Below are 115,343 nucleotides of genomic sequence, written 5' to 3'. Positions count from 1 at the left end.
CCGTGGAACGCGCGCCGCCGCCCGAGGGGAGCAGGCCGCAGCCGGCCGCCAGCAGTGCGCAGCACAGCCCGGCTCCCGCCGCGCGTGCCGCTCGTGATCCCCGGTACCGCACTTCGCCCCCCAGCGCCCCATCCGTATCCGGCGCCTCATCGTCGCACGGACATACGTCGTGCGTCCGTACGTTCATCCGGTTCCGGACACGGTGTGCAGCAGGCGCGGGACCCGGGTGCGCAGACGACGACGGCCGGCCCCGCGCGCTGCGGGACCGGCCGTCGAAGGGCGTACGAAGAGACGTACAGCGGGTTACTTCACCGGCTCGGGCTCCGGCTCGTCGGCGGGCTCGGCCTCGCCGGCCGGGTCGGCCGGGGTCTTCACGGAGTCCAGCAGGAGCTGGGCCACGTCGACGACCTGGACGTTCTCGCTGACCTTGCCGTCGTTCTTCTTGCCGTTGACCGAGTCGGTCAGCATGACGAGGCAGAACGGGCAGGCGGTGGAGACGATGTCCGGGTTGAGGGACAGGGCCTCGTCCACGCGCTCGTTGTTGATGCGCTTGCCGATGCGCTCTTCCATCCACATGCGGGCGCCGCCGGCGCCGCAGCAGAAGCCGCGCTCCTTGTGGCGGTGCATCTCCTCGTTGCGCAGGCCCGGCACCTTGGCGATGATCTCGCGCGGCGGCGTGTAGACCTTGTTGTGGCGGCCCAGGTAGCAGGGGTCGTGGTAGGTGATCAGACCCTCGACCGGGGTGACGGGGGTGAGCTTGCCCTCGTCGATGAGGTGCTGCAGCAGCTGGGTGTGGTGGATGACCTCGTACTCGCCGCCCAGCTGCGGGTACTCGTTCGCGATCGTGTTGAAGCAGTGCGGGCAGGTCGCGACGATCTTCTTCTTGGACTTCGGCTTCTTGGTCGACTCGTCCTCGTCGTCCTCGCCGAAGGCCGCGTTCAGCGTGGCGACGTTCTCCGCGCCCAGCTGCTGGAAGAGGAACTCGTTGCCCAGGCGGCGGGGGGAATCACCGGTGCACTTCTCGTCGCCGCCCATGATGGCGAAGTTGACGCCCGCGATGTGCAGCAGCTCGGCGAACGCCTTGGTGGTCTTCTTGGCGCGGTCCTCCAGGGCGCCCGCGCAGCCGACCCAGTACAGGTAGTCGACCTCGGTGAGGTCCTCGACGTCCTTGCCGACGACGGGAACCTCGAAGTCGACCTCCTTGGTCCAGGCGAGGCGCTGCTTCTTGGCCAGGCCCCAGGGGTTGCCCTTCTTCTCCAGGTTCTTGAGCATCGTGCCCGCCTCCGAGGGGAAGCTGGACTCGATCATGACCTGGTAGCGGCGCATGTCGACGATGTGGTCGATGTGCTCGATGTCGACCGGGCACTGCTCGACGCAGGCGCCGCAGGTGGTGCAGGACCACAGGACGTCCGGGTCGATGACGCCGTTCTCCTCGAGGGTGCCGACCAGCGGGCGCTCGGCCTCTTCGAGAGCGGCCTTGGGGACGTCCTTCAGCTGCTCTTCGGTGGCCTTCTCATTGCCCTCCATGTCCTTGCCGCCGCCGGCGAGGAGGTAGGGGGCCTTGGCGTGCGCGTGGTCGCGCAGCGCCATGATCATGAGCTTGGGGGAGAGCGGCTTACCGGTGTTCCACGCGGGGCACTGCGACTGGCAGCGGCCGCACTCGGTGCAGGTGGAGAAGTCCAGCAGGCCCTTCCAGGAGAAGTGCTCGACCTGGGAGACGCCGAACTGGTCGTCCTCGCCCGGGTCCTCGAAGTCGATCTCCTTGCCCTCGCTGGTCATCGGCAGCAGGGCGCCCAGCGCGACGTCGCCGTCGGACTCGCGCTTGAACCAGATGTTGGGGAAGGCCAGGAAGCGGTGCCAGGCGACGCCCATGTCGGTCTTGAGCGCGACGGTGATCATCCAGATGAAGGACGTCGCGATCTTCAGCCCTGCGAAGAAGTAGGTGAGGTTCTGGAGCGTCGAGACGTCCAGGCCCTCCAGCCACGAGACCACCGGGTACGAGATGAAGAACGACGCCTCGTAGCTGTCGACGTGGTGCTGGGCGCCCTCCAGCGCGTGCAGCATGAAGATGCAGACGCCGACGATGAGGATGACGGCCTCGACGAAGTACGCCTGGCCGAAGTTGGAGCCCGCGAAGCGGGACTTGCGGCCCGGCTTGCCCGGCTTGCTCAGCTGCCGGATGGCGATCAGGACCAGGATGCCGAGGACCGTCATCGTGCCGATGAACTCGACGAAGATGTTGTACGGCGCCCACTCGCCGATGACCGGCAGCAGCCAGTCGGCCTTGAACAGCTGGCCGATGGCGTTGACGATCGTCAGCAGCAGCGAGAAGAAGCCCACCGCGACGAACCAGTGCGCGACGCCGACGACGCCCCAGCGGTTCATCCGGGTGTGGCCGAGGAACTCCTTGACCACCGTGACGGTGCGCTGCGTGGGGTCATTGGTCCGTGAACCGGCGGGTACGGACTGTCCGAGCCGCATGTAGCGGTAGATCTGCACAATGGCGCGGCCGAACAGTGCGACGCCGACCGCGATTAGGACCAGCGACACGATGATCGCGGCGAGTTGCATGGGTGGCTCCTCGGGCCTGCGTGAGCGGGTTCTTTCGGTGCTCTCTCGTTAACCAGCAAGCTGACTACTAAGCAGTAACTTAGTTAATCCCTCCGAGATTACCCACTATTCACGCCCCGCTGTACCGGGCGCAGCGGTGATCTGCGTCGCTGAGGGTGACCTAAGGGTCCCGCACCGCGCTCCGTACTCGCGTGTGCGCGACACGCCGGAGATGCGGCGGTCGCCCGGGAGAGGGAGGGTGGGGGTGTCGTTGACGCGTCCGCGCATGCCGGGCGCTGCTTCTTCCGGTTCTCCGTACCGCTGTGACCTGCGGAAATGTCGCGCTGCGCAGATCTTCGGCAGGAGAGTTGAGCGTCCGTGGCTCAGGTCCTTTGACAGGGCAGGATCTCTGGTGCACCCTTGAGCCAGTTCCACTCAATGTCAGCTGGAGGAATCGAAATGGCACGTGCGGTCGGCATCGACCTGGGCACGACGAACTCCGTCGTCAGTGTTCTCGAAGGCGGTGAGCCCACCGTCATCACCAACGCCGAGGGCGCCAGGACCACGCCGTCCGTCGTCGCTTTCGCCAAGAACGGTGAAGTGCTCGTCGGCGAGGTCGCGAAGCGCCAGGCGGTCACGAACGTCGACAGGACCATCCGGTCGGTCAAGCGCCACATGGGCACCGACTGGAAGGTGGACATCGACGACAAGAGCTTCAACCCGCAGCAGATCTCCGCGTTCATCCTGCAGAAGCTGAAGCGGGACGCGGAGTCCTACCTCGGCGAGAAGGTCGCGGACGCGGTCATCACCGTCCCGGCGTACTTCAACGACTCCGAGCGGCAGGCCACCAAGGAGGCCGGCGAGATCGCGGGCCTGAACGTCCTGCGCATCGTCAACGAGCCCACCTCCGCGGCGCTGGCGTACGGCCTGGAGAAGGACGACCAGACCATCCTGGTCTTCGACCTCGGTGGCGGTACCTTCGACGTCTCGCTGCTGGAGATCGGCGACGGCGTCGTCGAGGTGAAGGCGACCAACGGCGACAACCAGCTCGGTGGTGACGACTGGGACCAGCGCATCGTCGACCACCTGGTCAAGCAGTTCCAGAACGGCCACGGCGTCGACCTGTCCAAGGACAAGATGGCGCTCCAGCGCCTGCGCGAGGCCGCTGAGAAGGCGAAGATCGAGCTGTCGTCCTCCACCGAGACGACGATCAACCTTCCCTACATCACCGCCTCCGCCGAGGGCCCGCTGCACCTGGACGAGAAGCTCACGCGCTCGCAGTTCCAGCAGCTCACCAGCGACCTGCTCGACCGCTGCAAGACCCCGTTCCACAACGTCATCAAGGACGCCGGCATCCAGCTGTCCGAGATCGACCACGTGGTCCTGGTCGGCGGTTCGACCCGTATGCCGGCCGTCGCCGAGCTCGTCAAGGAGCTGACCGGCGGCAAGGACGCCAACAAGGGCGTCAACCCGGACGAGGTCGTCGCCATCGGTGCGTCGCTGCAGGCCGGTGTCCTCAAGGGTGAGGTCAAGGACGTCCTCCTGCTGGACGTCACCCCGCTGTCCCTCGGTATCGAGACCAAGGGCGGCATCATGACCAAGCTCATCGAGCGCAACACCACGATCCCGACCAAGCGGTCCGAGATCTTCACGACGGCCGAGGACAACCAGCCGTCCGTGCAGATCCAGGTCTACCAGGGCGAGCGCGAGATCGCGGCGTACAACAAGAAGCTCGGGATGTTCGAGCTGACCGGTCTGCCGCCGGCCCCGCGCGGCGTCCCGCAGATCGAGGTCTCCTTCGACATCGACGCCAACGGCATCATGCACGTGACCGCGAAGGACCTGGGCACGGGCAAGGAGCAGAAGATGACCGTCACCGGCGGCTCTTCGCTGCCGAAGGACGAGGTCGACCGCATGCGCGAGGAGGCCGAGCGCTACGCGGACGAGGACCACAAGCGCCGCGAGGCCGCCGAGACGCGCAACCAGGGCGAGCAGCTCGTCTACCAGACGGAGAAGTTCCTCAAGGACAACGAGGAGAAGGTCCCCGCCGAGGTGAAGACCGAGGTCGAGACCGCCGTCGGCGAGCTGAAGGAGAAGCTCAAGGGCGAGGACACGGCCGAGATCCGTACCGCCACGGAGAAGGTCGCGGCCGTCTCGCAGAAGCTGGGCCAGGCCATGTACGCCGACGCCCAGGGCGCGCAGGCCGCGGGCGGTGCCGAGGGTGCCGCCGGTGGCGAACAGGCCAAGGCCGAGGACGATGTCGTCGACGCCGAGATCGTCGACGACGAGAAGGACAAGAAGGATGGTGCCGCGTGACGGAGGAGACCCCGGGCTTCGAGGAGAAGCCTGACGTCCCCTCTGACGCCGCAGCCACTGACGATGCGGCGCAGGGCGCCGGGTCCGCCGACAAGGCGGGCCCGGCCCCGGCCGGGGACGCGAACCAGGACGCCGGTCTGGTGGCCCAGCTGGACCAGGTGCGCACCGCGCTCAACGAGCGCACCGCGGACCTCCAGCGCCTCCAGGCCGAGTACCAGAACTACCGCCGGCGGGTGGAGCGGGACCGGGTGACGGTCAAGGAGATCGCCGCGGCGAACCTCCTGTCCGAGCTCCTGCCGGTCCTCGACGACATCGGCCGGGCCCGCGAGCACGGCGAGCTGGTCGGCGGCTTCAAGTCGGTCGGCGAGTCGGTCGAGACGGTCGTGGCCAAGCTCGGCCTGCAGCAGTTCGGCAAGGAGGGCGAGCCCTTCGACCCGACGATCCACGAGGCGCTCATGCACTCGTACGCACCGGACGTCACGGAGACGACGTGCGTTGCGATCCTGCAGCCGGGGTATCGGATCGGCGAGCGAACGATTCGCCCCGCGCGGGTCGCCGTCGCCGAGCCTCAGCCGGGGGCCCAGGGCGCCAAGTCCGAGGAGAAATCCGACGAGGAGAGCGGTGGCCCGGACGAGGGCTGACGTGAGAAGCAGGACAGTACGGGAGGAGGGACGTCGGGGATGAGCACCAAGGACTTCGTCGAGAAGGACTACTACAAGGTCCTCGGCGTCCCGAAGGACGCCACCGACGCCGAGATCAAGAAGGCGTACCGCAAGCTGGCCCGGGAGAACCACCCGGACGCCAACAAGGGCGACCCCAAGGCCGAGGAGCGCTTCAAGGAGGTCTCCGAGGCGAACGACGTCCTGGGCGACCCCAAGCGCCGCAAGGAGTACGACGAGGCGCGGGCGCTGTTCGGCAACGGCGGCTTCCGGCCGGGTCCCGGCGGCGCCGGCGGCGGCAGCTTCAACTTCGACCTGGGTGACCTCTTCGGGGGCGCGCAGGGCGGAGCGGGCGCCGGCGGCTTCGGCGGTGGTCTCGGGGACGTCTTCGGCGGCCTGTTCAACAGGGGCGGCGCCGCGGGTACGCGTACGCAGCCCCGCCGCGGCCAGGACATCGAGTCCGAGGTGACGCTCAGCTTCACCGAGGCGGTGGACGGGGCCACGGTCCCGCTGCGGATGTCCAGCCCGGCGCCCTGCAAGGCGTGTTCGGGCACCGGCGACAAGAACGGCACCCCGCGGGTCTGCCCGACCTGCGTGGGCACCGGCCAGGTCAGCCGGGGCGCGGGCGGCGGCTTCTCGCTCACCGACCCGTGCGCCGACTGCAAGGGCCGCGGCCTGATCGCCGAGGACCCGTGCGAGGTGTGCAAGGGCAGCGGGCGCGCGAGGAGTTCGCGCACGATGCAGGTGCGCATTCCCGCGGGTGTCTCGGACGGGCAGCGGATCCGGCTGCGCGGCAAGGGCGCCCCGGGCGAGCGCGGCGGGCCCAACGGCGACCTGTACGTCGTCGTGCACGTCGACGCGCACCCGGTGTTCGGCCGCAAGGGCGACAACCTCACCGTCACCGTGCCGGTCACCTTCCCGGAGGCCGCGCTCGGCGGCGAGGTGAAGGTGCCGACCCTGGGCGGTCCGCCGGTCACCCTCAAGATCCCGGCCGGCACGCCGAACGGCCGGACGATGCGGGCCCGCGGAAAGGGCGCGGCGCGCAAGGACGGCACCCGGGGCGACCTCCTGGTCACCATCGAGGTGGTCGTGCCCAAGGACCTCGGCGACAAGGCGCGTGAGTCGCTCGAGGCGTATCGCGAGGCGACCGCGGGTGAGGACCCGCGAGAGAAGCTCTATCAGGCCGCGAAGGGAGCTTGATGATGGACAGCCGGGGCGGGCGGCGCAGTCGTAACCCCTATGAACTGACCGACGAGTCGCCGGTGTACGTCATCTCTGTCGCGGCTCAGCTCTCCGGCCTGCATCCGCAGACGCTGCGCCAGTACGACCGGCTCGGCCTGGTCTCACCGGACCGTACGCCCGGGCGCGGTCGGCGTTACTCGGCCCGCGACATCGAGCTGCTCCGCCAGGTGCAGCAGCTGTCGCAGAACGAGGGCATCAACCTCGCGGGCATCAAGCGCATCATCGAACTGGAGAACCAGGTCGCGGCGCTCCAGCAGCGGGTCGCCGAGCTGCAGAGCGCGGTGGAGGGCGCCGCCGCCGCGATCCAGCAGCGGGAGGCGGCGGTGCACGCCAGCTACCGCCGGGACCTGGTCCCGTATCAGGACGTGCAGCAGACCAGCGCGCTGGTCGTGTGGCGCCCGAAGCGGACGTCCGAGTAACGGCCCGCGCTCTCCGCAGCCCGCGTTCTCAGCAGCCGTTGTAGCCGGCCGTCGGCATCGACAGCCGGCGGTGCACATGGGACTTCATCGCCGCGGTGTAGACCGGCTCGGCGAGGTCGGCGGTCTCCAGCCGGACCCCGGCCGCGGCGCACCGGGCGGTGAAATCCTCGGCGGAGTCGACGGCGTTCTCCAGGGCACGGCGGTTCGGTACGACGAAGACGTCGACCAGGCCCGCCTCCACGTCCTGCCACAGGGCGCAGTGGTCGGCACGCAGATGGTGCAGGCTCAGCCGCCAGGTGAGGCGGTAGTCGCGGTCCGCGGCCCACTGCGAGCACATCTCGTGCTGGCGGCGGTCGTCGACCAGGAAGGGATCGTCGTCCAGCTCGGACAGCGGCATCAAGCACGCGATCGCCGTCACTCGCACCGCATTCATCGTGCCCCCCGGCACCTCGAGGTCTGGACACAGGCCCTGACGACTGTGGGGGTGACGATACCGCTGGGGGCGGAGCGGGGTGGTGACGCGGTGCCGGGCGGCGAGGCATAGCCGCAGGCGTGGCAGATCTTCCATCCGTCCTGGTTGACGGCGAGCAGGCCGCCGCAGCGCGGGCAGGACTCGGCGCGTGGGTGCGGATCGGGAGCCGTGGACGCGATTCCGTACGCCCTGCTGGTGCGCGTTACCGACCTCATTCGGCCTCCAGCTGACGTCTTTGGTCCGGAATGGACCACATCCTGGGCGGACCCGGTCACCCATCGGCCCGGTCACCCACGGACGGTCATGCCCGCCCGAGCATCTTCGTCACCCGGATCTCGATGACCACGCGCTCGGGGTTGGGCCGCGGGGTCCGCTCGTACCGCACCGCGTACCGCTCCACCGCGTCCCGCACGCTCTCCTCGTCCGTACGGACCGTTGCCAGCCCCTCCAGGGTCGCCCACCGCTTTCCCTGCATCTGGCAGACCGCGGCGCGCGCGCCGCCGTCGCCCCTCGCCAGGACGTTGCGGACCTTGGTGCTGCCCCGGCTCGTGATGACGCGGGCCAGCCCCTGCTCGTGGTCGTACGTCACCCCGACCGGCACCACGTGCGGCGTCCCGTCCGGGCGCAGCGTGGTCAGCGTGCACACATGCCGCTCCCGCCAGAAGCCGAGGTACTCGGGGTCGGGATTCCGCAGATCTTGAGCCATACCCCGCACCCTACGGCGGGCCCGGTCCGGCCCCGCACAGGAGTGGGCGGGAGGCCAGCGGGCACCCCAAGGGCGGTGGACGGGTTTTTGAGTCGGCGTTTTGGCCTTGAGTGGAATAGACTCAACTTATCGCATGTTGAGCTAGGCAGGATGGGTCCGCGAGGGCCGTGGACATGCAGGCCAGAGGTATGAGGAGGAGCGCGAGCACGTGGACGCCGAGCTGACCAACAAGAGCCGGGAGGCGCTGAGCGCCGCCAACGAGCGGGCCGTGACCGCGGGCAACGCGGACATGACGGCGGCCCATCTGCTGCTCGCGCTGCTCGCCGGGCAGGACAACGAGAACATCACCGACCTGCTGGCCGCCGTCGGCGCGGACGCCGCGGCGCTGCGCTCCGGGGCCGAGCGACGGGTCGCCGCGCTGCCCAGCATCCAGGGCTCGACCGTGGCCCCGCCGCAGCCCGACCGCGAGCTGCTCGCCGTGATAGCGGACGCCTCGCAGCGCGCCAAGGAGCTGGGCGACGACTACATCTCCACCGAGCACCTGCTCATCGGCATCGCCGCCAAGGGCGGGGCCACCGGCGAGCTGCTGGACCAGCAGGGCGCCTCCGCCAAGAGGCTGCTGGACGCCTTCGAGAAGGCGCGCGGCGGCCAGCGGGTGACCAACCCCGACCCCGAGGGCACGTACAAGGCGCTGGAGAAGTTCGGTACGGACTTCACCGCGGCCGCGCGCGAGGGCAAGCTCGACCCGGTCATCGGCCGGGACCAGGAGATCCGCCGCGTCGTGCAGGTGCTCTCGCGGCGTACGAAGAACAACCCGGTGCTGATCGGCGAGCCCGGCGTCGGCAAGACCGCCGTCGTGGAGGGGCTGGCCCAGCGCATCGTGAAGGGCGACGTGCCCGAGTCGCTGCGCGACAAGCGGCTGGTCGCGCTGGACCTCGGCGCGATGGTCGCGGGCGCGAAGTACCGCGGTGAGTTCGAGGAGCGGCTGAAGACCGTTCTGGCGGAGATCAAGTCCAGCGACGGCCAGATCATCACCTTCATCGACGAGCTGCACACGGTCGTCGGCGCGGGCGCCGGCGGCGACTCCGCCATGGACGCGGGCAACATGCTCAAGCCGATGCTCGCCCGCGGTGAGCTGCGGATGGTCGGCGCGACCACGCTCGACGAGTACCGCGAGCGGATCGAGAAGGACCCGGCGCTGGAGCGGCGCTTCCAGCAGGTGCTGGTCGCCGAGCCGACCGTCGAGGACACCGTCGCGATCCTGCGCGGCCTCAAGGGCCGGTACGAGGCGCACCACAAGGTCCAGATCGCGGACTCCGCGCTGGTCGCCGCCGCCACCCTCTCCGACCGGTACATCACCTCCCGCTTCCTGCCCGACAAGGCCATCGACCTGGTCGACGAGTCGGCCTCCCGGCTGCGCATGGAGATCGACTCCTCGCCCGTGGAGATCGACGAGCTGCAGCGGTCCGTGGACCGGCTGCGCATGGAGGAGCTGGCGCTCAAGAACGAGACCGATGCCGGTTCCGTCCAGCGGCTGGAGAAGCTGCGCAAGGACCTCGCGGACAAGGAAGAAGAGCTGCGCGGGCTGACCGCACGCTGGGAGAAGGAGAAGCAGGGCCTGAACCGCCTCGGTGAGCTGAAGGAGAAGCTCGACGAGCTGCGCGGCCAGGCCGAGCGCGCCCAGCGCGACGGTGACTTCGACACCGCCTCCAAGCTGCTGTACGGGGAGATCCCCGGCCTGGAGCGGGAGCTGGACGAGGCCGCCGCGGCCGAGGCCGAGCAGGAGGCCAGCAAGGAGTCCATGGTCAAGGAGGAGGTCGGCCCGGACGACATCGCCGACGTCGTCGCCTCCTGGACCGGCATTCCGGCGGGCCGCCTGCTGGAGGGCGAGACCCAGAAGCTGCTGCGCATGGAGGAGGAGCTGGGCAAGCGGCTGATCGGGCAGACCGAGGCCGTGCGCGCGGTGTCGGACGCGGTGCGCCGTACGCGTGCCGGGATCGCCGACCCCGACCGCCCGACCGGCTCGTTCCTCTTCCTCGGCCCGACCGGCGTCGGCAAGACCGAGCTGGCCAAGGCGCTCGCCGACTTCCTCTTCGACGACGAGCGGGCGATGGTCCGCATCGACATGAGCGAGTACGGCGAGAAGCACTCCGTGGCCCGCCTGGTCGGTGCGCCGCCCGGCTACGTCGGGTACGAGGAGGGCGGCCAGCTCACCGAGGCCGTGCGCCGGCGCCCGTACAGCGTCGTGCTGCTGGACGAGGTGGAGAAGGCCCACCACGAGGTCTTCGACATCCTGCTCCAGGTGCTGGACGACGGACGGCTCACGGACGGCCAGGGCCGCACGGTCGACTTCCGGAACACCATCCTCATCCTGACCTCCAACCTCGGGTCGAACTTCCTGATGGACCCGCTGCTGAAGGAGGAGCAGAAGAAGGAGAAGGTGCTGGAGACGGTCCGCTCCGTCTTCCGCCCGGAGTTCCTGAACCGGCTGGACGACACGGTGGTCTTCCACCCGCTCGGCACGGACCAGCTGCAGCGGATCGCGCAGATCCAGATCGCGCACCTGCAGAAGCGGCTCGCCGAGCGGCGGCTGACCCTGGACGTCTCGGACGCGGCGCTGACCTGGCTGGCGTGGCTGGGCCAGGAGCCGGTGATCGACAAGCCGGAGCAGTCGCAGCCGGACCTGTCCTACGGCGCCCGGCCGCTGCGCCGCCTCGTCCAGACCGCCATCGGCGATCAGCTCGCCCGGGCGATCCTGGCGGGCGACATCCGCGACGGCGACACCGTACGGGTGGACGTGGACGGCGATCACCTGTCGGTGGCGGCCGAGCGGGAGCCGCTGGCCGCGGTCTGACCGGTCCGGCCCCGCCCTTCGCCGTAGGCGCCGGCCCCCGACCCGCCCCGTCCGCTTGCCAGGACGGGGCGGGTGTAAGGGAGGATGGCGAGGACCATACGAAGGGACTTCCACGGTGACTATCGACCCGTCCTCGATTCCGAATTTCGGGGGCCAGCCCGAACAGCAGCCGACCGGGCCTGAAGGGCCGATCGTGCCCGATCAGGACCTGGTCAAGCAGCTCCTTGACCAGATGGAGCTGAAGTACGTCGTCGACGACGAGGGCGACCTCGCCGCCCCGTGGGAGCAGTTCCGCACGTACTTCATGTTCCGCGGCGAGGAGGAGCAGCAGATCTTCTCCGTCCGCACGTTCTACGACCGCCCGCACGGCATCGAGCTCAAGGCGAAGCTGCTGGAGGCGATCGACGACTGGAACCGCCGCACCCTGTGGCCCAAGGCGTACACCCACACCCACGACGACGGCACGGTCCGTCTGATCGGTGAGGCGTCGATGCTGGTCGGCACCGGTGTCTCGCTGGAGCACTTCGTCTCCAGCACGGTCAGCTGGATCCGCGCGTCCATCGAGTTCGACAAGTGGCTCGTCGAGCAGCTCGGCCTGGAGGCCGACATCGACGGTGACACGAAGAAGCCCGACGACGAGGCGTAAGCCTGTTACGACGGTTCTGCGGAAGGGCCCCGGAGCACAGTGCTCCGGGGCCCTTCCGTATGCCGACCGCGGCAGGACGCATCACGATCCGTGATCGGTGCCAGGTCGGATTGCGTCTTGGTCGGCCCGGGGCCGGGTGCTGGACTTGATCCATCACATCCGCCCCGACTTCTGGGAGTACCGCCATGCCTCTCATCCACGTGCAGCAGACCCCCGGCAAGACCGCCGAGCAGAAGGCCGAGCTGGTCCGCGAGCTGACCGACGCCTACGTGAAGGCCACCGGCAGCAAGCCGGAGAGCGTGTGGGTCACCGTGCAGGAGATCGGCACCGACAGCTGGTCGATCGCCGGCGAGACGCTCGCCGCGCGCGCCGCCAAGCGCTGACCCGCGCCGGTTCCAGGCCCCGGGGCCCCGCACAGAACAGGAGAGGCAGAGCCGCCGTGAGCGATGTGCCCGACACCGCCGTCCGCTCGTCCGAGCCCGCAGCCGGCGCCGCCGGTCCGCTGGACCTGGTGGTGGTGGGGTGCGGGGCGGGCGGCCTGGCGACCGCGGTGAGCTTCGCCGAGAACGCCCCGGGCGGGCGGGTCCTGGTCCTGGAGCGCTCCAGCCGGTACAACCGCGGCGGGAACACCGCCTGGAGCGGTTCCTTCCTCCGGCTCACGGCGGACGGCAGGCCGGCCGAGAACGCCGAGCCCACCGTGCGCTGGCTCGCCGACCGGCACGGGGTCGAGTGCGAGACCCGCCCGACCTGCTTCGTCACCGCGCGCGGGCCCCGGCTGACGCCGGCCGGCGGCGGCGCCGCGCTGGTGGACGGGCTCGCCAAGTCGCTGGAGCGGCTGGGCGGTTCGATCGCCTACGGGACGCGCGCCATCTCGCTGAGCACCGACGCCTTCGGTGCGGTGCGCGGGGTGCACGTCGAGGAGGGCGGCCGGCCGCGGCACATCGCCGCGCGGCGGGTCGTCCTGGCGTCCGGCGGCTTCCAGGGGAACCGGGAGCTGCTGGAACGCCACCTGGGGCCCACCGGCGGCACACTGCGGACCGTCGCGCCCGGCGGCAGGAACAACCGGGGCGAGGGCATCGAGATGGCCGTCGCGGTGGGCGCCGCACGCAGCGGGCAGTACGACCGTTTCCACGGCGAGCCCGTGGACCCGCGCAGCCACCAGGCCGAGGCGCTGGTCATGGCGTATCCGTACGGCATCCTCGTCAACGCGGACGGACGGCGCTTCCTGGACGAGGGCGCTGACACCCCGGACAAGACCTTCGAGGACGTCGCGTACCGGATCTGGCGGGAGGCCCGGCAGTCCGCGTACCTGATCTGCGACGCCAAGCTGCTGCGGATCGAGGGCCACGAGCGGTCGCTGCTGACGGACAAGGACCCGATCACCGCGCCGACCGTCGACGCGCTGGCCCGCAAGCTGGACCTTTCCCCGGACGAGCTGAGCTGGACGGTCGCCCGGTACAACGACGCCTGCCGGCCCAGCGCGCCGTTCGACCCGGCCCGGCCGGACGGCAGGCACACCGTCGGCCTCGTGCCGCCGAAGTCCAACTGGGCCGTCGCGCTGGACACCGCGCCGTACCTGGCCTGGCCGGTGCACTGCGCCCTCACCTTCACCTTCGGCGGGGTGCGTACCGACGCCCGCTCGCGGGTGCTGACCGAGCGGGACGAACCGATCGAGGGACTGTACGCCGTCGGGGAGACCGCCGGCCTCTCCTACGGCCGTTCCCCGGAGGCCACTTCGGTGCTGCGCGCGCTCACGTTCGGACGGCTGGCCGGGGCCGAGATCGCCCAGGCGACTGTCGCCGCCGAGTAACCCTTGAGACAAGGAAGTTGTCAGTTGTCATGAAGACCGCCCCGGCACGCACGCCCTACGCGCTGTTGCTCGCCGTCCTGTGCTCGCTGAACGCCGGCGGCCTGTTCGCCTCCGACATCAACCTGCCGGGCGTGCCCGCCACCGCGCACGCCTTCGGCACCCCGGTCGCGTCCGTGCAGTGGACGTTCAGCGCGTTCATGATCGGCATCGCGGTCTCGCAGGCGGTCTACGGGCCGATCTCGGACGCGTGGGGACGCAAGCGCGTCATCGTCTCCGGGCTCGGCCTGTTCGTGCTGGCCTCCTTGGTGTGCGCGGTGGCGCCCACGGTCGAGGTGTTCGGCGCGGGCCGGCTGCTGCAGGCGCTCGGCGCCGGCTCCGGCATGGTGCTCGGCCGCGCCGTGATCAGCGACCTGTACGAGGAGAAGGACGCGGCCCGGATGTTCGCCACGGTCATGCCGATCGTGGGCGTCTCGCCGTCCGTCGCGCCGCTGGTCGGCGGGTACCTGACCACGTACGTCTCCTGGCGCGCGCCGTTCGTCGTCACCGCGCTGATCGGTCTCGCCACGCTGGTCGTGATGGTCACCGCGATTCCCGAGAGCCTGCCGCCGGAGCGGCGCAGCAAGCACCTGGCCGCCACGCTCAAGAGTTACCCCAAGCTGCTCACCCGCCCGCTGTTCTGGGCGTACACCATCAACCTGGCGGTGGCGTACGGCGGTTACTTCGGTTACCTGGCCGCGTCCCCGCTGGTCTTCGAGAAGATGGGGCTGGCCACCGAGACGACCAGCTACTGCTACATCACCGTCTCCGTCGCGTACGTCGCGGGCAACCTCACCTCCCGCACGCTGCTCCGCAAGCGGGCCGTCAACCGGCTGCTGTGGGTGGGGCACGGCTTCTTCCTCGCCGGCGCGCTGATGATGCTGGGCCTGGGGCTGAGCGGGGCCGGCGCGCCCTGGGGCCTGCTGGTACTGGTCTTCATGCCGGTGATGACCTTCGGCAACGGCTTCCTGCTGCCGCTGTCGATGAGCGCGGGCGTGACGAGCTTCCGCTCGACGGCGGGCTCGGCCTCCGGGCTGATGGGCGCGCTCCAGCTGCTGGGCGCCTCGCTGGGAATTTTCCTTTCCAGCCGGCTGCCGGCCGGTGATCTCTTCGCGCTGGGCTGGTTCGTCATCGGCGCGTCGGCGGTGGGCATCGCGGCCTTCGCTTTCTTCCTGTCGAGGGCGGCGCGGCAGGCGGCGAAGGAATCCACGGCTGTTCCGGTACCGGTTGCGGAGAACCGGAGCGGAGATTTGCAGAAGGCTACCGCCGAGTAAATAAAGAGGTGCCCGGCCCGGCCGGACTCGGCCCGGTGGCGGGGGTCGCCGCGAGGTGTGCAAGGATTGCCCCGCGGCGATCCCGCGACCTGAATTCCGCATCGTTCACACAAAGGGATCGCCCGCAGGAAAAGGGGGATCCTGTGGAGCTGCGTCAGATTCAATACTTTGTTGCGGTGGCCGAGGAGCTGCATTTCGGCAGGGCGGCCGAGCGGCTGCACATAGGCCAGCCCGCGGTGAGCCAGCAGGTGCGCCGGCTGGAGCGCGAACTGCGCACCGAACTCTTCGACCGCTCCCGCCGCACCGTCACGCTCACCCCGGCCGGCCGGGCCCTGCTGCCCGAGGGGCGCGAGCTGCTCAAGGCGCTGGACACCTTCGCCGCCAAGGCCCGAAGGCTGGCCGCGCAGAGCGAGGCCACGCTCCGCGTCGGCATCAGCTCCGCGCTGGGGGAGCGGCTGGACGACTTCCTGGACGCGCTGCCCGCGGACGGCGCCGGCACCCGCTTCGAATTCCAGACCCTGGACGCGCACACCCGGCTGGACGAGGTGCGCGCCGGGCGCCTGGACGCCGCCTTCGTACGCGGCCTCGACAGCGCCCCTGGCCTGCGGCTTCTCACGCTGTGGTACGACCCGCTGGTGGTCGCGCTGCCCGCCGCGCACCCGCTGGCCGGGCGCGGCCGGCTGGACCTCGCCGACCTGGCCGGGCTGCCGCTGCGCATCGCGCCGCGCGAAAAGAATCCCGTCCTGTACGACACGGTGGTCGCCGCCTGCCGCACGGCGGGCTTCGAGGTGACCCTCGGGCCGCCCTCCACGGGGCTCCAGGACACCCTCGCCGACATCGGCGCCGGCACGCCGGGCTGGACCCTGATGTACCCGACGGCGGCGGGCACCGTCTCCTCCCGCCGCATCGCGCTGCTCCCGCTCGACGGCGCGCCCGTCACCATCCGGATGTCCCTGGCGCTGCGCGAGAACGCGGATCCGGCGCGGCAGGAATTGCTGGTGTCGGCCAGCGCACAGGTCCGCCGGCGGATTGCGAGGGAGGGCCGGACCGACGCCGAGGAATGAAAGGGCGAGTCCGGACTCCGCTTGGGAAAGTCTTTGCCCAGGCATGGAGGTTGCGCCGCGAACATGCGATAGATTCTGCGGTGTCGAACTTCTTGTTCCGTCGCGCCGAAGCATTATCCGGCCGTAGCGGCGTTGAACCCAGAAGTTCATCAACGGGGTGATGCGGGATTTGTTACAGGGGGATCCCGCGGAATAAAAACGTGTCAATCGCAATTCGATCCGGCCGCGTCTTCTTCGCGGCCGGATGCACACGGCATGCGCACCCCACAATTGTATGCGCCATACATGGAGGGGTAATGGTCATCAATCTTGATGTGACGCTGCGCGACGGGGGATACCGCAACAACTTCGACTTCCCGCTCGAGTACGTGCTGCACCACGCCCGCGAGAGCGTCGCGGCCGGCATGGAGTGGGTCGAGATCGGCTACCGCAACGGCTCGTTCAAGCCGCAGCCCGGCATCGGCCGGACCGGCGTGGGCGCGGACGACTACATCCGCGCGGTGGCCGAGGTGGTGCCCCCCGAGCGCCTCTGCATGATCCTGCACCCGAAGAACATCACCGGCGACGACCTGCCGCGCATGTACGAAGCGGGCATCCGCCTCGTACGGTTCTGCCTGCCCGCCGGCGCGCCCGAGTCCGGCCTCGCCCTGCTCAGCAAGGCGGCGGACCTCGGCTTCACCACCACCGTCAACATCACCCGCGTCAGCCAGCTCGACCGGCGCCGGCTGGTCGAACTCGCCGCGATGTCCGGCGACGCCGGCGCCGACGTGGTCTACCTGGCCGACTCCAACGGCTCCATGCTGCCGCACGAGGTGGGCCAACTGGTCACCCTGGTCGGCTCGGTGACCGACGCGGCCATCGGCCTGCACGCCCACAACAACCTCGGGCTGGCGCTGGCCAACGCGATCGCCGCCGTGGACGCGGGCGCCACCTGGATCGACTCGTCCGTCCTGGGCATGGGCAAGGGGCCGGGCAACCTCGTCACCGAGCAGTGGCTGGCCTACCTCGGCCGGCACGGCCGGTCCGAGGGGTACGACCTCGGCCGCGTCCTGAGCCTCGCCCACCGCATGGAGGCCGAGTTCGAGGAGGCGCGGCCGTCCCTGCCGCTGCCCGACCTGGTCCTGGGCCACTTCGACCTGTCCGTCGAGGAGCGCGCCAAGCTCCCCGTGGACCGGATCGGCGACGCCTTCTCGGCGGCCCGCGAGCTGACCGCGGCGGGCGCCCGGTGACCTCGCGGCCCCCGCACCCGGAGCCGGCGCGCACCGCCGCGCCGGCTCCGGCCACCGCCGTCCTCGGCGACCCCCGCGCGCCGCGCCACGCGGTCGTCCTCGGACCCGTCATGGCCCGCTGGGACAACGGCGCGTTCTTCCGGCAGGCCGCCGAGCCGCTGCTCGCCTCGGGACACCGGGTGACGGTCCACGACACCCTCTCCCTCCTGCGCGACGGCGACGACCTCAAGGCGCTCGCCAACCGCTGGGCCCGCCGCCTCCAAGACGACGGGGCCGCGCCGGACGTGCTGGCCGGCAACGCCCTGGGCGGCGCGATCGTCCAGACCCTGCTCGACCGGGAGTGGACGCACCGCGCCAAGGTCCTGCTGCTCTCCGGCCCCACGGTGGCCGACGACGAGCTGAACACCAAGCTGGAGCGGATCGCGGCCGCCGTCGGTGCCGAGGGCCTGGCCGCGGCGCTGCGCCTCCTGGAGGAGGTCGTCCGCGGGCCCGGCGCCGCGCCTTCGCAGCCCGTAGCCCCGCAACACCCCGCGCCTGACGAGGAGTTGGCAGGCCGGCGGCTCGCCACCGGGCTGCGGCTGCTGCACGACGCCGACGCCCGGGAGCCCGTGCGGAACTTCCCCGGACCGCTGCTGCACGTGTACGGCGAGCAGTCCCTGCTCGTACAGCGCGGGCACCTGACCACCGGGCCGCTGCCCGCGCACCGCCTCGCGGGCATCCCGGGAGCCGGGATGCGCCCGCACGCCGACCAGCCCGGTCTCACCAACGAGGCCGTCGCCCGCTTCCTGGGAGCTGAAGAGTCATGAACCGCAAGACCGTCGCAGTACTGCCCGGCGACGGAATCGGGCCGGAGGTCCTGGACGCCGCGCTGCCGGTGATCGAGGCCCTCGGCCTGCCCATCGACCTGGAATTCGGCGACATCGGCTGGGAGTGCTGGCGCGCCGAGGGCACTCCCGTACCCGACCGCACCTGGGACCTCATCGGCCGCAGCGACGCCGTGCTGCTCGGCGCCACCACCAGCAAGCCGCGCCGTGAAGCGCTCGCCGAACTCGCTCCCGAACTGCGCGCGGGCGACCCGCGGTACATCTCCCCGATCATCCAGCTCCGCCAGCGGCTGGACCTGTTCGCCAACCTGCGCCCGGTCGAGAACTACCTCGGCGGCGGCACCCCGTACCGCTTCTGCGTCGTACGGGAGAACACCGAGGGGCTGTACGCGGGCCTGGACTGGAACCACGTACCGGACGCGATGTGGCCGCTGGTCGCCGAGCACCCCAACGCCCGCCGCAGCGGCCGGGACGGCGCCACCGCCAGCATCCGGCTGCAGACCGCGCACGGCCTGGACCGCATCCTGCGGTTCGCCTTCGAGACCGCGCGCGGCCACGGCTACGAGCGGGTCACCCTCGCCGACAAGCCCAACGTCCTGCGGGCCTCCAGCGCGTACGTCCTGGAGCGGCTGGAGGCGATCGGCGCCGACTATCCGGAGATCCCGTACGAGGTCCTGAACGTGGACGCGGTCGCGCTGTGGATGGCGCGCCGCCCGGAGCGCTTCGGCGTGCTCGTCGCCGAGAACATGTTCGGCGACATCCTCTCCGACCTCGGCGGCGGCGTGATGGGCGGTCTGGGCCTGGCGCCCAGCGCCAACATCGGCGAGCACGGGAACTACTTCGAGCCGGTGCACGGCAGCGCTCCGGCGATGGCAGGGCGGCAGCGCGCCAACCCGGCCGCGGCCTTCCTCACCATCGGCCTCATGCTGGACCACCTCGGCTTCCAGGACGCCGCGGGCAGCATCCAGGACGCCGTACGCCACGTCACTCGCCGCCGCGACCGGGTCACCTACGACCTGGGCGGCTCGGCCACCACCACCGAAGCGGCCGCCGCGGTCCTCGACGCCTGCCGCGAGGTGCCGCACGCCCCCACCGCCGCCGTCGTCACCATCGGCGACGAACTGCTCCGCGGCGACCTGGAGGACTCCAACGCGGGCAACGCCTCCCGGATGCTGGCCGAGCGCGGCATCCCGGTCCGCGTCCGGCACACCATCGGCGACGACGAGGCGACGATCGCCGACGCCGTCCGGCCCTCGCTCGGCCGGGACGACGTCATCGTGGTCATGGGCGGGCTCGGCCCGACCTCCGACGACGTGACCCGCGGCGCCGTCGCCCGCGCGCTCGGCCGCCCGCTGGTCCACCGCGAGGAGGCATGGCAGGGCGTGGTGGAGCGGCTCACCCGCTTCGGCGTCGCCGTCCACGAGGACAACCGCCGCCAGGCGCTGTTCGCCGAGGGCGCCGAGCTGCTGCCGAACGCCAACGGGACCGCGTGGGGCTGCAAGGCCGAGGCCCAGGGCAGCACCGTGATCATGCTGCCGGGGCCGCCGCGCGAGTGCCTGCCCATGCTGGCGGACGTGCTGCGCGACGGGCTGCGGCACCTCCCCGAGCCGCCCGCGACGACCACCGTCTTCCGGCGCACCCTCGGCATCATCGAGGCGGACGCCGCGGCCCTGGTCGACGCGCTGGTGCGGGAGTACGGGGTGCCGGTCAAGCCCGCGTACCGCTGGCACTACCCGTACGTCGACATCCGGCTCGGCTGCCCGCCCGAGGCCGCCGACGAGCTGGCCAAGCGCCTGGACGCGGCGCTCGCCGAGTACCTCGTCACCGACCGGGACCGCACCGCCGTCCAGGAGCTGGCCCTGCTGCTGGACGCGCGCGGCCTTGCCCTGGACCTCGACGACCGGCTGACCGAAGGGGCCTTCGCCGCCGAGCTGGCCCGCGAACGGGACACCACCGGCGGCGGGGACTCGCTGCGCGTCGCCCTGTCGGGCACCTGGGCGGGCGGCGACCGGACGACCTACACCGGCACCCTCACCCTGACCTGCACAGTTCGCGACGCGGCGGGCGAGACCACGCGGGAGCTGACGGTGCCCAACCGGGGCGCCGAAGTGACCACGTACATCAGCCAGTTCGCCGCCTGGGCGACCGCCCGCCACCTCACGGAGGGAACCGCATGACCACCGCCACCGTCACCCCCGCGGACACCGAGGCGCTGCGCGCGCGGCTGTCCCGGCTGGACACCGCCGCGCTCTCCGACGCCATGGACAGCCTGCGCACCCCGCCGTGCGTGCTGCCCGGCATCCGGCCGCGCACCCCCGGCACCGTCGCCTGCGGCCCCGCCTTCACCGTGCGCTACCGCCCCGTCGACGACACCACCACCTTCCACAACGCCGCCAACTACCTGGACGACGTACCGGCAGGGTCGGTCGTGGTCGTGGACAACGGCGGCACCCTGGAGTGCACCAACTGGGGCTCCCTGCTCACCGCCGTCGCCCAGCACCGCGGCATCTCCGGCACGGTCGTGCACGGTTCCGTACGCGATGTGAAGGAGAGCAGCGCCGCCGGATACCCGCTGTTCAGCACGGGTGTGACGATGGTCAGCGCCAAGAACCGGGCGGTCCTGGACCGCACCGGCGCCGAGGTCGACGTGGCCGGTACGACGGTCGCCCCCGGCGACTGGATCGTCGCCGACGACAACGGGGCGCTGCGCATCCCGGCCGCGCTCGTCGAGGAGGTCGTCCGGCGCGCCGAGGCCGTGGAGCGTACCGAGTCCCGCATCCGGGAGGCCGCGCTCGGCGGCAGCCGGCTGGACGAGGCGCGCGCCCGCTTCGGCTACGCGCGGCCGTGGGAGGACGGGGGCGCGCGTGACTGACGCGAGCACGGCCCGCTTCGTCGACGTCCACTACCACGTAGGACCGGACGCCTACCTGCGCCGCCACACCGCCGCGAGCGCCGGCGCGGTCTACGCCGAGCACGGCGGCTGGGTGGTCCTGAAGAACCACCTCGGCTCGACCGCCGCCCAGGCGTGGGAGGCCCGGCAGCAGGGCCTGCCGGTCTCCGGCTCGCTCGTCCTCAACGACCTGGCCGGCGGCTTCGACCCGCGCGCCGTGGAGCAGGCCGTCATCCAGCACGGCGAGGACAGTGGCCTGCGGCTGCTCGTCCACCTGCCGACCGTCACCGGCCGCAGCCACCGCAGCCGGCTGGCCCGTACGCCCGCGCACCCGCTGCTCAAGGACGGCCAGCGCCCGCTGACCGTCGGCGACGGGCGCGGGGAGCTGCGCCCCGAGGTCCGCGAACTGCTGCGCGCCGCCCGCGATCTGCCGGTGGTGATCTCCACCGGCCACGCGGACGGCCACGAGGTACGGCTGCTGGTGGAGGAGGCCGTACGGCTGGACCTGCGGCTGATGCTCAACCAGCCCGCCAACCCGATGACCGGGCTGACCTGCAAGGACCTGGTGGAGGTCGCCGCCGCCGAACAGGTGTGGACCGAGCAGACCGCGCTCACGTACCTCCTGGAGTACCAGGGCTGGGAGGACTTCGCCGAGGTGCTGTCCGCCCTTCCGAGGACGGTCTACAGCTCCGACCTCGGGCAGCCCTCCCAGCCGGACATCGCGCCCTGGCTGACGGCCAGCGCGGAATGGTTCGGCCGGGCCGGGCTCACGCCCGGCCGGATCGACGAGATCACCCGCGCCGCACCCCTGGAGATGCTGAGCCTGTGACCGCGCCGCGGCTACAGCCGCTGAAGGCGTGAGACGGCGTCCCGCAGTACCTCGTCCTGCTTGCAGAACGCGAAACGGACGAGGCTGCGGCCCGCCTCCTTGTCGTCGTAGAAGACGGAGTTCGGCACGGCGACCACGCCGCAGCGCTCGGGCAGGCCGAGGCAGAAGGCCAGCCCGTCCTTCTCGCCCAGGGCGGTGATGTCGGTGGTGACGAAGTACGTCCCGCTCGGCCGGAAGACCCGGAAGCCGGCCTCCGCCAGCCCGTCGGACAGGATGTCCCGCTTGCGGCGCAGGTCCTCCCGCAGCCCGTGGAAGTAGCCGTCCGGCAGCGCGAGCGCCTCGGCGACCGCGTACTGGAAGGGGCCCGCCGAGACATAGGTGAGGAACTGCTTGGCGGAGCGGACCGCGCCGACCAGCTCGGGCGTGCCGGTCACCCAGCCGACCTTCCAGCCGGTGAACGAGAACGTCTTGCCGGCGCTGCTGATGGTCACCGTGCGCTCGCGCATCCCCGGGAAGGACGCCATCGGCACGTGCTCGCCCTCGAACACCAGGTGTTCGTAGACCTCATCCGTGACGACGAGGAGGTCGCGCTCACAGGCCAGCTCGGCGATGGCCGCCAGCTCGGCGCGGCTGAGCACGGTGCCGGTGGGGTTGTGCGGGGTGTTGAGGAGGATCAGCCGGGTGCGGTCGGTGACGGCGTCCCGCAGCTCGTCCAGATCGAGAGCATAGGAAGCATCCTCGGGGGAGGGGCGCAGGGTGACCGGGACGCGGGTGGCGCCGGCCAGCGCGATGCAGGCGGCGTAGGAGTCGTAGTACGGCTCCAGCGCGATCACCTCGTCACCGGGCTCCAGCAGCGCCAGCAGCGACGCCGCGATGGCCTCGGTGGCGCCCGCCGTGACCAGCACTTCGGTGTCGGGGTCGTACGTCAGTCCGTACCAGCGCTGCTGGTGCGCGGCGACGGCGGTGCGCAGCTCGGGGATGCCGGGGCCCGGCGGGTACTGGTTGCCGCGGCCGTCGCGCAGGGCGCGCACCGCCGCTTCGCGTACCTCTTCGGGGCCGTCGGTGTCGGGGAATCCCTGGCCGAGGTTGATCGCGCCGGTCCGCACGGCGAGCGCGGACATCTCGGCGAAGATCGTCGTGCCGAATTCGGCCAGGCGGCGGTTGAGCAGCGGTCGTCCCATGGCCGCCATCCTCCGCCGAACCTCTGGAGTTCCTCAACTCCGCTTTCGAATCGGCGGGGCCGGGCATGTGACCCGCACGCAAGAACCGAAAGACGGGGGTGAAGCGCATGACCGGCGTAGTGATCTTCCTGGTGATCTGTGCCTTTGTCGCGGCCGCGGTGTGGATGGCACGGACGGCCGCGGCCAATGAGTCGCCGAAGGGCCGCAGGAGGAGCAGGTGGTCCCCGGACGGCAGCGGGGCCTCCTCCTCCGGGGCCAGCTGGTGGGCCGGTGACGGCGGGTCGGGCGGCGGCCATCACGGCCACCACCACGGCGGCTCGTCCTGCGGCGGGGGGTCGTCCTGCGGGGGCGGCTCGTCCTGCGGAGGCGGCGGCGGTGGCGGCGGCTGCGGTGGTGGCGGAGGCGGTGGTTCCTGAGCCGGTCCCCCGCGCGCCCCGAGCCGGACGCGCGCCGGGACGGTGCGGAACATGCAACCGGCCCATGACTTGACGCATATGCGCCTGGCGGTTCTCAACAGCCGCCAGGCGCAAGCTTGTTGAACAACTGAACTGGGAGGCCCTCTGAGGGATGGAAACCCGGCGAAGATGGGTAAAAAGGCTGTGGGCGCCCGGAGTTTCATGATTCCCTCTTCTGTGAGAATCCACCAGTTCTCGGACCCCACGTGGTCACGAGCCGGCAGCCGGTAAGTCGTATCCCTGGTCCTCCTCCGGGGCGGGCCGGCCCACCATCCACTGCGTGCTTGCGGAGCCGACCCATGCTCACCACCATCAAGACCGCTTACACCGACACCCGAGCCGCCGACCTCGCCTGGGCACTCGGCCGCGAGCCGCTGCCGGCCCTCGCCGTCCTCGACCTGCAACTGGATGACGTAAAGGTCCAGTTGAGGCTGCTCGGCGCCTCGCACCAAGTGCTCCTGGAGGAGGAGCACGGCAGCTGCTCGGAGACCGTGGCGTGCATGCCCGGCAGCAGCACCCCGCTCCCGCTCGGCGTGGCGAAGCGCATCGGCGACTGGGAGTACGAGTTCGCCGCGCACGTGGAGACGCTGTCCCACGGCTCGTTCGCGGGCCGGGCACAGGAATTGCTCGCACTGGTGGCCGAGCATCCGTACGGACTCGCCGGCACCTTCCCCGGCGCGCCGCACGCGTTCACCGCGATGCTTGCGCAACGGGAGAGCGGCCAGGTGCGCTGGCGCACGTGGCACGCCTACCCCCAGGAGGGCCGGCTGGTGGCGACCCGTACGAGAGTCGGAGTGCGGGCGGTGGCGGCGCTGTGAGCGGGCGCGCGGAAGCGGTCCCGCGTCGTCCCCGCGTGCGGCCAATGCGCTCTTGTGGGTGACGAGCCGCGACGGGGCCGTCACGTAGCGTTCGCAACATGATCGATCCGCCAGCGGCCCTCACCTCCGGCCCCCGCAAGCCGCCGGAGATCGTCAGGCCACCACGGCTGCCGGTGCCGGCCGGACTCGGCCGGCTGCTCGTCCTCGCCGTCGTCTTCCTCTGCGCCGCCTGCGGACTGGTGTACGAACTGGAGCTGGTCGCCCTCTCCTCCTACCTGGTCGGCGACTCCGTGACCCAGGCGTCCGTGGTGCTCTCCGTGATGGTCTTCGCGATGGGCGTCGGCTCGCTGCTGGCCAAGCGGCTGCGCTGCCGGGCCGCGGTCGGCTTCGGCGCGGTCGAGGCGGCGCTGGCCCTGACCGGCGGGGTCTCGGCGATGGCGCTGTACGCGTGCTTCGCGTGGTTCGGCCAGTCCCGGCCCGCGCTCGTCGGCTTCTCGCTGGTGATCGGCGTGCTCATCGGCGCCGAGGTACCGCTGCTGATGACGCTCATCCAGCGCATCCGCAACCAGGACGCGGGCGGCGCCGTCGCCGACCTCTTCGCCGCGGACTACGTCGGCGCCCTGGTCGGCGGCCTCGCCTTCCCCTTCCTGCTGCTGCCGCTGCTCGGACAGCTGACGGGCGCGCTGGTCACGGGCGGGGTGAACGCGGTCGCGGGCGCGGCGCTCGTCCTCGGGCTGTTCCGCCGCGACCTCTCCATACGGGCGCGCCGGTCACTGCTGGCGGCCAACGCGCTCGTCCTCGTGCTCCTCGCGGCGTGCACGGTGCTGGCAGGACCCTTCGAGGGGGCCGCGCGCAAGGCGGTGTACGGCACGGGGCCGCGGGTCGCCGTCCGGACGGACGTCCAGGAAGTCGTGCTGACCGGCGGCACGGGCGGCGCCGGGCACGCGGGCCGGGGCGCCGGGCGCTCCGGCGCGCCGCTCGCGCTCTATCTGGACGGCCGGCTGCGGGTCAGCGAGCGGGACGAGTTCCGCTACCACGAAGCGCTGGTCCACCCGGCGATGGCGGGCGGCCCGCACGGCCGGGTGCTGGTGCTCGGCGGCGGCGACGGCCTCGCCGCGCGCGAGCTGCTGCGCTATCGGGACGTCGACTCGGTCACCGTCGTCGAACGCGACAGCGGCCTGGTCCACCTGGCCCGCACCGACCCCGGCCTCGCCCGGCTGAACCGCGGGTCACTGGACGATCCGCGGGTCCGCGTGGCGGTCGCCGACGCCTTCGACTGGCTGCGCGGGGAGGCCCGGCGCGAGGTGCGCAGGGACGGCCCGTACGACGTGGTCCTCGCCGACCTGCCCGACCCCCGCCTCACCGCCGGCACCAAGCTGTACTCCCAGGAGTTCTACGGTCTCGCGGCCCGGGTGCTGGCCCGGGACGGGCGGCTCGCGGTGCACGCGGGCCCGCCGCGCGCCAGGCCGCGCGGCTTCTGGACGGTCGGGGCGACGCTGCGCGCCGCGGGCCTGCGCAGCGTCCCGTACGGGATGCCGGGCCGGCCGCACTGGGGCTTCTTCCTGGCCGGCCGCGCCACGCCGCATCTGGGCCTCTCGCCCGCCGCGCCGCCGCTGCGCGCCCTGACCCCGGCGCTGCTCCGTTCCGGCCACTTGGCCCTGGCCCGTACGCGTCTGTCCGGGCTCCCGCCCTCGACGCTCGTGCACCCGCGGTACGGCGGGTGAGGCGGCGGGCCGCGGCGGGTGAGGCGACCGGCCGCGGCGGCCGGATGGCGTGGCCCGGACGGTGACGGTATGCGGAGAAAGTTGTGCGGGAGCGGGCACGGGGAGGGGCCCGCTGGGTAGACACTTCACGTCGCTAGGCCGTCAAGCCCTCTGCGCTTCCTCGCGGGCCCAGTGTCGCCGCGGCTCCCCGCTGGTCAAGGTCGTTCGACCCGCGCTGCGCGCGGGGCGCTCCACCTTGACCAGCGGCTGCGCCGACGACGGCGGAGGGCAGCTGCCGAGGAAGCAGCTGCACTGCTCCGCCCATGGGAGCTACTGGGGTCCGAGGATGGCCAGGACCTTGTCGCGCAGCTGATCAATAAGCTCTATCAGCTCTCCGTGGCTGGTCAGGGCGTGATCCACAAGACTCGGCTGCGATCAAGACAAGTCTGATGGTCAGCACGGTGGTCCAGTGAAGAAGAAGGCGCTGTCCTAGGCCGCAGCGGCGAGCGGGACGGGGAAGGCGATCCGTTCGTCGAAGGGCTCCCGCTCGGCCAGGCAGTGGAACAGCTGTCCGAGCAGGCGGTTGAAGAGGTTGCGGCGGGCGGCGGCGTGCCAGTCGCCGTGCTCGTCCCGGCGTCGGCGGTAGTGGGCCTTCGCCCCCGGCGAGCCGTTCGGGGCGGCGAAGGCCCACAGGTAGCCGGCGTGGTTGAGCCGGTCGTTCTTCACCCGTCGGCGGGTGACGCTGTGCTTCTTGCCGGAGGCGCGGGTGACGGGGGACGCCCCGGCGTAAGCCTTCAAGCCCCGGGCGTTGGCGAACCGGTCCCGGTCGTCCCCGATCTCGGCCAGCAGCCGGGCGCCGAGCTGGACGCCGATCCCGGGAAAGCTGAGGTAGATGCCGGCGTCGGGGTGTCGGGGGAAGGCTTCCTCCACCGCCTGGGCGAGGTCATCGGCGGCGGTGCAGGCCGCGGTGAGCTGGCCGAGCAGGGCGAGCATCTGCCGGCCCAGGGCCTCCTCGACCACGGCGGGCTGGTGGGCCCGGTCGCGGCGGAAGACCTCCCGCAGCCGCTCGGTCTCCGCCTCGATGCCCCGCGCGCGGCCGGCCCGCCGCAGCGCGGCCCGGATCTGGCTGCGGGTGAGGGCGGCGGCCCGAGCCGGGGTGGGCGCGAGCTGCAGGAGTTCGCCGGCCTCCGGCCGGCACAGCCCGTTCCTCCAGACGGCGACGGCGTCCAGGGCGGCGGGGTAGTACTCCCGCAGCAGGGAGCGGAGCTGGTTGGCCAGCTGCTGCCGGTTCCAGGTCGCATCCTGCTGAGCGCGGGCGAGCACCGCGATGGCCCGGGCCAGCTCGCTGTCCTGTGGCAGCGGCCGGTGGACGTGCATGTCGGTGCGAAGGATGTTCGCCAGCACCAGGGCGTCCCCGGCGTCGGACTTCTTGCGGGACACGTGCCGGTCGCGGTAGCGGGCGACAGCCATCGGGTTGATGGCGAAGACCAGACGCTTGCCGGTCCGCAGGACCGCGACCAACAGGCCGCGGGCGGTCTCGATGGCCACCGGGATCGGGTTCTCCTCGCTGTCGCCGTGCTCGGCGAGCAGGTCCAGCAGCAGCCGGTAGCCGGCCGCGTCGTCGGGGATGTGAAGCCGGGCCAGCTGCTGGCCGTCCTCGTCGACCAGGGAGGCATCATGGTGGGTTTCGGCCCAGTCGATTCCGCAGAAGAGCATGGTGTGCCGCCCCCTGTTCCGTTCCGGTATGCGTGTTGGTCGTGCGCCGTGTGGGGCCACGCGTCGCCCTAATTCAAGGACTCCATCCACTGCGGGAGGGTCCGACACTTCACCAGCCGTTCGCGGCACCAGCTCACCGCACGGGCCTCGATCTTGCTCAGAGCTCTCACGGCTCGCGTATACCGGGAGGTCACCGTGCGGCAGGCTCACGCCACCACGTCACCAGGGCAGGCAGAACCCCTGCCAGCGATGGCCTGGACAGGCACCGAACGTCACCGCTCTTTGGCAAGGCATTGATCGCCTAGGGGTGTGAAGGTGTCCGTCCGGTGCCTGCGCAGGTCATCACTGCGAGTACGTGGCCCGTCCGCACGATCTACCCAGGGGCTTCGTCGCAGCCAAGCTCCGATGAGGCGTAACGGACCCCGACTCGCAGCTACGGAATTACCCCGGGGGGCTCCGCAGCGCTTAGAAACGAATTAGGCTCCGATTCATGGAGCACGAGGTGTACGTTCCGTTTCCCGTCGGTACGGTGCGGCAGGCGCTCGCCGAGCCGGAGCGTCTGGCCCGCTGCGTCCCGGGCGCCCAGCTCGACGCGGACGCCGCCCCCGGGGTTCCGGAGGGCCGGCTGCGGCTGCGGGTCGGCGGCTCCACCATCACTTACCGCGGGTCACTGCGGGTCACCCCGCGCGAGGACGAGCCCGACGCCTTTGACGCCGTGGCGCACGGCACGGAGGTGCGCGGCGACGGCCTCGCCGAGCTGGAGCTGACCGTGCGGGTGGCGCCCGACGAGGGCGGCAAGGGCACGACGCTGTCCTGTACCGCGGCCGTGCGCGCCGAGGGCCGGCTCGCGGACGCGTCGGAGGACGCCGCCCGCACGGCAGGCCGCCGCCTCCTGGAGCGCTTCGCCACGACCCTCACCGACGACCTGACGACGAGCCCGGTCGCGGGGCAGCAGGCCGGGCCGGACGCGGCGGCGGGGCCGACCACGGCGGTGGAGGGCCTTTCGGTGCTCGCGGCGGAGCCGGCCGGCGCCGGGACCGCCGGGGAAGAGGACGAGGCGGGGCTGGAAGACGCTCTGGACGAGGAGAGCCTGGAGGACGAGGGCCTGGAAGGGGACCTGGAGGGCGCGGGCCTGAGGGAGGCGGGCGCCGAGGACGATCCGGCCGACGTCATCGGCACGGACGACGCGGACGAGGACGACACCGACGAGGTGGACGGCGCCGGGGGCCTCGCGGAGGTGTCGCCGCGGGCCGGTGTCTTCGAGAGCGAGATCCCGCCGTCCTCGCTGGACCCGCTCGCCGAGGACGAGCTCGGCATCCCGGCCGAGCCGCCCGCCGAGGCCGCGCACGCGCGCCGCACGATGATCGGCCGCAGCGCGGAGGAGGTGGACCACGCCCCGCCGCGCGGCCGCTACGCCCCCGTGCCCGCGCCCGAGACCTCCTCCGCCTCGGCCACGCTGCGCTGGGCGGCGCCCGCGGCCGCCGTGGTGCTGGCCTCCGCCGTGGTGGTCGGCCGGGCACTGCGCCGCCGCCGCTGACGCCGGGCCCGCGCTGCCGCCGGGGCCGGTTCCGCTCCGCCGCCTCCGTGGCGCCCGGACGCGCGTGCCCGGGCCGCCGTGCCCGTGACGCACCGCTAAGGTCGATCCGTGAGCACTGAGAACCCCGCAGAGCCCGCCCGCAAGCCGCGCGTGGCGCGTACCGTACGGCTGGCCGCCGGTGACACCGAAGTGGCCGTCCGCCCGGACAACGGCTGCCGCATCGAGAGCCTCCGGATCGGCGGCACGGAACTGCTCCGGCAGGGCGCCAAGTACGGCTGCTTCCCGATGGTGCCGTGGTGCGGCCGGATCGATCACGGCCGGTTCCGCAACGGCGGCGAGACGCACCAGATGCCGCTGAACTCCCCGCCGCACGCCATCCACGGCAACGGCCGCAACCTCTCCTGGCGCACCGCCCGCACGACCGGGACCACCGCGGCCTTCACCTACGACCTGGACGACCCGGCCGACCCCTGGCCGTACCCGGGCAAGGTCACCCAGCTGGTCGAGCTGGCCGAGGACGGCGGTTCGCTGACGCTCACCATGGGCGTCGAGACGTACGGCGACTCCTTCCCGGCGCAGGCCGGCTGGCACCCCTGGTTCCTCCGCGACCTCGGTGACGGCGGCGAGGGCGTACGCATCGACTTCGACCCCGAGTGGCAGGAGGAGCGCGGCGAGGACCACCTCCCCACCGGCCGCCGCATCGACCCCCGCCCCGGCCCCTGGGACGACTGCTTCGGCATGCCGATGGGCGTCGATGTCACCCTGACCTGGCCGGGCCGCCTGGAGCTGAAGGTCGCCAGCCGCGCGGAGTGGGTGGTCGTGTACGACGAGCAGGAGGCGGCCGTGTGCGTGGAGCCGCAGTCCGGCCCGCCCAACGGCCTCAACACCCACCCGCGCCTGGTCACCCCCATCGACCCGCTGGAGATCTCCACGACCTGGACGTGGCGCACCCTGTCCTGAGGTCCTATTAGGCTCGTGCGCATGAGTGACGACGTGCGCGGCGAGCTGCTGCAGCAGATCAAGGACAAGGCCGTGGTGCACGGCAAGGTGACGCTTTCCTCCGGCAAGGAAGCCGATTACTACATCGACCTGCGCCGGATCACCCTGGACGCCGAGGCCGCGCCGCTGGTCGGCCAGGTGATGCTGGACGCCACCGCCGACCTCGACTACGACGCGGTCGGCGGGCTCACGCTCGGCGCCGACCCGGTCGCCACGTCGATGCTGCACGCCGCCGCCGCGCGCGGCCGGAAGCTGGACGCCTTCGTGGTCCGCAAGGCCCAGAAGACGCACGGCATGCAGCGCCGCATCGAGGGCCCGGACATCAAGGGCCGCCGTGTCCTGGTCGTCGAGGACACCTCCACCACCGGCGGCTCGCCGCTGACCGCCGTCGAGGCGGCCCGCGAGGCGGGCGCCGAGGTCGTCGCGGTCGCCACGATCGTCGACCGCGGTGCCGAGTCGGCCATCGCCGAGGCGGGCCTGAAGTACATCACCGGGTACCGGCTCACCGACCTGGATCTCGCCTGAGAGATCGGGCGCGTCGGGCGGGGCTCTGGCCCACACCGCTCTGACCTGCTCTTTCGCCGAGGGGCGGGCTGTTTCACGTGAAACAGCCCGCCCCTTGCGCCGTCCGGGTGGAAGCGCGATGTGGAGGTATCCGGCAAGTCTGGGAAGATGGGCCGCGACGATGACGTCGCCCCCTGGTCAGGGCCCAGAACGTACCCGGTACCCGCACACACAAGGAGCGGACAGATGCCCATCGCAACCCCCGAGATCTACAACGAGATGCTCGACCGGGCGAAGGCAGGCAAGTTCGCCTACCCGGCCATCAACGTGACCTCGACGCAGACGCTGCACGCGGCGCTGCGCGGTTTCGCCGAGGCCGAGAGTGACGGCATCATCCAGATCTCCACGGGCGGTGCGGAGTTCCTGGGCGGTCAGTACAACAAGGACATGGTGACCGGTGCCGTCGCCCTGGCCGAGTTCGCGCACGTCGTGGCCGCGAAGTACGACATCACCGTCGCGCTGCACACCGACCACTGCCCCAAGGACAAGCTGGACGGCTATGTCCGCCCGCTGCTCGACATCTCCGCCGAGCGCGTGGCCAAGGGCCAGAACCCGCTCTTCCAGTCGCACATGTGGGACGGCTCGGCCGAGACCCTGGCCGACAACCTGGCCATCGGCCAGGAGCTGCTCGCCAAGGCCGCCGCCGCCAAGATCATCCTCGAGGTCGAGATCACCCCGACCGGCGGCGAGGAGGACGGCGTCACCCACGAGATCAACGACGAGCTGTACACCACCGTCGACGACGCGCTGCGCACCGCCGAGGCGCTGGGCCTGGGTGAGAAGGGCCGCTACCTGCTCGCCGCCTCCTTCGGCAACGTGCACGGCGTCTACAAGCCGGGCAACGTCGTCCTCCGCCCCGAGCTCCTCAAGGACCTCCAGGAGGGCGTCGGCGCCAAGTACGGCAAGACCGCCCCGTTCGACTTCGTCTTCCACGGCGGCTCCGGCTCCACCGAGCAGGAGATCGCCACCGCGCTGGAGAACGGCGTCGTGAAGATGAACCTGGACACCGACACCCAGTACGCCTTCACCCGCCCGGTCGCGGACCACATGTTCCGCAACTACGACGGCGTCCTGAAGGTCGACGGCGAGGTCGGCAACAAGAAGACCTACGACCCGCGCAGCTGGGGCAAGCTGGCCGAGGCCGGCATGGCCAAGCGCGTCACCGAGGCGTGCGCCAACCTGCGCTCCACGGGCACCAAGATCAAGTAACGCCGCCGCGCGCCGCACCGTCGCGCGCAGCGGAGCACGCCGGAGGGCCCCGTACGCATCAGATCACGCGTACGGGGCCCTCCGCGCGCGTACCCGGTCCTCCGTGCGCCCGGCCGAAGGGCCACCGCCGGGGCGTCGCCGACCGCGAGTACCAGGCAGACTTGGAACCATGGCCATTCACGAGAACCTGCTCGGGGGACCGCCCCCGACCCATCTGCCCGACGACCCGGAGCCCCGCGAGCTGCTCGCGGCGGGCACCGCACCGGCCGACGTCGCCGCGAAGTACCCGGCGTCCTCGCTGGTCTGGGCGCAGCTGGCGGACGACGCCTTCCAGGCCGGCCGCACCGTCGAGTCGTACGCGTACGCCCGTACCGGTTACCACCGCGGCCTGGACGCGCTGCGCCGGGCCGGCTGGAAGGGCCATGGCCCGGTCCCGTTCGAGCACGAGCCGAACCGCGGCTTCCTGCGGGCCCTGCATGCGCTCGCCCGCGCCGCCCAGGCGATCGGCGAGCAGGAGGAGTACGAGCGCTGCACGGCGTTCCTGCGCGAGTCCTCGCCGACGGCGGCCGACACGCTCTCCTGAGAGGGAAGCCCCACCGACATGACCGCTCAGGGCTGGCCGGCCGATGTGTTCCGGCCGGTCCTGAGCCGTTGGAGGGCCTCCGGGTCGGCCGGGTCGGCCCTTGCCAAACCCCGGCGAGTTGCGGAAGATGCGCAACAGGTCCGGTGAGCCGGGCCTGACGAGGGGACCGGGGCTCCGATGCCGACAGGAAGGGGCGGACCGCTACCCGGAGGCATGCATCACGAGGAGTTCTGATGTCGCACTCGTCATCAGCGTCCCAGGCGTCCCCGTCCCCGGAGCCGGCCCCGCAGCCGGCCGCGGGCTGCCCGTTCGGGCAGGCGGAGGCGGACCCGAACCTGGACTTCAAGGGCACCACGCCGTACGAGGACTACGTACAGGCCGAGATGCTCACCCACGCCCAGCACCTGCTCTCCGACGATCCCGGAGAGATGGCCTTCCTGGTGACCACGCAGGTCATGGAGCTGTGGTTCACCGTCATCGTCCATGAGTGGCACACCGCAGCGCAGGCCCTGCGCAGCGAGGACGTGCCCACCGCGCTGGAAGCGCTGCGCCGCTCCACGTACGAGCTGGAGGCCCTGAACGCCGCGTGGAAGCCGCTGGCCCGGCTGACCCCGGCGCAGTTCAACGCCTACCGCGGGGCGCTCGGCGAGGGCTCCGGCTTCCAGTCCGCGATGTACCGGCGGCTGGAGTTCCTGCTCGGTGAGAAGTCCGCGTCGATGCTCGTCCCGCACCGCGGCGCGCCCCGCGAGTACGCCGAGCTGGAGAAGGCGCTGCACGAGCCGAGCCTGTGGGACGAGGTGCTGCGGCTGCTGGACCGCCGGGGGTACGCCATCCCGGTGTCCGTGCTGCACCGCGATCCCACGCTCAAGTACGAGCCGCACCCGGCCGTCGAGGCGGCCTGGACGGAGATCTACGCCGGCGACCCGGCGAGCGAGCTGGTCCAGCTGGGCGAGGCCCTCACGGACGTCGCCGAACTGGTCTGGCGATGGCGCAACGATCACTTGGTCGCGACCCGCCGCGCGATGGGCGCCAAGATGGGGACGGGCGGTTCCTCCGGGGTGGCCTGGCTGGAGAAGCGGGCCCGCAAAAACGTCTTTCCGGAGCTGTGGACGGCACGCAGCCATGTCTGAGCTGCCGGGCAGGGGCACTCGGCCCCGCCTGAGAGGGCACTCGTGACGGAGCGGCCACTCACGACCGACGAGGAAGCCCGGTCCGAGTGGCTCCTCACCGACGAGGAAGCCGGGTCCGAGTGGCTCCTCACGACCGAGCGATGCGGCGCTGTCCGCGCGGAGGGTGACAACGAGGTGCAGCAGAACGAGAGCGCCGATGCCGGCGTGTCCACCGAGAGAATCGATACTCCTGCCGAGGGCGGCGCGCTGGCCGCCCGCACCGTCGCCGCGGCCGTCGTCCGCGACGACCTCGCCGCCCGGGCCGCTCAGCTGGACGCCGAGGACCCGCTGCGCGGCAAGCGCGCGGAATTCGTCCTCGACGAGGCGGTCTACCTCGACGGCAACTCCCTCGGCGCGCTGCCGCAGGCGGTCCCCGAGCGGGTCCGCGAGGTGGTCGCCCGGGAGTGGGGCGGGCTGCGCATCCGCTCCTGGTCGGAGTCCGGCTGGTGGACCGCGCCCGAGCGGATCGGCGACCGCATCGCCCCGCTCCTCGGCGCGGCCCCCGGCCAGGTCGTGGTCGGCGATTCCACCAGCGTGAACGTCTTCAAGGCGCTGGTCGCGGCCGTACGCATGGCCGACGAGACCGGCCCGGCGGTGGACGGCGTCCCCCGGGACGAGATCCTGGTCGACGCGGCGACCTTCCCGACCGACGGCTACATCGCGCAATCCGTGGCGCGGCTCACCGGCCGCACCCTGCGCCCCGTGGAGGCGGGCAAGATCCCCACCGAGGTGTCGGACCGTACCGCCGCCGCCCTGGTCAACCACGTCGACTACCGCTCCGGCCGGCTCAACGACCTGCCCGGCATCACCGCCGCGCTGCACGAGGCGGGCGCCCTCGCCGTCTGGGACCTGTGCCACAGCGCGGGCGCCCTGCCGGTCGGCCTGGACGCGCACGGCGTCGACCTCGCGGTGGGCTGCACGTACAAGTACCTCAACGGCGGCCCCGGCGCGCCCGCATACCTGTACGTACGCGCCGAGCACCAGCCGCGCTTCGACTCCCCGCTCCCGGGCTGGAACTCGCATGCCGATCCCTTCGGCATGGACCCCGAGTACGTACCGGCGGCGGGCATCGAGCGCGCCCGGGTCGGCACCCCGGACATCCTGTCGCTGCTCGCCCTGGAGGCCGCGCTGGAGGTCTGGGAGGGCGTGGCCATCGAGGACGTACGGGCCAAGAGCCTCGCGCTGAGTGACTTCTTCCTGGAGTGCGTGCGGGCGTACGTGCCGCGCGACCGGGTGCGGTCGGTGACGCCGGAGCCGCACGACGAGCGCGGCAGCCAGGTCGCGCTGGAGTGCGCGGGCGCCGGAGAGGTGATGGGCGAGCTGATCCGGCACGGCGTGATCGGCGACTTCCGCCACCCCGACGTGCTGCGCTTTGGCTTCACCCCGCTCTACACGTCCTTCGCGGACGCGGAACGCGCGGCCCGCGTCCTCGCGGAGGTGGTGGCGTACGTACCGGGCGACGGCAGCGCCTCCGCGGTCGCCGCGGGCGTCATGGAGCAGGGGCCGACCACGGTATGAGCGGCACGGGGGCGGCTGGCGGGACGGCGGCGGGCGGCGGCGCGGCGGCGGACGAGGAGGCCGCGCTGCTGGCCTGCGCGCCCGTACCGCCGGACGGCCGCATCGCGTACGGCGACCATCCCGACCAGGTGATCGACCTGTACCTGTCACCGGAGGCGCCGTCCGCCCCGCTGGTAGTGCTGCTGCACGGCGGCTTCTGGCGGGTGGCCTACGACCGGACGCACCTCTCACCGCTGGCCGCCGCGCTGGCCCGGGAGGGGCTGCCGGTCGCCCTCGCGGAGTACCGGAGAGCCGGCGGAGGCGGCGGTTTTCCGGAAACGTTCAACGATGTGACGAACGCGGTCCGGGTGGCGGCTGCCGATGCGGCCGAGGGCGCCCCCGTGGTCGTCGCCGGGCACTCCGCCGGCGGCCACCTGGCGCTCTGGGCGGCCGCCCGGCCGGGCCCGGTCACCGCGGCCGTCGCCCTCGCCCCGGTCGCCGACCTCGCCCGTGCCCACGAACTCCGGCTCAGCGAGGGCGCGGTGGCGGAGTTCCTGACCGGGGCCCCGTTGCCGGCGGCGGAACGTACCGCCAACGGCATCGCGGAACGCATCGCCGAGGTCGACCCCGTACGGCTGCCGCCCCGCGTACCGGTGACGGTGCTGCACGGTACGGACGACCCCGATGTACCGGTCGAACTGTCGCGGCGGTACGTCGCGGCGCACGGCGGCACCGGCACCGCCGCGCCCGCCTTGCGCGAGCTGCCCGGTGTCGGGCACTACGCGGCCGTCACCCCGGGGACGGCGGCGTTCGCCGCGCTGGTGGCAGCGCTGCGGCACCCTGCCGCATGACGGGTGACCGGCGGTACCGTCCCTCCATGCCCGCCGCAGCCGCCTTCCGCCCCTGGTCGCCCGAGTTCGTCGCCGACCCCTACCCCGGCTTCGCCGAGCTGCGCGACGCGGGCCGCGTGCACTACTTCCCGCCCAGCAACCAGTGGCTGGTACCGCGGCACGCGGACGTCAGCGCGCTGCTGCGGGACCGCCGCCTCGGCCGTACGTATCTGCACCGCTTCTCCCACGAGGAGTTCGGCCGCACGCCGCCCCCGGCCGCGCACGAGCCCTTCCACGTCCTCAACGACAACGGCCTGCTCGACCTCGAACCGCCGGACCACACCCGTCTGCGCCGCCTGGTGTCGAAGGCGTTCACGCCCCGCACGGTGGAGCAACTGACGCCTGTCATCGGTGACTTGGTGGACTCCATGGTCGGCGACTTCGTCGCCGCGGGCGGCGGCGACCTGCTGACCGCGATCGCCGAACCGCTGCCCGTCGCGGTCATCGCCGAGATGCTCGGCATCCCCGCGGCCGACCGGCCGCTGCTGCGCCCCTGGTCGGCCGCCATCTGCGGAATGTACGAGCTGAAGCCGGACGAGGAGACGGCCCGGTGCGCGGTACAGGCGTCCCTCGAATTCTCCGCGTACCTGCGCGAACTGATCGCCGCCCGGCGGAAGTCGCCGGGCGAGGACCTGATCAGCGCCCTGATCGCGGCACACGACGAGGGCGACCGGCTGAACGAACAGGAGATGATCTCCACCTGCGTCCTGCTGCTCAACGCGGGCCACGAGGCGACGGTCAACACCACGGCCAACGGCTGGCTGGCCCTCTTCCGCCACCCCGAGCAGCTGGCCGCGCTGCGCGCCGCACCGGACGCGCTGCTGCCGACCGCCGTCGAGGAACTGCTCCGGTACGCCACGCCGCTCCAGCTCTTCGAACGCTGGGTGCTGGACGACATCGAGATCGACGGCACGGTGATCCCGCGCGGCGCGGAGGTCGCCCTCCTCTTCGGCTCGGCCAACCGCGACCCGGCGGTCTTCGACCGGCCGGAGGAGCTGGACCTGACCCGCGCGGACAACCCGCACGTCTCCCTCGGCGCCGGCATCCACTACTGCCTGGGCGCCCCGCTCGCCCGCCTCGAACTGGCCGCCTCCTTCGGATCCCTGCTCCGCGCCGCCCCCTCCCTCCGCCTCGCCGGCGACCCGTCGTGGAAGCCGAACTTCGTGATCCGGGGGCTGGAGGAACTCCTGGTGGAGCTCTGAGGAGAGGCGCCGTTTCACGTGAAACGGCGCTTTGCGCCGGCGGGCGCGTGCGACATGTAGTACTTGAGACGGATCCGCACAGATCCCCACTGGGCCGGACGCCACCGCCCGTCCCCGTACCTACCGTGGTAGTCGTGAACGAGACACCGCAGTACGTCAACGGCGCCCGCCGCATGCAGGGCGCCGCCGGGCGCGCCGAAGCGCCGCTCCCTCAGGCGCCGCCTCCCGAAGCCCGGATGGCGAGCGGCGCGCTCCGCGGCCTGCGCCAGGATCTGTTCACCCATGCCTTCGCCTTCCGTCCGATGCTCCCGCTGGACGAGGCGAAGGCGGCCGGCTGGGTGCCCTGGCTGCCGCCCCGGATCGGCCGGTGCCTGCGCTGGCTCCCGCACGCGCTCGTCATCGGCTTCGCCGCCTGCGTACTGCTGGCCGTCTCCGCCACGGCGGGCGGCTTCGCCCCGTCGTTGCTGCTGCTGGTGTTCGGCGTACTCGTCGCGGGGCCGCCGGTGATGACGCTCGTCCGCCCGGTCGGGGCGTTCTGGGTGTCGCTGCTGGCCGTCTGCCTCGGGCTGCTGGCGGGCGACTTCTCCTGGGAGGTCGCGTTCGTCGCCCATATCGGCACGATGGTGCTGGTCGTCCTGCGCACCCGGCCGCGCCTGGCACCGGGCATGTGGGCGGTGACGTTCGCCGTCCTCGCGCCCGGGATCGCACTGGTCGGCGAAGGGGGCGCGTCGGTGCTGGCGCCGCTGGCGGTCATGAGCGGGGTCGTCCTGCTGGCGGCCGCTGCGGTACGTGCCTGGCGCGAGGAGCGGCAGCAGGTCGTGGAGACCCGTACGGTCACCGCCGAGGAGCGGTCGCGGCGCACCCTCCTGGAGGAGCGCGCGACCATCGCCCGCGAGCTGCACGATGTCGTCGCGCACCACATGTCGGTGATCGCCATTCAGGCGGAGGCCGCGCCGTACCGGATGCGGGACACCCCGCCCGAACTGGCCACCGCCTTCTCGACGATCCGCGAGAACGCCGTGGCGGCACTCACCGAACTGCGGCGCATCCTGGGCGTCGTACGCTCCGAGGACCCGGACGCCTTCGCCGGTCCGGAGGCGCCGCAGCCGACCCTCGCCGATCTGGACGCGCTGCTGGAGAGCGTGCGCGGCGCGGGGCTCACCGTCGCGGCGGTGGTGACGGGGGCGGTACGGCCGCTGCCGCAGGGCGTCGAACTGTCGGCGTACCGCATCCTCCAGGAGGCGCTGAGCAACACGCTCCGGCACGCGCCGGGCGCGGAGGCGCGGGTCGAAGTCGCCTACGTCCTGGGCGGTCTGGGCCTGCGCATCGTCAACGGCCCCCCGAACCGCCTGGCCAAGCCGTCCCCCGGCGCGGGCCACGGCATCCTCGGCATGCACGAACGTGTCGGCATGCTCAACGGCGACATGACCAACGGCCCGACGTCCGACGGCGGATACGAGGTCACGGTCTTCCTCCCGGCGGCATCCGCACGGACGGACGCGACACCGGCCACGGCATCCCCCACTCCCGCCACCTCCCCCGTCTCCCCGGAGAGGCCGCAAGCATGATCAAGGTCCTGATCGTCGACGACCAGGTCATGGTCCGTGAGGGCTTCTCCGTCCTCCTCAACGCGATGCCGGACATCGAAGTCGTGGGCGAGGCGGTGAACGGCCGCGACGCGGTCCACAAGGTCGCCGCCCTGCACCCGGACGTCGTCCTGATGGACATCCGCATGCCGGAGGTCAACGGCCTCGAAGCGACCCGCGAGATCGTCGCCGCCGACGCGGACGCCAAGGTGCTCGTGCTGACCACCTTCGACCTGGACGAGTACGTGTACCAAGCGCTCCGCGCCGGAGCCAGCGGCTTCCTCCTCAAGGACGCGTCCGCCGGGCAGCTGGCGGACGGCGTACGGATCGTGGCAGCCGGCGAAGCGCTGCTCGCACCGGCCATCACCAAGCGGCTGATCTCGGAGTTCTCCCGCCTGGGCGCGCCCCGGCCACCCGCTCAGGAACGCATCGGGGAGCTCACCGAACGGGAGACCGAGGTCCTGGTGCTGGTCGCCCAGGGCCTCTCCAACGGCGAGATCGCCACCCATCTCGTCGTGGCCGAATCCACGATCAAGACGCACGTGAGCCGCATCCTGGTGAAGCTCGGCCTCCGCGACCGCACCCAGGCCGCCGTCTTCGCCTACGAAACCCGGCTGGTCACCCCGGGCCTCTGAGAGCGTGTGCGGACACAGGGCGAAGCCGCGGCCATCATCCACAGCTTGTGGATAACTGGCGCGACCGGAGAGGGTGGCGCCTCACGGAGGGTGATAAGCATCACGTCCGGGGCAGCGTCAGCCGCCACGCGGCCGGCTGGACCGTCCACGTCCGCGTCCTGACCGGCCCGCCGATCACCGCGTCCGCCCGGTAGCGGAAGTCCGGCCCGGACACCGTCACGGCCCGCGCCCGTACCCGTACCGGCGCCTCCGTGGCCTGCCATTGCACGATCACCTCGGCCAGTCCTTCGTGCTCCTGGGCCGGATACGCCGCCCCGTCCCCCGGCGCCGCGCCCTCCGGGGCCGTGCACCCCACAGGCACGACCGACACCCGGTGCACCGGCCGGTCCAGGTCCGCCAGTACGACGCCGTCCGCCTCCACGCGCAGCCGCGGCGGCACCCGGGCATCGCGCCGCCCGCCGCCCGGAACAGGCGCCGTGAGCAGCGAGAGAGCCGCTCTGGCGGTCCGCGCCGCCGGAGCCCACCATGGGCGCTGCGCGGGCACCGTCGGCTCCTCAGCGGCCGTACGGGCGGGCTGCGCGGGCTGCTCGGCCGGATCGCCGCCGGGGATGCGCAGGCCGCCCAGCACGATGCCGTCGCTGTCGTCGGCGAGCAGGTCGAGGACGCGCTCCTGGCCGTCCAGGACGGCGCGCGCGGCGGTCACCGTGTCCGCGGGGACGCCCAGCGCACGGCTCAGCGCGGTGGCGGACGGCATCCCGACGGGCACCAGCGAGAGAGGCACGCGAGGGAGCTCGCGCTCCTTGTGGAGCAGCTCCACGGCGCGCAGGAGGGCGCGGTCGTCGCCGATCACCACGGGGCGGCGTTGCCCCCTTCGGGCGAGCACCCGGGCGAATTCCCCGGGGTCGTCCGGAAAGCAGATCTTCGTGGTCGCGGCCGCGCACAGGACGTCTTTGGCGATACGCACGGACTCGCCGTCCACACGGCGGGCGACCGGGTCGATGACCACGAGCAGGGAGCGCCCGGCAAGGTCTGGAGCCGACACCTCGGTCCTTCCTAGGGCTTGCGTTCTCTCGGGGAACGGACTCGGACGGGACGGGGGACAAAACAGTCGTAGCGGCCACCGCGGGCCCCCGTACCCCGGCGGTGGCCGGGCGCCCGGGACTGTCCTGTTCGTCGCCCGAGAGAAATATTCGGTAATCTCTCGGTGCAAGAGCCCCTGTCGTTGTTGCGCCAGGGGCTTCGTCTATCCGGGGCACCGGTCGACGGCTCGCGCGGCGGCTGCACCAGGCAGTGAGCCGCTCGCACGTTGGACATGCCCCGCCCGGAAGGGGTGTACGCCTGTGCCCGCACTTGTGCTGCTCGGTGCTCAGTGGGGTGACGAGGGCAAGGGAAAGGCCACCGACCTGCTCGGTGGTTCCGTTGACTATGTAGTGCGCTACCAGGGCGGCAACAATGCCGGCCACACGGTCGTCGTGGGCGACCAGAAGTACGCGCTGCACCTGCTCCCTTCCGGGATCCTCTCGCCGGGGTGCACCCCGGTGATCGGTAACGGTGTCGTCGTCGACCCGGCGGTCCTGCTCTCCGAGCTGAGCGGACTGAACGAGCGCGGCGTCGACACGTCCAAGCTGCTGGTCAGCGGTAATGCCCACCTGATCACGCCGTACAACATCACCGTCGACAAGGTGACCGAGCGCTTCCTCGGCAAGCGGAAGATCGGCACCACGGGGCGCGGCATCGGCCCGACCTACGCCGACAAGATCAACCGCACCGGCATCCGCGTGCAGGACCTGTTCGACGAGTCGATCCTGCTCCAGAAGGTCGAGGCGGCCCTCGACTTCAAGAACCAGGTGCTGGCCAAGCTCTACAACCACCGCGCGGTGGTCGCCGAGCAGGTCGTCGAGGAGATGCTCGGCTACGCGGACCAGATCAAGGGCTACGTGGCGGACACCACGCTGATCCTCAACGACGCCATCGACGAGGGCAAGGTCGTCCTCTTCGAGGGCGGCCAGGGCACCCTCCTGGACGTCGACCACGGCACGTACCCCTTCGTGACCTCGTCGAACCCGACCGCCGGCGGTGCCTGCACCGGCGCGGGCGTCGGCCCGACGAAGATCAACCGGGTCATCGGCATCCTGAAGGCGTACACCACGCGTGTCGGCGCCGGCCCGTTCCCGACCGAGCTGTTCGACCAGGACGGCGAGGACCTGCGCCGTATTGGCGGCGAGCGCGGTGTGACCACCGGCCGTGACCGCCGCTGCGGCTGGTTCGACGCGGTCATCGCGCGCTACGCGACCCGCGTCAACGGCCTCACCGACTTCTTCCTGACCAAGCTCGACGTGCTCACCGGCTGGGAGCAGATCCCGGTCTGCGTCGCCTACGAGGTCGACGGCAAGCGGGTCGAGGAGCTGCCGCACAACCAGAGCGACTTCCACCACGCGAAGCCCGTCTACGAGATGCTGCCGGGCTGGTCCGAGGACATCACCAAGGCCAAGACCTTCGCCGAGCTCCCGAAGAACGCGCAGGCGTACGTGAAGGCGCTGGAGGACATGTCGGGCGCCCCGATCTCCGCCATCGGCGTCGGCCCGGGCCGCGACGAGACGATCCAGATCAACTCGTTCCTGGACTGACGGGACCGAGGCGTGCGTCGGGCTCCGTAGGGGCCGTGAGGCGCGCGTCAGGCTCCGTAGGGGCCGACCGTGACGGTCAGCAGCCGCGTTCACCGCACCTTCGTGTAGGTACGCGGCTGCTTGTCGTTTCCGCGGAACTCGCGCACCAGGGAGCCGTCGCCCGCGATCCTGAAGACGGACGAGCTGCTGGCCGCGCACCCCGGAGCGCGGCGCTGCACTACAGAGGGGCCGACGGAGAGCTTCCCGTCGGCCGAGTAGAAGTCCGCGCGCGCCGTGCAGTGCCCGCCGCTGCCCCGTACGTCGATCGTCACGGCGGGGCTGCCCACCGGAGTGCGCTCGATCGTCACCCGTTGAGTGCCCACGCCGTCCGCGTTCGGGCGCTCCCAGGTGCCCAGGTACGCACTCGGGACCACCTCGTGGCCCGCGGGGCGCAGCGTCGCCGTGCGCCCCGCCGCGCTCCATACGAGGGTGTTCCGCTGCGGCCCCCGCTTGAGGCTGTGCTCTCCCAGTGCCGAGCACCGTCCTTCGGGTGCGGACCTCACCACGGTGGTGTCCAGCCGCAGCCCTTCGGTGTCCGACGCCGAGACCAGCTTCCCGTCGCTCTTGCACTCGTACGTGGCGCCGAGGCTGATGCTGTTGGCGACCACTTCGCCGACGCTCCCGTGCGAGATCACGAACCGCCGCTGCTGCCCCGTGGGCACCCCGTCCCGCTCCACCTCGCCGGTCCAGGTGCCCACGTACCCGGCGGGGACGTCCGAGCCGCCCTCGTGCCCCGTGCCGCCGCCCAGCGCCGGCACGGTGACCGCCGCGACACCGGCCATGGCGAGCACCGCGGCGACGCCCCCGAGGGCGAGGGGCCAGCGGCGCCGCCGCACGGGTGCGGGTGCGCTGCCTGATCCCGTACTCGATGCCGGTCCGGGCCCGGGTCCCGCCGGGAGGACCGTGGTGGGCGCTTCCGCGCGCCCCGGACGCGCCGGCTGCCCCGAGGGCGGCGTGTCCGTGTCCAGCAGCTGTACGGCGTGCTGCCCCAGCCGGGCGATGAGCTCGGCCGGCAGCCAGGGCGCGGCCGCCCCGCCGCTGCTCACCGGCCCGATCACGGAGATGAGCTCCTCCGGGGCCGGCCGCTTGGCCGCGCTCTTCGAGAGGCAGCTGCCGATCAGCTCCCGCAAGGACTCCGGTACGGCGTCGAGGTCGGGATCGGACTCGGCGACGCGGAACATCACGGAGTGCACACCCGAGACCAGCGACCCGAAGGGCATCCGCCCGGAGGCCGCGTACGCGAGCACCGAGCCCAGGCAGAAGACGTCACTGGCCGGCGTGATCCGCTCGCCGCGTACCTGCTCGGGCGACATGAAGCTCGGCGAGCCGACGACCATGCCCGCCTGCGTCTGGGTGTGCTCGCTCACCGCGTCCAGCGCCCGCGCGATGCCGAAGTCGATCACGCGCGGGCCGTCGATCGTCAGCAGCACGTTGGACGGCTTGAGGTCGCGGTGCACCAGGCCGACACCGTGGATGTCGAGCAGCGCGCTGGACAGCCCGTAGGCGAGCCGCCTGACCGAGTACTCCGGAAGCGGCCCGTACGTGCCCTCGACGACCTCGCTCAGCGACGGGCCCGCGATGTACCCGGTCGCCACCCACGGCACCTGCGCTTCGGTGTCGGCGTCCAGTACGGGCGCGGTCCACCGGCCGCCCACCCGGCGCGCCGCCGCGACCTCGGCCCGGAACCGGTCCCGGAACTCCTGTTCGACCGCCAGTTCGGCCTTGACCAGCTTCACGGCCACAGTCCGGCCGCCTTCGGAACGCGCGAGGTAGACCCGCCCCATGCCGCCGGTGCCCAGCCGGCCGAGCAGGCGGTAGTCGCCGATGGTCCTCGGGTCCTCGGTGGTCAGTCCCTTGAGGCCGTCCATGCGCGGCACCCTCCCCGTTCCCTCTGCCGTTGCCGTCGCGTCCCGTGCCGTTCCGGCATCGTCAGCCGAGCGTAGGCCGCGGGGGATCGCCGGGTGGCAGCCGGGGCGTCACGAGGCGGGAACGATCGGGCCGGCGGGTGCGTTGGTCAGGCTGCCGTACTCGAGGGGAAGTTGCGGGCGATGAGCGATTCGAGAGCAGGGGGGTGGAATTCGGGGAAGTCCATGACCACGACTCCGAGGTGGACACCGGGCCGCGGGTGGCCGTCGAGGTAGTCCAGGACGGCCGGCATGACCGCGTCCGCGAGGTGCTTGGGCCAGCGGAAGCCGTTGGCGGCGTCCGGCGCGAGGCTGGCGAAGTTGAGGTAGAGCCGGCCGGAGTCCTGGTGGGCCGCGGCGGCGTCGAAGTGCCGCAGGATGTCCTGCCGTTTGGTGTCGACCGACGTCGCGTAGTGGTCCTGCAGCTCGAACCACTCGTTGGAGAAGGTGCCGTTGTCGCCCGCGGGCCAGAGCGGCGCGCGCAGCCCGGAGGCGAACTGCGTGATGAGGACGACCTTGCCGCGCGCCGCGCCGAGCGCCGGAAGTGCGGGCTCGATGAGGAAGAGATCCCCGTATCCCTTGGCTCCCAGATACTCACCGAACTTGGCACTGAGCTGCGCATCGGTCAGCCCGTGCTCGTTCTTGACGCGCATCAGCACGGTTTCGCCCGGCGAAGCCCGCAGGAAGTCGCGGCACTGATCGAGGACGGTGTTGAAGGTGATGTCCTGGTAGTACGACGCGTGGTAGATCCCGAGTTCGCCGGGCACGTCCGGGGGCGGCGCGCCGCAGCGGATGTCGAAGAAGCGGATGCCGCGCCGCAGTTGCTCCGGGATGCCCATGTTCTGGGTGTGCGACCACTCCGTGCCGTTCATCGGGTCGGTGGCGCAGGTGTCGTGCGTGCCGGGGAGGGTCAGCCGGGTCAGCGGGGTGCCGTCGGGCAGCGCGGCCATCCACCGGGCGGGGTCGGCCGCCGCGGAAGGGCGGCCGGCGGCGGGAGCGGTGGGGGACGTCAGCGCGCGGGCGGCCGCTCCGGGGGCGAGCAGGGCGGTGGCGGACCCGGCCACGGCCGCGGCGACGAAGCCTCGGCGACTCATGGACATGCGGCGTCCCCCTCCGACTGCGTACGGCTGCGCACGGCTCGGCTCCATGCGGCGGGAGCAGTCCCGGCACGGCTGAGTTGTGTGTGGCGAGAGTAGCCGTATGGGGAAGGTGAGTTAATGGCTTTCCCCAGGCTTTCCTTAACGCTCGACAGGGGCGCGCTTAACCCGCCGGTTCCTACGTTCTTCCTGTGCCTCCCGCCGTCGCCGTGCCGCGCCGCGCTGCGCCGCGCCACGCGAGGGGAGCGAATCGCAGGAAACGTGGCCACCGGGCAGGTCGGTCACTCGTGACCGGACAGGGAAAGCAATGATCACTTTCGGACAGCTGGCCGCCCATCTCGGTCTCGACCTGGCCGCGGTGTGCGCGCTGACATTCGCCATCTACTACCCGCGGCACCGGCGCCGGGACCTCGTGCCCGCCTATCTCGCGCTCAACGTCGCCCTGTTCTCGGTCGTCGCGGCGCTCGCGAGAGTCAACGGGAGCGGCGGTACGGCGCTGGCCTTCGGCCTGTTCGGGGTGCTCTCGATCATCCGGCTGCGGTCGGATTCCATCCAGCACGAGGAGGTGGCGTACTACTTCACCACCCTGGTCCTGGGCCTGCTGTGCGGGCTGCCGCAGCTGGAGCTGGGGCTCGCCGCGCTCTTCACCGTGCTGCTGCTCTTCGTCATCTGGTGCGCCGACCACCCCAGGCTGCTGACCCGGAGCCGGCGCACGGTCGTCACGCTCGACACCGTGCACCCGGATCCGGCCGCGCTCCGCGCCGATCTGGCCCGCCGGGTGGGCGAGCCGCTCGACTGGACCGTCAAGCAGGTGGACTTTGTCCGGGACGTGATGGTCGTGGACGTCCGCTACCGCGAGAGGGAACGTTCCGTCGTTGCCGCTCGTACGCCTCACGAGACGTCCCCCGACCAGCTGCCTCACGAGACGCCTCACGGGACCTCCCCTAAGACGTTCGCGGACACGACCGACCCGCGCCGCGCCGACCGCACCACCGACCTCCCCTCCGGACGTACCGCCAACGCCTCGAAGGAGACCGTGTGAACCCCGCCGTACGTGCCATCGGGCGCGCCGCACTGGCCGCGCATCCCATCACCCTCGCCGAGGTGCAGGCCCGCGCCGAGCTGCTGGCCCGCCACGACAACAGCTACCTCGTGCCGATCGAGATCTTCGCCGACTTCGCGGCCCGGCTGACCGACCCGAAGCGGCCCGGCGGACCGTTCAAGTCGCTGTGCATCAACGGCCGCCGCTGGTTCCGGTACAACTCCCTGTACTACGACACGCCCGACCTGCGGGCCTTCCACGACCACCGGCAGGGGCGGCGGCTCCGCTTCAAGATCCGGGAGCGGCTGTACGAGGACACCGGCGAGCGCCAGTTCGAGATCAAGCTCAAGAGCGGGCGCGGGGAGACGGTGAAGTTCCGGCAGCCGATGCTGCCCGGCGACACCGCGCTGGACCGGGCCCCGCGCGAGTTCCTCGCCTCGGTCCTGCGTCGTACGTACGACATGACGGCCCCCACGGACCTCGCCACCTCGCTCGTCACCGACTACCAGCGCGCGACCTTCGTGGCGGACGGCCAGCGCATCACCTGTGACGCGGGCATGGTGTGCCGCGATCCGCGTACCGGGCGCTCGGTACGTGCCGATGGGGGGCTGGTGCTCGTCGAGTCCAAGACGGACGGCCATCTGACCGAGGCCGACCGTCTGCTGCACGGTTATGGCGTCCGCCCGGCCGAATTCACCAAGTACTGCGGCGCGCTCTCGGCCCTCCGCCCCGACCTCACCGCGAACGCCTGGCGCCGCGCCACCCGGCGGGTGTTCACCCCGACGGAGCCGTACGCGGCCTGAGGGCGCGGGGGCGCGGGGCGCCGGTGGCGGGGTGCGCGTCGGGTGCGGGGCGGCGCGGGCGGGCGCTACGTCGATGGCCCCCCGAGGTGGGCCTCCACGCGGGCGCCCCGGCCGTTCTCCGGGGTGTCTTCCCCGCCGCTCGCCCGCCGCGCGGAGGTCAGCTCCGTGCGGCCGCCGGACTCCTCCGCGACGCGGCGGACGATGTCCAGGCCGAGACCGGTGGAGCCGCCGCCGCTCTTGCCCCGCTGCGGGACGTGCCCTTCGGGGAAGCCGGGCCCGTCGTCCTCGATGACCAGCAGGCCGCCGGGGCGGCCGGCCGCGGCCGACACGGACAGGCGCATGCCCACGCCCTCCGGGGTGTGGTCGAAGACGTTGCCGATGAGGGCGTCGACCGCCGCTGCCAGCTCCGCTTCGTCCGCCCGTACGTACACCGGCGCATCAGGGGCGTGAAAGTCCAGCGTGCGCCCCTGGTCCTCGGCCAACGGGCGCCAGAAGTCCGCCCGTTCGCGGGCCACCGCGGCCAGGTCGGCGGAGGGCTCGCCGGCCCCGCCACGGGACGGACCGCCCGCGCCGGTGAGCCCCGTGGCGTCCCGCAGCGGCTTGCGCGCCGTACGGATGACCTCGTCCACGCTGCGCTCCAGCGCCGCCACGTCCGCCGCGATCCGCTCCGCCTCGGCCGGGTCGCGCAGCCCCTCCGCATCCAGGCGGAGCGCGGCGACCGGGGTGCGGAGGCGGTGCGCGAGGTCCGCCGCGTTCTCCCGTTCGGCGGTGAGGAACCCCTCGATGCGGCCGGCGAGGTGGTTGAGCTGGCCTGCCACCAGGCGCAGTTCCGGTGGTCCGTCCGGCTCGGCGCGTGCGGTCAGATCGCCGGCCGCCAGCCGGTCGGCGACCTTGGCGAGCCGCTGTGTCGAGCCGACCAGGCGCGCGCCCAGCCGGTCGGCGACCAGCAGGCCGAGGAGTACGAGCCCGGCGCCGAGCCCGGCGAACGCCAGCCACGAGGGAAGGGTCCCCGCGTACAACTGCTCGTCCGTCAGCGCGACATGGACGACGGCGGTGCCGCCCGGCGTGCCCTGCACCGGGACCAGTACGGTCTGGCCGCCCTCGGGGGGCGCGTACGCGAACGCACGCCCGTAACGCGCCAGGCGCACGGCATCTGTGACGCGCGCCGGTGGCCCCAGCACGGTCCCGTCGGCGAGGATCACCGAAGTACGCGGGAGATCCGCGCCGTTGGCGGCCGTCACGAGGGACGCGGCGGTGGCCCGGCTGCCCTCGGGGCCGGGGTGTGCCAGCGCGGTACCGATGCCCGCGGCCAGCGACTGCGCGCGGGCGGTGGCGTCCGCGGTGGCCCGGTCCGCGGCGTGGCTACGGGTGAGCAGGGCGAGCGGTACCAGGAGCGTGGCGAGCACGAGCGCGGTGGTCACGGCCGTGACCAGGAGAATCCGGAGACGCATCGGGATTACTCCGGAATCCGCGGGCCACTGGCCCCGCTGCCCCGGCCGTCCTCGGCGACGGCCTCCTCCGGGGCGGCGAGCTTGACGCCCACGGTGCGGACCGTGTGGAGATAGCGGGGCTTCTGCGCTGTTTCGCCGAGCTTGCGGCGCAGCCAGGAGAGATGGACGTCCACCGTCTTGTCCGCGCCGCCGAGCGGCTGCTGCCACACCTCGGCGAGCAGTTCCCGGCGCGAGACGACTTGGCCGGCGCGCCGGGCGAGGTACAGCAGCAGGTCGAACTCGCGGGGCGTGAGATCCAGCGGCGCGCCGTCCAGCACGACCTCGCGCGCCGCCGAGTCCAGGACCAGCCCGCCCACCCGGAGCGGCGCCTCCGGCTCCGCGGTGCCCAGCCGGCGCAGTACCGCCTTGATCCGCGCGTCCAGCTGCGCGGCGCCGAACGGCTTGACGATGTAGTCGTCCGCGCCGTCGTCCAGCACCGCCACCATGTCGCCCTCCTCGTCGCGCGCGGTGGCGACGATGATCGGTACGTCGCTGACCGCCCGCAGCATCCGCAGGACCTGCGCGCCGTCCACGTCGGGCAGTCCGAGGTCCAGGACGACGAGGTCGGGGCGGTCGGTCACGGCAGCGTCGAGGCCGGACATCCCGGTCGCGGCGGTGGCCACGGCATGGCCGCGGTCACGCAGCGCCCGCACGAGCGCACTGCGCAGCTGGGGGTCGTCCTCGACGACGAGCAGGTGGGACATGCCGCCACGGTAACCAGCGATGATCCCTGTCCGGGCGGTCGGCCGGAGGCTTTGGGACCGCTTTAACCGGGCGTTAGGGAACGGTGCGGGAGTCTGGATCGTGGCTGGTCGGCGCCGCCTCGCCGCGCCGCCTCGCCGCGCTGTCTCGCTGCGGCGCCTCCTCGCGCCGTCTCGCTGCGGCGCCTCGCGCGCCGCTTCGCCGTGGCGAGGAAGCCGTGGGGCGGTGCGCTCTGGGGCGGTGCGCTGTGGACAACCGGCTCACCCGATCGAGCCGGTGATCACGGCGGGACGCGAAATCCGTCCTGTGGAAAACCGAAGCGGGCGGGGTCGAGCAGGCAGAGTGAGAAAAGACCGAGGCCGGGACGAGGCATCGACGAGGAAGGGAAAGGGGGGACGCGCGATGAAGTGGCGAAGCGCGGTGGTGACCGCCGTATGGGTCTGCGCGTTCGCGGGAGCGGGCGGGCTGGGTGCGTGGTCGCTGGCCAACGCCGACATGGGGGCGCGGAACAGCCGGGCCGAGCCGCTCGATGACGACGGGGTGCGCCAGAAGCTCGCGGCCGCGCGTACGTCCGCGCAGCCTCCTGGCTCCGACTCCTCGGCACAGCCTCCCGGCTCTGGTTCCGGCTCCGCGGAGCCGGGCAGCGGTGCCTCCGCGTCCGCTACCGCCGGCGAGGCCGCGCGGGTGGGGACGGTGAAGGTCACCGGGGGCAGCGCCACCGCCGAGTGCCGCCCCGACGGCACGGTGTACCTCACGGTGTGGAGCCCGGCGTCGGGCTATCACATGGACTCCGTGAAGCGGGGCCCTTCCGCCGTCGCGACGATCGAGTTCGAGCCGCTGGACGACGGTGACGACCTCACGTACGCGGTGCGGTGCGACGACGGCCGCCCCAAGGCCGTACCCATAGCGGACCACGACATCGACCACGACGATGACGACGACGATGACGACTGAGGTCGCCTGAGCCGGCGGTGGCCGATCGCGGTCCGTAGTTCTCGATCGCCCCGAGTGACGATCGACAACCTGTCAGAGCGCGTGGTGAGTGCCATACACACTGTCGGTACCGGCGCGGTCGTGGTGATCCTTAGGCTGAGAGCGACCGCCGCCCGCGTTCCCGCGTTCTCGCAGCCCAGCGTTCTCGCGTTCCTGATTTCCTGGCGGCCCTGAGCGATCCGAGGTAGTGACCGTGACCACGACGCAAGCAGACCCCGCCGTCGGCGCGGCCGTGAAGGCCGCCGACCGTGCCCACGTCTTCCACTCCTGGTCGGCGCAGGGCCTGATAGACCCGCTGCCGATCGCGGGCGCCGAGGGCTCGTACATGTGGGACTACGACGGCAACCGCTACCTCGACTTCACCTCGCAGCTGGTCAATACCAACATCGGTCACCAGCACCCGAAGGTCGTCGCCGCCATCCAGGAGCAGGCCGGCAAGCTCTGCACCCTGGCGCCGGGCTTCGCCGTGGACGTGCGGTCCGAGGCCGCGCGGCTGATCGCCGAGCGCACGCCCGGCGACCTGGACAAGATCTTCTTCACCAACGGCGGCGCCGAGGCGGTCGAGAACGCCGTGCGCATGGCCCGGCTGCACACCGGCCGGTCCAAGGTGCTCTCCACGTACCGCTCGTACCACGGTGCCACCGCGGCCGCGATCAACCTCACGGGCGACCCGCGCCGCTGGCCCTCGGACACCGCGTCGGCCGGCGTGGTGCACTTCTGGGGCCCGTACCTGTACCGCTCGCCGTTCCACGCGGAGAGCGAGCAGCAGGAGTGCGAGCGCGCACTACGCCACCTCGAGGACACCATCGCCTACGAGGGCCCGCAGTCGATCGCCGCGATCATCCTGGAGACCATTCCGGGCACCGCCGGCATCATGGTCCCGCCGCCCGGATACCTCGCCGGGGTCCGCGAGATCTGTGACCGGTACGGCATCGTCTTCATCCTGGACGAGGTCATGGCGGGCTTCGGGCGGACGGGCCGCTGGTTCGCGCTCGACCACTTCGACGTCGTGCCCGACCTGATGACCTTCGCCAAGGGCGTGAACAGCGGTTATGTGCCGCTGGGCGGCGTCGCGATCTCGGCGGAGATCGCCGCGACCTTCGACCAGCGCCCGTACCCGGGCGGCCTGACGTACTCCGGCCACCCGCTGGCCTGCGCCTCCGCGGTCGCGACCATCAACGCGATGGCGGAGGAGCGGATCGTGGAGAACGCGGCCGAGATCGGCGAGAAGGTCATCGGGCCGGCGCTGCGGGAGATCGCCGAGCGCCACCCGTCGGTGGGCGAGGTGCGCGGCATGGGCGTCTTCTGGGCGCTGGAGCTGGTCAAGGACCGTGCGACGCATGAGCCGCTGGTGCCGTACAACGCGTCGGGCGCGGACAACGCCCCGATGGCGAAGTTCGCGGCGGCGTGCAAGGAGCGGGGCCTGTGGCCGTTCCTGAACATGAACCGTACGCACGTCGTGCCGCCGTGCACGGTCACCGAGACGGAGGCGAAGGAGGGCCTGGCAGCCCTCGACGAGGCCCTGACCACGGCAGACGCGTACACCGTCTGACCGAGCCGGCCGGCCGGCCCGGCACCACGGCCGCGGCCGGACGACCGGTTGCGCGAGGGGGCGTGCAGGCGCTCGCTCCCTCGCGTTCACCAGGGCAAACCACCGCCACTCGCCCTTTCGTACCCACTGCCTCATCCGTCTCGTGCGGCCCTCGCCTATCGTGAGGGCGAAGGCCGCATTCCGCGTGCGGTCGCGGAAGGAGACGGACACGATGCCCGCCGGGCCCGTCAGCGGAGTCATCCAGCGCAGCACCCTGCGTCAGCAGATCGCGGACGCGCTGCGCGACGAGGTGCTGGCCGGACGGCTGCCCGCGGGGCGCCAGTTCACCGTCAAGGAGATCGCCGAGCAGTACGGGGTCTCCGCGACCCCCGTGCGCGAGGCGCTGCTCGACCTCGCGGCGCAGGGCCTCCTGGACGTGGAGCAGCACCGCGGTTTCCGCGTCCACACGTTCACGGCCGCCGATTACCGCGCCATGGTCGAGGCGCGCACGCTCGTCGTGGAGGGCGTGTTCCGGACGAGCGCGGAGGAGCTGGCCCGCAGCGTCACCAAGGACACGCTCGTCTCCCTCCGGCGCCGCGCCGAGGAGGCGGAGCGGTACGCGCGCTGCGGCGACCTGGACGTACTGATCGGCTACGACCTGCGGTTCTGGCGCGAGTTCGGGAACCTGGTGGGCAACTCGTACATCGCGGATTTCCTGGACCGGATGCGGATCCAGGGCTGGGTGTTCGCCGTGCCGATGCTGCGTGACAAGGCCGACCTGCGCGAGCATCTGTGGCAGGGGCACCAGGAGTTGGCGGCGGCGGTCGTCCACCGCGACCTGGTCACCGCGCAGCGCCTGGTGCGCGAGTACAACGCCCACTCCCTCGCCCTCGTCGAGAACCTCGCCTAGCACTACGCTGTCCCGACCATCGGCTTTGTCGATACCGGTCGATCGCTCGGTCTTCGATCGCCTGGTCTGCCGGCACCGAACCGAACGGAACCGAACGGAAGCGAGAACTTGTGGCGTGTGACCTCTGGCTGGTCCCCCTGGTCGACGTGCTGTGCCACAGCCCCGACAACCCCTTCTCCGAAGAGCTCGCCGCCTACGACAAAGCGCTGACCGACGCGGGACTGCCGCCCGTGCCGATCTTCAACTACATGCCGGGCCTGTCGGGGGACGTCGCGCCGGTCGCCGGTTTCGACTACGACGCGCTGCACTTCCTGCGCCGCGCGTACCTCCTCCAGGTCTGCGGGCTCGCCGTGTCACCGGTGGACGAACTGGGCAGCGACTACGAGCAGTTGCTGGAGATGTTCGAGAGTACGGCCCAGGAATCGCATCTGGTGTGGCACTACGACCACGCGGGCGCCTACGTGCCCGTGGACTTCCCGCACCCGCTCGCCAACGAGGAACTGCTCGAAGGCGGCGGGCCCTTGGGGTCCTCGCACGGACTGCTGCGAGAGCTCGAAGTGGTCGCACCGGCCATCGGCATCGATCCGGCCAACCCGCCCGCCACGCCGGCTCCGCCGGGCGGGCCCACGACGCTGGAGGAGCGGGCGGAGACGACGGGGGCCGACGACAGCCCGTTCGCACGGGAGCGTCATGTCTGGCTCGGGCTGCACGCGGCGGCCACCCGCAGCCTCGGCCAGGGGTCGATGATCGTCTTCAGCTGACCGGGCCCGCACCGCGGAAGCTCCCTCACCCGGAAGCTCCCGTACCCGGAAGCTCCCTCCTTCGGAAGCTCCCTCGCCGCGGCGGCTCCCTCACCGCGGCGGCTCCGGCGGTCGCTGCCGGGGCATGTTCGGGCGGGTGCCCGGGGGGAGCACGATCCGGCCCGCGCGGTCCGGCGCGGCCGCCTGGCGCGGCGGGCCCCAGGGGGCCGGTGCCGCCTGGCTGGCCGTCGGCACCGGGCCCGTACGGAACTGCATCATCCAGTCGGCGGTCTCGGAGCGCACGAGCTCCGCGAGGTCCTCGTGGAAGCGGCGCAGCACGGTCAGGCAGCGCTCGGCCGCTTCCGAGGCGGTGCCCTCCGTCGGGCCGAGCACCTCCCGGACGCTCTCCGACGCCCAGTCGAACTGCAGCGCCTCCAGTCGCCGCTGTACCGCCTGCGCGGCGGCCACGTCCCGCATCCAGCCCGCCGTCACGCCGAAGAACCGGTCACAGCCCACGCAGACGGCGGCGAGCAGCAGCGCCAGATAGCCGTACTCCGCGCCGCGGTCCAGGGCGCCGCTCACGCCGAGCAGGGGCAGCAGGGCCCCCGCCGAGACGCCGGCGGCGGCGCCGGCGCGCAGTATCCGGGCGGCGCGCCGCTTGGCGACGCGGTCGGCGAGGTACCAGTCGATGACGTGCAGCGCGCCGGTCTCGGCCCATTGGTACAGCTCGTCCAGGCGCTCGGCCGGCTCTCCCCAGTCACCGAGCGGAAAGGCACGGCCGGCTAGATCACCGCGATCCCGCCCTTGTGCGTCCTCGCCATCCGCCCGAGGAGGCCCCTGGGGCGGCCTCTCGGGCTGCATCTCCGGCTGGCTCACCCGTGCACTCCCTGTTGAAGATACGTGCGGTGCGCGCGATGCGAATGAGTCGGCCGTGGCGCGCAGACACCCTTCCTACCGCCGAACGGCTGGCGTTGCCGCCAGAATCCAGCTATTTCCGCCCGGAAGTGGCGCGGGATCAGGTATAGGCCAGTTCCCGCCCTCACTCGAAAGAGTTGCTACACCCCATGGGCCCCGCCTAGGTACACAGGTTGGGGCCGGTTTCGCGGTGGTACTCGGTCACCTGTGCCCACCGCGCCGGGGTGCGGCCCACCGCCCCCGGGCGCTCCCCGCCGACCAGCCGCTTCGTGCCTCCGTCCAAAGGACGGCCACGGCCCGTTTCGTGTCTCTGCCCAAGGGGCGACTACCCTGCTCCTGTGAAGGTCCTCGTCATCGGCGGCGGCGCCCGCGAACATGCCCTGTGCCGCTCTCTGTCCCTCGATCCCGACGTCAGCGCGCTGCACTGCGCTCCCGGCAACGCCGGCATCGCCGAGGTGGCCGAGCTCCACCCGGTGGACGCCCTCGACGGCGCGGCCGTGGCCGAGCTGGCCGTGAGCCTGCGGGCGGAGCTGGTCGTCGTCGGCCCGGAGGCGCCGCTCGTGGCCGGTGTCGCCGACGCCGTGCGCGCCCGCGGCATCCCGGTCTTCGGCCCCTCGGCGGAGGCCGCGCAGCTGGAGGGCTCCAAGGCGTTCGCCAAGGACGTCATGGCGGCCGCCGGCGTCCCGACGGCGCGCAGCTACGTGTGCGCCACCCCCGCCGAGATCGACGAGGCCCTGGACGCGTTCGGTGCCCCGTACGTCGTCAAGGACGACGGCCTCGCCGCCGGCAAGGGCGTCGTCGTGACGGACGACGTCGAGACGGCCCGGGCGCACGCGCTGGCCTGCGACCGCGTGGTGATCGAGGAGTTCCTCGACGGCCCCGAGGTCTCGCTCTTCGCGATCACCGACGGCGAGACCGTCGTGCCGCTCCAGCCCGCCCAGGACTTCAAGCGCGCCCTCGACGGCGACGCGGGCCCGAACACCGGCGGCATGGGTGCGTACAGCCCGCTGCCGTGGGCTGACCCGAAGCTGGTCGACGAGGTCGTGCAGTCCGTGCTGCAGCCGACCGTGGACGAGCTGCGGCGCCGCGGGACGCCGTTCTCCGGGCTGCTGTACGCGGGCCTGGCGATCACCTCGCGCGGCGTGCGCGTGATCGAGTTCAACGCGCGCTTCGGCGACCCGGAGACCCAGGTCGTGCTCGCCCGCCTGAAGACCCCGCTCGCGGGCCTGCTGATGGCCTCGGCGACCGGCAACCTCGCCGCCCTCCCGCCGCTGCGCTGGAGCGACGGCGCGGCCGTCACGGTCGTCATCGCCTCGCACAACTATCCGGACGCGCCGCGCACGGGCGACCCGATCACGGGCCTGGACGCCGTGGCCGAGCAGGATGCCCCGGAGTCGTACGTCCTGCACGCCGGTACCCGGTACGACGCCGACGGCCGGGTGCTCAGCGCCGGCGGCCGCGTGCTGTCCGTCACCGCCACCGGGTCCGACCTGGCCACCGCCAGGGACCGGGCGTACACCGCCGTCGGCCGGATCTCCCTGGAGGGGTCCCACCACCGGACGGACATCGCCGCCAAGGCCGCAGCGGACGCCAGGGCCGCTGAGCAGGCCGGCTGAGCGCCGCACCGCCCCAGGCCCGCCTCCGTCAGGAGGCCGGCCCCGCTCTCCGAGGAACCGGCCGCTCGCGTGGCCGGTTCCTTGCTTTACCCAAAGCCATTCCATCGAGTGACCAAACCGGTTAACGGCTGACGTGCGACGGTGCCCCAACTAGGGTTCCGCGCAAGCGTCCTGTGGTGCCCGCTCCGGTGGCCTTTCCGGTTCCGGGCCGGCTGCCCCGAGACGTCCGGCAAGTGGCTCACCGGCATTGCGATGTCAGTGGCCGGTGCCAGAGTGGTGGAGAGTGAGCAGCGCGCCGACGGTCGCCAGTGTCCGCGGGCACGTTGCCCGGTCTCTTCCGTCCCGTGTTCTCTCCGTCCCGTTCAAGCAGGACAGCAGGGGGTGTACAGGCTCGTGGCAGGTCCGGAGGCAGGCGAACAGGCAGCGCGCGCCCGGGCGCTCGCGGTGCTGCGGATCCGCGGCGCGGCGCTGGGCGCGGCCGTGCTGCCGGCCGCGCTGGCCGTGGTGCTCTTCGCCGGGGCAGCGACCGGTGGGCTCGGCTCCGATTCCGGGGGCTGGGTCCTCGCCCGCTGGATCGTGGCGGGGTTCGCGGTGGCGGTGCTGCTGCTGGCGGCGCTGGTCGCCGCGGTGGTCGCCCGGGCCAGGCCCGCGCTCAGCCCCACCGTCCCGGTCGCGGAGGAGTCCGCGCCCGATCTGTACCGGCTGGTGCGCGATCTCGCCGACCGGCTGGAGGTCCCCGCGCCCTCCGCGATAGCGCTCACCCCGGACTGCGACAGCTGGCTGGAGGACCGTACGCACCGCGCGCAGACGCCGCTCGGCGGCGGCCCGGCGTCCGGCCGCGCCGCGACCCGTGACGCCCCGGCCGGGGCGGGCCGGCAGGTGCCGGCGCCCGTCCTGGTCATCGGCTCCCCGTTCCTGTGGTGGATGCGGGTCGCCGAGCTGCGCGCCCTGCTGGCGCCGGTCGTCGCCGGTACGGGCCCCTCGGCGCACCCCGACATAGCGGCAGCGCGCCGCTTCGTCCGCGGACTGGACGCCGCCGTGGCGGTCGCAGCCCGCGCCCGGGGCACGCTGCGTGGCATACCGTTGCGCTTCGTGGGCCGGGTGGCGCGGCTGCTGCTGCGCGGCTGCGGCGAGCACGCCGCGCAGATGGAGCGGGGCGTCGCGGCCGCGGCCTCCGAGCGCGCCCAGGGCGTGGACTACGGCCTGCGGATCGTCGCGCAGGAGCAGGTGGGCCTGGCGTATGCGGGCTGGGACCGGCTGCTCACCCGGGTCGCGCTGCCCGCCTGGCGGATGGGCCGCTGGCCCTCCCGGCTGGACGCCGGCGTGGTCTCCGCGCTCACCGAGCTCTCCCGCCGCGACCGCCTCGCCGAGGGCTTCGCCTCCCGGCTGGGCGAGCGCCCGGCCTGTGACCTGCTGGAGGAGCCCGGCGCCATCGACCGCGCCGCCTCCCTGCTGGCCGCGCGGCTCTTCCACGGCGGCCCCGCCGAGAGCGGCCCCGACTGGTCGCCGGTGGCCTGGGACCGCTATCCGGAGGAGGTCGTCGACCGCAAGTGGCGACTGGAGGCCGCCCGCCTGCACCGCGTCCTGGACGACCTCCCCGCGCTCACGCCCCCGGACGGTACGCACGAGGACGACGGAGCGGCACAGCCGGCCCAGCCGGTACGCCCGACGGAACCGCTGAGCACGACGGACCCGGAGGACCGGCCGGAGCCGGTGGCCGTGCAGGAGTCCGCGGGCACCGCGGACGCCATGGGCGAGCGCCTCGCCGGCCGGGTGCGGCTGGCCGGCACGGTCCCCCCGCGGGCCGGTGCCGAGTCCACCGTGGCCGGGCCCACGCTGTCGCGGATCATCGAGCGGCTGGCGCGGGACTCCGGGGCGAGCGACCTGATCGCCGCGCGCCTGGTGACCGAGCTGGAGCGGGAGGAGCGGGCCACCGCCGACCGCCAGGCCGCGGCCCGCACGGCCGGCTCCGAGGCCGCCGGGGCGGCGGGCCCCGGCGTGCCGTGGGGCGACGGGCTGGTCGACGGCGGCGTCCCGCTGTTCCCGCTGCAGGCGCCCCGCACGGGCCGCGAGCTGCTCGCCGACCACGTCACGGCGATGGTCTGCTGCGCCGCCGTGGACACCGCGGGCGCCGCTCCGGGACTGGACTGGCTGGACGGACCCGCGCTGCTGGTCGGCGGGGCCCGCCGGAACGATGTCGGCCACTCGGTCCGCAGCCTGGTGGACGACGGCGACGCCGAGCCGCTCCGCGACTGGCTCGGCGAGCTGGGCGTACGCCCCGACAAGCCGGTACGTCTCGTCTGATCACGGCCCCCGCCGCCTCCGCCGCCCGCCGGCGAAGCGTCCCCGCAAGGCCCCGCCCGGCCCCGCCCGGCGCTGCATGTCCTCGCACGGCGCTGCTCGGCCCCGCACCCGGACCCACACGTCCGCGCACATCCCCACGCGTCCCCACGCGTCCCCACGCCGCCACGATGTGCGCAGCTCACACCCCGTATCCGCCGCATCGGACGCCCAATCTGTCCGATAACTCCGGCTGGATGTTCTGCCCCAGTTCACCTTTCGGCCGTTTCCGCTCGTAAATTCACGACGAAGGGTGACGGTCCAAGTGCGTAATGTGATGTGCTGGGGGTACTCGCCGCTTCTCGTACGAACGAACTCGCGGACCAACAGGACGACTCAGCAGGACGACCCAACAGCACAACGACCAACAAGTCGGCAGCACGCCAGGGACCCGACGGCGTACCGACCGGTGGGGCGAGGGAGGGGAGTGGGAGCGTGGGCACACAGCAGATCCGGCGCTGGGAGTCCGGGGCCCTCGCGCATGCCGTGACGGACCCGTTCGGCCAGGGCCCGCTTCCTTGGCTGCGCGGCAGCGAGAACTACTTCGACTCCGGCAGGGTCGTTCCCTGGTACGTCGATCCGGTCCTCGCCCACGGAGAGGCGACCGTCCCGCTGCCCCGCTCCTGTGCGGGCCCCCGTACCGCCGATGACGTGCACCGCCAGATCAAGGGCTTCGCCGCGACCGGCGCGGTGGCCCCCGGCGAGGCCATCGACTTCCGGATCACCGTCGACCCGCCGCAGCCGTTCAGCATCGACGTCTACCGCATCGGCCACTACGCGGCGGCCGGCGCCTCGAAGATCACCACCAGCCCCCGGCTCTCCGGCATCGTCCAGCCGCCCCCGCTCACCGCCGACCGCACGGTCTCCTGCCACCACTGGTGGCTCTCCTGGCGGCTGCAGATCCCCGAGTACTGGAACGTCGGCGCGTACGTCGCCGTGCTGACCACCCAGGACGGCTACCGCAGCCACGTCCCCTTCACCGTCCGCGACGACCGCCCCGCCGATCTGCTCCTGCTCCTCCCGGACGTCACGTGGCAGGCGTACAACCTCTACCCGGAGGACGGCCGGACGGGCGCCAGCCTGTACCACGCATGGGACGAGGACGGCGTGCTGCTGGGCGAGAGCGACGCGGCCGTCACGCTCTCCTTCGACCGCCCGTTCGCGGGCGCGGGCCTCCCGCTGCACGTCGGCCACGCCTACGACTTCATCCGCTGGGCGGAACGGTACGGCTATGACCTCGCGTACGCCGACGCGCGTGACCTGCACGCGGGGCGGGTCGACCCGACGCGCTACCGCGGCCTGGTCTTCCCCGGGCACGACGAGTACTGGTCGGTGCCCATGCGGAAGACCGTCGAGCGCGCCCGCGACACCGGCACGTCCCTGGTCTTCCTCTCCGCCAACACCATGTACTGGCAGGTCGAGCTGTCCCCGTCGCCTTCGGGCCCGGACTCCCTGCTGACCTGCCGCAAGCGCCAGGGGCCCGGGCGCCCGGCGCTCTGGCGCGAGCTGGGCCGCCCCGAGCAGCAGCTGATGGGCATCCAGTACGCGGGCCGGGTGCCCGAGCCCGCGCCGCTGGTCGTCCGCAACGGCGAGCACTGGCTGTGGGAGGCCACCGGCGCGCACGAAGGGGACGAGCTGGCCGGGCTGGTCGCCGGGGAGGCCGACCGGTACTTCCCGCGCACGAGCCTGCCCGAGCACGTCAGCCGGGTGCTGCTGGCGCACTCCCCGTACCGCGACGGGGACGGCGTCCGGCGGCACCAGGAGACGTCCCTGTACCGGGCTCCCAGCGGCGCCCTGGTCTTCGCCTCCGGCACCTTCGCGTGGTCGCCCGCGCTGGACCGGCCGGGCCACATCGACGAGAGAATCCAGCGCGCCACCGCCAATCTTCTCGACCGCATCTGCAAACGCGACTGAGGTCCCGGGGCGCGGCGCGCACCGAGCACCCGAGGGGGCGGAGGGCGTGCGGCGCCTGCCGTGCGCCGCATCGGCCCACCCTGAAGCGCTGCCGGGCGCCCGCATGCGCGAGAATCGGAACGACTCCTGGATCAACCTACGCGGAGGCAGCGTGTCCGGATTCGTTGAAAAGCCCGAACCCGTGGAGGTGCCGGGCCTGGTCCATCTCCACACCGGCAAGGTGCGCGACCTCTACGAGAACACCGACGGCGACCTGATCATGGTCGCCAGCGACCGCACTTCCGCGTACGACTGGGTGCTGCCCACCGAGATCCCCGACAAGGGCCGGGTCCTCACCCAGCTCTCGCTGTGGTGGTTCGACCAGCTCGCCGACCTGGCGCCCAATCACGTCATCTCCACCGAGGTCCCGGCCGGCGCCCCCGACGACTGGGCGGGCCGCACCCTGGTCTGCAAGTCCCTCCGGATGGTGCCGGTCGAGTGCGTGGCCCGCGGCTACCTCACCGGCTCGGGCCTGAAGGAGTACGAGCAGACCCGCACGGTCTGCGGCCTCGCGCTCCCCGAGGGCCTGGAGGACGGCTCCGAGCTGCCCGCGCCGATCTTCACCCCGGCCACCAAGGCCGAGGTCGGCGAGCACGACGAGAACGTCTCCTACGAGGAGGTCGCCCGGCAGGTCGGCGCGGAGACCGCGACGCAGCTGCGACAGGCGACCCTCGCGGTGTACGGCCGGGCCCGGGACATCGCCCGTGAGCGCGGCATCATCCTGGCGGACACCAAGTTCGAGTTCGGCTTCGCCGCCGGCGAGGACGGCGCCGAGGTGCTGACCCTGGCCGACGAGGTACTGACACCGGACTCCTCGCGCTTCTGGCCGGCCGATCAGTGGCAGCCGGGCCGCGCGCAGCCGTCGTTCGACAAGCAGTTCGTCCGGGACTGGCTGACCTCGCCGGCCTCCGGCTGGGACCGCACGAGCGAGCAGCCGCCGCCCCCGCTGCCGGCGGAGATCGTGGAGCAGACCCGCGCGAAGTACATCGAGGCGTACGAGCGGCTCACCGGCCACACGTGGTCCTGAGCACTCAGGGCGTGTCCGCACCGGGCACGCCCTGAGCCCGTACACGGCTGTGCCCGTACATGAGAAAGGCCCCGGTCGCGATGACCGGGGCCTTTCTCATGCGGAGCGGACGACGAGGCTCGAACTCGCGACCTCAACCTTGGCAAGGTTGCGCTCTACCAACTGAGCTACGTCCGCCTGCCCGGCGCCGAAGCGCGCGGTGCGAGAACCACTATAGCCAACCGCGCGGGGTGCTCGTGCCGTCCGGCGGGCGAGGGAGCGGAATGTGGCCACGGCCACAGATCAAATTCAGAAGATCGCGCGGCTTCAGAAGATCACGCGGGAAAAGCAGAAGACCCCGGTCGCGATGACCGGGGTCTTCTTTCCCTGAGCGGACGACGAGGCTCGAACTCGCGACCTCAACCTTGGCAAGGTTGCGCTCTACCAACTGAGCTACGTCCGCATGCATCCGTCCGGCTTTCACCGAGCGGCGCGACAGCTACTCTACCTGATCCAGAGGACTGGTCGAGACTGTCAGAGCGGGTGACAGGGATCGCACACTGCGCCTCCCCCTTGGAAAGGGGGCGCTCTACTACTGAGCTACACCCGCGTGACTCCTCGGGGCGGGGGCCTGTCGGCCTCGCCCCTCGGCGTGCTCCAGACTTTAGCTGATCAAGGGGGGTGCAGCGCAAGTCCGCTGCCGGCAGGGGCTGCCCGCCGGCACCGGACTCAGCTGTTGGCGGCCTCGAACGCCTCGTAGACCTTCTTCGGGATGCGGCCCCGCGGGGGCACGTCCATCTGGTGCGAGCGGGCCCAGGCCCGCACGGCGGCGGGGTCCGCCGCGACCGAGGTGTGCCGGTACGCCTTGCCCGACCTCGCGCGCTTGCGGCCGGCCTCGACGTACGGAGCGAGCACCTCGCGCAGTTTCTTCGCATTGGCGGGATTGACGTCGATCTCGTACGTCTTCCCGTCCAATCCGAAGGCGACCGTCTCTGCGGCTTCTCCGCCGTCGATGTCATCGGAGAGCGTGACTACTACGCGCTGCGCCACGGATATCGGTCCTTTCGCGTGGCATCTCCGTGCTGACATGGGGAGATGCCACAGATCCGGATGTCTGGGATCAATGCTTTTTCATTTGTACAGCGATGAGCAATGCATTGTGAAGCCCAGTTAATTTCCTCAGCGTGTCATCGCGCAATCAGGACTGCCGATCTTTTCGAGGATTTTTCCCGGGTGTTCACAACAGCCGATACCTGAACGTGATCGGCCGAGTACACATCTATGCGCGTAGATTTTTCGGCAAGGTACTGTGAAGGAACCGAGTCGGGGTCCGGGGTGTCCCCGGATAAACCCAGCCGCACCACACAAAACCGGGAGTGCCAGTGGCACGCGTCGTAGTCGACGTCATGCTCAAGCCCGAGATCCTCGACCCGCAGGGACAGGCGGTGCAGCGTGCACTGCCGCGTCTGGGCTTCGAGGGCATCTCCGACGTACGTCAGGGCAAGCGTTTCGAACTTGAGGTGGAGGGCCCGGTCGACGAGGCCGCCCTCGCCCGCATCCGCGAGATGGCCGAGACCTTCCTCGCCAACACCGTCATCGAAGACTTCGTCGTACGGGTCGACGAGCCCGCCGGAGCCACCTCATGAGTGCTCGGGTCGGAGTCATCACCTTCCCCGGCACGCTGGACGACCGCGACACCCAGCGCGCGGTCCGGCTCGCCGGGGCCGAGGCCGTGCCGCTGTGGCACAAGGACAAGGACCTCAAGCAGGTCGACGCCGTGGTGCTGCCCGGCGGCTTCTCCTACGGCGACTATCTGCGCGCCGGTGCCATCTCCCGCTTCTCGCCGGTCATGGACACCGTGATCGAGCAGGCCAAGGCGGGCATGCCGGTCCTCGGTATCTGCAACGGTTTCCAGGTCCTCACGGAGACGCACCTGCTGCCCGGTGCGATGCTGCGGAACAACCATCTCCACTTCATCTGCCGCGACCAGAAGCTGCGGGTGGAGAACGCCGGCACGGCGTGGACGGCGGACTACACCGCCGGCCAGGAGATCAGCATCCCGCTGAAGAACATCGACGGCCGTTACGTCGCCGATGAGCGCACCCTCGACGAGCTCGAGGCCGAGGGCCGCGTCGCCTTCCGGTACCTCGACGTCAACCCCAATGGCTCGCTGCGGGACATCGCCGGCATCACCAATGCGGCCGGCAATGTCGTCGGCCTCATGCCGCACCCCGAGCACGCCGTCGAGCCGCTGATCGGTACGGGCCGTACCGACGGCCTCGGATTCTTCACCTCGATCCTGAAGAAGTTGGTCAACGCATGACGCTGGACACGGTCAAGCACGCCGCCGGGACACCCGACGTCGACCAGCCCTGGGCCGAACTGGGCCTGAAGCAGGAGGAGTACGAGCGGGTCCGCGAGATCCTCGGCCGCCGTCCCACCGGCGCCGAGCTCGCGATGTACTCGGTCATGTGGTCCGAGCACTGCTCGTACAAGAGCAGCAAGGTCCACCTCCGGCAGTTCGGTGAGAAGGCCCCGGAGACCGACGCGCTGCTCGTCGGCATCGGCGAGAACGCCGGCGTCGTCGACGTGGGCAACGGTTACGCGGTCACCTTCAAGGTCGAGTCGCACAACCACCCCTCGTACGTCGAGCCGTACCAGGGCGCCGCGACCGGTGTCGGCGGCATCGTCCGCGACATCATCGCGATGGGCGCCCGCCCGGTCGCGGTCGTGGACCCGCTGCGCATGGGCGCGGCCGACCACCCCGACACCAAGCGCGTTCTGCCCGGCGTCGTCGCGGGCATCGGCGGCTACGGCAACTGCCTTGGCCTGCCCAACATCGGCGGCGAGGTCGTCTTCGACTCCTGCTACCAGGGCAACCCGCTGGTCAACGCCGGTGCCATCGGCGTCATGCGGCACGAGGACATCCACCTCGCCAAGGCGTCGGGCGCCGGCAACAAGGTCATCATGTACGGGGCCCGGACGGGCGGCGACGGCATCGGCGGCGCGTCGATCCTGGCCTCGGAGACCTTCGACGACAGCAAGCCGTCGAAGCGTCCCGCCGTCCAGGTCGGCGACCCCTTCCAGGAGAAGCTGCTCATCGAGTGCACCCTGGAGGCGTTCGCCGAGAAGCTGGTCGTCGGCATCCAGGACCTCGGCGCCGCCGGCATCTCCTGCGCCACCTCCGAGCTGGCCTCGAACGGCTCCGGCGGCATGCGCGTCGAGCTCGACGACGTACCGCTGCGCGACTCCACGCTCTCGCCCGAGGAAATCCTCATGAGCGAGTCGCAGGAGCGCATGTGCGCGGTCGTCGAGCCGGAGAAGGTCGACCGCTTCCTGGAGATCTGCGAGAAGTGGGACGTCACGGCCACCGTCATCGGTGAGGTCACCGACGGCGACCGGCTGGAGATCTTCTGGCACGGCGAGAAGATCGTCGACGTCGACCCGCGCACGGTGGCCCACGAGGGCCCGGTGTACGAGCGTCCGTACGCCCGTCCCGAGTGGCAGGACACCCTGCAGGCCGACGACGCCGCGAAGCTGGCCCGTCCGGAGAGCGGCGACGAGCTGCGCGAGCAGGTCCTCAAGCTGGTCGCCTCGCCGAACCAGGCGTCCAAGTCCTGGATCACCTCCCAGTACGACCACTTCGTGCAGGGCAACACGGTGCTGGCCAGCCCGGAGGACTCCGGGATGATCCGCATCGACCCCGAGACCGGGCTGGGCGTGGCCATCGCCACCGACGGCAACGGCCGCTTCGCGAAGCTGGACCCGTACCACGGCGCGCAGCTCGCGCTCGCCGAGTCGTACCGGAACGTGGCCGCGACCGGCGCCAAGCCGCTCGCCGTCTCGGACTGCCTGAACTTCGGTTCGCCCGAGGACCCGGCCGTCATGTGGCAGTTCGCCGAGGCCATCCGCGGTCTCGCGGACGGCTGTCAGCAGCTCGGTACGCCGGTCACCGGCGGCAACGTCTCGCTGTACAACCAGACGGGCGAGGCCGCCATCCACCCGACGCCGGTCGTCGCCGTCCTCGGCGTGATCGACGACGTGGCCCGCCGTACGCCGGTCGCCTTCGCGGAAGAGGGCCAGCTCCTCTACCTGCTGGGCGACACCCGCGACGAGCTGAGCGGCTCGGCCTGGGCGCAGGTCGTCCACGACCACCTGGGCGGTCTGCCGCCGGAGGTGGACCTGGAGCGCGAGCGGCTGCTCGCCGAGATCCTGATCTCGGCGTCCCGCGACGGCATGATCGACGCGGCGCACGACCTGTCCGACGGCGGACTGGTCCAGGCCCTCGTCGAGTCTTGCCTCAAGGGCGGCAAGGGCGCCCGGATCGTCATCCCCGACGGCCAGGACCCGTTCGTCACGCTGTTCTCCGAGTCCGCGGGCCGCGCGGTCGTCTCGGTACCGCGCAGCGAGGAGCTCCGCTTCACCGACATGTGCGGTGCGCGCGGCCTCCCGGTGACCCGCATCGGCGTCGTCGACGGTGATGTCCTGGACGTCCAGGGCCAGTTCAGCATTCCGCTGAGCGAGCTGCGCACGGCGCACGAGGAGACCATCCCGGGCATCTTCGGCTGATCGTTTCCCGCGTCACGGGCGGTGTCCCCGCCGGAGAAATCCGGTGGGGGGCACCGCCCGTCGGCGTTAGGCTCGCGCTCATGCCACCGGCCAAGAAGCGTCCTCGCAAGTACGACCCCGCCAAGACCCGGGCCGCGGTGACCGCGCAGTTCGCCCATGTACGCGAGGCCGTAGCGGCCTTCGGCCCCGAGGAGTTTGCGCGGCCGACGCGGCTGGGGGAGTGGACCGTACGGGAACTCGTGGTGCATCTCTCCATGGCGCTGGAGCACGTGGCGGCCGGTCTGGAGCGGCCCGTGCCGGCGCGGCAGGAGATGACGCTCGCCGAGTGGCCGTTCGCCACGGCGCCGCACGCCGACAAGATCGACGAGTACGTGCGGGACACGGCGGCCGAGCAGGACCCGGTCGCGCTGCTGGACCGGGCCCACGAGCGGTACACCGCCCTGGTGGCCGGCGCCGCCGACGACCGGCTGCTGGCGATCAGGACCGGGGCGATGCGGCTGGACGAGGTCCTGGTGACCCGCTGTGTCGAGCTGGTCGTGCACACCGACGACCTGGCCGCGGCGACCGGTACGGAGATCCCGTTCGACCGGCAGGCGCTGGCCGCCGCGACCCGGCTGCTCGCCGACGCGCTGGCCGAGAAGGCGCCGGGCGGCTCCGTGGAGGTACGCGTGCCGCCGTTTGCCGTCGTGCAGTGCGTGGCGGGGCCGCGGCACACCCGCGGGACCCCGCCGAACGTCGTGGAGACCGACCCGCTGACCTGGCTGCGGCTGGCGACGGGGCGTACGTCCTGGGCCGGTGCGCTGGCGGACGCGGCGGTCAGCGCGAGCGGCGAGCGGGCCGATCTGGGGGAGTACCTTCCGGTGCTCTCCTGAGCGCCTTATTTGCTGGGCGGAAACGTTCGGGAATGCGGTGACGCCTGAGCCGCGGGGCTCGACTCCGAAACCCCTCCAAAGAGGGACTCTTCGTCCGGCCGGTCCGGCATGGCGCGGAAGTGACGCTTCTCACCCGATGTGAGATGCGGATAAGGATCTTCGTCCCGGCCACTGCCGCGACGCGCGCTGTACCAGGGGCTGTGGGGGCTGCGCGGCCCGGAGCCGGGTGCCGACCGTGTGTTCACGTCAAGCACATCGCGCAGGTTCCCGGCCATCCCCGGTTCGGATGAATCCCGTACCTGCCCTAGACTCATTGATGTGCGTGGTGACGGACGACTCAACCACGACCTGCTCCCTGGTGAGAAGGGTCCCCAGGACGCCTGCGGCGTCTTTGGTGTCTGGGCCCCGGGAGAAGAGGTCGCCAAACTCACTTATTTCGGGCTGTACGCGCTGCAGCACCGCGGGCAGGAGTCCGCGGGCATCGCAGTGAGCAACGGCTCACAGATCCTGGTCTTCAAGGACATGGGGCTCGTTTCCCAGGTCTTCGACGAGACCTCCCTGGGCTCTCTCCAGGGCCACATCGCCGTGGGCCATGCCCGCTACTCCACCACCGGTGCGTCCGTGTGGGAGAACGCCCAGCCGACTTTCCGTGCCACCGCGCACGGCTCGATCGCGCTGGGCCACAACGGCAATCTGGTGAACACCGCCGAGCTGGCCGAGCTGGTCGCCGAGCTGCCCCGCGAGGGCGGCCGGGCGACGCAGGTCGCGGCCACCAACGACACCGACCTGGTGACGGCGCTGCTGGCCGGCCAGGTCGACGAGGACGGCAAGCCGCTGACCGTCGAGGAGGCCGCGCCGCGCGTCCTCCCGAAGGTCAAGGGCGCCTTCTCGCTGTGCTTCATGGACGAGCACACCCTGTACGCCGCCCGTGACCCGCAGGGCATCCGCCCGCTGGTCCTCGGCCGCCTGGAGCGCGGCTGGGTGGTCGCCTCCGAGACCGCGGCGCTGGACATCTGCGGCGCCAGCTTCATCCGGGAGATCGAGCCCGGTGAGATGGTCGCCATCGACGAGGACGGCCTGCGCGCGACCCGCTTCGCCGAGGCCCGCCCCAAGGGCTGCGTCTTCGAGTACGTCTACCTCGCCCGTCCCGACACCGACATCGCCGGGCGGAACGTGTACCTCTCCCGCGTGGAGATGGGCCGCAAGCTGGCCGCCGAGGCGCCCGCCGACGCCGACCTGGTGATAGCTACTCCGGAGTCCGGCACGCCGGCAGCGGTGGGCTACGCCGAGGCCAGCGGGATCCCGTTCGGCAGCGGCCTGGTCAAGAACTCCTACGTCGGCCGGACCTTCATCCAGCCCTCGCAGACCATCCGCCAGCTGGGCATCCGCCTGAAGCTCAACCCGCTCAAGGAAGTCATCCGCGGCAAGCGCCTGGTGGTCGTCGACGACTCGATCGTCCGCGGCAACACCCAGCGCGCGCTGGTACGGATGCTCCGCGAGGCCGGGGCCGCCGAGGTCCACGTCCGGATCTCCTCCCCGCCGATCAAGTGGCCGTGCTTCTTCGGCATCGACTTCGCCACCCGCGCCGAGCTGATCGCCAACGGCCTCTCGGTCGAGGAGATCGGCAAGTCCCTGGGTGCCGACTCGCTCTCGTACATCTCCATCGACGCCATGGTCGAGGCGACCACGATCGCCAAGCCGAACCTGTGCCGCGCCTGCTTCGACGGCGAGTACCCGATGGACCTGCCCGACCCGGAGCTGCTCGGCAAGCACCTGCTGGAGTCGGAGACCGAGGGCCGGACGTCGTCCGACGTGGACGGTGTGCAGACGCTCACCGCCGGGGTCGGCGGCGCCGACGCGCTGCGTCGCCCGTAGAACCCCTGCAAGACGACACGAAAGCTCTCAGCCATGTCTGCTGAATCTCCTGCCGGTGCCAGCTACGCGAGCGCGGGCGTCGACATCGAAGCGGGCGACCGCGCCGTCGACCTCATGAAGAAGTGGGTCAAGAAGGCCACCCGCCCCGAGGTCGTCGGCGGGCTCGGCGGCTTCGCCGGCCTCTTCGACGCCTCCGCGCTCAAGCGGTACGAGCGCCCGCTGCTCGCCTCCGCGACCGACGGCGTGGGCACCAAGGTCGACATCGCCCGCAAGATGGGCGTGTACGACACGATCGGCCACGACCTGGTCGGCATGGTCGTGGACGACCTGGTCGTCTGCGGTGCCGAGCCGCTCTTCATGACCGACTACATCTGCGTCGGCAAGGTCTTCCCCGAGCGGGTGGCGTCGATCGTGAAGGGCATCGCCGAGGGCTGTGTGCTGGCCGGCTGCGCGCTGGTCGGCGGCGAGACCGCCGAGCACCCGGGCCTGCTGGGCGAGGACGACTTCGACGTCGCCGGGGCCGGTACGGGCGTGGTCGAGGCCGACCGCGTGCTGGGCGCGGATCGTATCCGTAAGGGTGACGTGGTGATCGCCATGGAGTCCTCCGGTCTTCACTCGAACGGGTACTCGCTCGTTCGCCACGTGCTCTTCGACCGCGCCGGCATGGACCTGGAGCGGGAGGTCGCCGAGTTCGGCCGCACGCTGGGCGAGGAGCTGCTGGAGCCCACCAAGATCTACTCGCTGGACTGCCTGGCGCTCACCCGCACCACCGACGTGCACGCCTTCTCGCACATCACGGGCGGCGGCCTCGCGGCCAACCTCGCGCGGGTGATCCCGGACGGGCTGCACGCCACCATCGACCGTTCCACCTGGACCCCCGGCGCGGTCTTCGACCTGGTCGGCACGGCCGGCTCGGTCGAGCGCCTGGAGCTGGAGAAGACCCTGAACATGGGCGTCGGCATGATGGCCGTCGTGCCCCAGGAGTCGGTGGACGTGGCGCTGGCCACTCTCGCGGACCGCGGCATGGACGCCTGGGTCAGCGGCGAGATCGTCGAGCGCGGCGACCAGGCCGAGGCCGTGGCCCTGACCGGTGACTACGCCGGCTGACGCAGGCCCCGCAGGACCGCAGGGCAGCACAGAACCCGGTCCGGGCGATGCCCCGGACCGGGTCCGTGATGCTGCTGTTGCCTTGAGCGCGCGGCGGCGTCAGGCGCGACGACGCTGGTCGGACGAGTCGCCCTCGTCCTCCTCATCGTCATCGTTGTTGTACAGGTCGGCGTACCGTGCGTACGGGTCGTCGTCCTCGTCATCCTCGAACGGCTCACCGTTCGGCGGCTGCTGTGCCGGCTGTTGCGGCGATGCACCCAGCTCTTCGGCCAGGCGTGAGAGATCAGTCCCACCGCTGTTGTACTTCAGCTGGCGGGCGACCTTCGTCTGCTTGGCCTTGGCCCGGCCGCGCCCCATGGCTCGACCCCCTCAACGACGGGGCTCGACGGCCCCAGAGTCTTGACACGCGTTCATGATTCAGAGCGGACTCTCGACGGAGAGTCCGGCCCGTAGGGCTTTAACGGTACCTGCTTCCGCGGCCATACGGTACGTCGCCCGCACCACCGGCCGCCCGGCATGACTCGCGGGACGCCCCGTACCCGCTGGTCAGCTGCGATTTTAACGTGTCACGTCCGGCGACCCGCCGGTGGGTGGTGAGGGATGTCTCCTTCACCGCCCACCGAGCGTGTCACTGTAGGAACCCCACGGTCACCGTCGGCGGCCGGGGAGCGTGGCGGCGGTCACGCGGAGCGTGCCTCCGCCATCCGCAGTTCGGCGAGCCGGTCCGCCGCCGCGGCCGGCGGAATGCCGTCTGCCTTCGCATTCGCGAATATTGAAAGCGTGGTGTCGAAGATCTTTCCGGCCTTCACCTTGCACCGGTCGAAATCAAACCCGTGCAGCTCATCGGCCACCTGGATGACACCACCCGCATTGACCACATAGTCGGGCGCATAAAGGATTCCGCGGTCGGCGAGATCCTTCTCCACGCCCGGGTGGGCGAGCTGGTTGTTGGCCGCGCCGCACACCACCTTCGCGGTCAGAACCGGTACGGAGTCGTCATTGAGCGCGCCGCCCAGCGCGCATGGCGCGTACACGTCCAGGCCCTCGGTGCGGATGAGCGCCTCGGTGTCGACGGCCGCGCGGACCTGCGGGTGGGTGGCCAGAATTCGCTCCACCGATTCGGCCCGTACGTCCGTGATGACCACCTCTGCCCCGTCTTCGAGCAGGTGCTCGACGAGGTGGCGGCCGACCTTGCCGACGCCCGCGATGCCCACCTTCCTGCCGCGCAGGCTGGGGTCGCCCCACTGGTGCTGCGCGGCGGCGCGCATGCCCTGGAAGACGCCGTACGCGGTGAGCACGGAGGAGTCGCCGGCGCCGCCGTTCTCGGGCGAGCGGCCGGTGGTCCAGCGGTTCGTCCGGGCGACCACGTCCATGTCCGCGACGTACGTGCCGACGTCGCAGGCCGTGACGTAACGGCCACCGAGAGAGGCCACACAGCGTCCGTAGGCGAGCAGCAGCTCTTCGGTCTTGATCACTTCGGGATCGCCGATGATCACGGCCTTGCCGCCGCCGTGGTCCAGGCCCGCGAGCGCGTTCTTGTACGACATGCCGCGGGAGAGGTTCAGCGCGTCCAGCACGGCCTCCTCCTCGGAGGCGTACGGGTGGAAGCGGGTACCGCCCAGGGCCGGGCCGAGCGCGGTGCTGTGGATCGCGATCACGGCCTTGAGGCCGCTGGCGCGGTCCTGGCAGAGCACGACCTGCTCATGGCCGCCCTGATCGGACCGGAACAGGGTGTGCAGCACACCGCCGTCGGTGTGGGCTGCGGAGATCCCCGGCACGGAGTGCTCGGAGGAAGGACGTACGTCGGTCACTGTGGTGACTCCCATAGTCGCGGTGGACGCCCTCGTGTCGTTCCCCCCGCTTGTGGCAGGGAGAAGCGGGGGGAGGGCCGGTCGGGGGAAGCGTATGACCTTCGACGCCCGCTGATCGGCACAGTGCGGAGGATCACCCCCTAGTGGGGGACGGGCATGGGACGATTTGCGCATGCCGGGCCGCTCGCCGGGGGCAACTCCCGGCTGTCTGCTCCCCCTTGGCAGACTCCTCCGCGGCGGACTTCCCTTGCGGTCCTCCGGAGAGGGACCGACAGAAGAATGGAGCGGGCGTGGCCTTGGCGTCGTCGGTGATGGTCCCGTATGCGGCGTATCTGCGGGTCTACGAGCCGCTGGCAGCGTTCCCCGAGCCGGAGCGCTCCCACTGGGCGCAGTACGCCAAGCGGGACGCCACGCCCACCGCCCAGGACGAGCTGCGCCGCTCGCTGGCCGATCTGCTGGCGACCCCGCCCGTCGCGGTCCCCGTGCACGAGAGCGCCGACGCGTTCATCGCCGTCGTGGACGGCGTGACGTGCGTGTGCCCCTGGCGGACGCGGCTGCGGGGCTGGCAGGCGCTGGAGGAGCTGCCCGAGCGGCTTCCCGCGCCGGTACTGGACGCCGCCCTGCCCCCGGTCGTCCGCCGGCAGGCCGCCGCCGACTACGAGCGGTGGCTTGATCTGAACCCTGACGCGCGCCCCTGGATCCGCACGGCGACGTGGCACGTGCCGGTGCGCTGGTTCGTGCTCTTCGACGACGCGGAGCGGGAGTACACGAAGAGTGACCAAGGGCTCGTGCTGCGTTACCGCACGCCGATGGTGGAAGCCAGACGCCGGGTCGCGCGCGGCCTGCGCACGCTCAAGGACGCGCTCGAAGAGGGGCCCTTGATCGACGGCCTGGTAGATGTGGGGCGCTGGCTGGAGGAATTCCACCCGCGCGCCCTCGTGGAGCTGGACTACGGGGGGCTGGTGCACGCCGTCCCCGAGGGGCAGCTCGCCGAGGATCATTCCGCCGCGGAAGTGGCGGAGGGGCTCACGGCGCTGCGCGAGGGGGACGGGGAGCGCGCCGGCGCGGCGTACGAGAAGCTGTCGGACCGCTGGCGTGCGGTCCGGGAGCGGCAGTACGCGAGCTGACCGCGGGCTTGGGTGATCATTTTCGGAGGCACGTGTCGTGATGACGCGCGCCTCCGTTGTGCGCCCCCGGCGGGCGTACCGGTGCGTGCCTACAGGTGGTGGGCTGCAGGCGATCCCTGTGCGGTGGTTGAGGGTTTTCTGTGCGGTGCTGTGTGATCACGGTGCGGTGGTTCGGATGTAGGGGACGTAGGTCCCGATCCGGTCTTTTCGCACAAGCGTGACCTAAAGCACTGACTTCGGGCCTTGCCACCAACTACCACCCTCGTGCCAAAATAGGACAAGGAGCCTGACTGGGGCTCCTTCCGTCCAACTAAGGGCGGATAGATCGGTATTGCACCTCTTGGTGGGGCTGGTGACGCCTGGTCACGTTGTGACTGATCGTCACAGGGGCGTGACTGTCCGCTATGGCACGGTCCATCGGCTTCCGCCGAGGTTGAACACCTGAGAGGGCAATTCCATCGGTTTGGCCGACGCGGCTGGACAGATGGTGTAGTTGTAGTGCCGAGGACAAGCCGTTCGTCCTATAACCGACTCGGCCCGCGTCCGCCATTTCGGGCAACGCGGGTCAAGGTGCAGAATTTAGAGGAAAGAACCGTGATGGTTCGGTTCTCCCGAGGAGGCCGCTCATGACCGCTCGCACCCCTGACGCCGAGCCGCTGCTGACCCCTGCCGAGGTTGCCACGATGTTCCGTGTCGACCCCAAGACGGTGACCCGTTGGGCCAAGGCAGGCAAGCTCACGTCCATCCGGACTCTCGGTGGACATCGGCGCTACCGCGAGGCTGAGGTCCGCGCACTGCTGGCGGGCATTCCCCAGCAGCGCAGCGAGGCCTGAAAACACGCATGACCGGGCATTTCCGGGTCCCCCAACCCGTGACATGCCCATAGAGCACCACAAAGCTCCATATGACGAGGCGCCTGCCCCAACAGGCGCCGCACCCGCGCAGCATGGGTACGTCATCGATCGCGCTGGACTCCGCCGGGTCCAGCGCGATCTTTTTTGTGCGCTCATGTGTCCTTGGGCCGCTCGCCCGCCCCCGCCGGCCGGGCGTGTCGCTGACGCTCCGTGTGCAGGCCGGGGCGCCGCTCGTGGTCACCGCCCACGGGGGTTCCGGAACTGCGGGCCCGTACTCGGCGGTACTTGCCGAGGGGCCACCGGATGAGCGGTGCAATTGCACATATTAAATTGACTGCCTGTAGGCAGGGCGTAAGTTCCCCTGATCCCAAAACTCATCCGGTGACACCCGTCACAGCGGCCAGCGGTTGTCCCCCTGGCGCCCGCTGCGGTAGTGCACGGCGGTCATCGCGCCTCTCAACACCCTCTCACCGCACGGGCGATGACGGAGGCGTCATTGGTCACCTCGGGAGCGGACTTTCGTCCCCGCGGCGGATCGCGGGCGCGGAGCCGCGGTTCGCGGGCGCGGAAATGAGGTTGCGGGGCCCGGCCGCGGCCCTGTGGCCGCGAAGAAGCCGTCACGCGCCGCGTACGGGCCGCAGAGGGGCTCCCGGGCGCCGAAGAGCGCCTGGCGCGTGCGGCGGCCGCTGGCGCCCCCGTAGAGACGATCTTGGTCGCGGGGGCTTCCGGAGTGTGCTCGAGCGGGCGTCCGCGAGCGGGGGCGGGACCGGAACCGGCCGGGGGAAGGGTCGAAAATCGGCCACCGGGTACGGGCCGAGTACGGACCTGGTCCGAGCCGAGCGGGAGCCGAGTACATGCCGAGTGCGAGTCGTGCGGGAACCGAGTCCGAGCCGAGCCGAGCCCGAGTTGAGCACGAGCCGAGTACGACGAAAGGGCCCGCATCCTGATCGGATGCGGGCCCTTTCTGCTGCGGTCCTGACGGGATTTGAACCCGCGGCCTCCACCTTGACAGGGTGGCGAGCACTCCAAACTGCTCCACAGGACCTTGCTGCTTCCTCCGCTTGCGCGGTGGCTGCGAAGCAAGACTCTACAGCAGGTCAGGGGGTGCGGTCGAACTCGCTGCCGGGGAAGGCCCTGGTCGGCGCCCGGCGGTGACCCAGCACACACCGGAAGGGCCCCGCGCCGCCTAGGGAGCGGCCGCGTCCACCGCCTTCACGATCCGCTTGTCGGAGATCGGATACGCGGTGCCCAGCGCGTGCGCGAAGTAGCTCACCCGCAGCTCCTCGATCATCCAGCGGATCTCCCGTGCCTGCTGCGGCACCGGCCGCCCCGCCGGGAACTGCTCCAGCAGCCAGGCGAATTCGTCCTGCATCTCCTTCACCTTCGCCATCCGGGAGCGGTCCCGCTCGGCGTTGGTGGGCATCTGCTGCAGCCGGCGGTCGGCGGCGACCAGATACCGCATCAGGTCCGGCAGCCGCTTGGCGCCGTGCTCCGTGACGAAGCCCGGCTTGATGAGCGCCGCCAGCTGTTCCCTGACGTCCGTGACCGAGTCCAGCAGCACCGGCGAGGTGGTGTCCTTCAGCCGCCGCTGGCACGCCTGCCAGGCCGCCAGTACCTCGCGGACCTGCTGCACGGTCTTCATCGTGGCGTCGACCAGGTCGGCCCGCACCGCGTCGAAGAGCTTCTTGAAGCCCTCCTCGTCCCAGGCCGGGCCGCCGTGCGCGGCGATCAGCCGGTCCGCCGCGGCGGTCACGCAGTCGTCGAAGAGCGACTGGATCGAGCCATGCGGATTACTGGAGAGCGCCAGCTTCTGCTGGTTGGTGAGCTTGCTCTGCGCGAACTTGGCCGGATTGGAGGTGATGTTGAGCAGGATGAGCCGGCGGGTGCCGGTCCACATCGCGCTCCGCTGCTCCGCCTCGGTGTCGAAGAGCCGTACGGCCACCGAGCTGCCCTCGTCCACGAGCGCCGGGTACGCCTTGAGGGGCTGGCCCGCGCGCCGCGTCTCGAAGGTGTGCGGCAGCGTGCCGATCGTCCAGGAGGTCAGGCCCGTGCGCTGCTCCGGCCCCACCGGGCCCGCGTCCGCACCGTCCTTGCCGGGCTGCCCGCCCTGCTTCTGCGCCGCCTGCTTCTGCGCGGCCTGCTCGAACGCCTTGGAGATCGCCGCCCGGGTCTTGGGCTTGAGCTTCAGCCGCAGCGCTTCGAGGTCCTTGGCCTCGGCGAGCTTGCGCCGCCGCTCGTCCACCACCCGGAACGTGATCTTCAGGTGGTCCGGCACCTTGGACCAGTCGAAGTCGGCCGCCTGGACGGGCACGCCGACCATCCGCTGCAGCCCGGCCGCCAGCGAGGCGGTCAGCGGGCCCTGCAGCGGTACGGCCGAGTCCAGGAAGCGGGCCGCGAAGTTCGGCGCCGGCACGTAGTTGCGCCGGATCGGCTTGGGCAGGGACCGGATCAGCTCGGTGACCACCTGCTCGCGCAGGCCCGGGATCTGCCAGTCGAAGCCCTCGGCCGATACCTGGTTGAGCACCTGGAGCGGGATGTGGACGGTCACGCCGTCCGCGTCGGCGCCGGGCTCGAACTGGTACGTGACCCTGAACTTCAGCTTTCCCTGCCGCCAGGAGTCCGGGTAGTCGTCCTTGGTGACGGCCTCGGCGGTCTCGTTGATGAGCATCGAGTGCTCGAAGTTGAGGAGTTCGGGCTCCTCCTTGTGCTTCTTCTTCCACCAGGAGTCGAAGTGCGCCCCGGACACGACATGTTCGGGGATGCGCTGGTCATAGAAGTCGAAGAGCGTCTCGTCGTCCACGAGGATGTCGCGGCGCCGGGCCCGGTGCTCCAGCTCCTCGACCTCGCCCAGCAGCTTGCGGTTGTCGTGGAAGAACTGGTGGTGGGTCCGCCAGTCGCCCTCGACCAAGGCGTTCCGGATGAACAGGTCGCGCGAGGTCTCCGGGTCGATCCGGCCGTAGTTGACCTTGCGCTGGGCCACGATCGGTACGCCGTAGAGCGTGACCCGCTCGTACGCCATCACCGCGGCCATCTTCTGTTCCCAGTGCGGCTCGCTGTACGTCCGCTTCACCAGGTGCTGGGCGAGCGGCTCGACCCACTCCGGCTCGATCCGCGCGTTCACCCGCGCCCACAGGCGGGACGTTTCGACCAGCTCGGCCGACATGATCCAGCGCGGCGGCTTCTTGAAGAGCGCCGAGCCGGGGAAGACCGCGAACTTGGCGCTGCGGGCGCCCAGATACTCGTTCTTGGCGTCCGTGTCCTTCAATCCGATATGCGAGAGCAAACCGGCGAGCAAGGATGTGTGGATGTGCTCGGGGGCCGCGTCCTCCTCGGAGAGGTGGATGCCCATCGTCTTGGCGACCGTGCGCAGCTGCGTATAGATGTCCTGCCACTCACGTATCCGCAGATAGTTCAGGAATTCATTGCGGCACATGCGGCGGAACGCCGACGAGGACAGCGCCTTCTGCTGCTCCCTGACGTACCGCCAGAGGTTCAGGTACGCCAGGAAGTCGCTGGTCTCGTCCTTGAAGCGGGCGTGCTGCTGGTCGGCCTGCTGCTGCTTGTCGGCGGGCCGCTCGCGCGGGTCCTGGATGGACAGCCCCGCGGCGATGACCACGACTTCGCGTACGCAGCCGTTGCGGTCGGCCTCCAGCACCATCCGCGCGAGGCGCGGGTCCACCGGCAGCTGGGAGAGCTTCCGGCCCATCTGGGTGAGCCGTTTCTTCGGGTCCTTCTGCTTCGGGTCGATCGCGCCGAGCTCTTCGAGGAGCTGCACGCCGTCCTTGATGTTGCGGCGGTCCGGCGGGTCGATGAAAGGAAACTTCTCGATGTCGCCGAGGCCGGCCGCGGTCATCTGCAGGATGACCGACGCCAGGTTGGTCCGCAGGATCTCCGCGTCCGTGAACTCCGGCCGGGACTCGAAGTCCTCCTCCGAGTACAGCCGGATGCAGATGCCGTCGCTGAGCCGGCCGCAGCGGCCCTTGCGCTGGTTGGCGCTGGCCTGCGAGATCGGCTCGATCGGCAGCCGCTGCACCTTCGTGCGGTAGCTGTACCGCGAGATGCGCGCCATGCCGGTGTCGATGACGTACCGGATGCCGGGGACCGTCAGCGAGGTCTCGGCGACGTTGGTCGCCAGCACGATCCGCCGGCCCGAATGGCGCTGGAAGACGCGGTGCTGCTCGGCGTGCGACAGCCGCGCGTACAGCGGCAGCACCTCGGTGTTCTGGGCGATCGCGCCGCCCCGGTTCAGCCGTTTGGTCAGCGCGTCCGCCGTGTCCCGGATCTCCCGCTCGCCGGAGAGGAAGACCAGGATGTCGCCGGGCCCCTCGGCCTGCAGCTCGTCCGCCGCCTCGCAGATCGCGGTGATCTGGTCCCGGTCGGCGTCGTCCCCGCCCTCCTCCAGCAGCGGGCGGTACCGCACCTCCACCGGATACGTGCGCCCGCTGACCTCGACGATCGGCGCGTCCCCGAAGTGCCGCGAGAACCGCTCGGGGTCGATCGTGGCCGAGGTGATGACGACCTTCAGGTCCGGCCGCTTCGGCAGCAGCTGCGCCAGGTAACCGAGCAGGAAGTCGATGTTCAGGCTGCGCTCGTGCGCCTCGTCGATGATGATCGTGTCGTACTGGCGCAGCTCGCGGTCCGTCTGGATCTCGGCGAGCAGGATGCCGTCCGTCATCAGCTTGACGAGGGTGTCCCCGCCGACCTGGTCCGTGAACCGGACCTTCCAGCCGACCGCCTCGCCCAGCGGGCTCTTCAGCTCCTCGGCGACCCGCTCCGCGACCGTACGCGCCGCGATCCGCCGCGGCTGGGTATGCCCGATCAGGCCCTTCACCCCGCGCCCCAGCTCGAGGCAGATCTTCGGGATCTGGGTCGTCTTGCCGGAGCCGGTCTCACCCGCGACGATCACGACCTGGTGGTCACGTATCGCCTCCAGGATGTCGTCCTTCTTCTGGCTGACCGGCAGCTGCTCGGGATACGTGATCTCCGGGACGGCGGCCCGGCGCTGCTCGACGCGGAGCTGTGCTTCGGTGATGCCCTCGGCGATCTCGGCCAGCACGGCGGCCCGGGCCTCCGGCTTGCGGATCCGGCGCGCGCCGTCGAGCCGGCGGCCGAGCCGCTGCTGGTCGCGCAGCATCAGCTCGGGGAGCTGCGCTCCCAGGGCGGACAGGGTGGGCGAAGTGCCCTCGGGCGTGGCGCCCTGGGCCGCGGCGGAGGCAGGCTGACTGGACATACGCGGTCCAGGATCTCACCTCGCCGAAACGACTGGCGAACGAATTGCGGCCGGGAGGGGCCGGAGACGGTCGGGACGGCGGGATCCGGGCGTTCGGGGAGGCGCCGGGGCCGGCCGGAGAGAATGTCCGCGATGGGTGCTTTAGCGTGTTCTCATGTCCGATGATCACGACGCCGAGCCCACCGGCCGCCCCGGTGCGTCCGCCGCACACGGCGCGCACGGCAGACCACGGACCGCGGCCGAGAAGTGGACGGCCTTCAAGAAGTCACCGTTCCTGCCCGCGACCGTCCTGATCTTCATCCTGGCGACCGCCGCCGGCCTCTTCGCCGGCTCGTACACCTTCTCCATGGCGAACCCGACCCCGCACCGCATTCCCGCCGCGGTGGTCGGCCCGCCGGACGACGCCGGCGGCAAGAAGTTCGTCCAGGGCATGGAGCAGGCCCTGAACGCCTCGCTGGAGCTGCACGAGTACCCGACGTACGCGAAGGCCCGCGAGGCCGTCGACGAGCAGAAGGCGTTCACGATCATCACCGCGGACCGGTCCGGCGTACGGATGGACCTGTCCAGCGCCTCGGGCGCCACGGTGGGCCAGCTGCTGTCCCAGGCCGCGCCGCAGGTGGGCAAGAAGACCGGCGTCCCGGTCACGATCAAGGACATCCGGCCGCTGCAGCAGGGCGATCCGCGCGGGCTGGCGCTCTTCTACATCTCGCTCGCCGCGGTGATCGTCGGCTTCGTCGGCGCCATCCAGCTGAGCGTGCACGCCCGCGCGCTGAATCCGGCCGAGCGGATCGCGTACACGCTCGCCTACGCCCTGCTCGGCGGATTCACCATCGCCGCGGTGGTGGACTGGCTGCTGGGCGCGTTGAGCCTGCCCTTCGTCCACTCCTGGCTGATCCTGGCGTTCACGATGTTCACGTCCGGCATGGTCTTCACGATGTTCAACACCTTGATCGGGCGCTGGGCGATGGTGCCGACCTGGGGTCTGATGGTGCTGCTGGGCAACCCCTCGTCCGGCGGCGCGGTCTCCTGGCCCCTGCTGCCGTCCGTACTAGGCCACATCGGCCAGTGGCTGCCCCCGGGCGCTTCGGTGAACGCCCAGCACACGGCCGTCTACTTCCCCGGCCACCAGCACCTCTTCCCGTACCTGGTACTGGCCGGCTGGTCCCTGCTCTCGTGCACGGTCTTCTGGACCTGGCGCCACCGCCACCCGGGCGGCCGGCCGACGGGCCGCGAGCATGCGGCGTGAGCCCGCCGGCAGTGGTTACCGGAGGAGAGGCGGCGCAGCGGCGGGGTCCAGGGCGTGGGCGATGCCGGTGTTCAGATCGGTGGTGCGGCCGGCGTCGAAGGCGTGCCGGTAGGCGTCCTCGCCGAGGGTTTCGCGGGTCCGGCGTTCGCAGACTTGGCGGGCGGCGTTCACCGCGGGTGAGCCCGGCTGTGGCCGGCCGAGCGTCTCCCACAGCTGCGCGGCCAGGCCGAGCAGCCACGCGGCGTCCTGGTGCCGGCCCGTGGCGGCGGCAGCGCGCGCCAGCACTTCCAGGGCCAGGCCGGTGCCCACACCGTCGCGCAGCCGGTGTTTGACCAGCAGCGCGGCCCGGGCGCGCTCCTGGGCCTCCGGGAACCGGCCCAGGGCCAGCTCGGCCTCGGCGCGGACGAAGTCGCCCCAGGCGCACATGCTGCGCTCGCCGCTGCGCTCGCCGGCGGCGCTCAGCTCGTCCAGCCAGGCGAAGGCTTCCTCGAAGCGGCCCACGGTGACGAGCGAGTGGGTGAGGAGGACCAGGGCCGACAGGGGAATCAAGGTGAGTGTTCTTTCGCGCCAGTCCGTGGCGAGCAGGGCCTCGGCCCGGGACACCGCCTGCTCCAGGTCGCCGCTCATTACCGACGCCCGCAGCCCGGTGGCGGCCGCGTAACTCCGCTCCGTGTCGCCGAAGTATGCGGCCAGGGCGGTGCACTCGGCGGCCCGTTCCTCCAGGGCGGGGGGATCGCCCAGGTAGAGCAGCACCAGACCGCAGGCGTACAGGGCCTTCACCCGGGCCGGCGAGGGGGCGGTGTCGGTGGCCAGGGCCAGGTCCAGGTAGTGCCGGCCCTCTCTGACGAACCCGCATTCCTGCCAGAAGAACCACAGCGCCGCGGCCATCTCCAGCGCGATATGGCCCTCGGAACGGCCCTCGGATTCGGTCAGGCTGCAGTCCAGCGCGGCGCGGAGGTTGTCGTGCTCGGCGGTCATCCGGTCGAACCAGGCGAACTGGTAGGGCCCGATCCAGGCGGCGTCGCCCCGGCGGGCCAGGGCCAGGTAGTGGTCCCGGTGGCGGCGGCGCAGCGTGTCCTCCTCGCCGAGACCGCGCAGCCAGTGGGCGCCGTACTCGCGGAGGGTGTCGAGCATCCGGTAGCGCTCGCCGCCCCCGGTGGGCTGCCAGATCAGAATCGACTTCTCCACCAGCGTGCCCAGCACGGCGGGTATCTGCCGGGCGGGGAGGTGGTCGTCGGCGCAGACCTGCCGGACCCTGTCCGCGTCGAAGCTGCCGGCGAAGACCGACAGCCGGGCCCACAGGAGCCGTTCGGCGGGGGTGCACAGCTGGTGGCTCCAGCCAATCGCGGTGCGCAGTGCCTGATGCCAGGGAGGTTCGGCGTCGTGGGCGACGCCGTCGGTGTCGCCCAGGACGGCGAAGCGGTCGTCGAGGCGGGCGGTCAGCTCCCGTACCGGCAGATCCCGCAGGCGGGCCGCGGCCAGTTCGATGGCCAGGGGCAGCCCGTCCAGCCGCCGGCACAGCCGTACCAGGTCCGCGCGGTCGGCATCGGTGACCGTGAACCCGGGCACCGCCTCCTGGGCACGCAGGATCAGCAGGACCACCGCGTCCGCCGTGCCCGCCCGCGCGTCATCGACCTCGGGTACCGGCAGCGGCTCGATGATGAGGACCCGTTCGCCCACCACGTCCAGGATGCGGCGGCTGGTGGCCAGGATCCGCAGGCCGGGCGCGGCCCGCATCAGGGCCTCGGCGGCCAGCGCGCAGGCATCGGTCAGGTGCTCGCAGGTGTCCAGCACCAGCAGCAGTTCCCGCTCGGCGAGGTACTCCGCCAGTACGTCGATCATCGGGCGGGTGGTCTGGTCGGCCAGCGGCAGGGTTTCGGCGATGGTGTGCGCCAGCAGGGCGCCCTGGCGCAGCGGGGAGAGCTCCACCAGCCATGCCCCGTCACGGAAGCGGGGTTGCAGCGCGGCGGCCGCATCCAGCGCCACCCGGGTCTTCCCCACTCCGCCGACCCCGGTCAGCGTCACCAGTCGCACCGGCCCCTCGGGCGAGGACTCCTCGAACAGCCGCTCAATCTCCGCCAGCTCCGCCGCGCGACCGACCGTCTCCGTCCGGGACTGGGGCAGATTCCCCACCTGCCGCTGCTCCGTCGTCACGACGACTGCCCTTCCTCGGCCCGGCCCGCGCAACCACCGCGTGCATTGGGAGGCATCCTGCTCCAGCCCGCAACGCTGCGTAATCATTGCCCATCAAATGCCAGAAATCGCCGCACCGCGGATCGCAAAGGAGCGCGGCCGGACCGGATGGGGGCCAGCCGGGCAAACAAAAAGCCCCGGCGGGAGATCCCGTCGGGGCTTTTTCGCTTTTCAGCGGTGGTGGCTGGGGCCGGGGTCGAACCGGCGACCTTCCGCTTTTCAGGCGGACGCTCGTACCAACTGAGCTACCCAGCCACGAGGTTTCACGTGAAACCTCAGCGGTCCTGACGGGATTTGAACCCGCGGCCTCCACCTTGACAGGGTGGCGAGCACTCCAAACTGCTCCACAGGACCAAGCTTGTGCGAGCACTAGTCTCGCACATGGTGTTGCGTGCCCCCAACGGGATTCGAACCCGTGCTACCGCCTTGAAAGGGCGGCGTCCTGGGCCACTAGACGATGAGGGCTGATGGCCCACCTGGGCGCTTTGTCGGCGCCGTCGGGGACGTGAGAAGCATATGGGATGGGGGGACGGTTCGCCAAAACGGTTTACGAACGGGGGGTCGGTGAGGTCGGTGAAGGGGTGGGCGACGGGGTGGCGCCGGGCCGGTTGTCGGCCGGGAGATGGCGGCTGACCTCGGCCTTCGACAGGCCCAGCCCGCCGAGCGTGATCTCGTCCCACGCCTGGAGGTGCCGGGTCTCGCGGTCCAGATAGAGCACCGACGCCTGCACCTGTTCGGGTGTCGCGCCCTCGACCGCGCGCAGTCCGCCGCCGCCCGTGGAGCCCTCGACCATCAGCCGGGTGCCGTGCCGCAGTGTCCGGTTGTCGCGGTGGTGGACGTGGCCGGAGAGGACGAGGGGGACCAGGCCGTCGGTCTCGGCGGCGGCGACCGGATTGTGTGCCAGCGCGATGTCGGCGGGGGTGCGGGCGCGGGAGAGGGTGCGCAGGGATTCGGCGAGCCGCCGGCCCGCGGCGCGTTCCGCGCCGTCCCCGGACGCGGCGACCGAGCGGTCCGGAGTGAACTGCGGATCGCCGACGCCCGCGATGCGCAGGCCCCCGGCGCGTACGGAGGTGCCCTCGTCCACGACCTTCACGTTCTTCAGCTTCTTGCTCCGCGCGAGGTACTTCTGCGTCTTCATCGAGTCGTGGTTGCCGCGCACCCAGACGTACGGCGCGCCGAGCGTGCCGATCGGGTCCAGGAAGTGGTTCTCGGCGGCCGTGCCGTGGTCCATGGTGTCGCCGGTATCGATGATCACGTCGATGTCGTACTGCTTCACCAGGGACTTGATGATCTGCCAGGCGGCCGGGTTCAGATGGATGTCGGAGACGTGCAGGACGCGGACGGTGGTGGGGTCGGGCTGGTACGCGGGCAGTGTGGACGTCACGTCGTAGAGCTTGGTGACGTTGGTGACCAGGCGCGCCAGCTCCTTTTGGTACACGTCGAACTCACTCACGATGGAGCGGGCGTTGCCGACCACGGACGGCGCGGAGGAGAGCAGTCCGGAGAAGCGCGGTTCCAGCACGGACTTGGGGTTCCAGGTGGCGTACGCGGCTCCGCCGGAGGCGGCGAGCAGCACGAGGGCGAGGCCGCCGGCGGCGAGCGCGCGGCGCGGCCTGCGGTACACCGCGAGGCCCAGCGCGGTCGCGCCGGAGACCACGGCCACGCAGGAGCGGAAGGCGAGGTCGGCGGTGCCGCGCTCGACGTCCCGGGTGACCTCGGCCTGCAGCCCGGAGAACCGTTCCGGGTGATCGACCAGGGCCTGCGCGCGGGCCGGGTCCAGCTGGTCCACGTCGACGTCGAGCCGTATCGGGGCGTGGTGGCTCCGCAGCTCCAGCGCGCCCAGCGGGGAGACGCTGATCTTCGTGCCGCCGGTGAACGACGGGCGCAGCGTCATCGTCGTGTCCACCGGCCCCACCGGGGCGCGGACGCTGCCGACGATCAGCAGGCCGAGCCAGGCGCCGAGCAGGGTCACCACGATCAGTCCGAGAGCGCGGGCGTACGGGTGCGGCGGGTGCGTCAACGTGAGGGTGGGGGCCTGGTGGTGGGTGCGGTAGTGCCGCAGGGCGGCGGCTGGGGCGCTCCGGACGCGGTCGTACGCGGCGCGGAGCAGCCGGGGCACGGAGGAGCCGGGGGGCGGCCCCCCGGACGGCGCGGTGCGGGCCATTGTGCCCGTATGCCCGTATGCGGGACCCGTTATGCCGAGGGTTGAGGCATAAGTGGGGGCGGTGACGAGTGGAGTACGGGCGGGAGCGGAGCGCGGACGGGAGCGGAGTACGGGAGTGCGCGCGGGAACGTGGTGGGCGCGGCCGGCGCGAGAGCGGCGGCTCCGAGCGGCTCCGTGACCCACAATGGGCGCTGTGCTGGAGATGACGCGCGAGGAGTTCGAGGAACTGGTCGGCGAAGCGCTGGACCGGATTCCGCCGGAGCTGACCCGCCTGATGGACAACGTCGCCGTGTTCGTCGAGGACGAGCCCCCGGCGGACGATCCCGACCTGCTCGGGCTCTACGAAGGGACGCCGCTGACGGAGCGGGGCGAGTGGTACGCGGGCGTGCTGCCGGACCGGATCACCGTCTACCGGGGCCCGACGCTCCGGATGTGCGACACCCGCGAGGACGTCGTCACCGAGACCGAGGTCACGGTCGTCCACGAGATCGCCCACCACTTCGGCATCGACGACGAACGGCTGCACGCGCTCGGGTACGGGTGAGCCCCTTCAGGGCCGGCCGCCGGTTCCGTACGCACGCGACGGCGTCCCGCGCGTGTCCTCCGGTGGGCGGCGGGAGTTGGGCAGTGCACCTGTCCCGCGTGTCCGCTCCGGATCCGGAGGTCCCGCCCGTGCCTCGCCCGCTCCCCGTCAGTCGTCCGCCCCGGTCCGCAGCGCCGCCCGCCCCGCCGCTGCCGTCCGTCTCCTCGGCCACTCCTGGCCCTTCCGACGCTCCTGCCGCTTCCGTCTCCTCCGCCTCCTCGCCCCCGTCCGCCGACGGCTCGGTCTCGCCCCGTACGGCGGCGCGCACGGCCCGCTCCCTGGCCCGTACGGCCGCCGCGGTGGCCGCGGCCTCCGCCTTCGCCGTCTCGCTCACCGGCTGCATGAGCGTCAGCGAGGACGCGCCGAAGCCCAGGCCCTCCGGCCGCGCCGCCGGGGACCACGGCAGCGACGCCCAGCCGGACGGCGGAACGGCCGACGCGCCCGGTGGCGGGCCGCGCCGGATGGGCCGCTCCTCGGGCCCGATGAAGGACGGCCGTCGCGCCGCGCCGTCGGACGGCGCGGGCCCGTCGGCGGACGAGAAGCGCACCCCGACGGCCCCGGCGAGCGGCGCGACGACGGGCAGCGGGCGCCCGGGGTCGGAGAGCCCCACGGAGGGCAGCCCGCCCCGCCCGGCCCCGCCCCGGCCCTCCGGCTCCCCGGAGCCGACGACCGCTCCCTCCCGTACGACCCCGGCGCCGGACCCGACGCCCACGCCGAGCCAGGACCCGCCCCCGAGCAGCCCCGCGCAGACCGATCCGCAGTCGGGCACCCCGGAGTCGTAGAGGGGCGTAGAGGGGCGCGGATCAGCCGTTGACCGGCGGAAACCGGACGATCGGCGGGCGATCGGCGGTCGATCCGCGGGCAGGTGGCGGTATCGGACCGGTGCCGCCCGGTAGCGCATTTGCCTTCAGGGGGATCGGGTGCGTATGGTGGTAGATCGTTTGATCCCATTTGCCCGGCGCCCACCGGATCCTCTTCTCCGAAGGGGACGAAGCGCGTCGCGTGGCGCGTTCTCTCCTTGCCGTGGCTGACCGCATTGAGGCGGTCTTTTGTGAAACAACACGGAGTTTGGGCGCGTGCCGAGACTCCGGAAGGTTTCGCATTTCGCATGTCCATTTCCACTGATCAGTCCGCCATGCCCGCACACGACGAGCAGGCCGTCGCCGTCGTCGAGCCCACCGAGGCCATCGAGGTCGTCGAGTCCGCCGAGGCCGTCGTCGATGAGCCGCAGGCCCCCGAAGAGCCGCAGCTCACGTTCGCGGACCTGGGTCTGGACGAGAAGATCGTCCGCAAGCTGGCGCAGAACGGTGTCACCACCCCGTTCCCCATCCAGGCGGCGACCATCCCGGACGCCATCGCCGGCCGCGACATCCTCGGCCGCGGCCGCACCGGCTCCGGCAAGACCCTCTCCTTCGGTCTCCCGCTGCTGACCCAGCTGTCCGGCGGCCACACCGAGAAGAAGCGCCCCCGCGGCGTCATCCTCACCCCGACCCGCGAGCTGGCCATGCAGGTCGCCGACGCGCTGCAGCCGTACGGCGACGTCCTCGGCCTGAAGATCAAGGTCGTCTGCGGCGGTACGTCGATGGGCAACCAGATCTACGCCCTGGAGCGCGGCGTCGACATCCTCGTCGCCACCCCGGGCCGGCTGCGCGACATCATCAACCGCGGCGCCTGCTCCCTGGACAAGGTCGAGGTCGCGGTCCTGGACGAGGCCGACCAGATGGCCGACCTGGGCTTCCTGCCCGAGGTCACCGAGCTGCTCGACCTGGTGCCGGCCGGCGGCCAGCGGATGCTCTTCTCCGCCACGATGGAGAACGAGATCGGCACGCTGGTCAAGCGCTACCTGAACAACCCGGTCAGCCACGAGGTCGACAGCGCTCAGGGCAACGTCACGACCATGACCCACCACGTGCTGGTCGTGAAGCCCAAGGACAAGGCGCCGGTCACCGCCGCCATCGCCGCCCGTAAGGGCCGCACGATCATCTTCGTCCGTACGCAGCTGGGCGCCGACCGCGTCGCCGAGCAGCTGTGCGACTCCGGTGTCCGCGCCGACGCGCTGCACGGCGGCATGACGCAGGGTGCGCGTACTCGTACGCTCGCCGACTTCAAGGACGGTTACGTCAACGTCCTGGTCGCCACCGACGTCGCCGCGCGCGGCATCCACGTCGACGGCATCGACCTGGTCCTGAACGTGGACCCGGCCGGCGACCACAAGGACTACCTGCACCGTTCCGGCCGTACGGCCCGCGCCGGCCAGTCCGGCACGGTGGTCTCCCTGGCCCTGCCGCACCAGCGCCGGCAGATCTTCCGCCTGATGGAGGACGCGGGCGTGGACGCCTCGCGCCACATCGTCGGCGGCGCCGGCCAGTTCGACGAGGACGTCGCCCGGATCACCGGTGCCCGGTCGCTGACCGAGGTGCAGGCCGAGTCGGCCGCGAACTCCGCCAAGCAGGCCGAGCGCGAGGTCGCCGAGCTGACCCGCGAGCTGGAGCGCCTGCAGCGCCGCGCCGCCGAGCTGCGCGAGGAGGCCGACCGGCTGACCGCCCGCGCCGCGCGTGAGCGGGGCGAGGACCCGGAGGCCGCGGTACAGGCCAAGGCCGAGGAGGCCGCGGCCGAGGCTGAGAGCGCCGCGCAGGCCGAGGTGTCGCTCCCGGCCCAGGCCGCGCGCACCCCGGAGGCCGACGAGGCGCCGCGCCGCTCCACGTACCGCGACGAGCGCGGCAACTACGAGCGCCGTGACCGTCGCGACGACCGTGGTGGCCGTTCGTTCGACCGCAACGACCGTAACGACCGCGGTGGCGACCGTGGTGGCTTCAACCGTGACCGTCGGGACGACCGCGGTGGCCGTTCCTTCGACCGTCGCGATGACCGCGGTGGCGACCGGGGCGGGTTCAACCGTGACCGTCGTGACGACCGTGGTGGCCGTTCCTTCGACCGGAACGACCGTAACGACCGCGGTGGCGACCGTGGTGGCTTCAACCGTGACCGTCGGGATGACCGCGGTGGCCGTTCGTTCGACCGTCGCGATGACCGCGGTGGCGACCGGGGCGGGTTCAACCGTGACCGTCGCGACGACCGTGGTGGCCGTTCCTTCGACCGGAACGACCGTAACGACCGCGGTGGCGACCGCGGTGGCTTCAACCGTGACGACCGTGGCGGCCGTTCCTTCGAGCGCCGTGACCACCGTGGCGGCGACCGCCCGTTCAACCGTGACCGTCGCGAGGACCGCTTCGGCCGCGACAACGACCGTCGCCCGCACGGCCGCCGGGACGACCACCGCGGCGGCAACGCCGGTGGCCGCTCCTTCGACCGCCGCGCCGACAAGCCGCGCTGGAAGCGCAACGGCTGATCAGGGCGACTGCGCAGCGCGTACCGCGGAAACGTCTGTGCATCGCTGACAGACCGGTGGGCCCGTCCTTCGAGGACGGGCCCACCGGCGCGTTTGCGCCGAACACCGCACACCGCACCGGGTCTCTCCGAGCCACTCCGACCCCGCCGAGCCCCAATGCCTTCCAGTTGTGGTCCGAGCGCGGGCTATGCTGCTCGGTGCGGGCCATTAGCTCAATTGGCAGAGCAGTGGACTTTTAATCCATTGGTTCAGGGTTCGAGCCCCTGATGGCCCACCAGCAGCGCCCAGGTCGGACACCCAAGACCTGGGCGCTGAGCCGTTTCTGGGCACCTGGTCCCTCATCTGAGGCGCACGAGAGGCCAGTTGTGACGCACCGCACAAGGAGCTGACTGGCTCGCGCCGTCGCCCTCTTCTCTAATCTAGGTAGACCTACCTACCTAGTTTGGATTGGTGTGGCGCGTGATGAGCGATACCGACGTGAGCAGGGCGGGGAGTGGGCGGCGGCGCCCCGCCCGCGAGCGGATCCTGGCGGCGGCGGCCCGGCGCTTCTACGCCGACGGCGTGGCGGCGACCGGCATCGACACGATCACGGCCGAGGCCGGCGTGGCGAAGATGAGCCTCTACAACAACTTCTCCTCCAAGGCCGACCTGGTCCGGGCCTACCTGGACGCCCGGCACGAGGAGTGGCTCGGCCTGTACCGGGCGCGCCTGGAGCACGCCGACGGCCCGCGTGCGGGCGTGCTGGCGGCCTTCGACGCGTACGCGGATCACGCCTCGTTCGCGTACGAGCGCGGATTCCGCGGCTGCGGGCTGCTCAACGCCGCCGCCGAACTCCCGGCCGGGGACGCGGGCCGGGACGTGGTGCGCGCCCACAAGGAGCAGGTCGAGCAGCTGATCGCCGGCCACTTGGAGCAGCTCCTGCCGGGCCGGCCCGACGAGGCCCGCGCGGCGGCCGAGCACCTCTCCTTCTTGCTTGAAGGCGCGATGGCCCGCGCCGGGCTGGAAGGCGGCGACGAGCGTCTCCGGCACGCCCGCTCGATGGCAGCGGCCCTGCTGGACCGGCTGTGACGGGCGTCGGCCGCGGCCGGTCCGCGGCAAGGGGAGCCCTGTGCGTGCTGGCCGCCTCCGTGCTCTGGGGGACGACCGGCACTGCCGCCACCTTCGCCCCGGACGTGGGCCCCCTCGCGATCGGGGCCGTCGCCATGGGGCTGGGCGGGCTGCTCCAGGCCCTGATCGCCGCGCCGCGGATCCGCCGTCACGCGTCCCGGCTGCGCGACCAGCGGAGTACGGTCCTGCTCGGCGCCCTCTCGGTGGCGGTCTACCCGCTGGCGTTCTACAGCTCCATGCACCTGGCCGGAGTCGCCGTCGGCACCGTCGTGTCGATCGGTACGGCGCCGCTCGCCTCGGCCCTGATCGAGCGCGTCGTGGACGGCCGCCGCCTCACCCGCCGCTGGTCCCTCGCCGCCGCCCTCGGCCTGCTCGGCACCGCCCTGCTGTGCGTCGCCGAAGCAACCCCCGCCACCGACGGCCCAGGTACAGGCACAAGCACAGGAACAGGCCCGGGTCACACCTCCATGGCCGGCACGCTGCTCGGCATCGGTCTCGGCCTGGCCGCCGCCGCTGCGTACGCCCTCTACTCCTGGGCCGCGCACCGGCTGATCACCCGCGGGATTCCCTCCCGGGCGGCGATGGGCACCGTCTTCGGACTCGGCGGACTGCTCCTCCTCCCCGTGCTCCTCGCCACGGGCGCACCCCTCCTGACCTCCTGGACCAACACCTCCGTCGGTCTCTACATGGCGCTGGTCCCCATGCTCGCCGGCTATGTCCTCTTCGGCTGGGGACTCGTCCACGTACCCGCCAGCACCGCCACCACCCTGTCCCTGCTCGAACCGGCCGTCGCGGCCGTCCTCGCCGTACTGGTCGTCGGCGAACGCCTCCCCGCCACGGGCTGGGCGGGCATCGCCCTCGTCATCGCCTGCCTCGCGGTCCTCACCACGCCCACACCGAAGCGCGCACCGGCGACGTCAGCCACCTGGGCAGGAAGTACGCCGCGCCGGACGACGCCGACGAAGGAGGGGCGGGGCGCTGCCGTGACGTGATGTGACCCGTCCGGACCTCGAAGATTCGCCGCGCCGCTCCATGGCCGACACCCTGGGACGGCGATACGGCGGTGGTGACGTACGGCGGTACCGCGGTGGTGACGGAACAGCGCTACGGCGGTGGCGAAGGGAGGGCGGGCGGCGGTGCGGACGGGGCGAGGCGGCGCGGGCATGCCGGGCGACCGGGAGCGGCAGGCCCGCCGGGACGGGCTGTCGCCCGTCAGCCGCCGGCTGGTCTGCTGGCTGCCCGCCATGCTCCTGGTCGGCGGCCTGGCCTTCGACCTGCTGACGCCGCCCCAGTACACCGCCGCGCCCTTCTTCTCGGCGGCGCCGCTGGTCGCCGCGCCGCTGTACTCGCTGCGCAACACGGTGCTGGTCAGCGTCCTGTCCGTACTGGCGGAGCTGGGCGTGGCCGCCGCCCACGGCCGGGCCGGTGGCTACGAGTCGTACACCGAAGCGGTGACGGTCCTGGTCGTCGCCCTCCTGGCGCTCGGGATCAACCGGGCGGTGCGGATGACCGACGCCCGGCTCGCCTCCGTGCGCGACGTGGCGGAGGTCGCCCAGCGGGCCGTGCTGCCGCTGCCGCCGGACCGCATCAGCGGGCTCGACGTCGCCGCGCGGTACGAAGCGGCGCAGGCGGACGCCCGGATCGGCGGCGATCTGTACGCCGTGCAGGACACCCCGCACGGCGTACGGCTCATCGTCGGCGACGTGCGGGGCAAGGGCCTGGAGGCGGTGGAGGCCGCAGTGATCGTCATCGGGGCCTTCCGGGAGGCCGCGGAGCAGGAGGCCACGCTGGAGGCGGTGGCGGGGCGGCTGGAGCGGGCGCTGCAGCGCGAGGGGAGCCGGCGGGAGGGGCTGGACCAGTTCGAGGGGTTCACCACCGCGGTGCTCGCCGAGGTGCCGTCCGAGGAGCGCGGGGTGCTGCGCGTGCTGAACCGTGGCCATCCGGCGCCGCTGCTGATCTGCGCGGACGGCACGCTGCGCGAGCTGGAGCCGCGGATGCCGGCGCTGCCGCTCGGGCTGAGCGAGGTCGCGGGCTGGCCGGACCGGGCCGACCAGGCCGATTTCCCGCCGGGCGCGACGCTGCTGCTGTTCACCGACGGGGTGACCGAGGCGTGGGACGCCAGGGGCGTGTTCTACCAGCCGGCGGTCCGGCTGGCCGGCCGGACGTTCACCGGCCCCGGCGCGCTGCTGGACGCCCTGATCGAGGACGTGGCGCGGCACACGGGAGGGGAGACGGCGGACGACATGGCGCTGCTGGCGGTACGGCGGCCGGAGGGGTAGGGGGATCGGGCGCGGGGGCCCGACTTCCCGGGCGGGCTGGGTGGCCGCCGGGGTCACCCCACCCGCGGCGCCTCCTCCAGCCACTGCACGCGCTGCCCGTGCCGGTCCGTGAGGGCGACCGGCCGGCCGTCGAGGGCGAGGGTGAGCCGGTGCGCGTCGGCGGGGCGCGGCCCGGGCAGCCACGGCAGCACGCTGTGGTGCTCGTGGGAGACCCAGTGCCCGGCCCGGTCCGCCAGGACCGACCGTACGACCCGGGCGAACTCCTCGCGGCGCTCCGGCGGCAGCTGCGTCAGTACGTCCGTGTGGAAGACCACCAGCGTCGCGTCGAGCGGCGCCTGCGCGGCCAGCGCGGGCAGCTCGTCCAGGAGGTCGCCGCGTACGAGCGGAGCGGGCGGTGCCGCCTGTACGGCCTCGATGGCGCCCAACTGGCGCCGCTGACGTTCCGCCGCGTCGGGCCCCGAACCGGGCCAGCTCAGCGCCTGGAGCCAGCGCACGTCGTCGGGGTCGGTCACGTCGAGCGGGTTCAGGTCGATCCCGGCCCGCCAGACGATCCGCGGGAGCCCGGCCGGTACGGGCGTGCCCGGGGAGGTACGGCAGCGAAAGACGACCGGGCTGCTGGAAACAGTGCCGAACTCCCGGCTGACCGCAGCGCCGGACCCCGGGCTCTCCGCGGCGCCGAACTCCGGGCCGTCGTCGTACCGGTAGCGGTACCGGTCCGGGTGCAGGCACAGCCCGGCCGACGCGCCGACCTCCAGGAGCGCGAGTGGCTGGGGGAGTCGGGCGAGGAGCGGCAGCAGCGTGGCGCAGCGCGCGGGCTCGTCGGTCCGCGTGAGCCGCCGCGTCATGACGTCGCGTACGTCGTCCCAGTGCCGGAGGGTCCACTCGCGCCAGGTGCGGTACGCGAAGTCGCCGCGCGGCCCCTGGTCGGCGTGCGGGCCGTCGAGGTAACGGACGGCGGCGAGCAGGAGAGGGGGCTGCTGCTCGGTGCCGGGCGGCAGCGAGGCGCCCAGGAAATCGCAGAATTCCGGGTCCTGGCTGATGCGGGCGGTCAGCTCCTCATGCGCTTCGGATTCGCCCCGCGCCTGCTGCCACGAGAACTCCGCGTACCGATCCGCCACTGCCTGCGCGCTGTTGACGACCATGATCAGACGTTACTGCTCTCACTGTACGTAATCGCCGCGCACCCCTCCGCATAACAACTGACAAACGATCAGTCCGGTCCGGGTTTCCGATACACGGTCAACTCGCCCCCATTTGGTCATGACTGGCCGCATAAGTCCAGCTCAGCGGGCGTATGGATTCCGGGGAACGCTTGGAATCCGGCCGTCCCGTCTATTACTGTCCGATAACGCAGCGCGGTCGGACCAGCCGTCGCAAGAGGCGGCACCGCGCGGCCGACGCCGAATCCCAAAAGCGCACTTCACCACCGCACCACCTGCCCAGGGAACCGGGGAACCACCACCTTGGGGTGAATCGGACGACTCCCCCCGGAGCCGCCCGTAGGAGACCTTCCTGCTCCGAACCCGTCAGCTAACCCGGTAGGCGAGAAGGAAGGAAAGGAGTGCGCCCCCGTGGCGTCCAACAAGCCTGCCCCCACTGACCCTTCGACCGCGTTCCGCGAACCTCATGAGGGTCACGCGGCCTCGGAGTTCGCCGCCTTCGGCGGTGCCGCGGACACCGCCGTCACCGCCGCTTTCCCGGCCGTCGACGGGGACCGCCCGTACGGCTCGTACGGGTCCCACGACGCGTACGGGGCCCACGACGTGTACGGATCGCCCGACGCGTACGGTCCGAACGAGGAGTGGAACCCCACCGAGGAGTCCGTACGCCCGGTACGCGGCCGGCACCGCGTGGCCAAGCAGCGCGGCGGCGGCCTCGCCCGCAGCAGTACGGTCCTGGGCGTCGGCGTCATCGCGGCGGTCGGCGCGGGCGGCATGGCCTCCGCGCAGGGCAAGCCGCAGGTCTCCATATCCATGCCCGACCTGGGCAGCATGGCCGAACAGGTCTCCGCGAAGCTTCCCGCGGCGGAGACCCTGCCGGGCATCGGCGACCTGGTGTCCCGGGACTCCGCCGGGACGGGGGCGGACGCCGCGCAGGGCGGCCCGTTCACCGCGGCGGCCGGCGGCGAGGCCGGTCAGGGCGGCGGCGAGGCGCTCCGCGCCCGCATCCTGGAGCAGGCCGAACGGGCGCAGAGCTCCGCCGACCAGGAGGCCCGCGAGGCCGCCGAACAGGCCGCGGTGAAGCAGGCCGAGGCGGACGCGGCCGAGCGTCAGCGACAGGCCGAGAGCGCGAAGAAGAAGGCCGCGGCGGAAGCCAAGGCCAAGGCCGAGGAAGAGGCGCGCAAGAAGGCGGCCGCCGAACGGGCCGCCAAGCTCGCCGAACTCGCCAAGAGCTACACCCTCCCGGTCTCCTCCTTCACCATCACCGCCACCTTCGGGCAGGGCGGCGACCGCTGGGCCGCCGACCACACCGGCCTGGACTTCGCGGCGCCGACCGGTACCCCCGCCAAGGCCGTGCACGGCGGCACGATCACGCAGGCCGGCTGGGCGGGCTCGTACGGATACCGCATCGTCGTCACCCTCGACGACGGTACGGAGCTCTGGTACTGCCACCTCTCTTCGATGGTGAAGACCTCGGGCGAGGTGAACACGGGCGACGTCATCGGCCGGGTCGGCGCCACGGGCAACGTCACGGGCCCCCACCTCCACCTGGAGGTCCGCCCGAGCTCGGACACCCCGGTCGACCCGATGCCGTGGCTGCGCGATCACGGCCTGAGCCTCTGACGGACGCGTCACCGAGCGATTGAGCGTCTGACGGAGGCCCCACCGAACGTCTGACTGACTGTCTCACCGAACGTCTGACGGAAGCCCCACCGAACAGCTGGCTGACCGTCTCACCGAACGACTGACTGACCGTCTCACCGAACGGCCGATGTCGTCGATGTGGTGAAAGGCCGAGAACGACCGTTCCTGGGGGCTTCCGTCCGCCCGTCCGGGGCACTTGTCCGCCGTCGCCGCCGCCTCTGCGCCCCGTTCCGCCGTGAACGGGAACCGGGCGCACATCAGGAGGGGAGGGGCGGTGGCCGACGGCCGGGTCTCCGCGTACCGCGGGCCCGCACGTTACGGCGGCCCTGATGGCCACCCGCACACCGCGGCGGCCATCGGGCCGCCGGCCGCCCCGGCCACCGTCAACGCCTCTGGCGGCGCAACCGAGTGATGACCCCTCACCTCCCGGAATATCTCCCCGGCCGGCCCCCGCTGACCCTGATATGACCACTTCTTCCGCCCCCACGCCCGGCCACGGCCCCGTCTCCGTCTCCGCCACCAAGACCCTGGGCTCGCTCACGGTCTCGCCCCTCTCCCTCGGCGGCAACGTGTTCGGCTGGACCGCCGACGTGGCGACGTCCTTCGAGGTACTGGACGCGTTCACCGGGGCCGGCGGCAACTTCATCGACACGGCCGACGCCTATTCCGTCTTCGCCCCCGGCAACAAGGGCGGCGAGTCCGAGACGATCATCGGCGACTGGCACACCGCCCGCGGCAACCGCTCCGACCTCGTCATCGCCACGAAGGTCGGCGCCCTCCCCGAACGGAAGGGCCTGTCCGCCGCCAACATCAAGGCGGCCGCCGACGAATCCCTGGCCCGCCTCCGCACCGACCACATCGACCTCTACTACACCCACTACGACGACGAGTCCGTCGAGGTCTCCGAGATCATCTCCGCCCTCGACGACCTGGTGAAGGCCGGCAAGGTCCGCGAGATCGGCGCCTCCAACATCTCGCCCGAGCGGCTCCAGGCATCACTCGAATTCTCCGAACGCGAGGGCCTGGCCAAGTACGTCGCCCTCCAGCCGCACTACAACCTCGTCTCCCGCGACACGTACGAGGGCCCGCTGCGGGACATCGCCGCCCGCCACGGCCTGGGCGCCATGCCGTACTACGGCCTCGCCTCCGGCTTCCTGACCGGCAAGTACCGCCCGGGCACCGACGTGGACAGCGCCCGCTCCGGCAAGGCCGCCGCCCACCTCGCCACCGAGCGCGGCCGCCGCGTCCTGGCCGCCCTCGACGAGGTCGCGGCCCGCCACAACGCCGAACAGGCCACCGTCGCCCTCGCCTGGCTCGCCGCCCAGCCCACGGTCACGGCCCCCATCGCCAGCGCGCGCACGGTAGCCCAACTCCCGGCCCTCCTGGCCCTCGGCACCCTCCCCCTCACCAACGAGGACCTCACCCTCCTGACGAACGCCTCGGCGTAACCCTCCAGGGCCCCGGCACACATCAAGGGCGGCTGCGGGGCAGCCGCCCTTGATGTGTGTCGGCATGGACTCCCTCACATCACTTCCGGTCGACGACCACCCAAGAAGCCGCCGCCACGGCCCCGGCCACCGCGAACACCGAAGGCCAGGCCCCTACCTTCTTCGCCAGCGGATGCGACCCGGCGAAGGCCGCCACGTACAACCCGCTCAGCGCCGCCGCCGTACCGTTCCCACCCTTCCGCTGCCACTCCCGCGCAGCCACGGCCCCCGCCGCCGCCAGCGCCACGCCCCCCAAAGGCCGCTTCCTCGTCCACCGAGCCACGCCGTAACCCCCGACAAGCCCACCCGCAGCCACCACACTCGCCGGCACCCGAGCCATCACCAAAACCTCCACATCAGGGACATCTCTGCCCATGACCTTACGCCCGGCTACCCCGGCGTGGGCGAGGGAGGCACCCCTGCGACCGGGACATTCCGCCCCGTCGCAGTCCACGCACTCACTGGTGCCGGCGCCGCGCGGCCGAGACCGAGTTCGCCACCCGCTGTGCCACGTCGGCGGGGTCCTCGTGTTCCCAGAAGCGGAGGACGGTCCAGCCGGCGGCGGTGAGGTGTTCGGTCGTCTCCACGTCGCGTGCCATGTTGCGGTCGAGCTTCTGGCGCCACCATTCGGCGTTCGCCTTGGGGTGGGTGGCGTGCTCGGGGCAGCCGTGCCAGAAACATCCGTCGAGGAAGACCGCGATCCTGGCGCCGGGGAAGGCGATGTCGATCGTGCGGCGTGGCAGGTCGGGTACGCGGCGCTGCAGGCGGTAACGGAGGCCGGCGGCGTACAGCAGGCGGCGGACGGTCATCTCGACAGAGGTGTCCTTGCTGGCCTGGCGACTCATGCGGGCCGATACACCGGGGGACGAGGGCGTGACGGGCACGCAGCCCATTGTGCCGGACAGCGCGTGAACGGCGTCAGCGGTTGCTGTCGGGCGTGCGGTACTCGTCCCACGCGGCGGGCGCCTGCGGCGAAGGCGGCGCTTGATGCCGCGTGTGGTGGGCGTGGGTCAGAGCCGGGTGGGCCAAAGGTTTGGTTTGCCAGAGGTGGTGGAGGAGGGTGCGTTCGCGGGTGTGGAAGTCGGGGGTGGGGCCGGTGCGGTGGGCGCGGCGGCGGAGGAAGGCGAGGGAGGTGGCCAGGGCGGCGTACTCGGTCACGGCCCGGGCGGCGGCGGGGCCGTGGGTGCGGCGGGCTATCGAGCGGGCGAGGGCGCGCGTCCTGAGGGAGGAGAGGGTGAGCGGGTCGGTCGGGGTGAGCCAGCCGGCGGCCGCGTACGGGGGCAGGTACGTGCGCAGGGAGCGCAGCTCCTCGCGACGGGACCAGACGGCGAGGCAGGAGAGGGCGGCGAAGACCGGGACCATGAAGAGCCCGTAGACCGCCAGGAAGCCGAAGCTGCCGAGGGACGAGGCGCTGTTCCATATGGAGTGGAGCAGGATCGCCGTCGTGAGGCCGAGGACGGGCAGCGCCAGGCGCAGCGAGCGGTGGTGCGGGTAGCGGGTCGCGGCTATGCCGAAGGACAGGCCGGTCAGGACCGTGAAGAGCGGGTGCGCGAACGGCGACATGATGACGCGTACGAAGAACGTGCCCGCGGTGAGCGAGTCGGCGAGCCCGGCCAGTGAGTGCAGGCTGAGCGAGCCGAGCGAGAGGTCGCGGCCGACGGCGTTGCCGAGGTAGAGGACGTTCTCGGTGAACGCGAAGCCGGTGGCGGTGAGGCCGGCGATGACGATGCCGTCCGTGATGCCGTCGACGTGCCGGCGGCGGAAGACGAAGAGGAGGAGGACGGCGGCGGCCTTCGCCGTCTCCTCGACGACCGGGGCGACGACCGAACTGCTCCAGGTCTCGGCGTCAGTCGGGGAGACGCTGGCGATGTTCGTACTCAGCCACTGGGTCGCGAAGCCGTTGGCGGTGATCGCGACGAGGGTCGCGGCGCAGGCGCCCCAGGCGAAGGCGAAGGCGAGGTTGCGCCAGGGTTCCGGCTCGACGCGGTCCAGCCAGCGGAAGGCCGTGACGAGGATCGGTACCGGGAAGACGGCGAGGGCGAAGCCGACCAGGAACCCTTCGGTGCCGGTCTGGCGGCGGACCAGGGTCAGGATGGCTATGCCGGAGAGCGTCAGCAGGGCTATGAGGGTGATGAGGGAGGCGATGCGGAGCGCCGCCCGGCGGGGCGTGCGGTGCTCGCGGACGCTTCGGTGCTGATCGCGGGCGGCTCTGCGCTGCTCGCGTCCGCCTCTGTGGTGGGTGCCGGCCATGGTGCCGTCGGGGGGCTGGGGCAGAGGCGGAGGGCCGCTCGGGGGTCCGTACGGGGGGCCCGAGGGGCGGTCCGGTGACGGCTTGGACGGGTGCACTCTTCGACAGTAACCACGAGGTGACGGCGGCGCGCGGAGTCGTGCACCGGGGCTGAGAGCCGATGGATGGGGCGATCGGTATGGGCCAGTTTTGCCCGTACTTGTGTATGCCTGAGGGAGCCGTACGGACGTATGCCTGCGGGAGCTGTACGGGGCGCTTCGCCGGTCCCCGGCGCCCGTCGGTTCTGTCCGCGTCGGGTCAGTACGCGTCGGTTCAGTCCGTGTCGGTTCAGTCCGGTGTCGGCCGTGCCGGTTCAGTCCGGTGTCGGCCGTGCCGGTTCAGTCCGTGCGGCGGCGGAAGAGGAGGTCGTGGACGACGTGGCCCTTGTCCAGGCCCTGGCCCTCGAACTTGGTGAGCGGGCGGAAGTCCGGGCGGGGCGCGTAGCCGCTGTCCGGGTGGATGTTCTCCAGGGTCGGCTCGGCGCTCAGGACCTCGAGCATCTGCTCCGCGTACGGCTCCCAGTCGGTGGCGCAGTGGACGATCGCGCCCGGGGCGAGCCGCGTGCTGACCAGCGAGAGGAACTCCGGCTGGATCAGGCGGCGCTTGTGGTGGCGCTTTTTCGGCCACGGGTCCGGGAAGTACACGCGCAGACCGGCCAAGGAGGCGGGCGCCAGCATCTCGCGGAGGAGGATGATCGCGTCGCCGTTGGCCACGCGGATGTTGGACAGGCCGTTGCGCTCGGCGAGGGCGAGGAGATTGCCCTGGCCGGGGGTGTGGACGTCGCAGGCGAGGATGCCGGTGTCCGGGTCGGCGGCGGCCATCTGGGCCGTCGCCTCGCCCATGCCGAAGCCGATCTCCAGGACGACGGGCAGGCCGTCGAAGAGCTCGTCCAGGTCGATCCGGGAGAGGCCGTCGATGTCCAGGCCCCACTTGGGCCACAGGCGGCGCAGCGCGTCGGCCTGCGAGGGCGACACCCGGCTGCGGCGCGGCTGGAACGAGCGGATCCGGCGCTCGTGGTGCGAGCCCGCCGGGTCGGCGGCCGGTCCGGTGCCGTCGGGGAACATCGGCTCGCCGCGGGGGCGCGTTTGACGCGCGGGGGGCGTCTGCGCTTCGGGGTGCGCCTCGGGTGCGGCGGGGGTGGGGTCGGCTGGGGTGGTGGGGTTCTCGGACACAGTGGGTCGATTCTACGGGCGGGGGAGTGGGGCCGGGGGCGGTGGCGATGGGGGCGCTGGTCGGTGGTGGGGGCGGTTGTCCGGCTGCCCGCCGGTGGGGGGTGCCGCTGTGCCCACCCGTGCCGCCCAGCGGCACGATTGCCCACAGCGGGCGGCGGGGGCGGGACGATCGGCAGCGGGGTTACCCCAGCGCTCCCAGTGCCCGGCCCGCGATTTCGCGGCCGATGGGCAAGGAGGCCGTGGCCGCGGGGGACGGGGCGTTGAGGACGTGGATGGTGTGGGGGCCCTCGGTGATGAGGAAGTCGTCCACCAGGGTGCCGTCGGGGAGGACGGCCTGGGCGCGGACGCCGGCCGGGGCCGGGACGAGGTCGTCCGCCGTGATCGCCGGGAGCAGGCGGCGGACCGCGTCCGTGAAGGCGCGCTTGGAGAGGGAGCGGTGCAGCTCCCCAGCGCCGTACCGCCAGTGGCGGCGGGCTATCTGCCAGGCGCCCGGATACGCCAGGGTGCCGGCCAGCTCCGCGGGCCGGACCGTCCGCCAGTCGTACCCCTCGCGGGCCATCGCCGGAACGGCGTTCGGTCCGAGGTGGACCTCGCCGTGGACGCCGCGGGTGAGGTGGACGCCGAGGAACGGGAAGGCCGGGTCGGGGACGGGGTAGACCAGGCCGCGGACCAGGGAGTCGCGCGCGGGGGAGAGGGAGTAGTACTCACCGCGGAACGGGACGATGCGCATCCCGGGGGCGTCACCGGCCAGCCGGGCGACGCGGTCGCAGTGCAGACCCGCGCAGTTCACCAGTACCCGGGCGCGGACGACCCGGCCGGCGGACGTGCGGACCGCGACGCGGCCGCCGCGCCGGCCGATCGTCCGCACGTCCGCGCCGTACTCGATGCGCGCGCCGGCCTCCGTGGCGAGGCGGCCCAGGCGGTCCGCGACCGCGCCGAAGTCGGCGACGCCGGTCGTGCCGACGTGGATGGCCGCGAGGCCGCGCACCTCGGGCTCGTACTCCATGATCTGCGCGGGGCCCAGCTCGCGGACGGGGATGCCGTGCTCGCGGCCGCGCTGGATGAGGGAGTGCAGGCGGGGCAGCTCGGCGCGGTCGGTGGCGACGATCAGCTTGCCGGTGACGTCGTGCGGGATGTCGTGCTCGGCGCAGAACTTGACCATCTCGGCAGAGCCCTCGAGCGCGAAGCGGGCCTTGAGGGAGCCGGGCGGGTAGTAGATACCGCTGTGGATCACGCCGCTGTTCCGGCCCGTCTGGTGCCGGGCGGGGCCGGGCTCCTTCTCCAGCACGACGACGCGGGTGCCGGGCGCTGCCCGGGTGATCGCGTACGCCGTCGAGAGGCCGACGATGCCGGCACCGATGATCACCACGTCGCAGTCGGAGCGGGGCGCCGTGCCGGAGGTCCCGGCGGGCTGACCCGCCGTGCCGGGGGCCTCGGCGGGCCGGGAGGCGCCGACGGGCCCGGAAGCGCCGACGGTCCGCGCGTCGTCCCCTCGCGCGCCCGCGGGCTCCCCCGCCCCCGTTTCCGCACGCCGCGCGGCCCCCGCGCCCTCACCCGGGGCCTGCCCCGCGGGCCGCCCCTCCGCCTGCTCGAACGCCATCGCGGCAGCACCTCCCCATCACGAGCAACGTCACGTCACGACCGACATACCCATCATGACGGGGGGCACTGACATCCGTCCGTCACCGGCTTCTCCGGCCGGGCCGTGACCAGGGCGGCGCACCGGGAAGAGCCGCCCGAAAGAGCGCACCGGGAGGGGGACGGGAAGGCGGGCGACCGGCTAGACCGGCGCCACCAGCAGGGGCCGGGCCCGTTCCCGCAGCTCCACCACGCGCGGCTCGTCGCCGTACGGCTCCAGCCGGTGCAGAAGGTCGCGCACGTACTCCGTGGTGCGGGCGGAGGAGATCCGCCCGGCCACCTCGACCGCGCGGGTGCCCGCCGCGCAGGCCGCGTCCAGATTGCCCGATTCCAGCTCGGCCACCGCCGACACCACCAGCCGCAGGCCGTGCGAGCGCACGAATTCCTCGGTCGGGCGGGACAGGGCCTGTTCCGTGAAGCGCCGTACCTGGCGCGGAAGTCTCAGGTCGCGGTAGCACTCGGCGGCATCGGCCGCGAACCGCTCGTACGAGTAGAAGTCCAGCCAGGACGGGTCGGGGTCGCCCTCACGGGACCGTTCGAGCCAGCCCTCGGACGCCTTCAGGGCGACCTCGCAGGCGCGGCCCTCGCCGGCCTTCGCCTGGGCGCGCGCCTCGACCAGCCGGAAGAAGCTCATCGTGCGGGCCGTCGCCAGCCCCCGGTTGCGCTCCAGCGCGGCCTGGGCGAGGTCGACGCCCTCGTCGGCGAAGCCGCGGTAGGTCGCCTGCAGCGACATGGATGCCAGGACGTAGCCCCCGAGGGGCACGTCGGCGGCGGCGCGCGCCAGGCGCAGCGCCTGGATGTAGTACCGCTGCGCCGCCTCCTGCTGGCCCGTGTCGAACGCCATCCAGCCGGCCAGCCGGGTCAGCTCGGCGGTGGCCCCGAACAGCGCGCGCCCCACCTCGTCGCTGTACGAGGCGAGGAGTAACGGCGCCGCGTCCACCCGGAGGCACTCGGGCACCATCGAGGAACGCCAGTCGCCGCCGCCGTACTTGGAGTCCCAGCGGCGCGCGTCCTCGGCGGCCTCGCGCAGCTTGGAGACGTCACTGTGGCCGACGTGCTGCGGCAGCGGATCGCCGCCGGCCGCGGTGTCCTTCGGGTCGTCCTTGCCGGCCGGGTCCTTGCCCGGGAGAGCGGAGGTGCTCGGTATCCCGGAGAGCGTCGGCGCGCCACCAGGTGCGGCGACCGGCCCCTCGGGCCCCGCGTCCGTATCCGTGTCCTGCGGGCCGCCCCGCCCCGTTCTCGCCTCGGGGACGCCCCGCGCCACCGAGCTGTCGGCCGGGGATATGAGCCAGCGGGAGGCCGGGGTGGCGTACGCGCTGACGGAGAAGGAACCGGCCAGGCTCTGCCAGATGCCGCCGCCGCCCGCTCGCCGTCCGGCCAGATCCAGCCGGTACAGCTCGGTCGCGGACCGTACGGCAGCGTTCACGTCGCGCGGGAAGGCCAGGCCCACTTCGGGCGCGGGGTCGGCGTCGGCCAGCCCGATTTCGTGCAGCGGCACCGGCCGGCCGAGCTTGCTGCCGATCGCAGCCGCAATCAAGTGCGGCGCGGCACCCTGCGGAACCATGCCCTTCGACACCCAGCGGGCGACCGAGGTCTTGTCGTAGCGAAGCGTCAGGCCACGCTGCGCACCGAGGTCGTTGACCCGGCGGGCGAGCCCGGCGTTACTGATCCCCGCGAGGGCGAGAACGGTGCCGAGTTTTTCGTTCGGCCCGCGAGTATCCCTGGACATGCGCACCCCTCGACCAAGCGACGGCCACCCCGTACTCCCCGGGGCATGCGTCCACCCAGAGTAGTTCGCTGAATCCCGACCGTTAAGGGTCGGTGTCCCGGATGGCGAGATTCATGTCTGCAGGGGAGGTCACATGTGTGCATGTGCTCCGGGTACGTGTTGCCGTGCGCCCGTCCGTGCGCGCTGGCCGCTCCAAGGCGGGCACGTTTCCATGGGACTTGCGTGGGTCGGCCCGCTGCACTGGATCCAGTGGGCTGGGGGACACCGCCACCTCATTCCCCGCGGGTGGCGGTCCGGTCCGGGGGGTGAGTCCCACCTCCCGGACTGTCGCGATCACTTACGCAACGCATCGGAACGGGACCGCCAGGCGGTCCGTACGGTCCGCCGCCCGGGTCGCGCGCCCCGTTGACCGCCCCCGAATGCGCCGGGTCCACGCCGAGAGCGCTTCCGTCCGCAACGTATCGGTACGGAACGGACTTTGGCTGAATACCGTCACCCACCCTTTTCCCGCCGCGGGCAGCGCGCAGCTCCGAGAAGCGGCGTGCGCGGCCCCTGAAGACAGCGTGCGCGTCTCTGAGAAGCAGCGCACGCGGCTCTTCGGAGCGGCGCACACGGCTCTTCGGAGCGGCGTCGCGGCACCGGGGGCACCCGCGTGTACACGCCGCCCTCATGCCGCCTCCCACCCGCCTCTGTCGTGGCAGAGTGGTCCGCACAACTGCTGTGCCACGCGCCGTACGGGGCGGACGAGTGCCCCGTGACCGGCGTAGGGAGCGACGGGGAGACGGGCGGAGGCCGCGATGCGCTGGTTGGTGGGGTGGAGCAGTACCGCCACGGGCCCGGACCGCATCGACGACAGCCGTACGGTGCTCCCCGTGGGCGCCCAACTCCTGTGGGGCGACCCCGATCCGCTGTGGGCGGTCGGCGACTGGCGCCCCGACGAAGTACGCGTCGTGCAGGCCGACCCCGAGACCCGGATCGCGGTCTTCGGGGTGTGCGGCGCCACCGACGACCAGCTGCGGGTGGGCCTGCTCGCCGCGCGCGGCGGCGCGCTGCGCCATCTCACCGCCTGGCCCGGCAGTTACACCGCCGTCGCCCAGGTGGGCCGGCGGCTCACGGTCACCGGCGACCTGGCGGGCGCCCGCCCGGTGTTCCACACCCGGTGGGCGGGCGGCACGGCCTACGCCACCGCCGCCCTGCCGCTCGCCGACCTGATCGAGGCGAGCCTCGATGTGGGACACCTCGCGGCGCTGCTGGCCTGCCCGGACGCCCCCGAGGCGCTCGGCACCGGCACGCCGTACACGGGCGTGCGGCGCGTCCCGCCCGGCCACGCCCTCGTACTGCGCGGCGGCTCCAGCGAGATCACCTCGTACGAACAGGCCCATTCGCTCGCGGTCTCGGGGCCGCAGCTCGCGCCCGAACAGGCCGTGGACGGCGTGCGGGAGGCGCTCGTGGACGCCGTGCGGGCCCGGCTGGCGGCCCCGCGGCACGCCCCCGACCCGCACGGCGGCCCGGGGGCTCCCGGCGGCCTGGACCCCGGCCCGGTGCCCGGCATGGGCCCGGAGGACCGACGGGCCGCGCGCGGCGCACCGGCGCCCGGCGTCGGCGCCGACCTGTCCGGCGGCAGCGCTTCCGGGACGCTGGCGCTGCTCGCGGCGGGCCTGCCGGGGCAGCCGGGGCGGCTCAACGGGCAGGGTGAGCGGCTCCTCGCGGTGACCTTCAACGACCGGGCCGGCAATGGTGGCCAGGCGTACCGGGAGGCCGAGCTGGAGCGCGCCCGCAGCATCGCGGACAACCCGCGGCTGCACCACGTGGTGGTCGCGGCGGGCGAGGAGGCGCTCCCGTACGCGGACCTGGGGGCGGGGCCGCTCACGGACGAGCCGGGGCCCTCGATGGTCGCCGCCGAACGGCACCGCAGGCGGCTGCTCTCCGGAAGCGCCGACCACTTCGTGGGGCACGGCGCGCGGCAGGTACTGGACGCCCATCCGGCGCGCCTGGCGGACCTGTTGCTCGACCGGCGCCGCCGCCACCTGCTGCGCCCCGTCACGGCGCTGGCGAAGGCCGACGGCGCGGCCGCGCACTCGGTGTTCATACCGTTCACGGTCTACCGGGCCGCGCGGAAGCTGGCCCGCACGCCCTACAGGGCGGGCATCTCCGCGGCCGCCGCGCGTCTCTTGGGGCGGGAGTTCGCGGACGAGGTGGCGGGCAGTGCCGTGGAAGCCTCGCTCGCCGCACTCACGTGGTGCCGGCCCGGTCCTGCCGCGCGCTGGCTCACGGGGGAAGCGCTCGCTGAAGTATCGGTTCGGCTGAGCGACGCGGCACTCCGGGCCCCGGCCGTCGGCCGCCCCGGGGAACGCCGGGCACGCGCGGCGCTCGCCCGGCACGCCGCCGACCACCGCATCTTCGAACAGGCCGCGGAGGTACGGAACCAGCGGCTGCACGCGCCCTTCCTGGACAACCAGGTGGTACTCGCCTGCCGCGCGCTCCCGGACACGCTCAGGGTGCAACCGGGGGCACGCGCCTCGGTGCTGCGCGCCGTGCTCTCCGGAGCGGGCATCCGCGACCTGCCACCGGGCTGGGGCGCGACCTCGCACGTGACGCACGCGGCGGCGGTACGGGCCGGGCTGCGCGCCTCCATGGACGACCTCGTGCGGCTCTTCGACGCGCCGCTGCTCGCCGACGCGGGGCTGGTGGAGGCCCGTGTCGTACGGAAGGCGCTGCGTGCCGCGGCCGAGGGCGCGCCGCTGCCCCTGGACGGCCTGGCGGAGCTGGTCTCCACGGAGCTGTGGCTGCGCCGGCTGCTCGCCCGCCGCGGCACGTGCTGGACGGGCGCGGCCGCACCCCGTCAGCGCGCCGTGTCGACCGGCGTCGAACGACTGGCGCTGTAGCCCGCCGAAGCCGCCGGGCCCCGGGCCCTGCAGAAGCCTCTCCCGGCCCCGCAGAAGCGCCCCCAGGCCCCCTCAGCGCCTCACCGGCAGCTGATCCGTGACTCTGCCCAGTCGCTGAACGTCAGGGTGTCAGCGGCCGTTTGCGGCTCGGCGACCAGCCGGATGGACGTGCGGCCCGCCAGCGGGACATGGACCGGTACGGCTTGCTCGCCGCCCCGCACCACACCGGAGCGCCACTGCCGCACCCCGTCCGCGTACACCGAGAAGCGCACCGCGCCGCGCCCCATGGCGAGGTCGTCCACCCCAGCGAAGGCGTCGAAGGCCGTGCACTCCCGGTTGAGGTCGATCGTCACCGAGGACGGGGCGTGCGTCGTCACACCGTGGGAGTAGTGCTTGCCTCCGATGCTGACGCCCCCCTGGCGCTGCCACAGGAAGCTGCTCTCCGTGCCGCGTACCTCCGGCTTGCTGCCGTTGCCCGTGAAGTCCCAAGCCAGCGTGTTGACGGCATACGGGGCCGCGGGCGGCGGGGGCGTCGGCTTCGGGGGCTTCGGGGTCGGAGTCGGAGTGGGCTTCGGTTTCGGCTTCGGCTCGGGCGCCGGCTTCGGCGGCGCGGGCTTCGGCTTGGGAGTCGGGGTCGGCTTCGGCTTCGGCGGCGCGGGCTTAGGGGCGGGCGGCGCGGGCTTGGGCGCCGGCTTCGGTGTGGGCGAGGGCTCGGGCTTCTGGGGCAGCGGGCTGGACGGGGCCGGGCGGGGCCGCTCGGCGTGCGGCTTCGGCGGCTCCTGAGTGCCGGCCAGCGCCAGCGCCAGCCCGGCGGCGGCGACCGTGAGGCCGGCTCCGATACCGACCTTCGCGGGCATTCCGAGGCCCTCGGAGGCCGCTCCGGCCCCCGCGGAGCCCCCCGACCCCCCGGCGGCCGCAGCGGCCCCGGCACCGGCCGCCGCGCCCGCTCCGGCGACCCCGGTGACCGCGGCCACGCCCTTGACCGCGTAACCGGCGGCGAACCAGCCGATGACGGCGACCGGCAGCACCGCGCGGATGTGCTGGTTGACGTCCGCGACCTCGCGCGCCGCCAGGCGGCAGCGCGGGCACTCGTCCAGGTGCTTGCGCAGCCCGCGTTCGGCCCGCACCCGGAGGCCGCCGCGCGCGTAGGCGCCCAGCTGGTCCGCGTACCGGGCGCAGTCGCCGCCCGCCGTCAGGGACTGGCTGACGTGCGCCTGGAGGTACGCCTGCTTGAGGCCCTCACGGGCGCGGTGCGCGAGCACGGCCGTGGCGTTGGCGGACAGCCCGAGGAGCGGCGCGACCTCGCTCGGGGACTCCTCCTCGACCGTCGTGTGCCACAGCACCGTCTGATAGCGCTCGGGGAGGCTGCGGAACGCCTGTACGGCCATGTCCCGCTCGGCTTCGTGCATGGCGCGTACGTCGGCCCCGAGGTCGAGCGTGTCGTCGTCCATGGAGGAGCCGGCCGCCGAGGAAGCGAAGACCGCGAAGTCCTCGACCAGGTGCTCGCGCTTGGCGCTCTTGCCCCAGTCGGCGGCCGCGCGGCGCACGGTGGTGAGCAGGTACGCCCGTACCGCGGTCTTCGGCCCGGCCCCGCGGCGCACCGCCTGCAGCGTGCGCGCGAAGACCTCGCCGGTCAGGTCCTCCGCGGTGTGCGCGTCCCGGCAGCAGGTGCGGGCGTAGCGGCGTACGGCGTCGGCGTGCCGGCGGTACAGCTCCTCGTACGCGCTGTCGTCACCGCCGCGCATACGGGCGACGAGCTCGGCATCGGACGGGGGCGTGCCGGGTGTACCGGGCTCCGCTTCGGAAGGGCCGGAAGGGCTCCGCCCGGTCCCGCGGGCACTGCCGTCCTCGGGCACGCGCTGCTGCGGCACTGCTTCTGGCCGGGCGCTGTCGCTGCCGGAGGTGGTCGATTCCGCGCCGACGCCGCCGCCGTCGCGCTCGTCACGCCCCTCAAAAGTCATCGCCGAGGCCCCCGGACCACGCTCCCGCATCTGAACATCGCGCAAGCCTGTCACAAGGATGGCCGAACCCTTATGGGTCAGCGGCGCAATCACTCATCCGGATTGACTTCTTGTCTAACAGCTCTAGCTTCCGCTCTTTCGGGGCATGCTTGCAGGCTTAGGGGTACGCCGTGCGTGCACCAAGGCAGAGGGCCGGCGGGGGCCACTGCCCCCGCCGGCCCCCGCGAGCCGTCCGTCGTCAGGCCACCGGCCGCGACCGCAGACCCTCCAGGAGGATCTCCAGCAGCCGCGCGGAGGCGGCCTGCTGCTGCGCCGCGTCCGGAAGCGAGGGCGCGCCCGTCGCGATCACCAGCAGCACGTCCGACACCGTGACGTCGGCGCGCAGCTCCCCGGCCTCGCGCGCCCGCTCGACGAGCTGCCCGACGACGTCCAGAAGCGCCTGGGCGCCCCCGCTGTCCGCCGTGGGCCCGTCCGGGGCCTGCCCGTTGGAGTGCGGCTGGGCCGACTCGTCCTCCGGCGCCGTGCGCTGCGCGACGATGCGCAGCTCGCCGGGCGCGACCGCCGGCTCGGGCGACCGCTGCTGCGGCACCCGCGCCCCCGTGAGCCCGTCGCCCCCGTCCACGCCGCTGCCCACCCGAAGGATGCTCGGCGGCAGCAGGCGGCCGGCGCCGGACGCCACGGACGTGCGCAGGAAGCGCGAGAGGGCCGACCAGGGGTCGTCCTCCTGCCCGAGTGCGGTGCGCGCCTGGTCCGTCAGCCGTGCGGTCTCCTCCTCCGCTATCCGGCGGACCAGTACGTCCTTGCTCGGGAAGCGGCGGTAGACCGTGCCCACCCCGACCCGGGCCCGGCGGGCCACGTCCTCCATGGGCGCGCCGTATCCCAGCTCGCCGAAGACTTCACGGGCAGCTCGCAGAACATGTTCCAAGTTGCGCTGTGCGTCCACCCGGAGCGGAGTGGTCCGCCCGGGTACGCCGGCCTCGCCCACGCCGCCGGTCCGGTCACCCGGCACGGACGCCACGGCCGCCGGCCAATGAGAACTCTGCATGTGCATAGATGATCCCCCGGTAATGACGTCTCCCCCCGGAGACTCCCCGCCCTGACTGCCGGGGCAGCCGACAACAGGCTCCACCCCGACGAGGTACGAACATAGTTGAGCGCAGGTCAAGAATGAAGGGGGCAGTTCCGTACAGTCCGCCCCTCGAACGGAGTACGCGCCCGTTCCATCCCGTTTCCGTACACTCCCGCCATCTCGTACCCCCCGTCTGACCTGCGGATCTCATCCCACACCGGCGGAAGGGGAGGTTCCAACAGGGGGTTCGGGGCACCGACCGTATTTCGCCTGTCCTGTGGACAAAGAGACGCCGGGGGTGCGTCATGGAGAAATGCTGTGTCCCGAAGCGGGTACACGTGCATGTGATCGTGGCTCCGCCGGGCCGGACCGACGGCCCCGGACGCACCCCACGGGCCACGGGCGACGTCGCGAGGAGATCCTCTGTGAAGCACCCGGCGCGCATTCTCGTAGTCGGCGGCGGTTATGTGGGCATGTACACCGCCCTCCGCCTGCAGCGGAAGCTCAGGAAGGAGCTCGAGGGCGGCACGGTCGAGATCGTGGTGGTCGACCCGGAGCCGTACATGACGTACCAGCCGTTCCTGCCGGAGGCGGCGGCCGGCTCCATCTCGCCGCGCCACGTCGTCGTTCCCCTGCGCCGTGTGCTGCCCCTGTGCCAGGTCGTCATCGGCGAGGTCACGGACATCGACCACGCCAAGCGCACCGCCACGGTGAAGACGCTGGCCACGGAGGAGGAGGGCACCGGCGCCGTCGAGACGCGGTACGACGAGCTGGTGCTGGCACCCGGCTCGATCTCGCGCACCCTGCCCGTCCCGGGATTGGCCGATTTCGGTATTGGCTTCAAGACCGTCGAGGAAGCCATCGGGCTGCGCAATCACGTACTGGAGCAACTCGACATCGCTTCCTCCACCCGCGACCCGGCGGTCCGGGACGCCGCACTGACGTTCGTCTTCGTGGGCGGCGGTTACGCGGGCGTCGAGGCGCTCGCCGAGCTGGAGGACATGGCCCGTTATGCCGTGCGGTACTACCACAACGTCCGGCCCGGGGACATGAAGTGGCTGCTCGTCGAGGCGACCGGCCGCATCCTGCCCGAGGTCGGCGAGGAGATGGGCGAGTACGCCGTACGGGAGCTGCGCGGTCGCAACATCGATGTACGGCTGAACACGCGCCTGGAGACGTGCGAGAACCGCGTCGCCGTACTGGACGACGGGTCACGCTTCCCGACCCGCACCCTCGTATGGACGGCCGGCGTCAAGCCGCACCCCATCCTCGCCGCGACCGACTTCCCGCTCACCGAGCGCGGCCGTCTGAAGTGCAATGCCACGCTCCAGGTGGCGGGCGTCGAGCATGCCTGGGGCGCCGGTGACGCCGCCGCCGTACCGGACCTGACCGCCGACGAGCCGGGCAAGGAGTGCGCGCCCAACGCCCAGCACGCCGTCCGCCAGGCCAAGGTGCTCGCGGAGAACATCGCCGCGGCAATACGGGGCGAGCCCCTCCAGGACTACGCCCACAAGTACGTCGGCTCGGTCGCGTCCCTGGGGCTGCACAAGGGCGTGGCACACGTGTACGGGCGGAAGCTGAAGGGCTATCCGGCGTGGTTCATGCACCGCGCCTACCACCTCAGCCGCATCCCGACCTTCAACCGCAAGGCCCGCGTGCTCGCCGAATGGACGCTCGCCGCCTTCTTCAAACGCGAGATCGTCTCGCTCGGCTCCCTGGAGCACCCGAGGGCGGAGTTCGAACTCGCGGCGGGCACGGGGCGGCACAACGAGGCGAGTTGACGACGGGACCGGCACGGCGTTGACGCCCCTTCGGGTGGCCCGGCGCGCCGTACAGGGACACCCTGCGTACGGTGTCGGCCGGGCATAGCCCTGGACCATATGCCTCTGTCGGTCATACGTTCACCGTTGCGTTCAGTCGAACGGGCGGTCAAGGACGCGGTCAGGAACCCCACCCGCCACCCCGGCGTCTGACGTATGTCAGTCCGGTCGGCCACACTGGACGTGTGACCATGGGTGGGCTCGTATCTGCAAAGAGTGACAAGCGCGAGGAATTGGGACGTTTGCTGCATCACGCCAGAGGGCGCTCGGCGCGCCCCCGCCCGACCTTCCGCCAGCCAACGGCCGGGAGGTACCTTCTGGCCGCCGGACCGACTCGGCGCCGCGACGCGAAGTAAGAGGTACACCTCCGTGAACTTCACTCGCTGGAGCGCCCGTTTCCCCGGCACGCAGCGCCGCGCCGCGCGGTCCGACCGCGGTGCGGCGCCGGGCGCGTCGTCCCCCAAGCCGCCGCGGAGAGCCCCCGCCCCCGGAGCCGCGCAGCCCGCGGCTGCCTCCGGGGCCCCCGCGCCGCTGCCCGCCGACGAAGCGGAACGGCCGGATGCCGACCCCGCGGCGCCCACCACGGCAGGCATCGCCTCGGGCACCACGGGCGCGCCACCGGGCGCGGCCCCCGGGAGCGCGGTCCCCGCCGCCCGCGCCGAGCGCTCCGAAGCGCACACCCCGCCTTCGGGTGCGGCGCCCGGCGCCTCCGGTGCGCAGCCGCCCACCGTCGACGTGCTCTCCGCCCACGAGATCCTCGGCACCATCCCGGCCCTGGTCGCCGTCGTCTACGGGCCCGAGCACCGCATCGCGTACGTCAACGGGGCGTACGCCAAGGTCTTCGGCGAGCGCCCTGCGGGGTCGACGGCCCGGGAAGCGCTGCCGGAGCTCGCCGAGCTGGGGCTGCTGCCGCTGATGGACCAGGTACTGCGCAGCCGCAAGCCGCGCACGGTCAAGGCGCGCAAGGTCCCCGGCGGCGCCGGCTCCGACCTCAGCCGCGACGGCTACTACACCTTCACCTGCACGCCCATCGAGGTCGCCGCCGCCAGCACCCCGGCCCCGGACCCCGAGATCGCCTGCGTCGCGCCGCACAAGGGCGTCCTCGTCTTCGCCGCCGACGTCACCGACCAGGTCGAGGCCGCCGAGCGGCTGCGCGCCGCCGAACGCCGCCAGCGCGAGGCCGCCGTCACCCTCCAGCGCTCCCTGCTCCCCCAGGAGCTGGAGCAGCCCGACGACCTCCGGGTCGCCGCGATCTACCACCCCGGCGGCACGGACGCCGCGGTCGGCGGCGACTGGTACGACGTGATCACCCTCGGCGCCGGGCGCACCGCACTGGTCATCGGCGACGTGATGGGCCGCGGCGTGCGCGCCGCCGCCGTCATGGGCCAGCTCCGTACGGCCGTCCGCGCCTACGCCCGGCTCGACCTCCCGCCGCACGAGGTCCTGCAGCTCCTGGACGGCCTCGCCGCGGAGATCGACGCGAGCCAGATCGCCACCTGCGTGTACGCCGTGCACGACCCCAACGAAGGCCGGCTGGTCTACGCCTCGGCCGGCCACCTGCCCATCCTCGTGCGTAACCAGGACGGCACCGTCCACCGCGCCGAGGAGCCGACCGGCCCGCCGCTCGGCACCGGCGGCTGGCTGCACACCTCCGGCAGCGTCCCGCTCGGCCCCGGCTCCACCGCCGTCCTCTATACGGACGGTCTCGTCGAACGCCGCGACAAGGACATCGACGAGGGCATCGCCGCACTGGAGCACGCCGTCTCCGGCGCCACCGGCGCGCCCGACATCATCTGCGACCGCCTGCTGCGCGCGCTCGGCATCTCCAACGACCACGACGACGACGTCGCCGTCCTGGTCCTCCAGCACCCGGACCGCACCGGCCCCGAGGCCGAGCTCTTCCACAACGCCGCACTGGAACTGCACGGCGGTACGGAGGCGGCGCCGCGCGCCCGCGCCTTCGCCTCCGGCGTGCTCGCCTCCTGGCGCTTCTCGCCGGAGCTGCACGACCTCGGCGTACTGGCCGCGAGCGAGCTGGTCGCCAACTCCCTCCAGCACGGCACGCCACCCATGCGGCTGCGGCTGCGGCGTACGGACCGCCGCCTCATCGTCGAGGTTACCGACGGCGACGACCACCTGCCGCGCCGCCGCCGCGCCGAGCCGGTCGACGAGGCGGGGCGCGGCATCTCGATCATTGCCACGATCGCCTCGAACTGGGGCTCGCGCCGCACACCGGGCGGCGGGAAAGCGGTCTGGTGCGAGTTCGCGCTGCCGCGCGAGTAGCCGACCGGCCGGGCTGAGACCCCGCACACACGCCCGCACACCAGCGCGCACATAAGAAGGAGCCCGGGCCCGTACACGTTGTACGGACCCGGGCTCGGCCGGTCGCGCGGCTCACGCCGCGCAGGCCACCTCCTCGCGCACCGGAACCTCCGCCGGTGCTGCCACGGCCTGCGGGTTGTCCTGGGCCGGGGTGAGCAGCCGGCCCAGCCGCAGGGCCAGCGCCGAGATCCCGAGCGCGCACACGAGCAGCGTCACGATGTACGCGACAGCGGCGCCGTGACCCACCATCAGGGAGCCCACGGCCGGCCCGACCGCCAGCGCCAGCTGCTTCACCAGGGCGAACACCGAGTTGTACTGACCGATCAGCCGGCTCGGCGCCAGATCCGCCACCAGCGGCTGCACCGTCGGCGACAGCAGCGACTCACCCACGCCGAACAGCATGTACGTGGAGATCAGCAGACCCGTGGCCAGCGCCTGCGCGCCGTGCACCAGACCGGACAGGCCCGCCGCGACCCAGGCCACGGTCCATATGAGGCCGACCATCGCGATGACCCGGCTGCGGCGCCGCCGCTCGACCAGCTTCAGCACGACGAACTGCGCCAGCACGATGGCCGCGGTGTTGGCCGCCAGCGCGATGCCCATCGTCGACGGCTGGATACGCGTGACCTCGGTGGCGTACGCGGCGAGGCCCGACTCGAACTGCCCGTAGCAGGCGAAGAACAGTACGAACCCCAGCGCGCACAGCCACATCATCCGCCGGTCGGCGAGCAGCGCCTTCCAGGCGCCTTCGGCCCGCGCCTCGACCGGCACCGCGTCCTCGACCTTGGGCGACTTCGGCAGCCGTACGGTCGCCACGGCCGCGCCGAGCACCAGGAACATCACGGCCTCGATGGCGAAAAGTCGCACAAAGCTCGCCGGGTCGTTCTCGTTCACGAGCATGCCGCCTATGAGGCCGCCTATGCCCAGGCCCAGGTTGTTCAGGAAGAACTGGGTGGCGAAGGCGCGCGACCGCGTCACGGTCGTCGAGCACCAGACGATCATCGTCGCCAGCGCCGGCTGGATGACCGCGATACCGGCGCCGAGCGACAGCGCCGAGGCGATGACCATCGGCTCGTTGTCGGAGAGCCCGAGGCCCAGCGAGCCGAGCGCGGCGGCGAACGTGCCCACCACGGCCACCGGCAGCGGACCCCGTCGGTCGATGGCACGACCGGTGAAGGGCAGGACGAAGAGCGCGGCGGCGGCCAGCATCGCGAGCACGATGCCTGCCGTACTCGCTCCAAGATCGCGCACCTTCGCCACGTAGACGTACAGATACGGAACCGTGAAGCCGTTGCCGAACGCGCTCAGCGCGTTGCCCAGCTGGATCCGGCGCAGCGCGGCGCCCATTGCGGTGGTCACACTCACCTACCTAGGTCGAGAGGGTCGTCAGATACGTACATGCGTGCGCATTGCTGCGCGGGTGTGCGCATTTCTGCGCGGGTGTGTGCATGGCGGAGCGAGGCGCACGCGGGTATTGAGACCCCCGGAGCAGACCTGGTGCCCCCCAGCACTGTGACTCCAGAGGAAGATAAGGAGCTTTGCGACGTGTCAGGTCAAAACCAGACAGTCTCAAGACGGCCAGTTCCTGGACAGGCTCACCCAAGACAGACAGTCACAAGCTGAAGACTTCAACTCTAAAGTTCGAAGCTAAAGAGTACATGACCAAGGACTTCAACGCCAATGCGTTACGTGTCATACTCCGTCGCATGTCAGAGCCCTCAGACGCGGTCTCCCGCCCGGCCGAGCCGAGCCTCGAGGAACAGATCGCGGCCTACCAGCGCGAGTTCCAGGACCTCGACCCCCAGGTGGAGAAGGTCGTCTCCGCGCTGCAGCGCCTCAACCGCCGGATGAACGTCGCCTACGGCCGGCAGACCGCCACGCTGGGGATAAGCAACGCCGAGTGGGAGGTACTGAAGGCCCTCGTCGTCTCCGGAGCGCCGTACCGCCTCGGCCCGGGCGACCTCGCCAAGCGGCTGGGCCTCACGCCGGCCGCCATGACGCACCGCATCGACCGCATGGCGAGCGAGGGGCTCGTCAACCGCGAGCGCGACGAGAACAACCGGGTCCGCGTCATCGTCGAGCTCACCAGCGAGGGCCGCGAGAAGTGGCTGGAGGCCATGCGTCTCGCGTCCGTATTCGAAGAGGATCTGCTCCAGGACCTCGATTCACGCGAACGTGGGTTGCTCGGTGATGTACTGACGCGGTTGCTGCGCCGGGTGGAGGACGCCCAGCCCGACGCGGACGGCCGCCTCAGCGACCTCGATTGACCTCGCCTCACCTCTACTGGCCTCGGCAGTAACGGCGGTCTCCGGAGGGGGCAGGGGGCCGGTTGACACGGCCCACCCCGATCCGTAGTGTTCTCCGAGTTGCCACACAGCCGTAACGGTTTTGCGGCAGCCACTCACGCCGCACCGGCGGCAACCCACTACTGCACGACCTTCCCTCGGGAACAATTTCGGCATGCCGAAATTCGGACCGCGGACTCGATTATGAGTCGCCAGGGGAAACCGCTAAAGTAGTGGACACGCCGG

The 115,343-nt window shown here is 71.9% G+C and carries 88 protein-coding genes, 8 tRNA genes and 1 riboswitch (1 of these 97 running past the window's edge); of the genes, 61 read left to right on the top strand and 35 right to left on the bottom strand.

Annotated features, from left to right (window positions below):
* Together ACIGXO_RS15465 and ACIGXO_RS15460 are read right to left on the bottom strand one after the other, a co-directional pair.
* Positions 1 to 112 carry the start of an FG-GAP repeat domain-containing protein gene (locus ACIGXO_RS15465; protein ID WP_399785922.1) on the bottom strand. 1,214 nt of this gene lie to the left of the window's left edge, so only the first 112 of its 1,326 coding nucleotides appear in the window; its start codon is at positions 110 to 112; its stop codon lies off the left edge, out of view.
* Positions 113 to 303: 191 nt separating this feature from the next.
* A complete protein-coding gene (locus tag ACIGXO_RS15460) occupies positions 304 to 2,571 on the bottom strand; it encodes a (Fe-S)-binding protein (protein ID WP_399785919.1) in 2,268 nt (755 codons plus the stop codon).
* A gap of 438 nt (positions 2,572 to 3,009) precedes the next feature.
* On the opposite strand from ACIGXO_RS15460, the gene dnaK reads away from it, so the two are divergent.
* Genes dnaK through ACIGXO_RS15440 form a run of 4 tightly spaced genes read left to right on the top strand, consistent with a single transcriptional unit; the run spans position 3,010 to position 7,186 of the window.
* Positions 3,010 to 4,866, top strand: coding sequence for a molecular chaperone DnaK (gene dnaK, locus ACIGXO_RS15455; protein WP_399785916.1), 1,857 nt, complete (start codon positions 3,010 to 3,012; stop codon positions 4,864 to 4,866).
* A complete protein-coding gene (grpE, locus tag ACIGXO_RS15450) occupies positions 4,863 to 5,507 on the top strand; it encodes a nucleotide exchange factor GrpE (RefSeq protein ID WP_399785913.1) in 645 nt (214 codons plus the stop codon). The genes dnaK and grpE overlap by 4 nt, the downstream gene beginning before the upstream one ends.
* 39 nt (positions 5,508 to 5,546) lie before the next feature.
* A complete protein-coding gene (gene dnaJ, locus ACIGXO_RS15445; protein ID WP_399785910.1) occupies positions 5,547 to 6,725 on the top strand; it encodes a molecular chaperone DnaJ in 1,179 nt (392 codons plus the stop codon).
* Positions 6,726 to 6,727: 2 nt separating this feature from the next.
* A complete protein-coding gene (locus ACIGXO_RS15440; RefSeq protein WP_399787076.1) occupies positions 6,728 to 7,186 on the top strand; it encodes a heat shock protein transcriptional repressor HspR in 459 nt (152 codons plus the stop codon).
* Positions 7,187 to 7,214: 28 nt separating this feature from the next.
* Here the strand turns inward: ACIGXO_RS15440 and ACIGXO_RS15435 are convergent, their stop codons facing one another.
* Together ACIGXO_RS15435 and ACIGXO_RS15430 are read right to left on the bottom strand one after the other, a co-directional pair.
* Positions 7,215 to 7,619, bottom strand: coding sequence for a hypothetical protein (locus ACIGXO_RS15435; RefSeq protein WP_031050321.1), 405 nt, complete (start codon positions 7,617 to 7,619; stop codon positions 7,215 to 7,217).
* Positions 7,620 to 7,959: 340 nt separating this feature from the next.
* Positions 7,960 to 8,364 (bottom strand): PPOX class F420-dependent oxidoreductase, encoded by a 405-nt coding sequence (locus ACIGXO_RS15430; RefSeq protein ID WP_399785905.1) that lies wholly within the window; start codon positions 8,362 to 8,364, stop codon positions 7,960 to 7,962.
* A gap of 208 nt (positions 8,365 to 8,572) precedes the next feature.
* On the opposite strand from ACIGXO_RS15430, the gene clpB reads away from it, so the two are divergent.
* From clpB to ACIGXO_RS15375, 11 genes are all read left to right on the top strand, one after another.
* Complete coding sequence (gene clpB / locus ACIGXO_RS15425) at positions 8,573 to 11,218, top strand: ATP-dependent chaperone ClpB (RefSeq protein ID WP_399785903.1); 2,646 nt, start codon at positions 8,573 to 8,575, stop codon at positions 11,216 to 11,218.
* 115 nt (positions 11,219 to 11,333) lie between these two features.
* On the top strand, positions 11,334 to 11,864 hold the full coding sequence (locus tag ACIGXO_RS15420) for a YbjN domain-containing protein (RefSeq protein ID WP_399785900.1): 531 nt from the start codon (positions 11,334 to 11,336) through the stop codon (positions 11,862 to 11,864).
* Positions 11,865 to 12,049: 185 nt separating this feature from the next.
* Positions 12,050 to 12,247: a 4-oxalocrotonate tautomerase family protein gene (locus ACIGXO_RS15415; protein ID WP_031050342.1), complete on the top strand. Its 198-nt coding sequence runs from the start codon at positions 12,050 to 12,052 to the stop codon at positions 12,245 to 12,247.
* 56 nt (positions 12,248 to 12,303) lie between these two features.
* The gene (locus tag ACIGXO_RS15410) at positions 12,304 to 13,674 is read left to right on the top strand and encodes an FAD-dependent oxidoreductase (RefSeq protein ID WP_399785897.1); all 1,371 of its coding nucleotides are present in this window, start codon (positions 12,304 to 12,306) and stop codon (positions 13,672 to 13,674) included.
* A gap of 29 nt (positions 13,675 to 13,703) precedes the next feature.
* Positions 13,704 to 14,984, top strand: a complete 1,281-nt coding sequence (locus ACIGXO_RS15405) for a multidrug effflux MFS transporter (RefSeq protein ID WP_399785894.1) — start codon at positions 13,704 to 13,706, stop codon at positions 14,982 to 14,984.
* A gap of 143 nt (positions 14,985 to 15,127) precedes the next feature.
* The gene (locus ACIGXO_RS15400) at positions 15,128 to 16,048 is read left to right on the top strand and encodes a LysR family transcriptional regulator (RefSeq protein ID WP_399785891.1); all 921 of its coding nucleotides are present in this window, start codon (positions 15,128 to 15,130) and stop codon (positions 16,046 to 16,048) included.
* A 296-nt stretch (positions 16,049 to 16,344) separates the two neighbouring features.
* On the top strand, positions 16,345 to 17,277 hold the full coding sequence (locus ACIGXO_RS15395; RefSeq protein ID WP_399785888.1) for a hypothetical protein: 933 nt from the start codon (positions 16,345 to 16,347) through the stop codon (positions 17,275 to 17,277).
* Entirely contained in the window at positions 17,274 to 18,083 is an 810-nt protein-coding gene (locus ACIGXO_RS15390) for an alpha/beta fold hydrolase (RefSeq protein WP_399785886.1), read from the top strand. Before ACIGXO_RS15395 ends, ACIGXO_RS15390 begins: the two co-directional genes overlap by 4 nt.
* A complete protein-coding gene (locus ACIGXO_RS15385; protein ID WP_399785884.1) occupies positions 18,080 to 20,278 on the top strand; it encodes an isocitrate/isopropylmalate family dehydrogenase in 2,199 nt (732 codons plus the stop codon). The genes ACIGXO_RS15390 and ACIGXO_RS15385 overlap by 4 nt, the downstream gene beginning before the upstream one ends.
* Entirely contained in the window at positions 20,275 to 20,973 is a 699-nt protein-coding gene (locus ACIGXO_RS15380) for an RraA family protein (protein ID WP_399785881.1), read from the top strand. The genes ACIGXO_RS15385 and ACIGXO_RS15380 overlap by 4 nt, the downstream gene beginning before the upstream one ends.
* Complete coding sequence (locus ACIGXO_RS15375; protein WP_399785878.1) at positions 20,966 to 21,820, top strand: DUF6282 family protein; 855 nt, start codon at positions 20,966 to 20,968, stop codon at positions 21,818 to 21,820. Before ACIGXO_RS15380 ends, ACIGXO_RS15375 begins: the two co-directional genes overlap by 8 nt.
* An 11-nt stretch (positions 21,821 to 21,831) precedes the next feature.
* On the opposite strand, the gene ACIGXO_RS15370 is transcribed toward ACIGXO_RS15375, so the two are convergent.
* Positions 21,832 to 23,001 (bottom strand): pyridoxal phosphate-dependent aminotransferase, encoded by a 1,170-nt coding sequence (locus ACIGXO_RS15370; RefSeq protein WP_399785875.1) that lies wholly within the window; start codon positions 22,999 to 23,001, stop codon positions 21,832 to 21,834.
* 754 nt (positions 23,002 to 23,755) lie between these two features.
* On the opposite strand from ACIGXO_RS15370, the gene ACIGXO_RS15365 reads away from it, so the two are divergent.
* Positions 23,756 to 24,274 carry a DUF2617 family protein gene (locus tag ACIGXO_RS15365; protein ID WP_031050370.1) on the top strand — a complete coding sequence of 173 codons (519 nt, stop codon included), beginning with the start codon at positions 23,756 to 23,758 and terminating at the stop codon, positions 24,272 to 24,274.
* A 98-nt stretch (positions 24,275 to 24,372) separates the two neighbouring features.
* On the top strand, positions 24,373 to 25,998 hold the full coding sequence (locus ACIGXO_RS15360; RefSeq protein ID WP_399785872.1) for a polyamine aminopropyltransferase: 1,626 nt from the start codon (positions 24,373 to 24,375) through the stop codon (positions 25,996 to 25,998).
* A 468-nt stretch (positions 25,999 to 26,466) separates the two neighbouring features.
* Here ACIGXO_RS15360 and ACIGXO_RS15355 read toward each other — a convergent pair whose 3' ends face one another.
* Positions 26,467 to 27,693: an IS110 family transposase gene (locus ACIGXO_RS15355; protein WP_399785869.1), complete on the bottom strand. Its 1,227-nt coding sequence runs from the start codon at positions 27,691 to 27,693 to the stop codon at positions 26,467 to 26,469.
* 490 nt (positions 27,694 to 28,183) lie between these two features.
* Between ACIGXO_RS15355 and ACIGXO_RS15350 the strand changes: the two genes are divergently transcribed.
* From ACIGXO_RS15350 to ACIGXO_RS15300, 11 genes are all read left to right on the top strand, one after another.
* Complete coding sequence (locus ACIGXO_RS15350; protein WP_399785866.1) at positions 28,184 to 29,230, top strand: SRPBCC domain-containing protein; 1,047 nt, start codon at positions 28,184 to 28,186, stop codon at positions 29,228 to 29,230.
* A gap of 108 nt (positions 29,231 to 29,338) precedes the next feature.
* Positions 29,339 to 30,190, top strand: a complete 852-nt coding sequence (locus ACIGXO_RS15345; protein ID WP_399785863.1) for an aldose 1-epimerase — start codon at positions 29,339 to 29,341, stop codon at positions 30,188 to 30,190.
* 21 nt (positions 30,191 to 30,211) lie between these two features.
* On the top strand, positions 30,212 to 30,754 hold the full coding sequence (gene pyrE, locus ACIGXO_RS15340; protein WP_399785860.1) for an orotate phosphoribosyltransferase: 543 nt from the start codon (positions 30,212 to 30,214) through the stop codon (positions 30,752 to 30,754).
* Positions 30,755 to 30,979: 225 nt separating this feature from the next.
* On the top strand, positions 30,980 to 32,002 hold the full coding sequence (gene fbaA, locus ACIGXO_RS15335; protein ID WP_399785857.1) for a class II fructose-bisphosphate aldolase: 1,023 nt from the start codon (positions 30,980 to 30,982) through the stop codon (positions 32,000 to 32,002).
* A gap of 169 nt (positions 32,003 to 32,171) precedes the next feature.
* Positions 32,172 to 32,585 carry a DUF3151 domain-containing protein gene (locus ACIGXO_RS15330; RefSeq protein ID WP_030259077.1) on the top strand — a complete coding sequence of 138 codons (414 nt, stop codon included), beginning with the start codon at positions 32,172 to 32,174 and terminating at the stop codon, positions 32,583 to 32,585.
* A gap of 233 nt (positions 32,586 to 32,818) precedes the next feature.
* Positions 32,819 to 33,715 carry a tryptophan 2,3-dioxygenase family protein gene (locus ACIGXO_RS15325; protein WP_399785852.1) on the top strand — a complete coding sequence of 299 codons (897 nt, stop codon included), beginning with the start codon at positions 32,819 to 32,821 and terminating at the stop codon, positions 33,713 to 33,715.
* Between the two features lie 246 nt (positions 33,716 to 33,961).
* Complete coding sequence (kynU, locus tag ACIGXO_RS15320; protein ID WP_399787073.1) at positions 33,962 to 35,272, top strand: kynureninase; 1,311 nt, start codon at positions 33,962 to 33,964, stop codon at positions 35,270 to 35,272.
* Positions 35,269 to 36,102: an alpha/beta hydrolase family protein gene (locus ACIGXO_RS15315; protein WP_399785849.1), complete on the top strand. Its 834-nt coding sequence runs from the start codon at positions 35,269 to 35,271 to the stop codon at positions 36,100 to 36,102. The genes kynU and ACIGXO_RS15315 overlap by 4 nt, the downstream gene beginning before the upstream one ends.
* 26 nt (positions 36,103 to 36,128) lie before the next feature.
* Positions 36,129 to 37,343 carry a cytochrome P450 gene (locus ACIGXO_RS15310; RefSeq protein WP_399785846.1) on the top strand — a complete coding sequence of 405 codons (1,215 nt, stop codon included), beginning with the start codon at positions 36,129 to 36,131 and terminating at the stop codon, positions 37,341 to 37,343.
* A 236-nt stretch (positions 37,344 to 37,579) separates the two neighbouring features.
* The gene (locus ACIGXO_RS15305) at positions 37,580 to 38,911 is read left to right on the top strand and encodes a sensor histidine kinase (protein ID WP_399787070.1); all 1,332 of its coding nucleotides are present in this window, start codon (positions 37,580 to 37,582) and stop codon (positions 38,909 to 38,911) included.
* Complete coding sequence (locus ACIGXO_RS15300) at positions 38,908 to 39,564, top strand: response regulator (protein ID WP_399785843.1); 657 nt, start codon at positions 38,908 to 38,910, stop codon at positions 39,562 to 39,564. Before ACIGXO_RS15305 ends, ACIGXO_RS15300 begins: the two co-directional genes overlap by 4 nt.
* Before the next feature lie 100 nt (positions 39,565 to 39,664).
* On the opposite strand, the gene ACIGXO_RS15295 is transcribed toward ACIGXO_RS15300, so the two are convergent.
* A complete protein-coding gene (locus ACIGXO_RS15295; RefSeq protein WP_399785840.1) occupies positions 39,665 to 40,606 on the bottom strand; it encodes a hypothetical protein in 942 nt (313 codons plus the stop codon).
* 298 nt (positions 40,607 to 40,904) lie between these two features.
* Between ACIGXO_RS15295 and ACIGXO_RS15290 the strand changes: the two genes are divergently transcribed.
* On the top strand, positions 40,905 to 42,191 hold the full coding sequence (locus ACIGXO_RS15290) for an adenylosuccinate synthase (RefSeq protein WP_399785837.1): 1,287 nt from the start codon (positions 40,905 to 40,907) through the stop codon (positions 42,189 to 42,191).
* 89 nt (positions 42,192 to 42,280) lie between these two features.
* Here the strand turns inward: ACIGXO_RS15290 and ACIGXO_RS15285 are convergent, their stop codons facing one another.
* Entirely contained in the window at positions 42,281 to 44,098 is a 1,818-nt protein-coding gene (locus tag ACIGXO_RS15285; RefSeq protein WP_399785834.1) for a serine/threonine-protein kinase, read from the bottom strand.
* 146 nt (positions 44,099 to 44,244) lie between these two features.
* Entirely contained in the window at positions 44,245 to 45,234 is a 990-nt protein-coding gene (locus ACIGXO_RS15280) for a phosphatidylinositol-specific phospholipase C (RefSeq protein ID WP_399785831.1), read from the bottom strand.
* Positions 45,235 to 45,538: 304 nt separating this feature from the next.
* Between ACIGXO_RS15280 and ACIGXO_RS15275 the strand changes: the two genes are divergently transcribed.
* Together ACIGXO_RS15275 and ACIGXO_RS15270 are read left to right on the top strand one after the other, a co-directional pair.
* A complete protein-coding gene (locus tag ACIGXO_RS15275) occupies positions 45,539 to 46,273 on the top strand; it encodes a DUF4956 domain-containing protein (protein ID WP_399785829.1) in 735 nt (244 codons plus the stop codon).
* Positions 46,270 to 47,076, top strand: coding sequence for a polyphosphate polymerase domain-containing protein (locus ACIGXO_RS15270; protein WP_399785826.1), 807 nt, complete (start codon positions 46,270 to 46,272; stop codon positions 47,074 to 47,076). Before ACIGXO_RS15275 ends, ACIGXO_RS15270 begins: the two co-directional genes overlap by 4 nt.
* Before the next feature lie 65 nt (positions 47,077 to 47,141).
* Here ACIGXO_RS15270 and ACIGXO_RS15265 read toward each other — a convergent pair whose 3' ends face one another.
* A complete protein-coding gene (locus ACIGXO_RS15265; RefSeq protein WP_399785823.1) occupies positions 47,142 to 48,527 on the bottom strand; it encodes a sensor histidine kinase in 1,386 nt (461 codons plus the stop codon).
* 5 nt (positions 48,528 to 48,532) lie between these two features.
* The gene (locus tag ACIGXO_RS15260) at positions 48,533 to 49,270 is read right to left on the bottom strand and encodes a response regulator transcription factor (RefSeq protein ID WP_399785820.1); all 738 of its coding nucleotides are present in this window, start codon (positions 49,268 to 49,270) and stop codon (positions 48,533 to 48,535) included.
* Positions 49,271 to 49,670: 400 nt separating this feature from the next.
* Here ACIGXO_RS15260 and ACIGXO_RS15255 point away from each other — a divergent pair, with 400 nt between their 5' ends.
* From ACIGXO_RS15255 to ACIGXO_RS15240, 4 genes are all read left to right on the top strand, one after another.
* Positions 49,671 to 50,222, top strand: a complete 552-nt coding sequence (locus tag ACIGXO_RS15255; RefSeq protein ID WP_399785817.1) for a hypothetical protein — start codon at positions 49,671 to 49,673, stop codon at positions 50,220 to 50,222.
* A 232-nt stretch (positions 50,223 to 50,454) separates the two neighbouring features.
* The gene (locus ACIGXO_RS15250; protein ID WP_399785815.1) at positions 50,455 to 51,813 is read left to right on the top strand and encodes an aspartate aminotransferase family protein; all 1,359 of its coding nucleotides are present in this window, start codon (positions 50,455 to 50,457) and stop codon (positions 51,811 to 51,813) included.
* Positions 51,814 to 52,024: 211 nt separating this feature from the next.
* Complete coding sequence (locus ACIGXO_RS15245) at positions 52,025 to 52,702, top strand: GntR family transcriptional regulator (protein ID WP_399785812.1); 678 nt, start codon at positions 52,025 to 52,027, stop codon at positions 52,700 to 52,702.
* A gap of 110 nt (positions 52,703 to 52,812) precedes the next feature.
* Positions 52,813 to 53,463 (top strand): hypothetical protein, encoded by a 651-nt coding sequence (locus ACIGXO_RS15240; RefSeq protein WP_399785809.1) that lies wholly within the window; start codon positions 52,813 to 52,815, stop codon positions 53,461 to 53,463.
* A 90-nt stretch (positions 53,464 to 53,553) separates the two neighbouring features.
* On the opposite strand, the gene ACIGXO_RS15235 is transcribed toward ACIGXO_RS15240, so the two are convergent.
* Entirely contained in the window at positions 53,554 to 54,318 is a 765-nt protein-coding gene (locus tag ACIGXO_RS15235; protein ID WP_399785806.1) for an SLATT domain-containing protein, read from the bottom strand.
* Between the two features lie 377 nt (positions 54,319 to 54,695).
* Here ACIGXO_RS15235 and purD point away from each other — a divergent pair, with 377 nt between their 5' ends.
* The 4 genes from purD to ACIGXO_RS15215 all read left to right on the top strand — a co-directional run bounded on the left by purD (position 54,696) and on the right by ACIGXO_RS15215 (position 61,293).
* Positions 54,696 to 55,973: a phosphoribosylamine--glycine ligase gene (gene purD, locus ACIGXO_RS15230; protein ID WP_399785803.1), complete on the top strand. Its 1,278-nt coding sequence runs from the start codon at positions 54,696 to 54,698 to the stop codon at positions 55,971 to 55,973.
* Positions 55,974 to 56,366: 393 nt separating this feature from the next.
* Positions 56,367 to 58,277, top strand: coding sequence for a hypothetical protein (locus tag ACIGXO_RS15225; RefSeq protein ID WP_399785801.1), 1,911 nt, complete (start codon positions 56,367 to 56,369; stop codon positions 58,275 to 58,277).
* A gap of 471 nt (positions 58,278 to 58,748) precedes the next feature.
* Positions 58,749 to 60,227, top strand: coding sequence for a N,N-dimethylformamidase beta subunit family domain-containing protein (locus ACIGXO_RS15220; protein ID WP_399785799.1), 1,479 nt, complete (start codon positions 58,749 to 58,751; stop codon positions 60,225 to 60,227).
* 151 nt (positions 60,228 to 60,378) lie between these two features.
* Entirely contained in the window at positions 60,379 to 61,293 is a 915-nt protein-coding gene (locus tag ACIGXO_RS15215; protein ID WP_399785796.1) for a phosphoribosylaminoimidazolesuccinocarboxamide synthase, read from the top strand.
* Positions 61,294 to 61,397: 104 nt separating this feature from the next.
* Here the strand turns inward: ACIGXO_RS15215 and ACIGXO_RS15210 are convergent.
* The 4 genes from ACIGXO_RS15210 to ACIGXO_RS15195 form a co-directional block, all read right to left on the bottom strand.
* Positions 61,398 to 61,470 (bottom strand) — tRNA-Gly (locus ACIGXO_RS15210).
* 192 nt (positions 61,471 to 61,662) lie between these two features.
* A tRNA-Gly gene (locus ACIGXO_RS15205) sits at positions 61,663 to 61,735 on the bottom strand.
* A 75-nt stretch (positions 61,736 to 61,810) separates the two neighbouring features.
* A tRNA-Gly gene (locus ACIGXO_RS15200) sits at positions 61,811 to 61,882 on the bottom strand.
* Between the two features lie 119 nt (positions 61,883 to 62,001).
* Positions 62,002 to 62,322, bottom strand: a complete 321-nt coding sequence (locus ACIGXO_RS15195; RefSeq protein ID WP_399785793.1) for an Lsr2 family protein — start codon at positions 62,320 to 62,322, stop codon at positions 62,002 to 62,004.
* 332 nt (positions 62,323 to 62,654) lie between these two features.
* Here ACIGXO_RS15195 and purS point away from each other — a divergent pair, with 332 nt between their 5' ends.
* The 6 genes from purS (at position 62,655) to purM (ending at position 69,695) form a co-directional block, all read left to right on the top strand.
* A complete protein-coding gene (gene purS, locus ACIGXO_RS15190; protein ID WP_399785790.1) occupies positions 62,655 to 62,918 on the top strand; it encodes a phosphoribosylformylglycinamidine synthase subunit PurS in 264 nt (87 codons plus the stop codon).
* Positions 62,915 to 63,595, top strand: a complete 681-nt coding sequence (purQ, locus tag ACIGXO_RS15185; RefSeq protein WP_223736450.1) for a phosphoribosylformylglycinamidine synthase subunit PurQ — start codon at positions 62,915 to 62,917, stop codon at positions 63,593 to 63,595. Before purS ends, purQ begins: the two co-directional genes overlap by 4 nt.
* The gene (gene purL / locus ACIGXO_RS15180; protein ID WP_399785787.1) at positions 63,592 to 65,841 is read left to right on the top strand and encodes a phosphoribosylformylglycinamidine synthase subunit PurL; all 2,250 of its coding nucleotides are present in this window, start codon (positions 63,592 to 63,594) and stop codon (positions 65,839 to 65,841) included. The genes purQ and purL overlap by 4 nt, the downstream gene beginning before the upstream one ends.
* Before the next feature lie 80 nt (positions 65,842 to 65,921).
* Positions 65,922 to 66,713, top strand: a complete 792-nt coding sequence (locus ACIGXO_RS15175) for a sterol carrier family protein (RefSeq protein WP_399785784.1) — start codon at positions 65,922 to 65,924, stop codon at positions 66,711 to 66,713.
* Positions 66,714 to 67,031: 318 nt separating this feature from the next.
* A complete protein-coding gene (gene purF, locus ACIGXO_RS15170) occupies positions 67,032 to 68,588 on the top strand; it encodes an amidophosphoribosyltransferase (protein ID WP_399785781.1) in 1,557 nt (518 codons plus the stop codon).
* Positions 68,589 to 68,621: 33 nt separating this feature from the next.
* The gene (purM, locus tag ACIGXO_RS15165) at positions 68,622 to 69,695 is read left to right on the top strand and encodes a phosphoribosylformylglycinamidine cyclo-ligase (protein WP_399785778.1); all 1,074 of its coding nucleotides are present in this window, start codon (positions 68,622 to 68,624) and stop codon (positions 69,693 to 69,695) included.
* A gap of 99 nt (positions 69,696 to 69,794) precedes the next feature.
* Here the strand turns inward: purM and ACIGXO_RS15160 are convergent, their stop codons facing one another.
* The gene (locus ACIGXO_RS15160; protein ID WP_031050486.1) at positions 69,795 to 70,052 is read right to left on the bottom strand and encodes a DUF3073 domain-containing protein; all 258 of its coding nucleotides are present in this window, start codon (positions 70,050 to 70,052) and stop codon (positions 69,795 to 69,797) included.
* A 323-nt stretch (positions 70,053 to 70,375) separates the two neighbouring features.
* Positions 70,376 to 71,521: a Leu/Phe/Val dehydrogenase gene (locus ACIGXO_RS15155; protein ID WP_399785774.1), complete on the bottom strand. Its 1,146-nt coding sequence runs from the start codon at positions 71,519 to 71,521 to the stop codon at positions 70,376 to 70,378.
* A gap of 275 nt (positions 71,522 to 71,796) precedes the next feature.
* On the opposite strand from ACIGXO_RS15155, the gene ACIGXO_RS15150 reads away from it, so the two are divergent.
* Both ACIGXO_RS15150 and bldC read left to right on the top strand, forming a co-directional pair.
* Positions 71,797 to 72,633, top strand: coding sequence for a hypothetical protein (locus ACIGXO_RS15150; RefSeq protein WP_399785772.1), 837 nt, complete (start codon positions 71,797 to 71,799; stop codon positions 72,631 to 72,633).
* Positions 72,634 to 73,259: 626 nt separating this feature from the next.
* Positions 73,260 to 73,466: a developmental transcriptional regulator BldC gene (gene bldC, locus ACIGXO_RS15145; RefSeq protein ID WP_003949541.1), complete on the top strand. Its 207-nt coding sequence runs from the start codon at positions 73,260 to 73,262 to the stop codon at positions 73,464 to 73,466.
* Positions 73,467 to 74,457: 991 nt separating this feature from the next.
* Here the strand turns inward: bldC and ACIGXO_RS15140 are convergent.
* Both ACIGXO_RS15140 and hrpA read right to left on the bottom strand, forming a co-directional pair.
* Positions 74,458 to 74,532, bottom strand: a tRNA-Asp gene (locus ACIGXO_RS15140).
* Positions 74,533 to 74,673: 141 nt separating this feature from the next.
* Entirely contained in the window at positions 74,674 to 78,717 is a 4,044-nt protein-coding gene (gene hrpA / locus ACIGXO_RS15135; protein ID WP_399785769.1) for an ATP-dependent RNA helicase HrpA, read from the bottom strand.
* A 154-nt stretch (positions 78,718 to 78,871) separates the two neighbouring features.
* Between hrpA and ACIGXO_RS15130 the strand changes: the two genes are divergently transcribed.
* The gene (locus ACIGXO_RS15130; protein WP_399785766.1) at positions 78,872 to 79,963 is read left to right on the top strand and encodes an ABC transporter permease; all 1,092 of its coding nucleotides are present in this window, start codon (positions 78,872 to 78,874) and stop codon (positions 79,961 to 79,963) included.
* A gap of 15 nt (positions 79,964 to 79,978) precedes the next feature.
* Here the strand turns inward: ACIGXO_RS15130 and ACIGXO_RS15125 are convergent, their stop codons facing one another.
* The 5 genes from ACIGXO_RS15125 to ACIGXO_RS15105 all read right to left on the bottom strand — a co-directional run bounded on the left by ACIGXO_RS15125 (position 79,979) and on the right by ACIGXO_RS15105 (position 84,320).
* The gene (locus ACIGXO_RS15125; RefSeq protein ID WP_399785763.1) at positions 79,979 to 82,117 is read right to left on the bottom strand and encodes an ATP-binding protein; all 2,139 of its coding nucleotides are present in this window, start codon (positions 82,115 to 82,117) and stop codon (positions 79,979 to 79,981) included.
* A gap of 217 nt (positions 82,118 to 82,334) precedes the next feature.
* Positions 82,335 to 82,411: transfer RNA gene (locus ACIGXO_RS15120), tRNA-Phe, on the bottom strand.
* Positions 82,412 to 82,435: 24 nt separating this feature from the next.
* A tRNA-Asp gene (locus ACIGXO_RS15115) sits at positions 82,436 to 82,510 on the bottom strand.
* A 38-nt stretch (positions 82,511 to 82,548) separates the two neighbouring features.
* Positions 82,549 to 82,621: transfer RNA gene (locus ACIGXO_RS15110), tRNA-Glu, on the bottom strand.
* A gap of 82 nt (positions 82,622 to 82,703) precedes the next feature.
* Positions 82,704 to 84,320 carry a metallophosphoesterase gene (locus tag ACIGXO_RS15105; protein WP_399785760.1) on the bottom strand — a complete coding sequence of 539 codons (1,617 nt, stop codon included), beginning with the start codon at positions 84,318 to 84,320 and terminating at the stop codon, positions 82,704 to 82,706.
* Between the two features lie 193 nt (positions 84,321 to 84,513).
* Between ACIGXO_RS15105 and ACIGXO_RS15100 the strand changes: the two genes are divergently transcribed.
* From ACIGXO_RS15100 to ACIGXO_RS15070, 7 genes are all read left to right on the top strand, one after another.
* Positions 84,514 to 84,864 carry a metallopeptidase family protein gene (locus ACIGXO_RS15100; protein WP_031050498.1) on the top strand — a complete coding sequence of 117 codons (351 nt, stop codon included), beginning with the start codon at positions 84,514 to 84,516 and terminating at the stop codon, positions 84,862 to 84,864.
* Between the two features lie 128 nt (positions 84,865 to 84,992).
* Complete coding sequence (locus ACIGXO_RS15095) at positions 84,993 to 85,685, top strand: hypothetical protein (protein WP_399785757.1); 693 nt, start codon at positions 84,993 to 84,995, stop codon at positions 85,683 to 85,685.
* 326 nt (positions 85,686 to 86,011) lie between these two features.
* Positions 86,012 to 88,252 (top strand): DEAD/DEAH box helicase, encoded by a 2,241-nt coding sequence (locus ACIGXO_RS15090; protein WP_399785755.1) that lies wholly within the window; start codon positions 86,012 to 86,014, stop codon positions 88,250 to 88,252.
* Between the two features lie 201 nt (positions 88,253 to 88,453).
* Positions 88,454 to 88,529: transfer RNA gene (locus tag ACIGXO_RS15085), tRNA-Lys, on the top strand.
* 185 nt (positions 88,530 to 88,714) lie between these two features.
* Entirely contained in the window at positions 88,715 to 89,320 is a 606-nt protein-coding gene (locus ACIGXO_RS15080; RefSeq protein WP_399785752.1) for a TetR/AcrR family transcriptional regulator, read from the top strand.
* A gap of 44 nt (positions 89,321 to 89,364) precedes the next feature.
* A complete protein-coding gene (locus ACIGXO_RS15075; RefSeq protein WP_399785749.1) occupies positions 89,365 to 90,351 on the top strand; it encodes a DMT family transporter in 987 nt (328 codons plus the stop codon).
* Between the two features lie 171 nt (positions 90,352 to 90,522).
* Complete coding sequence (locus tag ACIGXO_RS15070; RefSeq protein ID WP_399787067.1) at positions 90,523 to 91,638, top strand: PP2C family protein-serine/threonine phosphatase; 1,116 nt, start codon at positions 90,523 to 90,525, stop codon at positions 91,636 to 91,638.
* A gap of 53 nt (positions 91,639 to 91,691) precedes the next feature.
* On the opposite strand, the gene ACIGXO_RS15065 is transcribed toward ACIGXO_RS15070, so the two are convergent.
* Positions 91,692 to 92,780 (bottom strand): DUF2332 domain-containing protein, encoded by a 1,089-nt coding sequence (locus ACIGXO_RS15065; protein ID WP_399785745.1) that lies wholly within the window; start codon positions 92,778 to 92,780, stop codon positions 91,692 to 91,694.
* Positions 92,781 to 93,026: 246 nt separating this feature from the next.
* A riboswitch (cyclic di-AMP (ydaO/yuaA leader) is annotated at positions 93,027 to 93,198 on the top strand.
* Between the two features lie 11 nt (positions 93,199 to 93,209).
* Between ACIGXO_RS15065 and ACIGXO_RS15060 the strand changes: the two genes are divergently transcribed.
* Both ACIGXO_RS15060 and ACIGXO_RS15055 read left to right on the top strand, forming a co-directional pair.
* On the top strand, positions 93,210 to 94,421 hold the full coding sequence (locus tag ACIGXO_RS15060) for a M23 family metallopeptidase (RefSeq protein WP_399785742.1): 1,212 nt from the start codon (positions 93,210 to 93,212) through the stop codon (positions 94,419 to 94,421).
* Between the two features lie 485 nt (positions 94,422 to 94,906).
* Complete coding sequence (locus tag ACIGXO_RS15055; protein ID WP_399785739.1) at positions 94,907 to 95,890, top strand: aldo/keto reductase; 984 nt, start codon at positions 94,907 to 94,909, stop codon at positions 95,888 to 95,890.
* Between the two features lie 79 nt (positions 95,891 to 95,969).
* Here ACIGXO_RS15055 and ACIGXO_RS15050 read toward each other — a convergent pair whose 3' ends face one another.
* The 6 genes from ACIGXO_RS15050 to ACIGXO_RS15025 form a co-directional block, all read right to left on the bottom strand.
* Complete coding sequence (locus ACIGXO_RS15050; protein WP_399787064.1) at positions 95,970 to 96,269, bottom strand: hypothetical protein; 300 nt, start codon at positions 96,267 to 96,269, stop codon at positions 95,970 to 95,972.
* A 118-nt stretch (positions 96,270 to 96,387) separates the two neighbouring features.
* Complete coding sequence (locus ACIGXO_RS15045; protein ID WP_399785737.1) at positions 96,388 to 96,774, bottom strand: very short patch repair endonuclease; 387 nt, start codon at positions 96,772 to 96,774, stop codon at positions 96,388 to 96,390.
* A 73-nt stretch (positions 96,775 to 96,847) separates the two neighbouring features.
* Positions 96,848 to 98,179, bottom strand: a complete 1,332-nt coding sequence (locus tag ACIGXO_RS15040) for a PrsW family intramembrane metalloprotease (protein WP_399785735.1) — start codon at positions 98,177 to 98,179, stop codon at positions 96,848 to 96,850.
* Between the two features lie 375 nt (positions 98,180 to 98,554).
* Complete coding sequence (gene trmB, locus ACIGXO_RS15035) at positions 98,555 to 99,388, bottom strand: tRNA (guanosine(46)-N7)-methyltransferase TrmB (protein WP_399785732.1); 834 nt, start codon at positions 99,386 to 99,388, stop codon at positions 98,555 to 98,557.
* A 181-nt stretch (positions 99,389 to 99,569) separates the two neighbouring features.
* Entirely contained in the window at positions 99,570 to 100,988 is a 1,419-nt protein-coding gene (gene lhgO, locus ACIGXO_RS15030) for an L-2-hydroxyglutarate oxidase (RefSeq protein WP_399785730.1), read from the bottom strand.
* Positions 100,989 to 101,168: 180 nt separating this feature from the next.
* The gene (locus ACIGXO_RS15025) at positions 101,169 to 102,755 is read right to left on the bottom strand and encodes an MFS transporter (RefSeq protein WP_399785727.1); all 1,587 of its coding nucleotides are present in this window, start codon (positions 102,753 to 102,755) and stop codon (positions 101,169 to 101,171) included.
* Between the two features lie 797 nt (positions 102,756 to 103,552).
* On the opposite strand from ACIGXO_RS15025, the gene ACIGXO_RS15020 reads away from it, so the two are divergent.
* Positions 103,553 to 105,640 (top strand): asparagine synthase-related protein, encoded by a 2,088-nt coding sequence (locus tag ACIGXO_RS15020; RefSeq protein ID WP_399785724.1) that lies wholly within the window; start codon positions 103,553 to 103,555, stop codon positions 105,638 to 105,640.
* Between the two features lie 80 nt (positions 105,641 to 105,720).
* Here ACIGXO_RS15020 and ACIGXO_RS15015 read toward each other — a convergent pair whose 3' ends face one another.
* Positions 105,721 to 107,601, bottom strand: a complete 1,881-nt coding sequence (locus ACIGXO_RS15015) for a sigma-70 family RNA polymerase sigma factor (RefSeq protein ID WP_399785722.1) — start codon at positions 107,599 to 107,601, stop codon at positions 105,721 to 105,723.
* 238 nt (positions 107,602 to 107,839) lie between these two features.
* Positions 107,840 to 108,652, bottom strand: coding sequence for a TetR/AcrR family transcriptional regulator (locus ACIGXO_RS15010; RefSeq protein WP_399785719.1), 813 nt, complete (start codon positions 108,650 to 108,652; stop codon positions 107,840 to 107,842).
* 443 nt (positions 108,653 to 109,095) lie between these two features.
* Here ACIGXO_RS15010 and ACIGXO_RS15005 point away from each other — a divergent pair, with 443 nt between their 5' ends.
* Together ACIGXO_RS15005 and ACIGXO_RS15000 are read left to right on the top strand one after the other, a co-directional pair.
* On the top strand, positions 109,096 to 110,451 hold the full coding sequence (locus ACIGXO_RS15005) for an NAD(P)/FAD-dependent oxidoreductase (protein WP_399785716.1): 1,356 nt from the start codon (positions 109,096 to 109,098) through the stop codon (positions 110,449 to 110,451).
* A gap of 408 nt (positions 110,452 to 110,859) precedes the next feature.
* Positions 110,860 to 112,773, top strand: a complete 1,914-nt coding sequence (locus ACIGXO_RS15000) for a SpoIIE family protein phosphatase (RefSeq protein WP_399785713.1) — start codon at positions 110,860 to 110,862, stop codon at positions 112,771 to 112,773.
* Positions 112,774 to 112,884: 111 nt separating this feature from the next.
* On the opposite strand, the gene ACIGXO_RS14995 is transcribed toward ACIGXO_RS15000, so the two are convergent.
* Positions 112,885 to 114,171, bottom strand: coding sequence for an MFS transporter (locus ACIGXO_RS14995; protein WP_399785710.1), 1,287 nt, complete (start codon positions 114,169 to 114,171; stop codon positions 112,885 to 112,887).
* A gap of 347 nt (positions 114,172 to 114,518) precedes the next feature.
* On the opposite strand from ACIGXO_RS14995, the gene ACIGXO_RS14990 reads away from it, so the two are divergent.
* Positions 114,519 to 115,079, top strand: coding sequence for a MarR family winged helix-turn-helix transcriptional regulator (locus ACIGXO_RS14990; protein ID WP_399785707.1), 561 nt, complete (start codon positions 114,519 to 114,521; stop codon positions 115,077 to 115,079).
* The last annotated feature ends 264 nt before the right edge of the window (positions 115,080 to 115,343 follow it).

Source organism: Streptomyces sp. NPDC053542 (assembly GCF_044544685.1).
Lineage (GTDB): Bacteria > Actinomycetota > Actinomycetes > Streptomycetales > Streptomycetaceae > Streptomyces.
Note: the sequence above shows the minus strand (reverse complement) of the source record. Positions and strands in the feature narration are given on the sequence as shown.

What these genes read in the sequence shown, in the direction of transcription:
- ACIGXO_RS15025 (WP_399785727.1), bottom strand. Translation starts at nt 102,755, where the DNA reads ATGTCCAGGGATACTCGCGGGCCGAACGAAAAACTCGGCACCGTTCTC.
- purM (WP_399785778.1), top strand. Translation starts at nt 68,622, where the DNA reads ATGTCTGCTGAATCTCCTGCCGGTGCCAGCTACGCGAGCGCGGGCGTC.
- ACIGXO_RS15090 (WP_399785755.1), top strand. Translation starts at nt 86,012, where the DNA reads ATGTCCATTTCCACTGATCAGTCCGCCATGCCCGCACACGACGAGCAG.
- ACIGXO_RS15015 (WP_399785722.1), bottom strand. Translation starts at nt 107,601, where the DNA reads ATGACTTTTGAGGGGCGTGACGAGCGCGACGGCGGCGGCGTCGGCGCG.
- bldC (WP_003949541.1), top strand. Translation starts at nt 73,260, where the DNA reads ATGACCGCTCGCACCCCTGACGCCGAGCCGCTGCTGACCCCTGCCGAG.
- ACIGXO_RS15255 (WP_399785817.1), top strand. Translation starts at nt 49,671, where the DNA reads ATGAAGTGGCGAAGCGCGGTGGTGACCGCCGTATGGGTCTGCGCGTTC.
- ACIGXO_RS15160 (WP_031050486.1), bottom strand. Translation starts at nt 70,052, where the DNA reads ATGGGGCGCGGCCGGGCCAAGGCCAAGCAGACGAAGGTCGCCCGCCAG.
- ACIGXO_RS15130 (WP_399785766.1), top strand. Translation starts at nt 78,872, where the DNA reads ATGTCCGATGATCACGACGCCGAGCCCACCGGCCGCCCCGGTGCGTCC.
- ACIGXO_RS15285 (WP_399785834.1), bottom strand. Translation starts at nt 44,098, where the DNA reads ATGGACGGCCTCAAGGGACTGACCACCGAGGACCCGAGGACCATCGGC.
- ACIGXO_RS15040 (WP_399785735.1), bottom strand. Translation starts at nt 98,179, where the DNA reads ATGGCCGGCACCCACCACAGAGGCGGACGCGAGCAGCGCAGAGCCGCC.
- pyrE (WP_399785860.1), top strand. Translation starts at nt 30,212, where the DNA reads ATGAGTGACGACGTGCGCGGCGAGCTGCTGCAGCAGATCAAGGACAAG.
- ACIGXO_RS15245 (WP_399785812.1), top strand. Translation starts at nt 52,025, where the DNA reads ATGCCCGCCGGGCCCGTCAGCGGAGTCATCCAGCGCAGCACCCTGCGT.
- ACIGXO_RS15020 (WP_399785724.1), top strand. Translation starts at nt 103,553, where the DNA reads ATGCGCTGGTTGGTGGGGTGGAGCAGTACCGCCACGGGCCCGGACCGC.
- ACIGXO_RS15325 (WP_399785852.1), top strand. Translation starts at nt 32,819, where the DNA reads ATGTCGCACTCGTCATCAGCGTCCCAGGCGTCCCCGTCCCCGGAGCCG.
- ACIGXO_RS15305 (WP_399787070.1), top strand. Translation starts at nt 37,580, where the DNA reads ATGGCGAGCGGCGCGCTCCGCGGCCTGCGCCAGGATCTGTTCACCCAT.
- ACIGXO_RS15105 (WP_399785760.1), bottom strand. Translation starts at nt 84,320, where the DNA reads ATGGCCCGCACCGCGCCGTCCGGGGGGCCGCCCCCCGGCTCCTCCGTG.
- ACIGXO_RS15155 (WP_399785774.1), bottom strand. Translation starts at nt 71,521, where the DNA reads ATGGGAGTCACCACAGTGACCGACGTACGTCCTTCCTCCGAGCACTCC.
- ACIGXO_RS15280 (WP_399785831.1), bottom strand. Translation starts at nt 45,234, where the DNA reads ATGTCCATGAGTCGCCGAGGCTTCGTCGCCGCGGCCGTGGCCGGGTCC.
- hrpA (WP_399785769.1), bottom strand. Translation starts at nt 78,717, where the DNA reads ATGTCCAGTCAGCCTGCCTCCGCCGCGGCCCAGGGCGCCACGCCCGAG.
- purL (WP_399785787.1), top strand. Translation starts at nt 63,592, where the DNA reads ATGACGCTGGACACGGTCAAGCACGCCGCCGGGACACCCGACGTCGAC.
- dnaK (WP_399785916.1), top strand. Translation starts at nt 3,010, where the DNA reads ATGGCACGTGCGGTCGGCATCGACCTGGGCACGACGAACTCCGTCGTC.
- ACIGXO_RS15440 (WP_399787076.1), top strand. Translation starts at nt 6,728, where the DNA reads ATGGACAGCCGGGGCGGGCGGCGCAGTCGTAACCCCTATGAACTGACC.
- ACIGXO_RS15355 (WP_399785869.1), bottom strand. Translation starts at nt 27,693, where the DNA reads ATGCTCTTCTGCGGAATCGACTGGGCCGAAACCCACCATGATGCCTCC.
- ACIGXO_RS15045 (WP_399785737.1), bottom strand. Translation starts at nt 96,774, where the DNA reads ATGAGTCGCCAGGCCAGCAAGGACACCTCTGTCGAGATGACCGTCCGC.
- ACIGXO_RS15260 (WP_399785820.1), bottom strand. Translation starts at nt 49,270, where the DNA reads ATGTCCCACCTGCTCGTCGTCGAGGACGACCCCCAGCTGCGCAGTGCG.
- purQ (WP_223736450.1), top strand. Translation starts at nt 62,915, where the DNA reads ATGAGTGCTCGGGTCGGAGTCATCACCTTCCCCGGCACGCTGGACGAC.
- lhgO (WP_399785730.1), bottom strand. Translation starts at nt 100,988, where the DNA reads ATGGCGTTCGAGCAGGCGGAGGGGCGGCCCGCGGGGCAGGCCCCGGGT.
- fbaA (WP_399785857.1), top strand. Translation starts at nt 30,980, where the DNA reads ATGCCCATCGCAACCCCCGAGATCTACAACGAGATGCTCGACCGGGCG.
- ACIGXO_RS15070 (WP_399787067.1), top strand. Translation starts at nt 90,523, where the DNA reads ATGCCGGGCGACCGGGAGCGGCAGGCCCGCCGGGACGGGCTGTCGCCC.
- ACIGXO_RS15365 (WP_031050370.1), top strand. Translation starts at nt 23,756, where the DNA reads ATGCTCACCACCATCAAGACCGCTTACACCGACACCCGAGCCGCCGAC.
- ACIGXO_RS15360 (WP_399785872.1), top strand. Translation starts at nt 24,373, where the DNA reads ATGATCGATCCGCCAGCGGCCCTCACCTCCGGCCCCCGCAAGCCGCCG.
- ACIGXO_RS15050 (WP_399787064.1), bottom strand. Translation starts at nt 96,269, where the DNA reads ATGGCTCGGGTGCCGGCGAGTGTGGTGGCTGCGGGTGGGCTTGTCGGG.
- ACIGXO_RS15430 (WP_399785905.1), bottom strand. Translation starts at nt 8,364, where the DNA reads ATGGCTCAAGATCTGCGGAATCCCGACCCCGAGTACCTCGGCTTCTGG.
- ACIGXO_RS14990 (WP_399785707.1), top strand. Translation starts at nt 114,519, where the DNA reads ATGTCAGAGCCCTCAGACGCGGTCTCCCGCCCGGCCGAGCCGAGCCTC.
- ACIGXO_RS15010 (WP_399785719.1), bottom strand. Translation starts at nt 108,652, where the DNA reads ATGCACATGCAGAGTTCTCATTGGCCGGCGGCCGTGGCGTCCGTGCCG.
- ACIGXO_RS15350 (WP_399785866.1), top strand. Translation starts at nt 28,184, where the DNA reads ATGGAGCACGAGGTGTACGTTCCGTTTCCCGTCGGTACGGTGCGGCAG.
- ACIGXO_RS15080 (WP_399785752.1), top strand. Translation starts at nt 88,715, where the DNA reads ATGAGCGATACCGACGTGAGCAGGGCGGGGAGTGGGCGGCGGCGCCCC.
- ACIGXO_RS15265 (WP_399785823.1), bottom strand. Translation starts at nt 48,527, where the DNA reads ATGCGTCTCCGGATTCTCCTGGTCACGGCCGTGACCACCGCGCTCGTG.
- ACIGXO_RS15435 (WP_031050321.1), bottom strand. Translation starts at nt 7,619, where the DNA reads ATGAATGCGGTGCGAGTGACGGCGATCGCGTGCTTGATGCCGCTGTCC.
- ACIGXO_RS15370 (WP_399785875.1), bottom strand. Translation starts at nt 23,001, where the DNA reads ATGGGACGACCGCTGCTCAACCGCCGCCTGGCCGAATTCGGCACGACG.
- ACIGXO_RS15310 (WP_399785846.1), top strand. Translation starts at nt 36,129, where the DNA reads ATGCCCGCCGCAGCCGCCTTCCGCCCCTGGTCGCCCGAGTTCGTCGCC.
- ACIGXO_RS15415 (WP_031050342.1), top strand. Translation starts at nt 12,050, where the DNA reads ATGCCTCTCATCCACGTGCAGCAGACCCCCGGCAAGACCGCCGAGCAG.
- ACIGXO_RS15405 (WP_399785894.1), top strand. Translation starts at nt 13,704, where the DNA reads ATGAAGACCGCCCCGGCACGCACGCCCTACGCGCTGTTGCTCGCCGTC.
- ACIGXO_RS15065 (WP_399785745.1), bottom strand. Translation starts at nt 92,780, where the DNA reads ATGGTCGTCAACAGCGCGCAGGCAGTGGCGGATCGGTACGCGGAGTTC.
- ACIGXO_RS15300 (WP_399785843.1), top strand. Translation starts at nt 38,908, where the DNA reads ATGATCAAGGTCCTGATCGTCGACGACCAGGTCATGGTCCGTGAGGGC.
- ACIGXO_RS15315 (WP_399785849.1), top strand. Translation starts at nt 35,269, where the DNA reads ATGAGCGGCACGGGGGCGGCTGGCGGGACGGCGGCGGGCGGCGGCGCG.
- ACIGXO_RS15055 (WP_399785739.1), top strand. Translation starts at nt 94,907, where the DNA reads ATGACCACTTCTTCCGCCCCCACGCCCGGCCACGGCCCCGTCTCCGTC.
- ACIGXO_RS15460 (WP_399785919.1), bottom strand. Translation starts at nt 2,571, where the DNA reads ATGCAACTCGCCGCGATCATCGTGTCGCTGGTCCTAATCGCGGTCGGC.
- ACIGXO_RS15275 (WP_399785829.1), top strand. Translation starts at nt 45,539, where the DNA reads ATGATCACTTTCGGACAGCTGGCCGCCCATCTCGGTCTCGACCTGGCC.
- ACIGXO_RS15395 (WP_399785888.1), top strand. Translation starts at nt 16,345, where the DNA reads ATGGTCATCAATCTTGATGTGACGCTGCGCGACGGGGGATACCGCAAC.
- ACIGXO_RS15380 (WP_399785881.1), top strand. Translation starts at nt 20,275, where the DNA reads ATGACCACCGCCACCGTCACCCCCGCGGACACCGAGGCGCTGCGCGCG.
- ACIGXO_RS15175 (WP_399785784.1), top strand. Translation starts at nt 65,922, where the DNA reads ATGCCACCGGCCAAGAAGCGTCCTCGCAAGTACGACCCCGCCAAGACC.
- ACIGXO_RS15385 (WP_399785884.1), top strand. Translation starts at nt 18,080, where the DNA reads ATGAACCGCAAGACCGTCGCAGTACTGCCCGGCGACGGAATCGGGCCG.
- dnaJ (WP_399785910.1), top strand. Translation starts at nt 5,547, where the DNA reads ATGAGCACCAAGGACTTCGTCGAGAAGGACTACTACAAGGTCCTCGGC.
- ACIGXO_RS15330 (WP_030259077.1), top strand. Translation starts at nt 32,172, where the DNA reads ATGGCCATTCACGAGAACCTGCTCGGGGGACCGCCCCCGACCCATCTG.